Source organism: Pseudomonas sp. JS425 (assembly GCF_018223845.1).
GTDB lineage: Bacteria > Pseudomonadota > Gammaproteobacteria > Pseudomonadales > Pseudomonadaceae > Aquipseudomonas > Aquipseudomonas asiatica.
Window position 1 is genome coordinate 2,015,594 of record NZ_CP073661.1, and the last position, 113,119, is coordinate 2,128,712.

Here is a 113,119-nt window from a genome sequence, read left to right on the forward strand (position 1 = left end):
CTGCGGCGTGCCGTAGCGGTCGACCATCACCGAATGGTCGATCACCAGGTCCACGGGTGAAAGCGGGTTGATCCTCTGCGGGTCGCCGCCGGCCTTGGCCATGGCAGCGCGCATGGCGGCCAGGTCGACCACGGCCGGCACACCGGTAAAGTCCTGCATCAGCACCCGCGCCGGGCGGTACTGGATCTCGCGGTCGGAGCGTCGCTCGCCCAGCCATTGGGCGAGCGCGCGCAGGTCGTCGCCGGTGACAGTCTTGCCGTCCTCCCAGCGCAGCAGGTTTTCCAGCAGTACCTTCAGCGACATGGGCAGGCGCTGCAGGTCGCCCAGTTGGCGGGCGGCCTCGGTGAGGCTGAAGTAGTGGTAGGTCTGGTCGCCGACCTTGAGGGATTTGAGGGTATTCAGGCTATCGAGCGAGGGCATTGCCAACTCCTTCTGCGCCGGTGCCTGGCAAGATATGCCGGTGGCACCGCTGTGTATCGATCCGCACGGCACGGACCTGGCTGAAAGGTCAGGTTAGACCGCTTTGCGTCATCTGACCCTTTTCTGGACCGGCGGGGCGTGTCGCAGGTTCCGATCTTCCTTTATCATCGCCGCCCTGCCGGCGCCTGTGGCGCGCCAGCCGTAGTGGAGTGAGAAATGAATACCCTGTTCATGCATTGCCGGCCCGGTTTCGAGGGTGAGGTGTGCGCCGAAATCAGCGAACATGCCGCCCGCCTGGGCGTTGCCGGCTATGCCAAAGGCAAGCCGCAGAGTGCCAGTGCCGAGTTTGTCTGTAGCGAGGAGGGCGGTGCCGAGCGCTTGATGGGGGAACTGCGCTTCAACCAGCTGATTTTCCCGCGGCAGTGGGCTCGTGGCGGTTATGTCGAACTGCCGGAAAGCGACCGTATCAGTGTGCTGCTGGCGCATCTGGCCGGGTTCCCGGTGTTCGGCAGCCTGTGGCTGGAGGTGCTGGACAGTAACGAGGGCAAGGAACTGTCCACCTTCTGCCGCAAGTTCGAGGTGCCGCTGCGCAAGGCTTTGGAAAAGGCCGGCCGCCTGGTCGACGATGCCAGCCGCCCACGCCTGCTGCTCACCTTCATCAGCGGCCGCCGGGTATTTGCCGGTGTTGCCCCGGCCAACAACAGTGCACTGTGGCCCATGGGCATCCCGCGCCTGAAATTCCCCCGCGAGGCGCCCAGCCGCTCGACGCTCAAACTGGAAGAGGCCTGGCACCAGTTCATCCCGCGCGAGCAGTGGGAGCAGCGCCTGGGCGATGACATGACCGGTGTCGACCTAGGAGCCTCGCCGGGTGGCTGGACCTACCAGCTGGTGCGCCGGGGCATGCTGGTGACCGCCATCGACAACGGGCCGATGGCCGAGAGCCTGATGGACACCGGCTTGGTCCAGCACCTGATGGCCGATGGTTTCACCTGGCAACCGAAGCAGCCGGTGGACTGGATGGTGTGCGACATCGTCGAGAAACCGGCCCGTACCACCTCGCTGATCGAGACCTGGCTGGGCGAGGGGCTGTGCCGTGAAGCTGTGGTCAACCTGAAGCTGCCGATGAAGCAGCGCTATGCCGAGGTACGCCGGCTGCTCGACCGCATGGAGGCGACCTTCAAGGCGCGCAAGATCAAGGTGTCGATTGCTTGCAAGCAGCTGTATCACGACCGCGAGGAAGTGACCTGCCATCTGCGCCGGTTGGACTTGAAACCGCGCTAGCACAGCGAACCGCTTTGCTCTTGCTCTTGCTTCGGCTTTTGCTTCTAAGCGCGATAGTTCAGGCGCCGCCGATTGCGACTTCAGGAGGCCGAGCGAAGGGGCTGCGGAGGGAGGTGACGGGCATGGATGCCCGTCAAGCGCTGAGGCCCCATGGATGGGGCCTGCAGCGCGTACTCCCGGGAGCAGGCCCGTAGCGAGGGAACCCCGGAGCGCAGCGTAGGGGCCGGATGATAGGAGCCAGCGTTTTTTGGTTACTTTTTGTCGCGTTTGACAAAAAGTGACCCGCCGTAAGGGCGGAAAGGTGATTAAGCGCCACCTTCGAGAATGAATGTTGACCTTGTTGTTGATGCCCACGCTTGAAAGCGAAGAGCGAAGAGCGAAGAGCGAAGAGCGAAGAGCGAAAAGCGGAAAAGTACTGGTCTTGATCTCGCGCATAGTCCATTTACGATGGCGACGCTTACTCACCTTTTCGCCCTTACGGCGAGTCACTTTTTGTCAAACGCGACAAAAAGTAACCAAAAAACGCTGCGCTCCCATCATCCGGCCCCTCCGCTACGCTCCGGGGTTCCCTCGCGCCGGTCTTGCTCCCGGGAGGACGCGCTGCAGGCCCCATCCATGGGGCCTCAGCGCTTGACGGGCATCCATGCCCGTCACCTCCCTCCGCAAGACCTCTGCTCGGCCTCCTGAAGTCGCGAAGATCAAGATCAAGATCAAGATCAAGATCAAGATCAAGATCAAGATCAAGATCAAGATCAAGATCAAGATCAAGATCAAGATCAAGATCAAGATCAAGATCAAGATCAAGATCAAGAGCAAGAGCAAGAGCAAGAGCAAGAGCAAGAGCAAGAGCAAGAGCAAGAGCAAGAGCAAGAGCAAGAGCAAGAGCAAGAGCAAGAGCAGGGCGCGTCTTCACAGGCGGTGCTTGGACCACGTCGCGCGATGCGCGACAATAGCGATCATTTGCGGAGCCCCCCATGACCGATTTCACCCCCGACGCCATCCTCGACGCCACCGGCCTGAACTGCCCGGAACCGGTAATGATGCTGCACCAGCACGTGCGCAACCTGGCCGCTGGCGGCCTGCTCAAGGTCATCGCCACCGACCCCTCGACCCGCCGCGATATCCCCAAGTTCTGCAACTTCCTCGGCCACGAACTGCTGCAGCAGCAGGAAGACGCCGGTACCTTCCTGTACTGGATCCGCAAGAAAGCCGACTGAACCGCTCTGGAACACGCCCGGCGTTGCGCCTACACTGCGTTCCCCAGACAGGAGAGCGCCATGCTGATAGTTGCCGACGAGAACATCCCGCTGCTCGATGCCTTCTTCCAGGGTTTCGGCGAAATCCGCCGTTACCCCGGCCGAAGCCTCGATGCCGCCAGCGTAAGGGACGCCGACATTCTACTGGTGCGCTCGGTGACCAAGGTCGACCGCCAGTTGCTCGAAGGCAGCCGCGTGCGCTTCGTCGGCACCTGCACCATCGGCACCGACCACCTCGACCTGAACTACTTTGCCGAAGCCGGCATCCACTGGAGCAGCGCACCGGGCTGCAATGCCCGCGGCGTGGTCGATTACGTTCTGGGCAGCCTGCTGACCCTGGCCGAGCTGGATGGCGTGGCACTGCCCGAGCGCGTGTATGGCGTAGTGGGCGCGGGTGAGGTGGGTGGCCGCCTGGTGCGGGTGCTGCACGGCCTTGGCTGGAAGGTACTGGTATGCGACCCGCTGCGCCAGGCCGCCGAGGGCGGTGACTACGTCAGCCTCGAGACCATCCTGCAACAGTGCGATGTGATCAGCCTGCACACCCCCTTGCAGCGTGGCGGCGAGCACCCGACCTGGCACCTGCTGGGCCAGGCGCAGCTGGCGCAGTTGCGCCCCGGTGCCTGGCTGGTCAACGCCAGCCGTGGCCCGGTAGTGGACAACGCCGCCCTGCGCGAACTGCTGCTGGACCGCGAAGACCTGCATGCGGTGCTGGATGTGTGGGAGGGTGAGCCGCAGGTCGACCTGCAACTGGCCGACCTGTGCACATTGGCTTCGCCGCACATTGCCGGCTACAGCCTCGACGGTCGCCAGCGTGGTACGGCGCAGATCTACCAGGCGCTGTGCCGCTTCCTCGGTGTGGATAAACAGGTGCAACTGGCCGACCTGCTGCCCCGGCCACCGCTGGCGCAGATCGAACTGGATGCCAGCACCGACCCGGCCTGGGCCTTGGCCACCCTTTGCCGCGCAGTGTACGACCCACGCCGCGACGATGCCGATTTCCGCCGCAGCCTCAGCGACGACCCGCAGCAGCAGCGCGCAGCGTTCGACCAGTTGCGCAAGCAGTACCCGCCACGGCGCGAGATCGAGGGGCTGGCGGTGCGCGTGCGCGGGGAGTCGCCGCAGTTGGCGCAGCTGGTCAGTGCCTTGGGTGGGGTGTTGGTCTGACAGCCATTTGAAAGCTGTGCCGGCCTCTTCGCGGGTAAACCCGCTCCCACAGGTAGCCCGCTGACCTCAAGGCTTGTGTTGTCCCTGTGGGAGCGGGTTTACCCGCGAAAGGGCCGGTACAGGATTCAGGCAAATAAAAACCCGGCGCAAGCGCCGGGTTGCAAGGAATTCGCCGATCAACCTTTGCGTACGCGCTCGACCCGGCTTTCTTCCAGGGCCTTGCAGGCCTGCTGGATCATCTGCTCGGTGATCGGTACTTCGCGCCCCTTCGCATCGATGATCGAACCGCACACCTGCGGCGGTGGTGTGGTCCGGGGCTTCTGATTGTCGCTGCCATGCTGCAAGCTCATGTATTGTCTCCTCATCAGGTTCAAGCGCAGGTTAACCCTGTGCCGTGACTGGCCTGTGACAGTACCTGCAGGGTCACGGCAGGCACAGTCCAACAGAAACGGCAGTAAAGCTCCATAGCCTGGTTAGACCGATAGGCTATAGCAACCCTGCAAGGGTTCCACAGGCGTGGATGAGTGGTAGGCTGCGGTTTCCCACCATTGTGGTCAGCGCCATGCCCGAATCGGTTTCCCCACGTCAACGCCGCGCCTTGCGCCTGGGTTGGCAGTTTGTCCGTCCTTACCGTCGCCAGGTGATGCTTGCCTTGCTGGCCCTGGTAGTCACCGCCGCCATCACCCTGTCCATGGGCCAGGGCATCCGCCTGCTGGTGGACCAGGGCTTCATGACCCGCTCCGCGCATCAGCTCAACCAGACCATCGGCCTGTTCCTGCTGCTGGTGTTGGCCCTGGCGGTGGGTACCTTCAGCCGCTTCTACCTGGTGTCGTGGATCGGCGAGCGCTGCGTGGCCGATATCCGTCGAGCCGTGTTCGACCACCTGATCGGTTTGCATCCCGGGTTTTTCGAAGACAACCGCAGCTCCGAGATCCAGTCGCGCCTGACCGCCGACACCACCTTGCTGCAATCGGTAATCGGCTCTTCGCTGTCGATGTTCCTGCGCAACGCGCTGATGGTCACCGGTGGTGTGGTGTTGCTGTTTATCACCAATCCCAAGCTCACCAGCATCGTGGTGGTGGCCCTGCCGCTGGTGCTGGCGCCGATCCTGCTGTTCGGCCGCCGGGTACGCAGCCTGTCGCGGCAGAGTCAGGACCGGGTAGCCGATGTGGGCAGCTATGTGGCCGAGACACTCGGGCAGATCAAGACCGTGCAGGCCTACAACCACCAGGCGCATGACCGCGAGCTGTTCGCCGGTACGGTCGAAGCGGCTTTTGCCGTGGCCCGGCAGCGTATTGCCCAGCGTGCCTGGCTTATCACCCTGGTGATCGTGCTGGTACTGGGAGCGGTGGGGGTGATGTTGTGGGTTGGCGGCATGGATGTGATCGCCGGACGCATTTCCGCGGGCGAACTGGCCGCGTTCGTGTTCTACAGCCTGATCGTCGGCAGTGCCTTCGGCACCCTCAGCGAGGTAATCGGCGAGTTGCAAAGGGCGGCGGGCGCCGCCGAGCGCATTGCCGAACTGTTGGCGGCGCGCAGTGCAATCCTGCCGCCCGCCGTGGCGCAGGTGCTGCCGCAGCAGCGGGCCAGTGGGCGTATCGAGCTGCAGCAGTTGGTGTTCGCCTATCCGTCACGGCCCTCGGTGGCGGCTGTCGATGGCCTGAGCCTGACCATCGAGCCGGGGCAGACCGTGGCACTGGTGGGCCCGTCGGGGGCGGGCAAGTCGACCTTGTTCGATTTGTTGCTGCGCTTCTACGACCCCCAGCAGGGGTGCATCCTTCTCGATGGCAAGGCGATCACCGAACTTGACCCCAATCACCTGCGCCAGCAGTTCGCCCTGGTGGCACAGAACCCCTCGCTGTTTCGCGGCACGGTCGAGGCCAACATCCGCTATGGCCGGCCCGAGGCGACCCTGGCCGAGGTCGAGGCAGCCGCCCGGGGTGCCCATGCCGACGCATTCATCCGGCAATTGCCGCAGGGCTACCAGACACAGCTGGGCGAGGGCGGCATCGGCTTGTCCGGCGGGCAGCGGCAGCGCCTGGCCATTGCCCGTGCGTTGCTGGTCGATGCGCCGATCCTGTTGCTGGACGAAGCCACCAGCGCACTCGACGCACAAAGCGAACACCTTATCCAGCAGGCGCTGCCCAGCCTGATGGCCGGGCGCACCACACTGGTGATCGCCCATCGTCTGGCTACGGTCCAGCATGCCGACCGTATCGCGGTCATCGACAAGGGCAGGCTGGTGGCGGTGGGGACGCATCGCCAGTTGATCGAAGAGAGCCCGCTTTATGAGCGGCTTGCGGCCTTGCAGTTCACCACGGGGTAGCTTGTAGTGGCCTCGTAACATTTCTGTAGTACTTGCCTGAGAGTATCTAGCTCAACTGTTGCGTAAGTGCTCGACCTGGCTGCCATTGCTTGATGGCAGCCTTTTTTTGGCCTGCCCGTAACCGTGCTGCGTTGCGCCTTGTTGCCAGCTTGCGCGGCCCTCCGGTCTTCCTCCTGCTTTCCGAGATCCCAGATGTTGCGTAAATCCCTCAGAGTGCAAATTCTCTCCCTGCTCGGCGGCAGTCTGGTGGCGATGTTGCTGATCGCCCTGGTGTGCTTCCAGTTCCTTTCGTCCAGCGTGCGCGGCTACGCCGAGCTGGTCGACGGGCCGCTGCGGGCCTCGCAGTTGATCGACGAAGCCAACCTGCAGTTCAAGATCCAGGTGCAGGAGTGGAAGAACGTGTTGTTGCGCGGGCGCCAGCCGGCTGACATGGACAAGTACTGGCAGCAGTTCCAGGCTCGCGAGCAGCAGGTGCAGCAACTGCTCGGGCAATTGATCGACAGCAGCGACGCCAGGCTCAAGGCGCCGCTGCAGCAACTGCGTGACAGCCACCGGCAGCTGGGCCAGACCTATGCGCAGGGGCGCCAGGCATTCCAGGCGGCGGGCGGCGACCCGGTGGCCGGCGATCTGGCGGTCAAGGGCGTGGACCGCGCCGTCAGCGAGCAGATGAGCGAACTGGTCGAGCAACTGCGTGCCGATGCCCGTCAGCACGCCGCCAGCCTCAGTGCCGGTGCCGAGCGCACGGTATGGCTGGGCTTGCTGGTGATGCTGGCCTCGGCCGTGCTGGTGGGGCTGCTCAGCCTGTGGCTGGTCAACCGCAGCCTGATCGAGCCGATCCGCCAGTTGATCGAGTATGTCGCGCAGCTGAGCCAGGGCCGCTTTGCCGCCCGGGTAGACAGCCGCCGTGAGGACGAACTGGGCCGCCTGGCGCGGGCCGCCAACACCCTGCGCGATTTCCTCGCCGACACGGTCGGCCGGCTGCAGGACAACGCCCAGGAACTGGAAGGCGCCAGCGGCCAGCTGCGCAGCATCGCCGGCGACATGGCCCGTGGTACCCACGACCAGTTCCAGCGCACCGACCAGGTGGCCACGGCCATGCACGAGATGTCCGCCACTGCCCAGGAAGTCGCCCGCCACGCCGCGGAGGCCGCCCGCGCTGCGGACGACGCCGATCACAGTGCCCAGGCGGGCGAGCAGGTGATGCAGCAGACCATCGACATCATCGGCGTGGTCAACCGCGAAATCGCTGGCACGGCGGCGGTGATTCGCGACCTTGAGCATGACAGCGCGCGCATTGGCAAAGTCCTTGAAGTGATCCGCGGCATTGCCGAGCAGACCAACCTGCTGGCGCTCAACGCGGCCATCGAAGCGGCCCGTGCCGGCGAGGCCGGGCGAGGTTTTGCGGTCGTCGCCGATGAAGTGCGCAGCCTGGCCCAGCGCACGGCGGCGTCGATCGCCGAGATCCACCAGATCATCGAGGCGGTGCAGTCGGGGGCGGTGGAGGCGGTCAAGGCCATCGAAAGCGGCCAGCAGCGCAGCGAGGAGGGTGCCGAGCAGGTGCAGCAGGCCGGGCAGATGCTGCAGCGCATCACCCTGGCAGTGGAAGCGATCCGCGACATGAACCGGCAGATCGCCACGGCGGCCGAAGAGCAGACCAGCGTGGCCGAGGACATCTCCTGCAACCTGATCGAAATCACCCGCATCGCCACGGCCAACCAGCAGGCGGTGCAGCATACCGAACAGGCGGGGCAGCGCCTGCATGGGTTGTCGGGGCAGCTGGGTGAAGTCACCTCCCGCCTCACCGCCTGACGCGGCTCTTGTGGGAGCGGCCTTGTGTCGCGAAAGGGCCGCGCAGCGGCCCCAGGGTATCAGCATCCATGCAGAGATTGCCGGGGCCGCTTTGCGGCCCTTTTGCGACACAAGGCCGCTCCCACAACGGTACGGCGCCAGGTTGGCTACTGGGGAAACCCGCCACTTCCACTGCTTCATTCCATGCCCTCTGGCGGATTGCCGCCATCTATCCCGTCGCGCGCCCCCTGTATCCACTGCTCCAGACCCAGTTGGCACGTTCCCTGCTCAAGGCGGCGCGCGTGTACACAACAACTGGATAACATCAATGAAGAAATTCCTGCTGACGTTCCTCTGCCTGGGCGTCATCGGCTGCTCCAAACCCGCGGAACCGGAAAAGACCGTCGACGTGCTGCTGATCGGCGGTGGCATCATGAGTGCCAGCCTGGGTACCTACCTCACCGAGCTGGAGCCCTCCTGGAAGATCGACGTCTATGAGCGCCTGGACCAGGTGGCCGAAGAAAGCTCCAATGCCTGGAACAACGCCGGCACCGGTCACTCCGCGTTCTGCGAGTTGAACTACACCAGTGTGGGCAAGGACGGCAATATCGATATCAGCAAGGCCGTTGGGGTCAACGAGCAGTTCGAGGTGTCCAAGCAGTTCTGGGCCTACCAGGTCGAGCAGGGCGTGCTGAGCAACCCGAAGTCGTTCATCAACAACGTGCCGCACATGAGTTTTGTCTGGGGTGACGACAACGTCGCCTTCCTGCACAAGCGCGTCGACGCCCTGCAGCACAGCTCGCTGTTCCGCGGCATGGAAATCTCGGAAGACCACGAGCAGATCCGCAAGTGGGCGCCGCTGGTGATGGAGGGCCGTGACCCGGGGCAGAAGGTCGCCGCCACGCGCATGGCCATCGGTACCGACGTGAACTTTGGCGAAATCACCCGCCAGTTGTTCGCCGCGATGACCCGCAACCCCAATGTGTCGCTGAACCTGCGTCATGAGGTGCGTGACATCGTGCGCAACGACGACGGCACCTGGCATGTGCGGGTGCTCGATCTGGCCAACGGCGGCGAGGAAAAGGCCGTCAACGCCCGCTTCGTGTTCATCGGTGCCGGTGGTGGCGCGCTGAAGCTGCTGCAGAAGTCGGGCATTCCTGAAGCCGAAGGCTACGCCGGCTTCCCGGTCGGTGGTCAGTTCCTGATGACCGACAACCCCGACCTGGTCGCCCGCCACCAAGCCAAGCTGTACGGCAAGGCCTCGGTTGGCGCGCCGCCGATGTCGGTACCGCACCTGGACACGCGGATGATCGATGGCAAGCAGGTGCTGCTGTTCGGCCCGTTCGCCACCTTCTCCACCAAGTACCTCAAGCACGGCTCGCTGCTGGACATGTTCGCCTCGCTGAACAGCCACAACGTGCTGCCGATGGTCAATGCCGGTATCGATAACATCGACCTCAGCACCTACCTGATGGGGCAGCTGATGCTCAGTTTCGATGACCGCATGAACGCGCTGCGCGAGTACTTCCCCAACGCCAAGAACGAAGACTGGAAGTTGCTGCAGGCCGGCCAGCGGGTGCAGGTGATCAAGAAGGACCCGGTCCTGGGCGGTGTGCTGCAGTTCGGTACTGAAGTGGTGGCGGCGCAGGACGGCAGCATCGCTGCGTTGCTGGGAGCTTCGCCGGGTGCCTCGACAGCGGCGCCGATCATGCTGACCGTGCTGGAAAAGACCTTCAAGGACCGTATCCAGTCGCCAGCCTGGCAGGCCAGGCTCAAGGAAATCGTGCCGAGCTATGGGCAAAAGCTGAACAACAACCTGGCGCTGACCAACCAGACCCGGGCATGGAGCAGCGAGCGCCTGCAGTTGCTGTATGTGCCGGTGGAGGCCGAGGTGTCGCACTGACCTGCACAAGTTGTTGGGGGCTGCCTTGCAGCCCTTTCGCGACACAAGGCCGCTCCCACAAGGGGGGGGCGCTGGGGCCGGGCACTTTTCAACGCACAACAAAAAGCCCGCACAAGGCGGGCCTTTTGATGAGGATTTGGTCGGAGAGACAGGATTCGAACCTGCGGCCTTCTCGTCCCGAACGAGACGCGCTACCTGGCTGCGCTACACTCCGATGAAGGAAATCCTACTGCATACTTTTTTTGCACGCAAGCCCTTGTTGTTAAAAGGGCCTTTGCAAAAAACAGGCTGCGATCAGAGCTCTTTGACGGTGCGGATCTGGTCCTTGTTCAGGCGCGTGCGCTTGCCGTCCAACTGCTCGAATTCGTAGAAACCGGAGTCTTCATCATACTTCGGTGTGTCGGTGGCCTGGATTTCGCGACCGTCGTTCAGGGTAATGACGGTTGGCGATGCGCAGCCAGCGAGGGCGCCCAGGCCCAAGGCGAGCAGGAAGGCGGGTAGGGTCCGTTGAATCATCGTGTTTCTCCAGTGCGATGGTGCTAGATGACATTAAGACGCAGGGTGTCCACGCAAGTTCCGTCTACAGTGCAGCATAGCGGCAAACCTGTGGCATTGATCGAGGGCAAGGGCCACGGGCGTCAAGCTGTGATGGGCGCGTGCTGTGTTATAACTGCGGCCATCCCATCTTCTTGTGACGGACCCCCATGAAAGCCAAGGCAGATACCCCCTTCGTGCCGCTGAACATCGCCGTGCTCACAGTCAGCGACACCCGCACCTTCGACACCGATACCTCCGGCCAGATGTTCGTCGACCGCCTGAGCGCGGCTGGCCATCGCCTGGCCGAGCGCGTGCTGCTCAAAGACGACTTGTACAAGATTCGCGCCCAGGTCGCCACCTGGATTGCCGATGACAGCGTGCAGGTGGTGCTGATCACCGGCGGCACCGGCTTTACCGGCCGCGACAGCACGCCCGAGGCCGTGGCCTGCCTGCTGGACAAGCAGGTAGAAGGTTTTGGTGAGCTGTTCCGGCAGATTTCCGTGGCCGACATCGGCACCTCCACCGTGCAGTCCCGCGCCCTGGCCGGGCTGGCCAACGGCACCCTGGTGTGCTGCCTGCCGGGTTCGACCAACGCGGTGCGCACCGGTTGGGACGGTATCCTCGCCGAGCAGCTGGATGCCCGCCATCGCCCGTGCAACTTCGTGCCGCACCTGAAGCAGGCAGCGGCCTGCGACAGCCGTGGCTGAGGTTACCCAGGCCCGGCCGCTGATGCCGGTAGAGCAGGCCTTGGAGCAGCTGCTGGCATTGGCCGAAGCGGCACCTATCCGTGACACCGAGAACCTGCCACTGGCCGAGGCCGAAGGCCGTGTGCTGGCCACCCACCTGGTGGCTTCGCTCGACCTGCCGCCTTGGCCGAACAGCGCCATGGACGGTTACGCCCTGCGCCTGGCCGACTGGCAGGCCGAACCACTGCCGGTCAGCCAGCGGATTTTCGCCGGCCATGCGCCGCAGCCGCTGCAGCCGGGTACCTGCGCACGCATCTTCACCGGGGCACCGCTGCCCGAAGGTGCCGACTGCGTCGAAATGCAGGAAAACACCGAAGTGGCGGAGGATGGGCGGGTACGCTTTCTCGAAGCGCTGAAGACCGGGCAGAACATTCGTCCCCAGGGCCAGGAAACCCGCAAGGGCGAACAGGTGATGAGCGCCGGCACCCGGCTTGGGCCGATCGAGCTGGGCCTGGCCGCGACCTTGGGCCACGGCCGGCTGGATGTGGTGCGCAAGGTGCGGGTGGCGGTGTTGTCCACTGGTGACGAACTGGTCGAACCTGGCCTGCCGCTGGGGCCGGGGCAGATCTACAACAGTAACCGCCGACTGCTGGTCAGCTGGTTGCAGCGGCTGGGCTGCGAGGTGGTTGATGCGGGGATCCTGCCGGATGACCTGGCACGTACCCGCACCTGCCTGGCTGAACTGGGCGATGTCGACCTGATCCTGTCCACCGGCGGTGTCTCGGTGGGTGAGGCCGACTACCTCGGTGCCGCCCTGCGCGAAGCCGGCGAGCTGGCCTTGTGGAAGCTGGCGATCAAGCCGGGCAAGCCGCTGACCTTCGGCCACTTCCAGGGCGTGCCGGTAATCGGCCTGCCGGGTAACCCGGCCTCGACCCTGGTCACCTTCGGCCTGCTCACCCGGCCCTACTTGTTGCGGCGTCAGGGCGTGACCGATGTTACGCCGTTGCGCTTTGACATGCCGGCCGGCTTTGACTGGCCCAGGGCTGGCACGCGCCGCGAGTACCTGCGCGCCCGCATCGAGCAAGGCCAAGTGCGCATCTACAAGAACCAGAGTTCGGGCGTACTGCGCAGTGCGGCCTGGGCCGAGGGGCTTGTAGAAGTGCGTGAAGGCAGTACACCGAAGCAGGGTGACAGCGTGCCCTTCATTCCCTTCAGCGAACTACTTGGCTGAGCGGCCCAGCCAGGCACTGGCCAGCGGCGCGGCCTCGACCGGTGCCGCCAGGGCCAGGCGCATGTGCACGTTCTCCAGTTGCTGGGCGGCCACGCTCCAGTCGTGGCGCTGGCGGGCAAACTGGCGCCCGGCGTCGCTCAACTGGCTCATGCGCCAGGGCTGGTTGAGCAACTGGGTGATCAGCAGCGCCAACTGGTCGCCATCCTCACTGCCCAGGTAGTGCTCACCGTTGTTCGCGGCCAGGCCTGAAACGCCCTTGCCGGTGGTGATTACCGGCAAGCCGGCGGCCATCGCTTCGAGGATTTTTACCTTGGAGCCACCGGCATAGCGCAGTGGTGCGAAGAACAGTGCCGAGCGCCGCTGCAGTTCACGCAGGTCGGGGCGGTAGCCGAACCATTCGATGCGCGGGTCGTTCCAGTGCAGTTTCCAGCTGGCCGGCATGGCATGCCCGGCAATCGCCAGGCGCACCGCCGGGTTGCTCATCCAGACCTGCGGCATGATGTCTTCCAGCGCCCATTCGATGGCCTCCAGGTTGGCGCCATACTCGAAGTTGCCAACGAACAGCAGGCGCTGGCTGTGCAGCGCGGGTTGCACGTGCTGGTAGAAATCACAGTCCACGCCATTGACCACCACGTTCACCGGGCGCCCGCTGATCTGCGCGATCAATTCGGCATCGTGGGCGCTGACTGCCACCAGTTCGGTGGGTTGGCGCAATACCCGCTGTTCCCAGCGTCGATAGCGCCAGCGGTCGAAGGCGTTGAGCGGGCGCAGCCATAGCGGCAGGCGATCGTGGCTGGCGCCACCCATCACCGATTCCAGGGTGTGCTCGCTGAGCATGTACGGCAGTCCGCGTGCCTGCAGGGCCTTTTCGAAGGGCTGGAAACTGTAGCTGTGCTCGATCTGGATCACGTCCCAGGGCTCGTCCAGCAATTGCTCGAAGCGGTGCCGCAGGCAAGGGGCCAGACCATTGATAATTGCCCGCATGGGGTAAACGATAATCGGCGAGGCCAGCAGGTTGAGCGGGCTGTGCAGGGGCCGTCGGGGCAGCACGATCAGGCGCTCGAGCAGCGGCTCCAGGGCCTCGCGGGCGGCATCGTCGAGGGGGATCTTCGATTGCACCAGCAGGGTAATCCGGTGGCCCCGCTGTGCCAGTGCGCGTATCAGGTGGTATTGCCGGGTCTTGCTGCCGCTGGTGGTTGGCCAGGGCAGGTACGGCAGTGTCCAGAGAATGCGCATGACCCGGAATCCTCGCTAAAGGCTGCGGATAGCAAGACGCGCCCGTGGGCAGCAGTGGTAGAACCACTGCCGGGGGCGCGTCCGTGGCAATAAAGTGTATTTGCTGAGCATAGCCGTGCATTGCCAGGCGTGTGGGAAAAGACCGGCCTACGCAATTAAATACTGGGAGCGGCCTGCTATTTTTTCGGGCGCATGCAACGATCCGCGACTGCAAAGGGTCGAGATCTGGGTTGATCACTTCACGGAGGCGCGCACATGCAAGGGCGCAAGGCAATGCTGATCCTGCACGGCAAGCAGGCCATGAACGAAGACGTGCGCAGCGCCGTGCATGGCCTGCGCGACAGCGGCTGGGTGCTGGATGTGCGGGTCACCTGGGAGGCCGGTGACGCCCAGCGCCTGGTCACCGAGGCGCTGGCCGCCGGCTACGACCACATCGTCGCCGGAGGCGGGGATGGCACGCTGCGTGATGTCGCCGAGGCCATGGGGCTGGCAGGTACCCAGGCCAGCCTGGCGTTGTTGCCGCTGGGCACAGCCAACGATTTTGTCAAGGCCGCCGGCATACCCCTGGAGCCTGCCACGGCCCTGGCCTTGCTAAACATATCCGCACGGCCAATAGACCTGGGCCAGGCCGGCGACCAGTTGTTCCTCAACATGGCCACGGGCGGTTTTGGCAGCCAGGTCACGGCCAGTACCTCCGAAGACCTGAAGAAAGTACTGGGCGCGGCCGCCTACCTGTTCACCGGGTTGTCACGCTTCAGCGAACTGCAGGCCGCCTCGGTAGAGCTGCAAGGGCCAGGCTTCGACTGGCAGGGTGACCTGCTGGCGCTGGGGATCGGCAATGGCCGCCAGGCCGGGGGTGGGCAAGTGCTATGCCCCGAGGCCCTGGTGAACGACGGCTTGCTCGATATCGCCATCCTGCCGGCACCTCAGGAGATGGTCGGGACGTTGCGTGAGCTGTTGGCCGGTAACGGTCTGTTCGTCAGGGCCAGGTTGCCCTGGGTGGAGATCAAGTGCTCGCAGGGGCTGGACATCAACCTCGATGGCGAGCCAGTGCAGGCCGAAAAGTTACGCTTCCAGGCCAAGCCCGCTGCATTGCGGCTACACCTGCCAGAGGGGTCTCCGTTGCTCAGTCGTCCAGGCTGATGATTTTCTCGCGCACGGCGAACAGCACCAGGCCGGCCACGTCATGGATTTGCAGGCGTTTCATTACTTGCGAGCGGTGGGTTTCCACTGTCTTGATCGACAGGCCCAGGCCGGTGGCGATTTCCCGGGTGGACTTGCCACGCACGATCAGGCGCAGGATCTCCAGCTGTCGCGCCGTGAGATTATGCCGCTCGCCAGCTGGTTGCTTGCCCTGCCTGGTGTGCAGCAGCGCCTGGTTGATGACCGTATGAGCGACGGCTGGGCTGAGATAGCGCTCGCCGTTGCGCACCGCGGCCAGGGCCTGTTCCAGCTCGGTGGCGCTGGTGTCCTTGAGCAGGTAGCCGTGGGCGCCACTTTCCAGTGCCCGCATGATCAGGTCCGGGTCGGTGTGCATCGACAGGATCAACACTTTGCAGGTGCTGCCGCTGGCGCGTAGTTGGGTGAGGGCGTCCAGGCCGCTGGTCGAGCGCATGGAGATGTCCAGCAAGACTATGTCCGGCGCCAGCGTGCGCACCTGTTCGAGCAACTGGCTGCCGTCGTCGGCTTCACCGATCACGTCATAGCCGGGAATATCGCACACCAGTGCGCGCACACCGGCGCGAATCAGCGAGTGGTCGTCTACCAGCAGCAGTCTACAGGTCATGGGTTGCAGTGCTCCTGGCGCGTTGCTGAGTGCGCGGTGGCCATGGGAACATCGCCTCGATGTGCGTGCCCAGGCCGAGCTGGCTGGTGATGTCCAGGCTGCCCTGCAACGCGGTTACCCGCTCCTGCATACCGGCCAAGCCCCGCTGGCCTGCTTCGGCCGGTTGCCTGGCGGGCACGAAGCCGCGGCCATCGTCTTGGATTGACAGCGCCAACCCCTCGGGGGTGCGCTGCAGGCGGATGACCAGATTGCGTGCCTGGGCGTGGCGCAGCATGTTGGTCACGGCTTCCTGGGTAATGCGGAACACCGCCATGGCCACGGCCTCGTCGATGCCCCCCAGGCGCTGGTTGCATGCCAGGCTCCAGTGAACGCCGCTGTTGCCCAGGGTGCGCACCAGGTGTGCGCGCAGGCTGGCCTCCAGGCCCAGACTGGCCAACTGCCGCGGGTTGAGCAGGGCGGAGACATCGCGCACGTTGCCCAAGGTGTCATCCAGCGTGCTGCGCAGCGCGTCGCAGTGGCCTTGCAGCTCGTCGGGCATGCGCTTCTGCAGCCACTGCAGCTGCAGCTTGGCGGCGGTGAGCAACTGGCCGATGTCGTCGTGCAGTTCCCGGCTCAGGTGCTGGCGCTCGCCTTCCTGGACTTTGAGCATGCGCTCGGCCAGTTCCGCCGGGCGCAGGCTGATCGACCTGGCACCCAGGGCCAGGTGCACGGTAGCGCCCAGTGTGGCGACCAGTTGCAGCACCAGCAGGCTGGCCGGGATCACCTGATCGGCCAGGTACAGCAACAGGTTGGCGACCAGCGAGGCCATGCACAGCCCGACAGTTGCCCAGCGCAGCAGGGTAGTGCGGGAGCAGCACCGCGAAGAAGTGTTCAAGCGTGGAAACATAGGTAGGGAAGCCACTGAAGTATTGCTGATGGAGGCCTTGCACAATCCATGTCAGAGGCTTTGGAGCAGTACTTGCCTTTTTCTTTCAAACACATGATCTTGCGACCTTGCTGCTCGCAAGCGTTTTGGGGCTGCATATTACCACTTCGCAGTGCATTGGTCGCGATCGGGTAACGCCATGAAACGCCGGCGGGGCGGGCGCTGGAGGGTGGCAAAGTGCCGCTTTGCTTGATCGCGCAACAGGCACTTGCCATGGAACTTGTGTGCTGTTGATTCAACTTGGCCCCCCTCAACCTGAAAAGCCTCGAGAATTTTCCAGGTTCGGCCAGGGTGGGCCTGAATAAACGTGCCCGGCTGCATTTTGCGCCAGTTCAATAGGTGGCAGATGAGCGGCCGGAGTGCGTGCTGCCTGCCGTCTCGGAATGCGGGTGGATGCATACGCTGCCTTGCTCGTCGCAGGGTGTGCAAGGTTGTGCAAACGTTTGCTGCACGGCCTTGGCCAGTTCACCCAGCAGCACCAGCTGCTCGCCGATGTCCATGTTAAGCCGCCCGGTGCAAGGGTCGACCAGTTCCAGCTGCCAGGCTAGCAGGGTCAGGCAAGCCCCTACCGCGGGCAGGGCTTCGCGCTGCAGGCAACCGACCTGACAGGCCGGTGCCAGCAACTGCTGCAGGGCGGTGGTGTAATGGGCGATTTCGCGCAGGCCCAGATGTGCGGCCTGTCGAGCGAGGTTGTCGAGGGCATTTTCCAGGTAGTGGCAAGCATCCGGGTCGTTGTCGATCAGTTCCAGATGCTGCAGGCATTCCTGGGCCTGGGTCAGCAGTACCTGGGCATCCAGCAGGAAACCCTGCAGGGCGTTATCGAACGACAAGGCGCTGTCCATCATGATGCCCCCGCGCGTGGGGCTGGCACAGGGGACGGGCACGCCAAAACGATAGCTAGCAAAAGCCTGACTCCATTCATGCAATGAGAATGGCGTCACATTAGTGGCTAAAGGATATCGCGAACATCAGGTTTCACCCGATTGTGGCTAAGGGTTTCCCTGATAAGGGCCTCAGGTGGGGAACTTTTGCTGTCCCGCTGAATCACCCGCGCTTCCCGCAGTAAAGCATGATGGTAAAGTGATATCAATTGCCTTCACGGCATTTTCCCGCAAGGGTCAAGGTGTGCGTGAAGCCGCCGATACAGGGTGGCTGATTTCACATTTTCCGACTTAAGCCTGGGGGCTTTCCAATGGCTGGCATTCTCGACACGGTAGACCAACGCACGCAACTGGTGGGTGAGAACCGACTGGAAATCCTGATGTTTCGCCTGGCCGGCCGCCAGTTGTTCGCGATCAACGTGTTCAAAGTGCAGGAAGTGCTGCAGCTGCCCAAATTGACCCTGATGCCCCAGCGCCACGCTTTCGTCTGCGGCGTAGTCAACCTGCGCGGCCAGACCCTGCCGGTGATCGACCTGTCCCAGGCGATCGGCATGCGCCCGCTGCAGCCGGGGCCGGACAGCACCATCATCGTCACCGAATACAACCGCTCGGTGCAGGCTTTCCTGGTGGGCGGTGTCGACCGCATCGTCAACATGAACTGGGAGGCGATCATGCCGCCGCCGTCCAGCGCCGGACGCCAGCATTACCTGACGGCCATCACCAAGGTCGATGACAAGCTGGTGGAAGTGATCGACGTGGAGAAGGTGCTGGCCGAGATCGTGCCCTACAACGCCCGGGTTTCCGGCGACAAACTCGCCGATCCGGTGCTGGCCCGGGCCCGCGGCCGCGAAGTGCTGCTGGTGGACGATTCCAGCGTGGCCCTGGCGCAATTGCGCGACACCCTGTCCCAGCTGGGCGTGAAGCTGCACGTGGCCAGTGATGGCCTGAAGGCGCTGCGCATGCTCAAGGGCTGGGCCGACGCTGGAGAGGATGTGTGCGAGAAGCTGCTGATGGTGTTCACCGACGCCGAGATGCCGGAAATGGACGGCTACCGGTTGACCACCGAGATCCGTGGCGATGCCCGTTTGCGCCGGCTGTACGTGGTGTTGCACACCTCGCTGTCGGGCAGTTTCAACGAATCCATGGTGAAGAAGGTTGGCTGCGACAACTTCCTGTCCAAGTTCCAGCCCGATCGCCTGGTCGACGTGGTCAAGCAACGCCTGTTGCTGGATGCCGCTACTGCGTGATCCCGGCCCCTGCCGGGTATAAGCTTGGCGTTTTGGCATGACGCGAGGCGGCAGGGATGTTTCTCAGTGAGCTGTATCGGTACCCGGTGAAGTCCGGGCAGGCGCAACGCCTGCAGGCTTCACCGGTGGGGTTGCTGGGGTTGCAGGGCGACCGGCGCTGGATGGTGGTGGAGGAAGAAAACGGACGCTTCCTTACCCAGCGCGCCTGGCCTCATCTAGGCCAGATCAAGGCAAGTGATGATGACAGCGGCCAGTTGCTGCTGGAATCACCTGGGCAAATTCCCTTGCGGGTACCTGTGCCACCTACCGATGACGCCCTGCGCGGCGTGACCATCTGGCGCGATACCTTGCGTGTGCCGGATGCGGGCGATGCGGCGGCGGCCTGGCTCAGCCAGTTGCTGGGCAAGGCCGTGCGCCTGGTGTATTGCCCGGAGCAGCGCGCGCGTTATCTGCCCAATGGCTATGGCTTCAACAGTGACCGGGCGGCGTTCCCCGACGGTTTCCCGTTGTTGCTGATCAACCAGGGATCGCTGGAAGAACTCGACCGCCGTATCGGCCGGCCCATGGAGGTGCTTCGCTTTCGGCCCAACCTGGTGGTGCAGGGGGCCGAACCGTTTGCCGAAGATGGGTGGAAGCGGATCCGTATCGGCAGCCTGGAATTTCGCGTGCTCAAGCCCAGTGTGCGCTGCATCTTTACCACCATCGACCCGGCTACCGGCGAGCGTACCGAGGACCGCGAGCCGATGGCCACGCTCAGGACCTTCCGTGAGAAGGAGGGGGATGTGCTGTTCGGGCAGAACCTGGCAGTGGATGGCAGTGGGCGGTTGGAGGTAGGGATGAAGGTCGAAATCCTGGAGTAGCTGTGTTGCCTGTGCCGGCCTCTTCGCGGGTAAACCCGCTCCCACAGATACTGCACCGCATTCAGGACCGGTGAAATATCTGTGGGAGCGGGTTTACCCGCGAAGAGGCCGGCGCAGGCTCAGTAGCAATCACATGTCATCGAAATACCGCTCATGCCAATCCACCAGTGGCTGCGGCGAGTTCAGCTTCTGCCCATAGATCACCGAATACGACAGTACGTTCTGCACATACTGGCGCGTTTCGTCGAACGGGATCGACTCCACCCACACATCGAAGCTCAGGTGCTTGGCGCCTTTGAGCCACTGTCGCACGCGTCCCGGCCCGGCATTGTAGGCTGCCGAAGCGAGCACCCGGTTACCGTTGAACTGGCTGTGCACCTGGCTCAGGTAGGCCGCGCCCAGCTGGATGTTCTTGTCCGGGTTGAGCACCTGCGCCGGTGATGCCAGAGGGATACTGAACTTGCGCGCGGTTTCCTTGGCCGTGGCCGGCATCAACTGCATCAGGCCGCTGGCACCCACCGGGGAACGGGCATCCTCCATGAACGCACTTTCCTGGCGGGTAATGGCGAAGACCCAGCTCGAATGCAGGCCGCGGACCTTGGCCTCGCGCACCAGGGTGTCGCGGTGGGCCATCGGGAAGCGGATGTCCAGGTCGTCCCAGTACTGCGCCTGGCTGATGGTTCGAATGGCCGGGAAGTACCAGCGCAGGTCGTAGCCCAGGCGCGCCTGGGCGACCATTTCGTCGCGGGTGAAGTGTCGGCTGACGTGGTACCACTCGCGGCGGCCTTCGACGATCTGGCCACGGGCGTGGAACTCCAGGGCACGGCGGATGCCCGGGGTGTTGCGGACTTTGTTGACTAGCTGCGGGCTGAGCACCAGCGGCTTGTTGTTCAGCTGGTAAGGGGTTTGTGCCCGGTCGGCGGCGAGGAAACCGTAGAAGTCACGTTCACGCGCCACGGTCTTGTACAGCAGCGGGATCTGTGGGTTGTTCGGTTGCGCCAGCTCCAGGCTGCGCGCCTGCCAGTACTTCCAGCGGCTGCTGTTGGCCAGGTCCTGGGGCAGGCGGCGGGTCAGCTCGTAGGCGTCTTCCCAGCGGCCCAGGCGCAGCAGCAGGCGCAAGCGCCATTCGCTGACGGTGTTGTCACGCAGCTCGGGGTCGTAACGGGTCATCAGGTCGAGCGCGCGCGGGTCGTAGCGGCGCGCCAGGGTCAGGCCGATTTCGCGGGCGATGGCCACCTTCTCGTCGCGTGAAAAGTGCATGCGCTGGGCGTAGTCGTCGAGCAGCGCCATGGCCCGCTCCGGGTCCTGTCGGGCCAGGCGGCGCAGGCCGAGGCTGACTACGTCGGACATGGCTTCGTTGGCCGGGGTGAAGCGCGACGGCTGGTTGAGCAGCTCGGGTTTCTGCGCCACCTCTACTAGCAGGCGCCCCTGCGGCGCGAGGGTGGTCAGGGTCTTGACCAGGTTGTTGGCCAGGCCGTAGTTGCGCGCCTGGGCCGCCAGCTTGGTGCGTTGCCAGCGCTTGGCCTCGGTCAGTTGGCCCTCGGCCGCCCACATGCCGAACAGTGTGTCGCAGGTAGCCGGCTGCGACTTGCCGACGTTCCACAGTTTGTCGGCCGTGGCAAAACCCTCGGCGCGCAGGCCGTGGCTGAGCTGGTACTGGCCGTTGAGGCAGTCCAGTTCGGTGAAGTTGAGCTTGGGGTCGTAGTACTTGACGAAAGTGTTCCATTCGCCGCGTTCGGCCAGCCAGCGCAACCAGCGCAGTTTCATCCAGTTGGCCTGGGGCAGGTCGCCATGCTTGGCAAGGAAGCCTTCGATTTCCTGGTTGCTCGCGGTTTTCAGGCGGGCGGTGAGTTCGTCGTAGGCCAGGTAGGGCGTCAGCGGGTAGTCGCTGAGGGCCTGGGCATAGCGCAGGTATGGGCCTTTGTCGCCTTTGGCCAGCGCGCGCTTGGCCTCGTCATAGTACTGGCGTTGCAGGGTAAGATCGGCGGCCTGCGCCGCGCAGGTGGCGGCGGTGAGCAGCAGGCAGGATGCAATATGTAACAGGCGGCTGCGCATGATACGTCCGGGCAGTTGAACCATGGGGAAGTGACGGCGGAGCCAGCACTGTTGGAAGCTATTGCCTTAGCTTAGCTGTTTGCCGGCGGCGGGTGAAAGCACTGTGCTTGTATCGGGATATTAAGTTCGACCAGATGTCGCAAAGCCCTTGCCGGATGACCAGGCGGATGCCGTCGGGGGCCAAGTCAGGTAGAATGCGCGCCCGATTTATGGAGACCAACATGACCCTGCTCAAATTCAGCGATGTGTCCCTCGCATTCGGCGCCATGCCGCTGCTGGACAAAGTGTCCTGGCAGATCGCTCGTGGCGAGCGGGTGTGCATCATCGGCCGCAACGGCACCGGCAAGTCGAGCATGCTGCGCCTGGTCAAGGGCGAGCAGAAGGGCGACGACGGCGAAATCTGGCGTGCCCCGGGCCTGAAGATCGGCGAGCTGCCGCAGGAGCTGCCGGTGGCCGACGAGCGCACGGTGTTCGATGTGGTGGCCGCAGGCCTGGATGGTGTGGGCGATCTGCTGGCGCAGTTCCATCACCTGAGCCTGAACATCCAGGGTGATGAAGACCTGGAAAAACTCATGCACGTCCAGCACGAGCTGGAAGCCCGTGACGGCTGGCGCCTGCAGCAGGTGGTGGAAAGCACCCTCAGCCGCCTGCAGCTGCCGGCCGACAAGACCCTGGCCGAACTGTCCGGTGGCTGGCGCCGCCGCGTGCTGCTGGCCCAGGCGCTGGTGTCGGAGCCCGACCTGCTGCTGCTCGACGAGCCGACCAACCACCTGGACATCGGTGCCATCGCCTGGCTCGAAGAGGCCCTGCGCGGCTTCAATGGCGCGGTATTGTTCATCACCCACGACCGTTCGTTCCTGCAGAACCTGGCCACCCGCATCCTGGAACTGGACCGCGGCGGCCTGATCGACTGGAACGGCGACTATGCCAGCTTCCTGGTGCACAAGGAGGCCGCACTGGCCGCCGAGGAAACCGCCAACGCGTTGTTCGACAAGCGTCTGGCCCAGGAAGAGGTATGGATTCGCCAGGGCATCAAGGCCCGCCGTACCCGCAACGAAGGCCGCGTACGCGCACTGAAGGCCCTGCGCGTGGAGCGCAGCGAACGCCGCGAGCGCCAGGGCAAGGCCAACATCCAGATCGAGGCGGCGGAAAAGTCCGGCAAGCAGGTAATGGTGCTGGAGAACGTCAGCTTCCATCACCCGGAAGGGCCTGTGCTGGTCAAGGACTTCTCCATGGTCCTGCAGCGTGAGGACCGCATCGGCCTGCTGGGCGCGAATGGTACCGGCAAGACCACGTTGCTAAAGCTGATGCTCGGTGACCTGGAGCCGACCGCAGGCAAGGTCGAGCGCGGCACCAAGCTGGAAGTGGCCTATTTCGACCAGATGCGCCACCAACTCGACCTGGAAAAGACCGTTATCGACAACCTGGCCGAAGGCCGGGACTTCATCGAGATCGACGGCCAGAACCGCCATGTGCTGAGCTACCTGGGCGATTTCCTGTTCAGCCCTCAGCGTGCCCGTACGCCGGTAAAGGCGCTGTCGGGTGGCGAGCGTGCACGGCTGTTGCTGGCCAAGCTGTTCAGCAAGCCGGCCAACCTGCTGGTGCTTGACGAGCCGACCAACGACCTGGACGTGGAAACCCTCGAGCTGCTCGAGGAGGTGCTGTCCAACTACAAGGGCACCGTGCTGATGGTCAGCCACGACCGGGCCTTCCTCGACAACGTCGTCACCAGCACCCTGGTGTTCGAAGGCGAGGGCAAGGTGCGTGAATACGTCGGTGGTTACGAGGACTGGATTCGCCAAGGGGGCTCGCCGAAGCTGTTGGGCGTGACCGAGAGCAAGGGCGGCAAGTCCGAGCTCAACAGCGCGGTGGTGGAGAAGGTAGAGGCCAAGCCGGCGCCTGCGCAGGTTGCAGTGGTGGCTGATGGTTCGAAGAAGAAGCTCAGCTACAAGCTGCAACGTGAGCTGGAAATGCTGCCGGGGCAGATCGACGAGCTGGAGCAGCGCATGGCCGAGGCCCAGGAAGAAGTGAATGCGGCGGGCTTCTATCAGCGGCCGATTGCGGAAACCTCGGCAGTGCTGGCCAAGATCGAGAAGCTGCAGGGTGAGCTGGATGTGCTGGTGGAGCGCTGGGCCGAGCTGGAAGGCTGATCGGCGTTAGCCTGGCCCGGCCTGTTCGCGGGTGAACCCGCTCCCACAAGGACCGCACCGCTGTTGAACGCGGTGCAGTACCTGTGGGAGCGGGTTCACCCGCGAAAGGGCCGGCACCGGTTGAATCATTCCTTCTTCTGCAAGCGCACCGCCAGTACATCGCAGGGCGCCCCATGCAGCACGTCATTGGCCGTGGACCCCAGCAGCAACGCCAGGCCATGACGGCCATGGCTGCCGACCACGATCAGGTCGCACTTCTGGTCCTTGGCCAGTTGGTGAATCTCCTGGCGCGGCTGGCCATAGGTCAGGTGCGAGTCGCCGCGGTGGATGTCCGGGTATTTGTTGAACAGGCGGTCCATGCGCTCCTTGGCCTGGTCGAACTGCTGCTGTTGCAGCTGCGACAGGTCCATCGGCACGTCGCCGCCGAACGCCATGGCCATCGGCTCGACGATGTGTACCAGCGAAACCTTGGCATTCGACGGCGCGGCCAGCGCCATGGCGCGTTTGATCACCGGGTCGCATTCTTCGGTCAGGTCGACGGCGACCAGAAGATGTTCGTAGGACATGAGCGGAACTCCTGACAATCGCGATAGAAGAAGTATGGTCGCTTTCGGGCGGGTCTTCCGTGAAAAATGGCTAACCAGCTCATTTGCAACGTTTTATGGGAACTACTGATATGACGGTATTGCTGGTGGTGTCAATCCTCGCGCTGATTCTCAGCCCGCTTTCCTGGCTGCGCACCTCGCGCAAGCAGAGCGAGCAGATGAAGCTGCGCCTGGAGGCTCGGCGCATGGGTTTGGCCATGCAGCTGGCGCCGCAGCAGTGGCCGCACTGGCTGGAAAAGGAACCGCCAAGCCCGTGCCCGCAATACCACCGGGCCCGTCGCCGCGGGCATGAGGACAGCTTCAGCTTCTGGCAGATCACCCCGGGGGTGTGGTGGAACCAGTGGCGTGAGCCCTGCGAGGACCCACGCTTCATGGAGGCCTTGGCGCGCTTGCCGGCGAGTGTCTACAAGGTCGAGGCCGATGCCCGGATGATCGCGCTGTACTGGACCGAGCGGGGTGATACCGCTGTGTTGCAGGATATTGCCCACGTTCTCGAAACCCTGGCCTGAAATTTGCCTTTGCGCGGCCCCTGTGGGAGCGGGTTTACCCGCGAAAAAGGCGACTCGGTGGATGGCACCGGCTTTGCCGGTGTTCGCGGGTAAACCCGCTCCCACAGGGCCCCGCTAAGCCCTCCCATTGGTCTTCTCATCCGAAGGCAAGCACATAACGACAAAGCGGCGGCTTGGCCGACCCCTGAAGGGGTGGGGTGCCAAGTCGCCGCTTTGCGTTCTGCTGCGCAGAAAAGGCCAGGCAGGCCGGGTATGCATTCAAGCAAGTGCCAGTGTAGCCGTTCAAGGCCGCCGCGCAAGGTAAAAGCTGCACCATTCTTCTGCGGTTCATGGTCAATCGCCGACATGAATGGTCAGCAATCACTGTCATCATGTTTTGTACCGGGACGCTACAAAATGACCGGAAAGTCGTGTTTTCACCTTGCTCGCGAGCATTTGACAACGCCGATCTTTTCGGAGAATGTGTGCACACCCAAATCAAACGAGCGTATGAATTGAGCGTTTGTATGTCATGACGCCAAGCCATACTTCCGACTAGCGCGCTGACGGGTGTGCCTGGGGCAGGGCAGCTAGGCCTGCTTTTGCTGCAGCGATCGGCGTGTACAGTTCAGCTTCCATATCGTGGAGATCAGTTGATGATTTACGAAGGTAAAGCCATCACGGTTAAGGCTCTTGAAAGTGGCATCGTCGAGCTCAAGTTCGACCTCAAGGGTGAGTCCGTCAACAAGTTCAACCGCCTGACCCTGAACGAACTGCGCCAGGCCGTCGATGCCATCAAGGCCGACGCCTCGGTCAAGGGCGTGATCGTCAGCAGTGGCAAGGACGTGTTCATCGTCGGCGCCGACATCACCGAGTTCGTCGACAACTTCAAGCTGCCCGAGGCCGAACTGGTCGCCGGCAACCTGGAAGCCAATCGCATTTTCAACGCCTTCGAAGACCTCGAAGTGCCGACCGTCGCCGCCATCAACGGCATCGCCCTGGGCGGCGGCCTGGAAATGTGCCTGGCCGCCGACTACCGGGTCATGTCCACCAGCGCCAAGATTGGCCTGCCGGAAGTCAAACTGGGTATCTACCCGGGCTTCGGCGGTACCGTGCGCCTGCCGCGCCTGATCGGTTCGGACAACGCCATCGAATGGATCGCCGCCGGCAAGGAAAACCGTGCCGAGGACGCCCTGAAAGTGGGTGCCGTCGACGCCGTGGTCGCGCCTCAACTGCTGATGGCCGGTGCCCTTGACCTGGTCAAGCGCGCCATCAGTGGCGAGCTGGACTACAAGGCCAAGCGCCAGCCCAAGCTGGAAAAGCTCAAGCTCAATGCCATCGAGCAGATGATGGCCTTCGAGACTGCCAAGGGCTTCGTCGCCGGCCAGGCCGGCCCTAACTACCCAGCCCCGGTCGAAGCCATCAAGACCATCCAGAAGGCTGCCAACTTCGGTCGTGACAAGGCCCTGGAAGTGGAAGCCGCAGGCTTCGCCAAGCTGGCCAAGACCTCGGTTGCCGAAAGCCTGATCGGCCTGTTCCTCAACGACCAGGAACTCAAGCGCAAGGCCAAGGCGCATGACGAAATCGCCCACGACGTGAAGCAGGCCGCCGTGCTCGGCGCCGGCATCATGGGTGGCGGCATCGCCTACCAGTCGGCGGTCAAGGGCACCCCGATCCTGATGAAGGATATCCGCGAGGAAGCCATCCAGCTGGGCCTGAACGAGGCCTCCAAGCTGCTCGGCAATCGCGTCGAGAAGGGCCGCCTGACCCCGGCCAAGATGGCCGAGGCACTCAACGCCATTCGCCCGACCCTGTCCTATGGCGATTTCGCCAATGTCGACATCGTCGTCGAGGCCGTGGTCGAAAACCCGAAAGTCAAGCAGGCCGTGCTGGCTGAAGTGGAAGCCCAGGTGAAGGACGATGCGATCCTCGCTTCCAACACCTCGACCATTTCCATCAACCTGCTGGCCAAGGCGCTCAAGCGCCCGGAAAACTTCGTCGGCATGCACTTCTTCAACCCGGTGCACATGATGCCGCTGGTGGAAGTCATCCGTGGCGAGAAGTCCAGTGAAGTGGCGGTTGCCACCACCGTGGCCTACGCCAAGAAAATGGGCAAGAACCCGATCGTGGTCAACGACTGCCCGGGCTTCCTGGTCAACCGCGTGCTGTTCCCGTACTTCGGCGGCTTCGCCAAGCTGGTAAGCGCCGGTGTCGACTTCGTGCGTATCGACAAGGTCATGGAAAAGTTCGGCTGGCCGATGGGCCCGGCGTACCTGATGGACGTGGTCGGCATCGACACCGGCCACCACGGCCGCGACGTGATGGCCGAAGGCTTCCCGGACCGCATGAAGGACGAGCGCCGCTCGGCCGTTGACGCACTTTACGAGGCCAACCGCCTGGGCCAGAAGAACGGCAAGGGCTTCTACGCCTACGAAACCGACAAGCGCGGCAAGCCGAAGAAGGTCGCCGACGCCACCGTGCTCGACGTGCTCAAGCCGATCGTCTTCGAGCAGCGTGAAGTCACCGACGAAGACATCATCAACTGGATGATGATCCCGCTGTGCCTGGAGACCGTGCGCTGCCTGGAAGACGGCATCGTCGAAACCGCTGCCGAAGCCGACATGGGCCTGGTCTACGGCATTGGCTTCCCTCCCTTCCGCGGTGGTGCGCTGCGCTACATCGACTCGATCGGTGTGGCCGAATTCGTTGCCCTGGCCGATCAATACGCCGACCTGGGGCCGCTGTACCACCCGACCGCCAAGCTGCGTGAAATGGCCAAGAACGGCCAGCGCTTCTTCAACTGAGCGGTCAACGAGCTAGAGCGAGAGATTTGATATGAGCCTGAATCCAAGAGACGTGGTGATTGTCGACTTCGGTCGCACGCCGATGGGCCGCTCCAAGGGTGGCATGCACCGCAATACCCGCGCCGAAGACATGTCGGCGCACCTGATCAGCAAGCTGTTGGAACGCAACGACAAGGTCGACCCGAAAGAAGTCGAGGACGTGATCTGGGGCTGCGTCAACCAGACCCTCGAGCAGGGCTGGAACATCGCCCGCATGGCCTCGCTGATGACCCAGATCCCGCACACCTCCGCGGCGCAGACCGTCAGCCGCCTGTGCGGCTCGTCGATGAGCGCGCTGCACACCGCCGCCCAGGCGATCATGACCGGCAACGGTGATGTATTCGTGGTCGGTGGCGTGGAACACATGGGCCACGTCAGCATGATGCATGGCGTCGACCCCAACCCGCACCTGTCCTTGCATGCCGCCAAGGCTTCCGGGATGATGGGCCTGACCGCGGAAATGCTCGGCAAGATGCACGGCATCACCCGTGAGCAGCAGGACCTGTTCGGCCTGCGTTCGCACCAGCTGGCCCACAAGGCCACGGTAGAAGGCAAGTTCAAGGATGAAATCATCCCGATGCAGGGCTACGACGAGAACGGCTTCCTGAAGGTGTTCGATTTCGACGAAACCATTCGCCCGGAAACCACCCTCGAAGGCCTGGCGTCGCTGAAGCCGGCGTTCAACCCGAAAGGCGGTACCGTCACTGCCGGTACCTCGTCGCAGATCACCGACGGTGCATCGTGCATGATCGTCATGTCCGGCCAGCGCGCCATGGACCTGGGTATCCAGCCATTGGCGGTCATCCGTTCCATGGCGGTAGCTGGTGTCGATCCGGCAATCATGGGCTACGGCCCGGTGCCGTCGACCCAGAAAGCCCTCAAGCGTGCTGGCCTGACCATGGCCGACATCGACTTCATCGAGCTCAACGAAGCCTTCGCTGCACAGGCCCTGCCAGTGCTGAAAGACTTGAAAGTACTCGACAAGATGGATGAGAAGGTTAACCTGCACGGCGGCGCCATTGCCTTGGGCCACCCGTTCGGTTGCTCCGGGGCACGGATTTCCGGCACCCTGCTCAACGTCATGAAGCAGAATGGCGGTACCCTGGGGGTGGCGACCATGTGTGTCGGCCTCGGCCAAGGTATCACCACTGTCTTCGAACGCGTCTGATCGCGTAGCGGGACAGCGACCGGGGCCTTGTGCCCCGGTTTTGTTTTTTACAGGTTTTATTCAAGAGGGTGGGCAACATGCAGATACAACCAGGCGTATACCGGCATTACAAAGGGCCTGAGTACCGTGTCTTCAGTGTTGCGCGGCACTCCGAGAGCGAAGAGTGGATGGTGTTCTACCAATGCCTGTATGGTGATTACAGCTTCTGGGTACGGCCACTTTCGATGTTCCAGGAGTCCGTCGAGGTTGACGGCGAGCAGGTGCCACGCTTTGCTTTGGTCAAGGCCGAAGAGGGGCTGCCCGGGTTGCTGGGCAAGTCGCACGAGTGATAGTCCGAACTTGACCTCACACTTTTGCCACTATATATAGCGGTGCCGCGTCTGGCACCTGACGCGTTTTTCATCTTCAGATTCAGGAATACTCCGATCCATGGGCAAATCGCTGGTCATTGTGGAATCCCCGGCCAAGGCCAAGACCATCAACAAGTACCTGGGCAACCAGTACGTGGTGAAGTCGAGTATCGGCCATATCCGAGACCTCCCCACCAGCGGTTCGGCCAGCGCCAGCAAAGAGCCAGCCGCCAAGCGTGGCAAGGCCGCGGGTGAGGCTCCGGCCCTGTCGCCGAAGGAAAAGGCCCGCCGCCAGCTGGTGGCACGCATGGGCGTCGACCCCGACCACGGCTGGAAGGCCAAGTACGAGATCCTGCCTGGCAAGGAAAAGGTGATCGAAGAGCTGCGCCGCCTGGCGAAGGATGCCGACACCATCTATCTCGCAACCGACTTGGACCGCGAAGGGGAAGCCATTGCCTGGCACCTGCGCGAGGCCATCGGCGGCGACGACACCCGCTACAAGCGCGTGGTGTTCAACGAAATCACCAAGAAGGCCATCCAGGAAGCCTTCTCGCAGCCGGGCGAGCTGGATATCGACCGGGTCAACGCGCAGCAGGCGCGGCGTTTCCTCGACCGCGTGGTCGGCTACATGGTTTCGCCGCTGCTGTGGGCCAAGATCGCACGTGGCCTGTCCGCCGGCCGTGTACAGTCGGTGGCGGTGAAGCTGGTGGTGGAGCGCGAGCGTGAAATCCGCGCGTTCATCCCGGAAGAGTACTGGGAAATCCACGCCGACCTCGGCACCGCCAAGAACGCCAAGGTGCGTTTCGAAGTGGCCCGCGAGAAGGGTGAGGCCTTCAAGCCGCTGAACGAAGCCCAGGCCATGGCCGCGCTGGAGAAGCTCAAGGCTTCCAGCTACAGCGTGGTCAAGCGCGAAGACCGCCCGACCAGCAGCAAGCCTTCGGCACCGTTCATTACCTCCACCTTGCAGCAGGCCGCCAGCAACCGCCTGGGCTTCGGTGTGAAGAAAACCATGATGATGGCCCAGCGCTTGTACGAAGCCGGCTACATCACCTACATGCGTACCGACTCGACCAACCTGTCGGCCGACGCCCTGGATATGGCGCGCAGCTACATCGAGCGCGAGTTCGGCAAGCAGTACCTGCCCGAGGCACCGCTGGTGTACGGCAGCAAGGAAGGCGCCCAGGAGGCGCACGAAGCGATTCGTCCTTCCGACGTAAACACCCACCCGAGCAAGCTCAGTGGCATGGAGCGTGACGCCGAGCGCCTGTATGAGCTGATCTGGCGCCAGTTCCTGGCCTGCCAGATGCCGCCGGCGCAATACCTGTCCACCAGCGTCACCGTGGCTGCAGGCGACTTCGAGTTGCGTGCCAAGGGCCGTATCCTCAAGTTCGACGGTTACACCCGTGTGCTGCCGCAACAGAGCAAGCCTGGCGAAGACGACGTGTTGCCGGAAATGGTCCAGGGCGAAGCGCTGAAGCTGATCCAGATCGACCCGAGCCAGCACTTCACCAAGCCACCGGCGCGCTTCACCGAAGCCAGCCTGGTCAAGGAAATGGAAAAGCGTGGCATCGGTCGCCCGTCGACCTATGCGGCGATCATTTCGACCATTCAGGACCGTGGCTATGTGACTCTGCACAACCGCCGCTTCTATTCCGAGAAGATGGGCGACATCGTCACCGAGCGCCTGTCCGAAAGCTTCTCCAACCTGATGGACTACGGCTTTACCGCCGACATGGAAGAGAACCTCGACGACGTGGCCCAGGGCGAGCGTGACTGGAAGAACGTGCTCGACGAGTTCTACGGCGATTTCAGCAAGAAGCTGCAGACTGCCGAGTCCAACGAAGACGGCATGCGTGCCAACCAGCCGACCATGACCAACATTCCGTGCAAGGAATGTGGCCGGCCGATGATGATCCGCACCGCTTCCACCGGCGTGTTCCTCGGTTGCTCGGGCTACAGCCTGCCGCCGAAAGAGCGCTGCAAGGCCACCGTCAACCTGGTGCCGGGCGACGAGATTGCCGCCGACGACGAGGGCGAATCGGAATCCCGCGTGTTGCTGGGCAAGCACCGCTGCCCGATCTGCGCCACGGCGATGGATGCCTACCTGCTGGACGAGAAGCACAAGCTGCACATCTGCGGTAACAACCCGGATTGCGCTGGCTACGAGATCGAGGAAGGCAACTACCGCATCAAGGGTTACGAAGGGCCGAGCCTGGAGTGCGACAAGTGTGGCAGCGAGATGCAGTTGAAGACTGGCCGCTTCGGCAAGTTCTTCGGTTGCACCAACCCGGCGTGCAAGAACACTCGCAAACTGCTCAAGAGCGGCGAGGCGGCGCCACCGAAGATGGACAAGGTGGACATGCCAGAGCTCAAGTGCGAGAAGGTCGACGATACCTACGTGCTGCGTGATGGCGCTTCGGGGCTGTTCCTGGCAGCCAGCCAGTTCCCCAAGAATCGCGAAACCCGTGCACCGCTGGTGCTGGAAATCGTTCCACACAAACACGAGATTGATCCGAAGTACCACTTCCTGTGCGATGCGCCGCAGAAAGACCCGGAAGGCCGCCCTGCAGTGATCCGCTACAGCCGCAAGACCAAGGAGCAGTACGTGCAGTCCGAGGTTGATGGCAAGCCGACCGGCTGGAAGGCGTTCTACGACGGCAATGCGTGGAAGGTTGAAGACAAGCGCTGATCTGTCAGTGCTGTAATTGGGGCCGCTTTGCGCCCCTTCGCGGGCTTGCCCGCTCCTACAGGTACAGCGCAGGCCTTGGGCTTGATGCAATTCCTGTGGGGGCAGGCAAGCCTGCGAAGGGGCGCAAAGCGGCCCCAATCATTTATGATGCAGCTATCCGCCTTGCAGCCTTAGGGAGGTCACTGAAATGGCCCAGGAACTCTACACCCGCACCAATCAGAAACTGTTCTTTGCCGGCCTCGCCCTGGAGTCCATGGCCAAGGCCGAACAAAGCCAGGCCATGAATGCACAAGGCCTGGTCCAGGCCGAACGCGAGTCGGCGCTGTTCCATCTCTACGGCGCATTGCTGGGCCTGTGTCATGAAATTGGTGGCTTCTACCGCCTGCCAGTTGTTGCAACGGTCGAGCAGGCACTGGCCGACGATGCCCTGAATGGCATCGCCATCCCGGAAGTGGCCGAGCTGTTGGAGCTGGCCCGCCAGCGCGAAACCTGGCTGGCACAAATGCTTGGTGCTTATGCCGATTTGTTCCGACCACCGGTCGCGAAAAAAACGCCGAAAACCGACGTTACCCAGCCATTGATCCAGGCGGTCAATCTCGATGAGCCCGAGCATCCGGCGCTGTCGCGTGCCGAACTGGAAAGCTGGCGCAGCGACCTCAAAGGCCTGGTGAGACGTTTCCGTGACGCGTTGAGTGAGTGCTGATAGCTGCTACGGCTGGTACAATGCTGGCCTTTCGCGGAGAACTGCCATTTATGTCTACGTCGTTTCTGGAAATTGTCGAGTTGCCTGATGGCCGCATCGAACTGCGTCGCGCCGAGGATGAGGGCTCTCTGGTAACCCTGGATTTCTCGGAAGACGCCAAGGCGTTCCTGCAGGGTCAGCATGTGGAAGTGGCCAAGGCCATGCTCAGCGTGGGCGTACAGATGGCCGGTCGCCTGATGGATGGCGAGCTTGAGCGTGATGAAGGGCCGCGTGTGCTGCACTGAGGTGCAGCAGGGCATCAGGTTTCATGCAGTGACAGGCAAAGCCTGAACATCAGCCGAGGCGGATGTTCAGGCTTTGTGCGTTTCCGGCACTGGCAGCGCGCAGCAATTGCTGGCGCGCAGTGGCGTTGACATTGCCCAGCCAGCTGACGACGGTGTGGCTGCGGCCCAGACGCAAGGCTTCGCAGGCCAGTTGAAGCGGGCTTTGATTGCCACGAGGTTGCAGCAGCAGGATGCGTTCACGGTTGAGCCCGGCATCGCGCAGCCAGGCCTGGGTCAGGCTCGACGGCGGGGCGATCAGGGTCAGCCAGCGGGTCTCGTCCTCTTCGCTCAGTTCGCGCAGCACGGGTGCCAGCAGGCTTTGGCAATGCCCGGGGGCTCCGCGCAGCGACAGTTCGCTGAACAGCTCGGGCTGGCTGCTCTTGCGCGCCACTTCGCTGGCTTTCAGGCCAGGCAGTACGGGCTGGGCGAGGAATGCTTCGAACAATGGCAACTGAGCTTGCTCGGGTACGTGAATGAACTGCTGCATGACGCCTCCTGGATCAGCGGCGAATGACGCCGACGCTCAAGCCCTCGATCACCAGCTCCTGTTCTTTCAGGTCGACTTCGATGGGGGCGAATTCGGGGTTTTCGGCAAGCAGCCACACCTTGCTGCCTTCGCGCTTGAAGCGCTTGACGGTGACTTCGTCGCCGATGCGGGCCACGACGATCTGGCCATTGCGGGCTTCGCGGCAGGTGTGTACCGCCAGCAGGTCGCCATCGAAGATGCCGACGTCCTTCATGCTCATGCCGTGTACGCGCAGCAGATAGTCGGCCTGGGGGTGGAAGAAGTCGGGGTTGATGTTGCAGGATTGCTCGATGTGCTGTTCGGCAAGGATCGGCGCACCGGCGGCAACCCGGCCGATGATCGGCAGGCCGCTTTCTTCGGCCTTGGCTTCCAGGCCGGGGATGCGAATACCACGGGAGGCGCCCGGGGTCATCTCGATCGCGCCCTTGCGGGCGAGGGCCTTGAGGTGTTCCTCGGCGGCGTTGGGCGACTTGAAGCCCAGCTCCTGAGCAATCTCGGCGCGCGTCGGCGGGAAGCCGTTGTCTTCCAGGCAACGCTTGATGAACGCGAGAATTTCGGCTTGGCGTGGCGTCAGTTTCAACATGGTGAGCGCTCTGTCTTTTTGTACAGTGACTGGAATTATATACAGTACTGGATGCGCTGCAAGCCAAAACCTGCAATAAACAGCAGCAATGGCGCTTGCAGCCGCCCTCCTGGCGCTTTTAAATGGCGACCGGCCGGTCACCGAGCCTTGACAGAAGCAGGGCTGAAACGTATGTTTCAAACACCTGTTTGTCTGGCGGAGTAGTCGGAGTAGTCATGGCCCAATCGGAAACCGTTGAACGCATTCTCGATGCTGCCGAGCAGCTGTTCGCGGAAAGGGGGTTCGCAGAAACCTCGTTGCGGCTGATTACCAGCAAGGCCGGGGTCAACCTGGCGGCGGTCAACTATCACTTCGGCTCCAAGAAGGCCCTGATCCAGGCAGTGTTTTCGCGCTTCCTCGGGCCGTTCTGCGCCAGCCTCGAACGTGAGCTGGAGCGGCGCCAGGCCAAGCCTGAGCACAAGCCGAGCCTCGAGGAGCTGCTGGATATGCTGGTCGAGCAGGCTTTGGCCGTGCAGCCGCGCAGCAACAACGACCTGTCGATCTTCATGCGCCTGCTGGGCCTGGCCTTCAGCCAGAGCCAGGGCCACCTGCGGCGTTACCTGGAAGACATGTACGGCAAGGTGTTCCGCCGCTACATGCTACTGGTCAACGAGGCCGCGCCGCGCATTCCTCCGCTGGAGCTGTTCTGGCGCGTGCACTTCATGCTTGGTGCTGCCGCCTTCAGCATGTCTGGTATCAAGGCCCTGCGGGCGATTGCCGAAACCGATTTCGGCATCAATACCTCGATCGAGCAGGTAATGCGCCTGATGGTGCCGTTCCTGGCTGCGGGCATGCGTGCCGATAGCGGTATAACCGACGACGCCATGGCCGCCGCGCAGCTGCGCCCGCGCACCAAGACCAGCGCAGGCGCCACCACCGCCAAGGCCTGAAGGCTGGGCGGGGCAGGGCGCTTCGGCTAAGCTAGCGCCCATGCCTGACCTCGACTTCCTGCACATTTCCCTCGCCGATCAGCGCCTTTATGGTTTTGCCGATGGCCAGCTGCGCGTACGCCTGCCGGTTTCAACGGCGCGCAACGGCGCCGGCGAGCGCAACGGCTCGGGTTGCACGCCGTGTGGCTTGCACCAGGTGCGAGCGAAGATCGGCGCGGGCTTGCCGCTGAATGCGGTATTGGCCGGGCGGCGCTGGACCGGCGAGGTGTGGTCGCCGGCCTTGCATGCGCAATACCCCGGCCGGGACTGGATCCTCACCCGCATCCTCTGGCTTAGTGGCTGCGAGCCGGGTGTCAACCGCCTGGGTGCGGTCGACACCTTCCGCCGTTATATCTACCTGCACGGCACCCCGGATACGGAACCCTTGGGCGTAGCGCTGTCCCATGGATGCATACGCCTGCGCAACATCGATTTGCTAAGCCTGTTCGAGCAGGTGCCGGCCCATTGCCCGGTGCGCATCGAGCAGGCCGCCTGCCCCCAGTGGGCTTCTCTCAGTCTTCAATGAAGGATTACCCATGACTGTCAGCCTGCAAGGCTCCCTGATGGTGGATATCGCCGGTAAATGGCTGACCGCCGAAGACCGTCACCTGCTACGCCAACCTGAAGTGGCTGGCCTGATCATTTTTGCCCGCAACATCGACAGCCCGCGCCAGGTGCGTGAACTGTGCGCGTCGATCCGTGCCATCCGGCCCGACCTGATCCTGGCGGTGGACCAGGAGGGCGGCCGGGTGCAGCGCCTGCGCCAGGGCTTTGTGCGCCTGCCGGCCATGCGGGCGATAGCGGACAATGACAACGCCGAGTACCTGGCCGAGCAGTGCGGTTGGTTGATGGCGACCGAGGTGCTGGCGGTTGGCCTGGACCTCAGCTTTGCCCCGGTACTCGACCTGGACCACCAGCGCAGCGCCGTGGTGGGCAGCCGCGCCTTCGAGGGTGACCCGCTGCGTGCCACGCAACTGGCCGGGGCGTTCATCCGTGGCATGAATGCGGCGGGTATGGCGGCTTGTGGCAAGCACTTCCCGGGGCATGGCTGGGCCGAAGCGGACTCGCATGTGGCCATCCCGACCGATGAGCGCAGCCTCGAACAGCTGCGCCAGGCCGACCTGGTGCCGTTCACCCGCCTGAGCGGGCAATTGGCGGCAGTGATGCCGGCGCATGTCATCTACCCGCAGGTTGACAACCAGCCGGCTGGCTTCTCGCGGCGCTGGTTGCAGGACATCCTGCGTGGCGAGCTGGGTTTCGACGGGGTGATCTTCAGTGACGATTTGTCGATGGCCGGCGCACATGTTGTCGGGGATGCGGCGAGCCGCATCGAAGCAGCACTGAGCGCCGGTTGTGATATGGGGCTGGTTTGCAATGATCGGGCGGCTGCGGAGCTGGCACTGAGTGCGGCACAACGCATGAAGGTAAAACCTTCGCCACGCATCGCAGGCATGCGCGGGCAAGGGTTTGCGCGGACTGACTATCGTCAGCAGCCTCGTTGGCAGCAGGCATTGTCCGCGTTGAAGGACGCTCAACTGGTCGACTGACGAGGCTCCACCCTGCTCGGTCCGAGACAGGATCCTGCGTTTTCGATGTGCGTATTGCGTGAGTACACCGGGAAATGTGCCCCGGTGTACCAGGCAGCACGCATTCCAGAGACTCGGGCAAAGCGGAGATTTCTCCGCTTCGCCCGTAATGGGTTTCTGATATTCGATTAGAGGATTTTGTAATGACAGTTTGTATGCAGGGGGCCTTGATGGTCGATATCGAAGGCACGGGGCTGACACCTGAGGATCGTCGGTTATTGCTCCAGCCTGAAGTAGCTGGTTTGATCATCTTTGCTCGTAATATTGCCCACCCGCGTCAGGTGCGGGAGCTGTGCGCTTCCGTACGTGCTTTGCGCCCTGACCTGATCATTGCGGTCGATCAGGAAGGTGGGCGGGTGCAACGCTTGCGTGAAGGGTTCGTCAGGTTGCCATCCATGCGGCAGATCGCCCAGAGCGATGATGCCGAGCGTTTGGCCGGGCATTGTGGCTGGTTGATGGCAACCGAGGTGCTGGCGATCGGGCTGGATTTGAGTTTTGCTCCAGTGCTCGATCTGGATCATGGGCGCAGTGCGGTCATTGGTGCGCGTGCCTTCGATGGTGATCCTCAGCGTGTTACTCAGCTGGGTGGGGCGTTCATCCGTGGCATGACTGCAGCGGGCATGGCAGCATGCGGCAAGCATTTTCCTGGGCATGGCTGGGCTGAGGCCGATTCGCATGTGGCCATTCCCGTAGATGATCGCAGCCTGGATGAACTGCGCAAGACGGACCTGGTGCCATTTACCCGATTGGCACGCCAGCTGTCGGCAGTGATGCCTGCACATGTGATCTATCCCCAGGTCGATAGTAAGCCCGCCGGTTTTTCGAGGCGCTGGCTTCAGGACATTCTCAGGGGGGAGCTTGGCTTCGATGGCGTGATTTTCAGTGATGATCTGTCCATGGCCGGTGCCCATGTGGTCGGAGATGTTGCTGGTCGCGTCGAGGCTGCTTTCGGTGCGGGATGTGACGTGGGCCTGGTATGTAATGACCGGGCTTCGGCAGAGCTCGCTCTGCTGGCTGCGCAGCGCTTGAAAGTCAAGCCATCGCCGCGCCTTGCTCGGATGCGAGGCTTCAGTTTTGCGCGCACTGACTATCGCCAGCAGCCGCGGTGGCTGGAGGCGTTGGGGGCGTTGCGAGAGGCGCAGTTGGTCGATTGACCGCGCCGGCCCCTTCGCGGGCATGCCCGCTCCCACAGGTACGGCACCGCCCTTGAGGGCACTGATCTCCCTGTGGGAGCGGGTTTACCCGCGAAGGGGCCGGTACAGGCAGCGAAGGATTCTGGGCTACCGCCCGCGCTTCCCGGGCAGCGGCGCAAACAGCGCTTCGATCTCTTCATCCCCCAGCCGCCATTGCCCGGCCTGCCCGCCATCCAGCAGGCTCGCCGCCAGCGCCGCCTTCTCCTGCTGCAACAGCTGGATCTTTTCTTCCACCGTTCCCCGGGTGATCAGCTTGAACACGAATACCGGCTTGTCCTGGCCAATGCGGTAGGCGCGGTCGGTAGCCTGGTTTTCGCTGGCCGGGTTCCACCAGGGGTCGAAGTGGATCACCGTGTCCGCGGCTGTCAGGTTCAAGCCCACGCCACCCGCCTTGAGGCTGATCAGGAACACTTCGCTGTCACCCTGCTGGAACTGCTGCACCGGCGTGCGCCGGTCGCGGGTGTCGCCGGTCAGCAGGCTGTAGCGAATCTTGCGCTTCTCCAGTTCCTGCTCGATCAACGCCAGCATCGAGGTGAACTGCGAGAACAGCAGCACCCGGCGCCCTTCGCTCAGCAACTCTTCGAGCATTTCCAGCAGCGCGCCCAGTTTGCCCTTGTCGGCCTGGTTGCCTTTGCTTTCCACCCCTTTGACCAGGCGCAGGTCGCAGCATACCTGGCGCAGCTTGAGCAGGGCGTCGAGGATGACGATCTGACTGCGCGCGGCGCCATTGCGGGCGATTTCATCGCGGACTTTCTTGTCCATGGCCACCCGCACGGCCTCGTAGGTGTCACGCTGGGCATCGCTAAGCTCGACCCAGTGCACCATCTCGGTCTTGGCCGGCAGCTCGGTCGCCACCTGCTCCTTGGTGCGGCGCAGCAGGAACGGGCGGATGCGGCTGGCCAGGTGGGCCATGCGCTCGCTGTCGCCGTGGCGCTCGATCGGTGTGCGGTAGTCCTGGTTGAAGCGCTTCAGGTCACCCAGCCAGCCAGGCATGAGGAAGTGGAAAATCGACCACAGCTCGCCCAGGTTGTTTTCCATTGGCGTGCCGGTCAGGCAGACGCGCTGATTGGCCCGCAGCTCGCAAACTGCGAGGGCGGCCTTGCTAGTGCTGCTCTTGATATTCTGCGCCTCGTCCAGCACCAGCACATGCCAGGCATGGGCGCGCAGGTGCTCGAGGTCGCGCGGCACCAGGGCATAGGTGGTCAGGACCAGGTCGTATTCGTGCAATTTGGCGAAATGCTTGCTGCGCCCCGGGCCTTGCAGGGCCAGCACGCGCAGCCCGGGGGCGAAGCGTTGGGCTTCGTCCAGCCAGTTGGGCACCAGGCTGGTCGGCATCACCGCCAGGGCTGGAGCGCTCAGGCGCCCGGACTGTTTTTCCAGCAGCAGGTGTGCCAGGGCCTGCAGTGTCTTGCCCAGCCCCATGTCGTCGCCGAGGATGCCGCCGGTGCCCATCTCGCGCAGCGCCTGTAGCCAGTTCAGGCCCTGTTGCTGGTAAGGGCGCAGGCTTGCCTGCAACCCGGTCGGCGGTTCTACCTGCAAGTCACGGGCATCGCGCAGGCGTCGGCCCAGGTCGCGTACATGCTCGCCACCTTCCCAGTGCAAAGGAAGGCTGTCGATTTCATTCAGGCGTGCGGCATCGGCACGGTCCAGGCGCAGGGAGGGGCCAGCGGCGTCTTCGTGCAGGTACAGTTCGCCCAGGGTGCCCATCACTGCCTTGATGCGGCCATAGGGCAAGGCAACGCGCAGGGCCGGGGCATCGAGGCGACCACGGTTGAGGTCGATCAGCAGGTGCTCGTCGTCACTGCGCCGGGCCAGTTCGCTAGGGCGCAGCAGTTCCGGGTTGCTGCGCAGCAGCTGCAGCACGATCGGCAGCAGGCTGTGGCGCTGGCCATCGACCACAATGCCCAGCTCCAGGTCGAACCATTCATGGCCGGGCGCTTCGTCGATGGTGGCGTACCAGTCATCCACCTCCTGCAGGTTGAAAGCGAAGTCACGGTGGATGTCGATGTCCCAACCTGCTTCGCGCAGGCGCGGCAGGCCTTCTCGGGCAAAGCGCAGCCAGGCTTCGTCATCGGGCAACTGGAGCATCTCGCCGGCACTGTCTGGCAGGGCCTTGCTCTGCCGGGTGGCGGCCTTGAAACCGAGGTCGCGCAGCACCTTGCGAAGCGCCTGTTCGGCCTGGGGCTGGCGGCGGATGCGCTGGCAGGTATCGCCGACCAGGCGGGTCAGCGGCTTGTCGTCGCTGCCGCTGGTTCGCAGGCCGTCGTAGTCGAATGCCAGCGCGGCACGGTGTTGCATCTGCCGTTGCATGCGGCCGGTCTTGGGCATGTAGGCGCTGAATTCGAGGCTGCCCAGGGTCAGGTACGGCCTGGGTTGCAGGTCGTCAATGAGTTGTTCGTCCAGCGTGGTCGGCGTAGGGAGTTGGTGGTTCAAGGCGTTGAGCTTGTGGCTGAGGGGCACGACAAGGTGTTCCGGAACGTCAGGAGCGATGGTCAGTTGCAGGGCAATGTGCGGATCGAGGCTGTGCTCGAGCTTGCCCACCACGCTGCCGGTGAAATCGAAATAGTAAAGTGGCAGCAGCGCAATCACGCAGTTCAGCGGCGTTTCACCGTGGTACCAGATGCCCCGATAGTGACCATTGTCCAGCCGCACCCAGCGAAACTCGGCCGCAAGCGTAGGGCCCTCGCGCAGCAGGGGCTTGTTTTCGTCAAAGAGCATGCGGCCGGTATCCAGCGCGCGCTGGAACAGTTCGCCGCCTTCCCGGCCTTTGAGCTGGTAGCCGCGGTCCTGGCTGCCGGCCTGATTGAGCGCCGAAAGCAGGCGCAAGATGCGGATATCGTCTTCCTTGACGAAGCGCGGGGGTTCGTAAAGGAAATCGTAGAGTGACTGCACACGGCTATAGCGAACGCCCTGGTCTTCGCGAGTGCCTTTGCGTACCCGCAGCGCGCAGCCGGGCTCATCGGTCAGCCTGAGTTGGTAGCAAACCATGCGCCCACGTTTGTCTTGGGTTTCGGCAGGCTCCTGCGCAGGCTGTTCGAGACCTTTCAGCCAGCGCTGCAGATCGGCCGGTAATGCGTCACCATGACTTTTTATCGTTGCCTGTTGTTCGCTAAGGACGAACAGCGCGGCGGCGCAATGCTTGCAGTTATGCCCCACGGGGCAGCTGCACTGGCCGCGTACATGGCAGCGGCCAGCCAGGGCGGTGAGGGTTATCTTCTGCCGATAAGGGCTGCCCTCGCTGCCACGACAGCTGGCTTCGACGAGCGCGCCGATGCAGCTTTCGATCTCTACCCGGTCTTCCCGGGCGTAACGCTCGCCGCGTTGCAGGACCGGGCCGGTGAACGACTGGGTCCAGTTCGGGTACTCGCGCAGCAACTGGAGAGCGTCACGGCTCATTGCATCACTGCTCCATCATCTCCGGGTCCATTACCGGCATTTTAGGCGTACCTGGTGGTGTCACCTTCAGCAGCACCGCCAGGTGCCCGCCATCGAGGAAGGTCAGCTGGCCGCCCTTGACGTTGCTGTTGCTCTGCTTGAACTGCTCGCTTTGCAGCACGCTGCCGTTACCGTCCAGCTGGTTGACCCAGAAATTGGCCTCGACCGCGATGAAACGGCCCTCGGCGATGCTCAGGTTGCCTTCGATGGGGAAGTGCCCAAACTGCTCGACGCCTTCACCCAAGGCGATGCGGCTGGGCTCGCTGCCCACTTGCTGCTGCCAGGCCTTGTGCAGCAGCACGGTGTAGTCGGCGGTGGCTTCCAGGCGGGTGGCTTCGTCTTCCAGCGCCAGACGGCGCTCGGCGTCCTTTTCCAGGCGCGGAGCGCCGGCGCTCCAGTCTTCCGGGGCGAACGGGCTGGTAAAGGCGGGCACGCTGTTCTGCCGCACCAGGATCATTTCTACCTGATACAGGCCTTCGGCGAAGGCGGCCGGGGCGAACAGCGCCAGCAGCAGGGTCAGGCAACGGATGGCACGCATGGGTCTTCCTTAGGCAGGCTGTGGGGTCAGGCGCTCGAACAGCGCCTCCAGGGTATTGAAACGTTCGTCGGGGCGTTCCATGGGCACCAGGAAACGGAACTGGGTGGCGCCTTCGAACTTGTAGCGTTTGGGCTGGCCCTGAATCAGCTTGATCAGGGTCAGCGGGTCGACCGGGGTCTCGGCCTCGAACTCGATCTTGCCGCCGTTGGGGCCGGCGTCGACTTTCTTGATGCCGAGCTTTTCCGCGTGCAGCTTGAGCGAGGTCAGGCGCATCAGGTTCTTGGTCGGCTCGGGCAGCAGGCCGAAGCGGTCGATCATTTCCACCTGCAGGTCCTTGAGGCCTTCTTCATCGGCAGCCGAGGCAATGCGCTTGTACAGGATCAGCCGTGCATGCACGTCGGGCAGGTAGTCCTCGGGGATCAGTGCCGGCAGGCGCAGGTTGATTTCCGGTCCGCCGCCCAGCGGCTGCTCAAGGTTGGGCTGGGTGCCCTTGCGGATCGCCTTGACCGCGCGTTCGAGCATTTCCATGTACAAGGTAAAGCCCACCGCCTGGATCTGCCCGCTCTGGCCTTCGCCCAGCAACTCACCGGCGCCGCGAATCTCCAGGTCGTTGGTGGCCAGCACGAAGCCGGCACCGAGGTCCTGGGTGTTGGCGATCGCCTCCAGGCGTTTTTCGGCGTCGGCGCTGACCTTCTGCCGGGTTGGCGTCAGCAAGTAGGCGTAGGCCTGGTGGTGGCTTCGGCCAACACGGCCGCGCAACTGGTGCAGCTGGGCCAGGCCGAACTTGTCGGCACGCTCGATGACGATCGTGTTGGCGCTGGGCACGTCGATGCCGGTTTCGATGATGGTCGAGGCCACCAGCACGTTGAAGCGCTTGTGGTAGAAATCGCTCATCACCTGTTCCAGCTCGCGCTCGCGCATCTGCCCGTGGCCGATGCCGATGCGCGCCTCTGGCACCAGTTCGGCAAGGTCGGCGGCGCATTTCTCGATGGTTTTCACATCGTTGTGCAGGTAGTACACCTGGCCACCGCGCAGCAGCTCGCGCAGCAGCGCCTCCTTGACCGTGCTCTTGTTCTGCTCCATGACGAAGGTGCGTACCGACAGGCGGCGCGCCGGTGGCGTGGCGATGATCGACAGGTCGCGCATGCCCGCCACCGCCATGTTCAGGGTACGCGGGATCGGCGTGGCGGTGAGGGTGAGGATGTCCACTTCGCTGCGCAGGGCCTTGAGCTGTTCCTTCTGGCGCACGCCAAAGCGGTGCTCTTCGTCGATGATGGCCAGGCCAAGGTCCTTGAAGCGTACATCGTCCTGCAGCAGCTTGTGGGTGCCGATAAGGATGTCGATCTTGCCTTCGGCCAGCTCGGCGGCGGCGTTGGCCACTTCCTTGGCCGACTTGAAGCGGCTCATCACCTCCACGGTCACCGGCCAGTCGGCAAAGCGGTCGCGGAAGCTGTTGTAGTGCTGCTGGGCGAGCAGGGTGGTGGGTACCAGCACGGCCACCTGGCGGCCGCTGTGTACGGCGATGAACGCTGCGCGCATGGCGACTTCGGTCTTGCCGAAGCCGACGTCGCCGCACACCAGGCGGTCCATCGGCTTGGGCGCCAGCATGTCGGCACGCACGGCTTCGATGGCAGCCTGTTGATCCGGGGTTTCCTCGAACGGGAAGCCGGCGCTGAAGGTGGCGTAGTCGGCGGACGGGTCGGCAAATGCATAGCCTTTGCGCGCGGCGCGGCGGGCATAGATATCGAGCAGTTCGGCGGCGACGTCGCGCACTTGTTCGGCGGCCTTGCGCTTGGCCTTCTGCCAGGCCTCCGAGCCCAGCCGGTGCAGCGGTGCCAGGGCATCGTCGCTGCCAGTGTAGCGGGCGATCAGGTGCAGGTTGGCCACCGGCACGTACAGCTTGGCACCCTCGGCATACTCCAGGGTGAGGAATTCGGCGGCCTGGCCGTCGATTTCCAGGGTGGCCAGGCCCAGGTAACGGCCCACACCATGGTCGATGTGCACCACCGGCGCGCCTTCGCGCAGCTCGGTCAGGTTCTTGATCACCGCGTCGTTGGCGGTTTCGCCGCGCTTGTCGCGGCGCCGGCGCTGCATGACCCGCTGGCCGAACAGCGGGCTTTCGGCGATCAGGGCCAGGCCTGGGTCGTCCAGCAGCAGGCCTTCGTCCAGTGGGGCGATGGTGATTGCCAGGCGTTCGCTGCCGGTGATGAAGTCGGCCCAGCCGTCGACGGTATGCGGGCGCAGTTTCAGCCGCTCGAGCAGCTCCAGCAGCACTTCGCGGCGGCCCGTCGATTCGGCGGTGAACAACACCCGGCCGGGGAACTGGTCGAGGAAGTTGGCCAGTTCGGCCAGGGGCTGGTTGGCCTTGGCTTCGATTGCCAGGTTGGGCAGGGCGCGTGCCGGGAAGCGCTCGCGACCCACGCCCGGGTCGAGGTCTTCGGTGCTGACCACTACCCGTGGCCATTGCTTGAGCCGGGCAAAGCAGTCTTCCACCGGCAGGAACAGCTCGGCCGGCGGCAGCAGCGGCCGGCTCAGGTCGCCACGGCGGTCTTCATAACGCCCGCGCACGTCGTTCCAGAAGTGTTCGGCGGCCTGTTCCACGCCGGGCAGCGAGAACACCTGGGTGTCGGCCGGCAGGTAGTCGAACAGGGTCGAGGTTTCTTCGAAGAACAGCGGCAGGTAGTACTCGATGCCGGCGGGGATGATGCCGCTGGCCAGGTCCTGGAAGATCGCGCTGCGGCGGAAGTCGACATCGAAGCGCTCGCGGAAGCGCGCCTTGAAGCGGGTCACTTCCTCTTTCTGCATCGGGAACTCGCGCGCCGGCAGCAGGCGCACCGAATCCACCTTGTCGATCGAGCGCTGGGTCTCGGGGTCGAAGGTGCGCAGCGTCTCGATCTCGTCATCGAACAGGTCGATACGGTAGGGCAGCTTGCTGCCCATCGGGAACAGGTCGATCAACGCGCCGCGCACGGCGAACTCGCCATGCTCGTAGACGGTGTCGACGCAGCGATAGCCACTGGCCTCCAGGCGCAGGCGCATTTGCTCCACGTCGATGGTCTGGCCCACGTCCAGCACCAGGCTGCTGCCCAGCAGGAAGCGGGTCGGCGCCAGGCGGTGCAGGGCGGTGGTGACCGGCACCACGAGGATGCCGTGGCTCAGCTCGGGCAGGCGGTAGAGGCTGGCGATGCGCTGGGAAATGATGTCCTGGTGCGGCGAGAACAGGTCGTAGGGCAGGGTTTCCCAATCAGGGAACGGCAGCACCGGCAGGTCCGGGGCAAAGAAGCGAAGTTCCTGTTCCAGACGATCGGCAGCCTGGCTGTCGGCAGTCAGCAGCAAAGTGAAGCGGCCCGCGCTGCTGGCGGCCTCGGCGATGGCCAGGCTGAGGGCGGCACCGGGTAGATTGCCCCAGGTTTGTTTGCCGGCCGTGGCCGACATTTGCGGTAGGCGCAGAACTGACACGGGAGATTGCACTCCAAGCGTTGCGGCAAAGAGATCGATTGTACCGGTGACGGTGCCGGCTGTCAGGTTCGAAAGGGCATGAACGCTGGCTTGCGTGGCCGCGACAGGCACTCATTGCCCGCAACGCGTTGGGGCGTCATAATGTAGCCCCTTTTTTCTGTCCCTACATGTGGAAGGTTCCCGTGACTCAGAAGCCCGACCAGTGTCTTGGTGAGTGGATCGATCGTGAAGCCCTGGCTGAAGCGATGATCCCGCTTATCGGTCAGCTCTACCGCAACAACAACGTGGTGAGCTCGATTTATGGCCGTAGCCTGATCAACCGTTCGGTTATCTCGATCCTCAAGGCGCACCGCTTTGCGCGTCATCGTCAAGCCGACGAAACCGAACTGTCCGTCCACGAGACATTCCCCCTGCTCAAGGCCATGAGCGAGCTGAAACTGGGCGCCGCTTCGGTCGACCTGGGCAAGCTGGCCAACAAGTTCAAGCAGGAAGGCAATGGCCGCACTGCCGAGCAGTTCGTCCGTGAAGAACTGGCCGAGGTGGTTGGCCAGCAGAACGCTTCGGCGCGCAAAGGCACCGACGTTGTCCTGTACGGCTTCGGCCGCATCGGCCGCCTGCTGGCGCGCATCCTGATCGAGAAGACCGGTGGCGGCGACGGCCTGCGCCTGCGCGCCATCGTCGTGCGCAAGGGCGCCGAGAACGACCTGGTCAAGCGTGCCAGCCTGCTGCGCCGTGACTCGGTGCACGGCCCGTTCGATGGCACCATCACCATCGACGAAGCCAACAACACCATCACCGCCAACGGCAACCTGATCCAGGTTATCTACGCCAAGAGCCCGAGCGAAGTCGACTACACCCAGTACGGCATCGAAAACGCGCTGATCGTCGACAACACCGGCGTATGGCGTGATGCCGACGGCCTGGGCCAGCACCTGGCCTGCCCGGGCGCTGCCCGCGTGATCCTCACCGCACCTGGCAAGGGCGCGCTGAAGAACATCGTGCACGGCATCAACCACGGTGACATCGCTGCCGATGACAAGATCATCTCGGCCGCTTCCTGCACCACCAACGCCATCGTGCCGGTGCTCAAGGCCATCAACGACCAGTACGGCATCGTCAACGGCCACGTCGAAACCGTTCACTCGTTCACCAACGACCAGAACCTGATCGACAACTTCCACAAGGGCAGCCGCCGCGGCCGCGCCGCGCCGCTGAACATGGTCATCACCGAAACCGGCGCCGCCACTGCTGCCGCCAAGGCACTGCCAGTGCTGAAGGGCAAGTTGACCGGCAACGCCATTCGCGTACCGACGCCGAACGTTTCGATGGCCATCCTCAACCTGAACCTCGAGAAGGCCACCAGCCGCGACGAGATCAACGAGTACCTGCGCCAGACCGCCATGCACTCGGAACTGCACAAGCAGATCGATTACGTCAGCTCGCAGGAAGTGGTTTCGACCGACTTCGTCGGTTCGCGCCACGCCGGTGTGGTTGACGCCGAAGCGACCATCTGCAATGACAACCGCGTTGTTCTGTACGTCTGGTACGACAACGAATTCGGTTACAGCTGCCAGGTGGTTCGTGTGATGGAAGAGATGGCCGGTGTGAACCCGCCAGCGTTTCCGCACTGATACGCTTGTAAGGCAATGAAAAAACGGGAACCTTCGGGTTCCCTTTTTTTTATCCAGAATTTGTGTTGCCTGTGCCGGCTTCTTCGCGGGTAAACCCGCTCCCACAGGGCCGCGTCGTCCGTGAGGGCAGTGGTATACCTGTGGGAGCGGGTTTACCCGCGAAGAAGCCGGCACAGGCAACCGAGAGCCCGAACCTTGCGCACAGCCTTGCTGTTCATCCTCATGCTGCTCACCGCCTGCAACCAGGGCCCCACCCTGGAGCGCCTGGGCGGCCCGACCATGGGCAGCAGCTACAGCATCCAGTACGTGCGCGAACCCGGCGGCCCGGCGCCGGTCCAGGTGCAGGCAGCGGTCGAAACCATCCTGCACGACATCGACCAGCACTACTCGACCTACCGCGGCGACTCCACCATCAGCCGTTTCAACCAGTTGCCCGCCAACCAGTGCCTGGTGCTGCCGGCCGACATGCTCGAACTGGTCAGCCTTGGTCAGCACCTGGCCGAGCAGAGCGGCGGCGCCTTCGACCTTACCGTCGAACCCTTGCTCGACCTGTGGGGCTTCGGCCCCCAGGCCCGTCACGAACAGGTGCCCGACCCGTCGGCCCTGGCCCAGGTGCGCCAGCGTGTGGGCTACCGGCATCTGCATATCGACGGCCAGGCCCTGTGCAAGGACGCCCCGGTGCAGCTCGACTTCAACAGCATCGCCGCCGGCCATGCCGTCGACCTGATCGCCGCGCGCCTGCAGGCCATGGGCGTGGCCAACTTTGTCGCCGAAGCCACCGGCGAGCTCAAGGCCGCCGGCCGCAAACCGGATGGCAGCCCCTGGCGCATCGCCCTGGAGCTACCCCGCGAAGATCGCCAGATAGCCCGCCAGATCATCCCGGTCAATGGCCTTTCGGTATCGACCTCGGGTGACTATCGGCACTATTTCGAGGAGAATGGCCGGCGCTATTCGCACACCTTCGATGCCCGCCTCGGGCGCCCGGTGCAGCACGACCTGGCCGCAGTCACCGTGCTCGATGCCTCGGCGCTGCAGGCCGACGGCTATTCGACGCTGCTGTTGATCCTGGGCCCGGAACGTGGCTGGGATTTTGCCGTGGCGCATGGCCTTGCCGCGGTATTGGTGACTCGGGCCGAGGGTGGCTTCGTCTCCCGAGCTACGCCCGCATTCGAACGGGCAGTGAAAGGCGAGTGAAAGCACAAGCAGGGATGATCGCCGCCAGGGAATGGTTCACACATGTAGTGCGGGCGAAATTGGCCTACGACGCGACCAAGGGTTAATGTGCGCGGCGTTCACGCTTGATTAGACTGCACCCGAATTTTCTCATGGCGCCCCGGCGGCATGATCGCGCCCCGCGAGCGACCGTAGCTTGCGGGCCAGTTCTGAAGGAGTACGCATGGCTGTCTACAACTACGACGTAGTGGTGCTGGGTTCCGGCCCGGCCGGAGAAGGTGCGGCAATGAACGCCGCCAAAGCAGGGCGCAAGGTGGCGATGGTCGATAGCCGTCGCCAGGTCGGGGGCAACTGCACCCACCTGGGCACCATCCCGTCCAAGGCACTGCGTCACTCGGTGCGGCAGATCATGCAGTTCAACACCAACCCGATGTTCCGTGCCATCGGTGAGCCGCGCTGGTTCTCGTTCCCCGACGTGCTGAAAAGCGCCGAGAAGGTCATCGCCAAGCAGGTAGCGTCGCGCACCGGCTACTACGCACGTAACCGCGTGGATGTGTTCTTCGGCACCGGCAGCTTCGCCGACGAGCAGACCGTCGAAGTGGTCTGCCCGAACGGTGTGGTGGAAAAGCTCAACGCCAAGCACATCATCATCGCCACCGGCTCGCGCCCGTACCGCCCGGCCGATATCGACTTCCACCACCCGCGCGTCTACGACAGCGACACCATCCTCAGCCTCAGCCACACCCCACGCAAATTGATCGTGTACGGAGCCGGCGTGATCGGTTGCGAATACGCCTCGATCTTCAGCGGCCTTGGTGTATTGGTAGAGCTGGTAGACAACCGTGGCCAGTTGCTGAGCTTCCTCGACTCGGAAATTTCCCAGGCGCTGAGCTACCACTTCAGCAACAACAACATCACCGTGCGCCACAACGAAGAGTATGAGCGCGTCGAAGGCCTGGACAACGGGGTGATCCTGCACCTGAAGTCGGGCAAGAAGATCAAGGCCGACGCCTTGCTGTGGTGCAACGGCCGTACCGGCAACACTGACAAGCTGGGCCTGGAAAACATCGGCATCAAGGTCAACAGCCGCGGCCAGATCGAGGTCGACGAGGCCTACCGCACCAGCGTGCCGAACATCTACGGTGCCGGCGACGTGATCGGCTGGCCAAGCCTGGCCAGTGCTGCCCATGACCAGGGCCGTTCGGCAGCTGGCAGCATCGTGGACAATGGCAGCTGGCGCTTCGTCAATGATGTGCCGACCGGTATCTATACCATTCCGGAGATCAGCTCGATCGGCAAGAACGAGCAGGAACTGACCCAGGCCAAGGTGCCGTACGAAGTGGGCAAAGCCTTCTTCAAGAGCATGGCTCGTGCACAGATCGCCGGCGAGCCGCAAGGCATGCTGAAGATCCTGTTCCACCGCGAAACACTGGAGGTGCTGGGCGTACACTGCTTCGGCTACCAGGCTTCGGAAATCGTCCATATCGGCCAGGCCGTGATGAACCAGCCGGGCGAGCTGAACAACCTGAAGTATTTCGTCAACACCACGTTCAACTACCCGACCATGGCCGAAGCCTATCGGGTAGCTGCCTACGATGGCCTGAACCGGCTTTTTTGAGCGGCTCCGACCGGTGGCCTGAGCCGGTCGGAGAGACCGATTTCAACCCTGCCCGAGGGTGGTCCTGGCCAAACCGGGAAAGTCTGTAATCAGGCTGTCCACACCGAAGTCAGCGAGCCGGCGCATCAGTGCCGGTTCGTTGACCGTCCACACCGACACGTGCAAACCCTGGGCCTGGGCTTTCAGCAGGCGCTCGGGGGTGCACAGCGTCCAGTTCAATGCCAGCAGGTTGCAGCCGTAGTTCTGTGCCACCTTCAATGGGTCGAGCCAGGCGTATTCGGCTACCAGCCCGCGTTTGACGTCCGGCACCAGCTCCAGGGCGGCACCCAGCACTTCGCGTGAGCTGGAGGTAATGGTCACCTTGTCCAGCAGGCCGTACTGCTGGGCCAGTTCGCGGATCGCCAGCACGGTGGTCGCGGCGCGGGTACGCGAGGCGCTTTTCACTTCCAGCTGCCAATGCTCGAACGGGCACTTCTGGAACAGTTCTTCCAGCCTCGGAATCGGGCAGGGCTGAACATGGCCCGGGCCGCCTTTGCGGGCATCTATCTTGACCAGGTCTGCGGCCGGGTGCTCGACCACCTTGCCGCGTTTGCCGGTGGTGCGCTTGAGGGTCGGGTCGTGGATCACCATCAGCTCGTTGTCGGCCGACAGGTGCAAGTCCAGCTCGCAGCGGGTCACGCCATGGGCGAGGCATTGCTGGAAGCTCTTCAGGGTATTCTCGGGCGCTTCGCCCTTGGCGCCGCGGTGGCCGTAGATCAGGGTCACGTTCGTTCCTTCAAATCAGAGAAAAATGGGCTCAGGAGGCGGGGTCGTTCTGTTCCAGCTGCTGGCGCCGTTGCTGCTGCTGGCGTTGCAGGATGTAGCGGGCCAGCAATTGCCGTTGGGCGTCGGTCATGTCGGTGAATTCGGTGCCGACCTCGAAGCCGCCCTCCGGGCGCGGGTCGCAATGGGTGACCTTGCCGCGCAGCAGCAGGCCGTGGGCGCGCGGCATCAGCACCATCTTCACCTTCACCCGGGTGCCGGAGGCAACCGCTGTGGCTTGTGCGAACTCGATGCCGCCTTCGGAAATGACAACCGGCTGGGGCTGGCCAACTTCGCCGAGCAGGGTCTGGGCAACTACTGCGCTAAGCAGGTCGAGGCGTTTGTTCTGCGCGCGCAGGAAAGCGGCGAGGGTGCGGTCCTTCTCGCTCAGCTGGCGCAGCAGGTGCTGCGACTCGAAGTCGGACAGGTGCAGCTCGCTGAGCAGGTTGAACAAAGGCGAATCATCTTGCAACACTTCTGGGTCAAGGGCTTCGGCCGCGCTGAGGGGGCTGATTTGAAGTGCGATCCGATCTTCGATGCGGTAGTATTCGCGGCGATCTTCTTCGTCTAATGTCGTCATGGCGAACCCAAGGTAGCGGCGGTGGTCCGAGTGTAAAGCCGCCGTAGGCGCCTCGCCACAAGGACGTTCCCTTTCATCCGAACAAGCCCCGACATGTTCAGACCTCTTTTCGCATTCATCGGCACGCGTTATACCCGTGCCAAACGTCGCAATCACTTCGTCTCGTTCATTTCCCTGACCTCGATGATCGGCCTCGCCCTGGGCGTGGTGGTGATGATCGTGGTGCTCTCGGTCATGAACGGTTTCGACCACGAGATGCGTACCCGCGTGTTGGGCATGATCCCCCATGCCACGCTGGAGAGCGGCCAGCCCATTGCCGACTGGCCGGCCCTTGCCCAACAAGTAAAGCAGAATCCGCAGGTGGTGGCGGTTGCGCCCTTCACCCAGATGCAGGGCCTGCTGACCCACGAAGGCAAGGTGCAGAAGGTGCTGCTCAACGGCATCGACCCGGCCCGCGAGCGCGAAGTGTCGATCATCGACAAGTTCGTCCTGCAAGGCCGCCTGGACCAGCTGGCGCCGGGCGAGTGGGGCATCATGATCGGCGACAAGGCCGCGGCCAAGCTGGGCGTGGGCATCGGCGACAAGCTCACCTTCGTCGCCCCCGAGGTCAGCGTGACCCCGGCCGGCATGTTCCCGCGCATGAAGCGCTTCACCGTGGTCGGCACCTTCCACGTGGGCGCGGGCGAAATCGACGGCTACCTGGGCCTGACCAACATCAGCGACCTGTCCCGCCTGCACCGCTGGAAGCCTGACCAGGTCCAGGGCCTGCGCCTGAAGTTCGACGACCTGTTCCAGGCGCCGCGGGTGGCCTGGGACATCGCCCAGCGCCTGGGTGACCAGGAGTTCTACAGCCGTGACTGGACCCGTACCCACGGCAACCTGTACCAGGCAATCCGCATGGAAAAGGCCATGATCGGCCTGCTGTTGCTGCTGATCGTGGCGGTGGCGGCGTTCAACATCATTTCCACCCTGGTGATGGTGGTCAACGACAAGCGTGGCGACATCGCCATCCTGCGTACCCTGGGCGCCACGCCCGGGCAGATCATGCTCATCTTCATGGTCCAGGGCACGGTGATCGGGGTGATCGGTACCCTGATCGGCGCCGTGGTCGGGATCGTCGCCGCGCTGAACGTGAGCGCGGTGATCGCCGGCATCGAGAAACTGATCGGGCACAAGTTCCTCAACGCCGACGTGTATTTCATCGATTATCTGCCGTCGCAGATCCAGGCCCAGGACGTGTACATGGTCTGTGGCGCGGCACTGGTCCTGAGTTTCTTCGCCACCCTGTACCCGGCCTGGCGTGCGGCCCGCACCCAGCCTGCAGAGGCGCTACGTTATGAGTGAGTCGCGCATGAGTGATAAAGCCGTTCTGAGTTGCCGCAACCTGGGCAAGTCCTACGACGAGGGCCCGGAGTCGGTGCAGGTGCTGTCCGGGCTCAACCTCGAGCTGCACGCCGGTGAGCGGGTAGCCATCGTGGGTAGCTCCGGCTCGGGCAAGAGTACCTTGCTCAACCTGCTGGGCGGCCTCGACCGGCCGACCCAGGGCAGCGTCTGGCTGGCCGGCGAGGAGCTGTCGGCACTGGGCGAGCGTGCCCGTGGCCTGTTGCGCAACCGCGAGCTGGGCTTTGTCTACCAGTTCCACCACTTGCTGCCGGAATTCACTGCCATCGAAAACGTGTGCATGCCGTTGCTGATCGGCCGCACGCCGATCCCCGAGGCCCGTGAGCGTGCCGAGGCGCTGCTCAAGCGTGTTGGCCTGGCCCACCGCTTCAACCACAAGCCGGCCGAGTTGTCCGGTGGTGAGCGCCAGCGGGTGGCGATTGCCCGGGCACTGGTCAACCGCCCCGGCCTGGTAATGCTCGACGAGCCGACCGGCAACCTCGACCACCACACCGCCCAGGGCATCCAGGAGTTGATGCAGGAGCTGTCCAGTGCGTCGCGCACGGCGTTCCTGGTGGTCACCCACGACCTCAACCTGGCACGCCAGATGGATCGTGTATTGAAGCTCGACGACGGCCACCTGGTGGCGATCTGATCGACTGCACGGGGTGGCCGGTGCCGCCCCGTTTTCCTGTTTTCATTGGGTATTTTCGTACATGTTCAGACCCTTGCCCATCTTCATCGGCGCGCGCTACACCCGAGCCAAGCGCCGCAACCACTTCATCTCGTTCATCTCGATGACCTCGATGATCGGCCTGTCGCTGGGCGTGCTGGCGATGATCGTGGTGCTGTCGGTGATGAACGGTTTCCAGCGCGAAATGAGTTCGCGCATCCTCGGCCTGGTGCCGCATGCCGCCATCCTCGGCGTGCAGCCACTGGACGACTGGCACAAGGTGGCCGACGCGGCCATGCGCGACCCGGCGGTGATGGCGGCAGCGCCGATTACCGAAATGGAAGGCATGCTGTCGTACAAGGGCGCGATGCAGCCGATCCAGGTCGGCGGTATCGACCCGGCCGAAGAGGGCAAGGTCTCGATCGTCGGCCAGCATATCGTCCAGGGCCGGCTGCAGGACCTGCAGCCGGGTGAGTTCGGCGTGGTCATCGGTGAGCTGACTGCGCGGCGCTTCCGCTTGAATACCGGCGACAAACTGACCCTGATCGTGCCGGAAATCAGCAAGGAGCCGGGCGGCATCACCCCGCGCATGCAGCGCCTGACCGTGGTCGGTATCTTCAAGGTCGGCGCCGAGCTGGACGGCTCGCAGGCTTACATTCACGTCGCCGATGCCGGCGCCATGCAGCGCTGGGCGCCGGGCCAGGTGCAGGGCGTGCGCCTGAAGCTGCACGACCTGTATGCCGCACCGCAGGTGTCCAAGGCCATCGCTGCCGGGCTGGGTGATGCCTACCGTGCCGATGACTGGTCGCATACCCAGGGCAGCCTGTTCAGCGCCATGAAGATGGAAAAGACCATGATCGGCCTGCTGTTGCTGATGATCATTGCGGTGGCAGCGTTCAACATCATCGCCACCCTGGTGATGGTGGTGAACGACAAGGGGCCGGACATCGCCATCCTGCGCACCCTGGGCGCCACGCCGGCGCAGATCATGGGCACGTTCATGGTCCAGGGCAGCCTGATCGGTATTGTCGGGACGCTGATCGGTGGTGTGCTTGGGGTGGTTGCGGCGTTCAACGTCAGCCAGATCGTCGGTTGGCTGGAGCGGGTGAGCGGGCAGCACATCTTTACTTCGGATGTGTACTTCGTCAGCAGCTTGCCGTCGCAGTTGCAGTGGGGCGATGTGGCGATCATCTGCACTGCCGGGTTGGTGATGAGCTTCCTGGCGACCATTTACCCGGCTTATCGGGCATCGCAGGTGCAGCCGGCGATTGGCCTGGCGGTTTAATGTCTACCTCAGGTTATTGAGCGGCTCTGTGGGAGCGGGTTTACCCGCGAAGAATCCAGCACGTTGCATGGCACCGGCTTCGCCGGTGTTCGCGGGTAAACCCGCTCCCACAGGGTGGCGTGCCAGCCCCGATGTCACTGGTCTTCAGTGAAATCGATCACGAATCGCGTCCACCCGTCCGCACACTCCGCCCTGATGCGCCCACCATGGGCCTGCACGATCGACCGGGTAATCGCCAACCCCAACCCGGCATGCTCGCTACTGCCTTCCCGCCGCGCCGGGTCCACCCGGTAGAAGCGGTCGAAGAGCCGCGGTAGCGCCGCCGGCTCGATAGCCGCCCCGGTATTGGCCACGCCAATCCTCGGCCCTGGCCCCAATGTCACCTGTATCAGCCCTCCCGCCGGGGTAAAGCGCAAGGCATTGTCCAGCAAGTTGGACAGCGCCCGGCGCAGCATATGCCGGTCGCCCTGCAGCAGCGCCTCACCCTCGCGCAGCATCTGCACGCCGCTGTCCTCTGCCAGCGGCGCGTAGTACTCCAGCAGCGCATCCACCTCCTCATGCAGCACCAGCGGTGCTTGCCCGGGCACTAGCAGGCCATGGTCGGCCTTGGCCAGGAACAGCATGTCGTTGATCATCTGCGCCATCCATTGCAGCTCTTCGAGGTTGCCGTGCAGAGCTTCGCGGTACTCTTCGAGGCTGCGCGGGCGGGTGAGGGTGACCTGGGTGTGGGTCAGCAGGTTGGACAGCGGCGTGCGCAGTTCGTGGGCGATGTCGGCAGAGAATGCCGACAGGCGCTGGAAGGCATCGTCCAGGCGCTGCAGCATGGCGTTCATGGCCGTCGCCAGTTCGGCCAGCTCTTCGGGCATCTGTGCCACCGGCAGGCGGGTGGTGAGCGAGCGCGCCGACACGCTGGCAGCCACCTGGCCCATCTGCCGCAACGGGCGTAACCCGCGGCGTGCAGCCCAGGCACCGAGCAGCGCAGTGGCCAGCGCCGAAAGGCCCACCGTCAGCCAGATCAGCCGCTGCATGCCCTGCAGGAAGTGCTGGTGATGGGTGATGTCGAGATACACGGTCAGTTGTGGCGACTGCGGGGCGCCTTGCGCCAGGTGCACGGCCAGGCTGCGGTAGTCGGTGCCTTGCGCATGCAGGGTTGCCAGCCCGTCGGGCAGCGGTGTCCGGGGCAGGCCTGTGCGGCTTTCGAACCAGGTGGCGCCGTCGCTGCCGTTGATGCGCAGGGCCAGGTCGGCCTGGTGGCCCAGTTCATCGCGCAGGGCAGGCAGGCGCGCCTGCAGCTCGGCCGGGGTGGAGATGCCGGCCAGCTGGGTGCGGAACAGCGACAGGCGCGAGTCCAGCAGCTGCCGGTCCAGTTCGACGAAGTGCTGCTCGCTGGCCCGGCTGAATATCAGGCCGGCACCGAGCGAGACAGCGGCGGTGCAGGCGGCGAACAGCAGGGCCAGGCGGCTGCCGAGGGAGACCCGAGGCATCACTCCGCGCGCTCTTCGAGTACATAGCCCATGCCGCGTACGGTATGGATCAGTTTGTTGGGGTGCGGGTCGTCGATCTTCAGGCGCAGGCGGCGGATCGCTACTTCGATCACATTGGTGTCGCTGTCGAAATTCATATCCCACACCTGCGAGGCGATCAGCGATTTGGGCAGCACCTCGCCCTGGCGGCGCAGCAGCAGTTCAAGCAGGGCGAACTCCTTGGCGGTCAGGTCGATGCGCTGGCCGGCGCGCTCGGCGCGGCGGCGGATCAGGTCCAGGCGCAGGTCGGCCAGGCCCAGGGTGGTGTCCTGGCTGGGGCTGGTGCCCCGGCGCAGCAGGCTGCGCACCCGCGCCAGCAGTTCGGAGAAGGCGAACGGCTTGACCAGGTAATCATCGGCGCCCAGCTCCAGGCCGTGTACCCGGTCCTCCACGGCATCGCGGGCGGTGAGAAACAGCACCGGGGTGTCCAGGCCGGCCTGGCGCACGGCCTGGAGGATCTGCCAGCCGTCACGGCCGGGCAGCATCACGTCGAGAATCAGCAGGTCGTGGTCGCCGGTCAGGGCGAGGAACTGGCCGGTCTCGCCGTCGGTGGCCAGTTCGGTGGCGAAGCCGGCCTCGTTCAGACCCTGGCTCAGGTACTGGCCGGTACGGGCCTGGTCTTCGACGATCAGCAGTTTCATTGGGTGAATTGACTCCAGCAAACGGCACAAAACCCTGTGGGAGCGGGTTTACCCGCGAACACCGGGATTGGGTGATGCTGAGATGATACGTGACGATGCACCGGCTTGCCCCAAACTGACGAAGATGTAATCCCGCTGACTTGCGCTCCAAGGCGGGGTGCAAAACCGGTAGACTAGGGGCAATTTCGAACCTTCAGGTCAGTTTCCATGCATCCCGCTGCCGAACATTCCCCGCTGGGCAAGTCCAGCGAATACATTGCCACCTATTCCCCGGAGCTGCTGTTCCCGATCCCGCGTACCGCCAAGTGGGCCGAGCTGGGCGTTACCGCCCAGACCTTGCCGTGGCAGGGTGTGGATTACTGGAACTGCTTCGAGCTGAGCTGGCTGCTGCCGTCGGGCAAGCCGGTGGTGGCGATCGGCGAGTTCGCCATCCCCGCCGACTCGCCGAACATCATCGAGTCCAAGTCGTTCAAGCTGTATCTGAACTCGTTGAACCAGACGGTGTTCGCCTCGCTTGGCGAGCTGCAGGCGTGCCTGGAGAAAGACCTGTCCGCCGCCGCCGGCAAGCCGGTGGGCGTGAAAGTGCGCACCCTGGCCGAGGTCGAGGCCCAAGGCGTGGTGGCCTTGCCGGGGCAGTGCATCGATGAGCTGGACGTTGCCATCAGCAACTACGAACAGCCGCAGCCAGAGCTGCTGCGCTGCAACCCGGAGCAACAGGTGGAAGAAACCCTGCACAGCCACCTGCTGAAGTCCAACTGCCCGGTCACCGGTCAGCCGGACTGGGGCAGCGTGGTGGTCGAATACAAGGGCAGGGCGCTGGACCATGCCAGCCTGCTGACCTACCTGATCAGCTTCCGCCAGCATGCCGACTTCCACGAGCAGTGTGTGGAGCGGATCTACCTGGACTTGAAGAACCTGCTGCAGCCGGAGCATTTGACGGTGTATGCGCGCTATGTGCGCCGGGGTGGGCTGGATATCAACCCTTACCGCAGCACGGGGGCGATCAGCCCGGACAACATGCGCCTGGTTCGGCAGTAAGGTTCGCAAGTACGCCGGGGGGCGCTTCGCGCCCCTATCGCGACACAAGGCCGCTCCTACAGGTACAGCGCAAGATTTGGGGCTTGCGCTGTACCTGTAGGAGCGGCCTTGTGTCGCGATAGGGCCGCAAAGCGGCCCCAGTATTTCTAGATCCCCATGCTGTGCAGCGAGTTGGCAATGCTGCGCAGCGTGGCGGTGAGGTCGGGGTGGTCGGCCTCGAAGCGTTCGATCGCCAGGTTCACGCCGTCCACCAGGTTGTTGTCTGGCGTGGCTTCCTCAAGCTTCAGTTGCGCCTCGATCTGGCGCGCTTCTTCGTGCAGCGCGGCCAGCTCCTCGTCCGAAAGCGGCACGTTGCGATCCAGTTGCTCGCGCAAGCTGTTCAGGCGCTCTTGCAATTCGCGGGCAGGCATTGGCAGTTCTCCATCAATGGCTTGGCAAGCCATGGACCTCAGCGAAGCGGCAAAGGTTCTGGCCTGTCTTCAGCGTAATCCACCTGCCGATGCTTTGCATGATCCGCGTCAACGGTGCTGTATCAGGGTTTTTCGCCCTTGCGCCGGCGTTGGGCGATGTCCTGCAGGCAGGTGTCCAGCGCTTCCAGGTGGTCGATGACCGAGTGCACGCCCAGGCTGAACAGTTCCAGCGTCGCCTTGCCACGGGCCAGGTCCTGCTCCTGCGGGGTCAAGGCTTGCCATTGCCGCGAGCTGCGGTCGCAGAACGGGCTGCAGGCAGCCAGCCCCACCGTCCACAGCCCCGCGTTCAGGCCAGATTGCAGCAGGCGTGGGTCGCCGCTGACCAGCACGCAGCCGTCCAGGCGTTCGCTGTCCAGCGTCATCAGGGCCTGCCAGCAGGCGTTCGGCGCCGGCCAGCGCACGCCGGTCACCGAATGCCCCGGTAGCCAGGCGGGCAGTACGTGCGCCAGGCGCTTGCTTTGGGGGGCGTCGAGGTCGTCCAGCCAGATGCACGGCACCCGGCGCTGGCGCAGGCTGGCGAGGGTGGCCAGCGCGCCGGGGGCGGGCGAGGGGGTACCGTTGGCGGCTTGCACCAGGCAGCCGCGCAAGCCGAACAGCACAGCGGTGAAGGCGGGTGCATTGTCCATGGCAACTTCCCTCAAATAGTCCGCAGGCTATTCGGCGATTGTTACCGCCCTGTGACAACCGGCACCGCGCAACAGTTGTTCACAAAATATTGAGCAGCGATGTGTAAAGCTGTTTATCAGCCCGCAAGCCTCTATACTGCCGCCGTACAGCAGCGCACCCGTTTGCGCTTGCGGCCGAGAAATTCGATGGAGAACACCTATGCGTAGGATCGGTGCCAGTGTGATCGAACGAGTCACCCAGGCCTGTGTCTGCGCCAGCATGCTGCTGGCGCCCGTGGCAGCCACCCAGGCAGCCACCGAGGAAGATCCCTGGGAAGCGGTCAACCGCCCGATCTTCCGTTTCAACGATACCCTCGACACCTATGCCCTCAAGCCATTGGCCAAGGGCTACCAGGCGGTCACCCCGCAGTTCCTCGAAGATGGCATCCACAACATCTTCCGCAACCTGGGCGACGTGACCAACCTGGCCAACGACCTGCTGCAGTTCAAGCCCCATGCGGCGGGCGTGGACACTGCGCGGCTGATCGTCAACACCACCTTCGGCCTGGGCGGCTTCTTCGACGTGGGTACCAAGATGGGCCTGCAGCGCAACGACGAGGATTTTGGCCAGACCCTCGGCTACTGGGGCGTGCCGAGCGGCCCGTACGTGGTCATCCCGCTGCTGGGCCCGAGCACCGTGCGTGACGGCGTGGCCAAGTACCCGGATACCTACACCAAACCCTACCGCTACATCGACCATGTGCCGACGCGCAATTCGATCTTTGCCCTGGATATCATCGACACCCGCGCCGACCTGCTGTCGGCAGAGAAGCTGATCCAGGGTGACAAGTACATCTTCATTCGCAACGCCTACCTGCAGAACCGCGAGTTCAAAGTCAAGGATGGCGAGGTCGAAGACGACTTCTGATCCTGCGCGGGTTCTTTGTGGGAGCGGCCTTGCGTCGCGAAAGGGCTGCGTAGCAGCCCCAGATCTCAGCATCCACGCGTGTATTGCCGGGGCCGCTTCACGGCCCTTTCGCGACACAAGGCCGCTCCCACGGGGCCCATCAATGCATCGCCACAATCCGCAACCCGAACTTCTGCTGCCCGCCCGGCTGGTCGGCAATCCACACCACTTCCGTGCTGGCGTGCAGCCCTTTCAGCGCCGGATGCTCGGACTCGATCCGTACCTCGATATGGTCCCCCACCTGGAAGCGCTGCGGTGCCTGCACCTGCATGCCGCCGCTGGACAGGTCAAGGCACACTGCCGCGATCACCTGGCCTTCGTGCAGAAGGCTGACCTCGGTGTCGATGCGCATGCGGATGAAATCGCGTTTCTCGCCGTGGCTGGAGGGCGTGTGGGGCATGCTGCATCCTTCCCGTCGGGTTGCGCTGGTCGACTTTCTTATAACTCTCGGTGATTTGCCCTGTAAAGTGCGCCGGGGTCGACCCTTGCATGCTTGAAACGCCTGCCGGATGGGAGTACCGTCTGCGCCTTACAAGGTAGCTCTCGCAGTTGCCAGACAGTTGCCGGGCAGGTGTTCTTGTCCTACAACTCAAGTAGAGTGTGACCATAAAGAATTCCCGTAGCTGGCCGTCTGCCTTGCCGACACCGCTGCACCAACCTAAATCGGCGCCGTTCGCCCACATGCAGAAAACCAGTGCAACGCTGCTGATCATCGATGACGACGACGTGGTACGTGCAAGCCTCGCCGCCTATCTTGAAGACAGTGGCTTCAGCGTCCTCCAGGCCGGCAATGGCCAGCAGGGGCTTCAGGTCTTCGAAGAACACCAGCCCGACCTCGTGATCTGCGATCTGCGCATGCCGCAGATGGGCGGCCTCGAACTGATCCGCCAGGTCAGCGAGCGCGCCCCGCAGTTGCCGGTGATCGTGGTGTCCGGTGCCGGCGTCATGAGTGATGCGGTGGAAGCGTTGCGCCTGGGCGCTGCCGACTACCTGATCAAGCCGCTGGAAGACCTGGCCGTGCTCGAGCATTCGGTGCGCCGCGCCCTCGACCGCTCGCGTCTGGTGCTGGAAAACCAGCGCTACCGCGACAAGCTCGAAGCCGCCAATCGCGAACTGGAAGCCAGCCTGCATCTGCTGCAGGAGGACCAGACCGCCGGTCGCCAGGTGCAGATGAACATGCTGCCGGAAAGCCCTTGGGTGGCCGGCGAGTTCGCCTTCGAGCACCAAATCATCCCGTCGCTGTACCTGTCGGGTGATTTTGCCGATTACTTCCGGGTGGACGAACGGCGCATCGCTTTCTATCTCGCCGACGTCTCCGGGCATGGCGCGTCCTCAGCGTTCGTCACCGTGCTGCTGAAGTTCATGACCACACGGCTGTTGTTCGAATTCAAGCGCGGCAGCAAAATGCGCGAGTTCAAACCTTCGCAGGTGCTCAGCCACATCAACCGCGGGCTGATCAACTGCAAGCTGGGCAAGCACGTGACCATGGTTGGCGGGGTAATCGATGAAGACACCGGCCTGCTGACCTACGCCGTTGGCGGCCATCTGCCGCTGCCGGTGCTGCACACCCCCGAGCACACCCGCTACCTGGAAGGCCGCGGCCTGCCGGTGGGGCTGTTCGACGAGGCTACTTACCAGGACCTGGTAGTGGAGCTGCCGCCGCAGTTCAGCCTCAGCCTGATGTCCGATGGCATTCTGGACCTTTTGCCGGGTGATACGCTCAAAGATAAAGAAACCGCCCTGCCGGAAATCGTCAGGGCAGCAGGTGGCAGCCTGGATGGGCTGCGTCAACGATTCGGATTGGCTACGCTTGGGGAGATGCCGGATGATATCGCCCTATTGGTGTTGAGCAGGAACCTTCAATGAGTACCGGTAGAATCCAGTTCGCCGAGCAGAGCGGCACCTTCGTCCTGAAATTCGTCGGTGAAGTGCGCCTGACCCTGTGTTCGGCGCTGGATGCGACGATCGAGAAGATTTTCACCGCATTGAACTTCTCGGCGATTGTCATTGACCTGACCGAAACCGAGAGCATCGACAGTACCACCCTGGGCCTGCTGGCCAAGTTGTCGATCCTGTCGCGCCAGAAGGTGGGCCTGTTGCCGACCGTGGTCACCACCAACCCGGACATTTCCCGGTTGTTGCAGTCGATGGGCTTCGATCAGGTGTTCAACATCGTCGATCGGCCGATCCCGTGTCCGGAATGCCTGACCGACCTGCCATCCCAGGACCAGAACGAAGACGTGGTGCGCTCCAAGGTGCTGGAGGCGCACAAGATCCTCATGGGCCTGAACGACTCCAACCGCGAAGCCTTCCATGACCTGGTCAATGCGCTGGAGCGGACCTGATCTTCAGCCTGTACCGGCCTCTTCGCGGGTAAACCCGCTCCCACAGGTTATGCACCAGTCTTGAGTCATGCACTCTACCTGTAGGAGCGGGTTTACCCGCGAAGAGGCCGGCAAGGCCAACACAAGCATTACCTGCCTGATCACCCTCGCCGCGCAAACTCGGTAGCCTCACCCCCACCCGCATCCAGCTGATACACCCGCGCCGGCCGCCCCTGTTCATCGAAGAACACCTGCCCCAACCCCGCACCGTTCCACAACCGCTCGCCAGCCTTGCTATGGCTGGGCGTACGCGGCACCACCTCCATTTCCCGCCGCTTGGTAAACCAGTTGAGCGGCGAGCGCGGCGCATACAGCCAGCGGTTGAGCCGGTCGAGCACATCCAGCAGGCGCCGCGGGAATTCGTTCTTGATCCCGCTGCTGGTCACCTGCCACAAGTGCGGGCTGCGCTGGCGGTGGCGGATCAGCACTTCATAGACGAACGAGTAATGCACATCGCCGGACAGCACCACGTAGTGCCCCGGCGTGCGCGAGTGGCGGAAGATGTTGAGGATGACCTGCGCTGCGCCGCGGTGGGCCATCCAGTTCTCGGCATCCACCAGCAGCGGGTAGCCCAGCCAGCTGAACAGCTTCTGCACCGTCTCGATCAGCTTCACGCCAAAAATCGGTGCAGGCGACACGATGATCGCCGAGGGGTGGTCCAGCAGTGCTTGCTGCAACTCGCTCAGCGCCTCCCAGTCGAGCAGCCCGGACGGCTTGGCCAGGCTGCTTTCGCTACGCCAGCGGCGGGTGCGGGTGTCCAGCACCAGCAAGGGTGGGTTGGTGGGCAGGCTGAACTGCCAGCCCTGGAAGCGCAGCAGTGCGCCGATCAGCTCATCCTGGGTCTGGCTGTTCAACGCCTGGCATTGCCCGACCAGTGGCTTGCAACCCTGCGGGTCGTTACCCCAAGCCTGGCACAGCAGGTAGCCGAGCAGGGCATTGCCGATGATCCGCCGCGAGAAGGGGTGGCCGTAGGTGGTTTCTTCCCATAGCGCCGATAGGTTCCAGTCGTCGGTGATGTCGTGGTCGTCGAAGATCATCAGGCACGGCAGGTGGGCCATCACCCGCGCTACCTGGCCGAGGTTGTCGGCAAACGCCTGGATCAGCGGCAGCTCCTGCCGGTAACGTGCCTGGCGCGGTGCGGTGAGCCCGTCGGGCATGTCCAGGTTCACCAGCTGCCAGGGCACCGGTGACCACACCAGCAGGTACATGGCCATGACCTCGGCGAAGGTCACCAGGTGGTTGTCGGCGTTGCTGGACGAGAAGATCGGCTTGCGCTTGCCGCCGAAAAAGCGCTCGCGCAGGGTTTCGTTGCGTTCCTGCGCCGGCAGCAGGTCGGCGCGGTGGTAATAGCAGGCCGGGTGCTGGTACAGCGCCTGGCTGTCGGGCACCACCGCGCCCTCCAGTTGCTCGTCGAACAGGCCCAGCCGCGCAATCAGGCTGTGGATGGCGCGCAGCATCGGGCCGGCGACGTCGTCGGCATAGACCTGGTCGCCGGTCATCAGCAGCACGGCGGGGCGGTCCGCGGGTTTTTCGCAGGCCTGCAGCAGGCGGTCGGCGCATAGCAGGCCATCGGCGGCCGGAAAATGCGGCTTGCGGCAGGAACCGTGCAGCAGGTGGTCGAGCCGATCGCGCAGTACCAGGCTTGGGCGCCGGGCGCCGGGGTAGAGCAGGTGCGGCGCCCAGCCTGCGATGCCCTGGCCGTTGATCAGCAGGTCATAGTCGAGCAGCTGGTTGCAGGGCAGCGGCTGGGCGAAGTGGATGTCCAGCAGGTGGATGAAGGCGTGCTGGCCCACCGCCACCACCTGGCAATCGACCTGGGCCTCGCCTGCCGGGAAGATGAATTCGGCTTGCAGCGGTTGCGTGGCGACCAGCCAGATGGCCAGGCGCTGGGGTTCCAGGCGGCGCAGTACCGGGCCGGCGAGTACGAGGGGCAATTGGGTAGAGGAGGTCATCGACAGCTCAGGTGGCTTCTCGGGCCTCTTCGCGGGTAAACCCGCTCCCACAGGTACAGCGCCAACTTCTGGCCTGTGGGAATCCTTGTGGGAGCGGGTTTACCCGCGAAGAGGCCCTGGAATTCAATACAAATCTAAGGCCAGGTAAAACAAAAACGGGCGGAAAATGCTGAACACTTCCCGCCCGTCAGGCAATCCCGAAATGTATCAGGCCTTTTCAGCCATCAACTTCTCCAGCTTCTCCTGGTCCCGCGCGAACTGGCGAATGCCCTCGGCCAGTTTCTCGGTACCCATGGCATCTTCGTTCATGGCCCAGCGGAACTGGCTTTCGTTCAGCTGTTGCTTGGCCTCGCCGGCATTGCCTGGCTTCAGCACCTGCGGCAGGTTGCCCTGGTCATCGCTGAGCTGCTGCAGCAGTTCCGGGCTGATGGTCAGGCGGTCGCAGCCGGCCAGCTGTTCGATCTGGCCGATATTGCGGAAGCTGGCGCCCATGACCACAGTCTTGTAGCCGTTGGCCTTGTAGTAGTTGTAGATGCGAGTGACCGACTGCACGCCCGGGTCTTCGGCGCCCACGTATTCCTTGCCGGTGCTCTTCTTGTACCAGTCGTAGATACGGCCCACGAACGGCGAAATCAGGAACACCCCGGCATCGGCGCAAGCCTGGGCCTGGGCAAAGGAGAACAGCAGGGTGAGGTTGGTCTGGATGCCTTCCTTCTCCAGCTTCTCGGCGGCGCGGATGCCTTCCCAGGTGGAGGCCAGCTTGATCAGCACGCGTTCGCGGCCAACACCGGCGGCTTCGTACAGCTCGATCAGCTTGCGCGCCTTGGCCAGCAGCGCGGGTTCATCGAACGACAGGCGGGCATCGACCTCGGTGGAGATACGCCCCGGGATGACCTTGAGGATGCCCGAGCCCACGGCCACCGCGAACTTGTCGCAGGCCAGGTCGACATTACCCTTGGCATCGGCCTTTACCTGCTTGAGCAGATCGGCGTAACCCGGGATGGCCGCAGCCTTGAGCAGCAGCGACGGGTTGGTGGTGGCATCGACCGGTTTCAGGCGGGTGATGGCGTCCAGGTCCCCGGTGTCGGCGACCACGGTGGTGAACTGCTTGAGTTGTTCCAGCTTGGAGGTCATGGGCGTGCTCTGTCCTGTGCAATGACTCGACATTACCCGAGCCCCGACGGCCACTCAAGGGCTCGCGAAGCGCGGTGCGAAAGGTGAGGATTCGAGTCGCAAGCGGCCCCTAGGTTCCGCATCTGCTTGCAAGGGCCGCTGGAGATACAACTGGCTTACACAAAATGTGGTGGTTTGCGCCATCCCTGTGGGAGCGGGTTTACCCGCGAACACCGGCGAAGCCGGTGCCATGTACCGAGTTGTTTTCTTCGCGGGTAAACCCGCTCCCACAGCATCTGCATATATCTGAACCCCTGCGGCATCCTGGAGGGGATGGTTTGCTGGCGATCAGGCTCACCTGCTGAATTACCGCCCCTGCAACAGCTCCACCGCCTGGTCGAACACCGCCAACGGCTCCGCCACCTTGTGGATATCCGCCGACAGCAACTGGCGGAAGCGCCGCGCCCCCTTGAACCCTTGGGCCAGCCCCAGGATATGCCGGGTAACGTGGTGCATCGCGCCACCACTTTCCATGTGCGCGACGATATAAGGCCGCAACTGCGCCAGCGCCTCGCTGCGGCTGACCACCGCCGCCTCGCTGCCGAACAGCTGCTGGTCCACCTCGGCCAGCAGGTAAGGGTTGTGGTACGCCTCACGCCCCAGCATCACCCCATCGAAGGTTTCAAGGTGTGCCTGGCACTCGGCCAGGGTCTTTATCCCGCCGTTGAGCACGATCTCCAGGTCCGGGAAGTCCGCCTTCAACTGCGCCGCCACGTCATAGCGCAGCGGCGGAATCTCACGGTTCTCCTTCGGCGACAGCCCTTCCAGGATCGCGATGCGCGCATGCACGGTAAAGCTCCCGCAACCTGCCTCGCGCACCTGGCCGACGAAGTCGCACAGCTCGGCGTAGCTGTCGCGGCCATTGATACCGATGCGGTGCTTGACCGTCACCGGGGTCGACACTGCATCGCGCATGGCTTTCACGCAATCGGCCACCAGCGCCGGGTGGGCCATGAGGCAGGCGCCGATCATGTTGTTCTGCACCCGGTCACTCGGGCAGCCGACGTTGAGGTTGACCTCATCGTAGCCAGCCTCCTCGGCCAGGCGGGCACAGGCGGCCAGGTCGGCCGGCACGCTGCCGCCCAGTTGCAGGGCCAGCGGGTGCTCGGAGACGTCGTGGCGCAGGAAACGCTGGGCGTCGTTGTGCAGCAGGGCACCGGTGGTGACCATTTCGGTGTACAGCAGGGTGTTTTTGGAAAGCAGGCGCAGGAAGAACCGGCAATGGCGGTCTGTCCAGTCCATCATGGGTGCAACGCTGAAGCGACGGGAAGGCTCAGGGCGCGTGGTTGCTGGGTTAGAGCCTGGGTTTGTGGTCATATCGTTCAACGTGTCTTGTACCAAATTCAGCAGTTTCGAAGGTGTTTTTAGCAATCCGGTTGCGCGCCCTGGCAAAAGTCGACGGCAAGTGCTCGGTGATAGCCAGGGCAGGCAGCTAGTTTACCAAGAGAGCCGGGCATCCGTCTGGACTCGATCTATGCGCGGCCCTGCAGCCTTCTCCCCAGATTAGCCACCAGCCAACTTACTTGAGCGGCACGTAGATATCCGTTTGCCATTGCTCCAGCGGCGTTTCCGGATACACGCTCAAGTAGTGAAAGAACAACGGATGATCCCGCAGTTCCTCGTCGCTCGAAGGTAGCCAGTCCCGATAAAGCGGATAGATGGTTTCGCCAATGTAGTCAGGCGAGCCGGTATGCCGGATAACGGCGCAGCGGCCCGCCGGGATGATGCGTTCGTGCACGCCAAAATCGTTGGGCTGCACGGCTTCGCATATCTCGCCACACACGGCGAAGCGAAAGGCGTGCGCCGGGGTGGTGTCGGGGTTGTCGTAGGGGATGCCGAAGGTTCGGCAGCTGGCCACCGGTGACTGGCCGCTTTGAATGCGCCATTGGCGAAAACGCGCGACGCTTTCACTGACCAGGCCGGGCGCCCCTTGGTGTTCGAGCGCGGCCACATGGGTTTCGGCGAAATCCACGATGCGGATCTGCATGGTGATACTCCTTGAAAGATGAGGAACAACGAAAACCGCACTCCAGGCCTGCCAGTTCGGGGCCTTGGCGAATACGCTCGGCGCCATGCCAAACGCACGCTTGAAAGCCCTGGAAAAGGCTTCGGGGCTTTCGAAGCCGGCGCCGAAAGCTGCCTCCAGCACGGAGATGGCAGGCGAGGCGACCAGTTGGTGCGCCGCGCGTCGAAGCCTCATCAGTTGCACATACCGTGAAACCGGAATGCCCATGTATGCCGTGAACTGCCGATGGAAATGAAATGCCGAGAAGTGCGCGACGCGGCTCAGGGCATTTACCGACAGGTCACCTTCGAGGTGGCTGTCGATGTAGGCAAGCACGGCTTCGAACCGTTTCGCGTAGGTCGCTTTGTGCTGTGAGTCAGTCAACGAACGGAATCTCCGGGAGGTGCGGTGAGCGCTAGCATCCGTTGTTCAGCCATGCAGGCGCCTAGCCGGGATTGCTGTATCGGGGATTGTCTTGACCGTGCCGTGGATGGCACCGGTGCTTCGGTGTTCGCAGGGGAGGGCAGTAGGGTGAATGCAATCGCTGGCGCTTCCGTGCGAGAGGAAGCACCAGCGTAACCGGCCCGGCATGATCGGTCGACTGGGCGAAGCGGGTCGTTCACGCTGATCAATGAACTCCGAGCCTCGCCAGCGCACTCCGCCGCCCAGTTTCAACTGCGGCAGTGCCTGCAGGCGGGAGCTGGTGAGGCAGCACCAGGCCTGCATAAAACCACTGGAGTAAATCAATCTGATTTACAATTGCGTCCCTTTTGCCGAGGCTGACGTTTCGTGGATGCCCTGTCGCTTGTCTTTGAGCACCTGACCGAGTGGGTAATTACGCCCGTTACCGACCAGTTTCTCGGCATTTTCAATATGAACGGCCGTTTCGGGGCCTTGTTCCTTTGCATCTCCTATGGCGCAGCCTATGGCCTGTTCCGCTTCAGGAAGCAGCGCGGCCTGAGCGACGCCCAGTCGTTCTGGCAGTTCATCGGCGGCGCCCTGGTACATCTGCATCCCTCGGCGCTGCTGGACTACCGCTACTACTTCGTGCGGGCCATCCTCAAGGTTGCACTGGTGCTGCCCGTCGTCCAACTGGTCGACCCCTACATCCTGCGCTCCGGCGATTACCTGGCCTTTTTCAGCAACCTCTGGGGCGCGCGACCGCGCCTGGGCGAGAACCTTGCACTGTCCCTGCTCTACGGGTTGGGGGTGTTCCTGCTCAAGGACTTCATCCATTACTGGGCGCACCGGGCCTTTCACTCCCGCTGGCTCTGGGCCTTTCACAAAGTCCATCATTCGGCGCCCGTGCTGGTGCCGGCGACAGCGAGCCGGGTGCATTTCGTGGAAAAGATCGTCGAGAAACTGAGCACAGGCATTGGCATCGGCTTCTACGCCGGATGCTTCTGGTACCTCTGCGGCGGTGAAGTCAGCCGCTACACCCTGTTCGGCGTGACCTACCTGGTGTTCATCTTCAACAGCCTGGCGGCCAATCTGCGGCATAGCCATGTCTGGCTGTCGTTCGGCCCGCAGCTGGAACATGTGTTGAACAGCCCGGCCCAGCACCAGATCCATCACAGTGACGCCCCGCGCCATTTCAACCGGAACTTCGGCACCAACCTGTCCCTCTGGGACTGGATGTTCGGCACGCTCTATGTCACTACATCAACGCCCGAAAGCATCCGCTTCGGCACCGGTGAGCAGGACCACCAGCGTTACCTGACGGTCTATAGCCTGATCGTCACGCCCTTTGTCGAAACCGGCCGTAAGGTCCTGATGAAATGCCAGCGCAAGGCTGTGCTCGGCGCGTCCGGCAGGGCAGGCCGTTAGCTGATCCCGTGTTTGTTGCGAACGACTGACCGCTCAGGCGGGGAACTGGGCTATCCAGTGCCTGGCAATCTCTTCGCGCCGGCAGACCCACACCCCGTCGTGGTCCTGCACGTAATCGAGAAAGCGCGCCAGCGCCATCGCCCGACCAGGATGGCCGCTGATCCGTCCATGCAGGCCAACGCTCATCATCTTCGGGTGGTGCGCGCCCTCCTGCCACAACAGGTCGAAAGCATCCTTCAGCAGCCGGAAGAAGTCTTCACCGCAGGCGAAGCCATTGGGCAGCAGATAGCGGGCGTCGTTGTTGACCAGTGTGTACGGAATCACCAGGTGGGCGGGCGAGCCTGGGAGCCAATAGGGCAGATCATCATTGTAGGCATCCGAGCTATAGAGAAACCCGCCTTCCTCACGCAACAGGCGGCGGGTGTTCTGGCTGACCCTTCCTGTATACCAACCTACGGGGCGTTTACCGCAGATCTGCTCGATCACGTCGATGGTGAGGCGGATATGGCGCCGCTCCTGGTCTTCAGGCATGTCGCGATAGTCCAGCCAACGGTAGCCATGCCCGGCAATCTCATGTCCGGCAGCGCAAAGCGCATGGCCAACCGCCGGGGTCAGTTCCAGTGCTCGGCCAACGGCAAAGGCGGTCAGCGGCAGCCCCCTGGCGCCGAACAGCTCCAGAATGCGCCACACACCTGCGCGCGATCCGTATTCGTACATGCCCTCGACGCTCAGGTCCGGTTCCCCCACACGCGGCGGGCGGCCCGGTAGCTCATGAAGCCAGGCCTCCGACTGTGCGTCGCCATTGAGCATGCATGACTCCGCACCCTCTTCGATGTTGAGTACGAACTGGACCGCGACGCGCGCCCCACCGGGCCATCGCGGGTGGGGTGGGTTGCCGCCATAACCGATCAGGTTGCGAGCGGACATCAGCCCAGCTCGAAGGTCGTTACGGCGAACACACGTTCGTGTGCGATCGCCGGAGGAGGGCCGAGGTACATGCGTGCGCAGCCGAAAACCTCGATCATGCCCTGTTGGCGCACAAGCGCCATCGCGGCGGGGTTATTCTCGGGGGCATCCAGAAACAGCGGGCAACCTCGCGCAAATTCTGCCAGGCGCGCGTAGAGGGCATTGGCTGCCAGCGCGTCATCGGCGAACAAGGGGCCGATCTTGTAGCCTTCCCGGCAGCGCCTTGCCACGCCATAGCCGCTAAGCCTGCCCTCGCGGCGGCAACCCACGGCGAGTGCATCGGCCTGGGCTATCCACCCGCTCAGGAAGGCTGCGCGCGCGGCAGGGAAGCAGGTGCGGTCGTAATCGACCACCTCATCGAACGGGAAGGTGGCCAACGGGACGATGTCCTGGTTGTCTACCTGCGAAGGCGCCGGGCGTTCGGTGGCCTTGGCACGAAAACGCATGTTGCGATGGGAGAAGACGAACCCACCCTTGGCGTAGTAGTCCTGCATTGCGAAGACGCCATCCATGCCAATGCTCGCGCCTGGGCGCAGGCGGGCGAGGAGTCGCTCGCGGCGTGCGTGCCAGAGGGTATCGCCCAGGCCTTGACCGCGATACTCGGGCCGGACGATGAAAAAGCCCATGAAACCGAATTCGCCGTTGTAGGAAGTGATGGCACCGCCACCGATCAATTCGCCGCCCCAGGACGCTGCAATGAAGGCGGCAGGGTCCGTGGCCCAGAACAGCTCGGCATCGTGAACGCCGGGATTCCAACCCTCACGGGCAGCCCAATCGACGAGCTCGTCCAGTTCGGGACGGGTCATGTTGCGTATGACCAGCTGATTCGACACCGCTAAGTTCCCCCAGTTGCTAACAGGGCGGATGGTTCATCGTCACTCGGAACCCTTTGGGTATAGCTTTAACGCGAGTATTGATCCAGGCCGTTACGACGCCTGCAGGGCATGTTCATCGTGATAGATCTGAGTAGTTTCGTCATTCGGCCGATGCGGGCGACGTTTCGGTTTGGCAGGTGATCAGAAGTCGTAGAGCTGGGCGGGGTTGTCGCGCAAGATCAGGGTCTGGGTTTGCTCCTTTGGAGCCCAGCTCATCAGCAGGTCAAGGATCAGCGCATCGTCGGGTTTCTGCTCGGCGGCAAGCGTCGGGTGCGGCCAGTCGCTACCCCATAGCATGCGATCAGGGCGATGGTTGATCAGTGCACTGGCGACTCGGCCGACGTCCTCGAACAGCGGTGCTCCGATTTTCGAGCGAAGATAAGGTGCCGACAGCTTGATCCATGCCCGGTCGGTGTCCAGCAACCGCACCAGTGCGGCGAAAGCCGGCGACTTCAGCGCGTCTGGCTGTGGCACATGGCCCATGTGGTCGATAACGATCTTGCCTGGCAAGGCCAGCAAGCGCGGGGCAACCTCGGGCAGCAGCGGCCCGGGAGCGACCTGTACGTTCCAGCCCAGTTCGCCGACCCGCGCGGCCAGGCTTTCTAGCCCATCGAGCACCTGGCTGCCAACGCTCAGGTTGAAGCGGATACCACGCACTCCTGCCTGGTGCAGTTCGGCAAGCTCTGCGTCGGTAATCGCATTGGACACAACCGCCACACCCCGGGCATCGCCGCGGCTGCGCAACAAGCCATCGAGCATCACCCGGTTATCGGTGCCGTAGGTCGATGGCGTGACGATGACCATGCGGCGGATGCCCAGGCGCTGCTGCAGTTTGCGGTAATCCTCCAGCGAGGCATCCGCCGGCAGCAGGGTAGCTCCGGGTGCGGCCGGGATACGGCTGTCGTAGAGGTGCATGTGGCAGTCGATGCTGCCTGCGGGCGGCGTCAGGCGCGGGTGCGCATCGCCCTTGCTGAAGGGCACGTCGGCTATGGCGCCCATGGAGGCGACAGCACCCAGTGCACCGGTGGCCTGCAAGAATTGACGACGAGACAACGTCATGGATATTCCTCGTTTATTGTTGTTGTGAAATGACGATGCCCACGTTCCTGAGGCAGGAAAGCGGGCATCGAAGTACGGCTTGCGCGGCTTATTTCGCGCTGAGGGCGCTGGCTGCCTCAGCTTGCTCGCGCTGGCGCTTGCGGCCAATCACCAGTACCGCGAGCCCGGCCACGGTGCACAGCGCGGCCAACGGCATCAGCGCCAAGGAGTAGCTGCCGGTGGCATCGTGAATGGCGCCATAGGCATTGACCATGATGCCTCCGCCAATCAGGTTGGCCATGGCGCCCACGGCTGCCAGCCCCGCAGCAGCAGTCGAGGAGGACAGCCAACCCGACACCAGCGCCCAGAACGGCCCTTTCATCGAGTAGGCGCCCACCAGGACCATGGTCAGCATCACTACCGTTGCCGGCAGGGACGAGGTGAACAAGGTCATCAGCAGGCCTGCTGCAATCAGCAGCATGGTCATTGCGGTGTGCCAGCGACGCTCGCCGGTACGGTCGGAACTGCGGCCCCAGATGATCATCAGCACCGAGGCGATGCCGTAAGGGATGGCGTTCACCAGGCCGATTTCCATGGCGCTGAGGCCAAAGGTTTTCAGCAACTGCGGGGCCCACACGCTCATGGTGCTGCCAGCGGCAGAAGCGCCCGAGTAGATCAGTGCCAGCACCCAGATGTCTTTGTGGCGCAGCAGCTTCCACAGCGAAATATGGCCGATGGCGGTCTTTTTCGAGGCTTCATCAGCCAGGCGCTTGGTGAGCCAGCCGCGTTGCTCGTCACTCAGCCACTTGGCCTGCTCGGGGCGGTCGGTAAGCACGAACAGGCAGGCGATGCCCAGCAGTACGGCTGGAATGCCTTCGAGAATGAACAGCCAATGCCAGCCACGCATGCCCATCCAGCCATCCAGGTTCAGCAGCAGGCCCGACAGTGGCGAACCAATGAAGTTGGCGGCAGGGATCGCCACCATGAACAGCGCCACCATGCGCGCGCGGTAGGCAGACGGCAGCCAGTAGGTGAGGTACAGCAGCACGCCCGGGAAGAAACCGGCCTCGGCAGCACCCAGCAGAAAGCGCATCACGTACAGTGAATTGGCACCCTGAACAAACGCCGTGCCTGCCGAGATCAGGCCCCAGGTGATCATGATGCGGGCTATCCAGATGCGTGCCCCGTAGCGTTGCATGGCCAGGTTGCTGGGCACTTCGACCAGGAAGTAGGCAAAGAAGAACAGGCTGCTGGCGAAGCCGAACACCTTGGCCGTGAGCTGCAGGTCCTCGTTCATCTGCAGGGAAGCCATGCCGATATTGCCGCGATCGATGATCGCGATCAGGTAGCAGACGATCAGAAAGGGCAGCAGTCGCCAGGCGATACGGCGCATGGTGCTGCGTTCGAGTTCATCCGGCAGCGATGTTGCTGAAGTCATGGTGCTCTCCAATTGTTTTTTTTCTGGAGTGACGCGTGTGAACGTGCCCCGCTCACGAGAGGCACGCGAGGGGTGCGATCAGCTGGCGAAGAGGTGGCGGTTGACCACGCAACGCGGGTCCAGAGCATTGCCCGCCCACACATCGAGAACCTGCTTCAGCGCTACCAGGCCTACCCGTTCGCGGGCCTCGGTGGTGTTGGCGCCGACATGCGGCGTGGCGACCAGTGTCGGCAGGCCCCACAGCGGGCTGTCTGCAGGCGGCGGCTCGGGGCTGAAGGTATCCAGGCCGGCGCCGGCGATGCGGCGTTCGCTGAGCGCTTTTACCAGGGCGTTGGTGTCGATCAGCTCACCACGGGCAGTGTTGATCAGGATGGCGCCTGGGCGCATGCGCTCGAGCTGGGCAGCGCCAATCAGGTTGTGGTTGGTCTCGGTCAGCGGGCAGTGCAGGCTGATGATATCGCTTTCAGCCAGCAGGCGATCGAAATCCTCTTCGCGCTCGACGTGCGGGCGCTCCGGCAGTTGCTTGAGGTAGGGGTCGAACACCTTGACCTTCATGCGCAGTGGCGCCACCAGGTCCATGAGGATGCTGCCGATCGAGCCCAGACCGATAAGCCCCAGGGTTTTGCCCGACAGCTCCATGCCGTTGGCCGAGGATTTGTCCCAATGCCCGTCACGCATGCGCGCATCCAGCAGTGCGGTTTGACGTGCCACGCTGAACATCAGGGCGAAGGCCAGCTCGGCCACCGACTGGGCATTGGCGCCCAGGGCGATCGATACCGGGATGCTGCGGTCGGCGGCGGCCTGGAGATCGATGGTGTTGTAGCCCACGCCGTGCTTGGCGATCACTTTCAGGTTGGCTGAAGCGTCGATCATGGCGCGGGTCAGTTTGCCCTGGCGGACCACGATGGCATCGGGCTGTTCAGCGCGAATGATCGCTTCCAGTTCTTCGGCGGGCAGGTAAGGCGTAGTGGGGACGACTCTGACGCCCTGTTCGGCGGCAAGGTTCATGGCCTCGGCAGCAAGCTCAGGGCCGGTCAGCAGAATGGTACGGGACATCGTGGATACCTTGTTCTTGTCTGGGAGCGGTTCGGGCGCAGTCTGCCGCTCATCTGCGGCAATGGGATAAACCCTATCATAATGAAACGCTGTTGCAAGAAAATTAAGATGCTCGTCGATAGCAAGCAAAAATAGCCGACAAAAATCAATTGCCACGACTTTAATGAAATGACATTCTAAAAACAGATTCGGCAGCGGCCGATGACATCGAATAACACCAAGAGAGGTATGTCACATGAGCATTGGCTTCCAAGTGCTTGAGCGCGCACGTAAAGTCGGTGATGAGTGGGTTGCACGTTATCGTGAGGTTCCGGTTGCCAACGTCAGCGATTCGATGAACCGGATGACTGCAGGTGGTGCCCGCCTGCGCCCCATGCATCGCGAAGGTGTGCTGTGTGGCCCGGCCTTGACAGTCAAGGCGCGCCCAGGTGACAACCTCATGCTGCATTACGCGATCGATATCGCTCAGCCTGGCGATGTGATCGTGGTCGATGCCGGTGGCGATCTGACCAACGCCCTGATCGGTGAAATGATGGTGGCCTACGCGGTCAAGCGTGGCTTGGCCGGTATCGTCATCAACGGCGCCATTCGCGATGCAGCCAACATCGGTGCGGGTGACTTCCCGTTGTTCGCTGCTGGCGTTTCGCACCGTGGCCCATACAAGGACGGCCCGGGCGAGATCAACGTGCCGATTGCCATTGATGGTATGGTGATCGAGCCAGGCGACCTGGTGATCGGTGATGACGATGGCCTGCTGTGCGTGCCTTACGACCACGTCGCCGAGGTCTATGCTCGCGCCACCGCCAAGCACACTGCCGAAACCGCACAGATGGAACACATTGCCCAAGGCACCAACGACCGTTCCTGGGTCCTGGAGTCCTTGAAGAAGAAAGGCTGCCTGCTGCCAGGCTGATCCAGCATGCGCTGCGCACCTTGCGATGGGGTGTGCAGCGGCTGTTGGGTCGGTGTCGGTCGCGGGTTCTATTGAGGATTCGCAGACTTGTCCGATTCATCGTCACCGCATCGCAAGCGTTGGCCCGCCGCCGTGCGGGCGCTCGCTCATCGCAACTTTCAGATCTATTTCGCAGGCCAGGGTGTTTCCACTCTGGGCAAGTGGGTTCAGCAGGTTGCATTGGCCTGGCTGGCCTATCATCTGACCGGTTCTGCCGTACTGCTGGGGCTGATCACCTTCCTTTCGCTCGCGCCGCAATTGCTCATCGGCCCGTTGGCAGGAGCGTGGATCGATCGGCATGACAAGCGCCGGTTGCTGATCATCGTGCAGCTTATCCTGATCGCGCAGTCGCTCGTGCTGGCGCTTGCAACCTGGCGCAACTGGATCGATGGTCCGTTCATTGCTGCCATGGCATTGCTGCTTGGCTTGCTCAATGCCTTGGAAACCCCTCTGCGCCAAGCGCTGATCGGCAGTTTTGTCGACGACCCGGCCGACCTGCCGAACGCGTTGGTGCTCAATGCCATGTTGATCAATGCCGCACGGTTCGTCGGCCCGCCATTGGCCGGTGGGCTCATTGCCCTGGCCGGCGAGGCGGCCTGCTTCGCCCTTACTGCCGTGGCTTTCATGGCCTTGCTGGGTGGCTTGCTGAAAGTGCGCGGTACTGCTGGCCCAAAGGCCAGTGGCTCAACCGCGCAAGTGTTTCGCGAAGGGTTGTTGTATCTGTGGCAAACGCGCAACGTTCGCCAGTTGCTGGTCAACGTGATCATGGTCAACTTGTTGGCATCCTGCTACGCGGCACTGCTGCCGATCCTGGCCAGGGCCGTGTTCGCTGGCGATGCGCGAGTGCTTGGATGGTTGTGGGGGGCGGCAGGCGCGGGCGCGTTCGTGGCCACGCTGGTGCTGGCGGTTGGCGGTGCATTGCCTCGCCTGCGGCAGTTCACCGATGCTGGAGCACTGCTATGCGCGGTTGCGCTGATCGGTTTGTGGATGGCGGGTGCGCTGCCACTGGCGTTGCTGGCGCTGGGCGTTCTGGGTTTCGGCATCACCCTGAGCAATGTCAGTACCAACATGCAGCTGCAAAGTGGTGCACCCAGCCATTTGCGTGGCCGGGTGATCGCTTTCTATATTGCCATGCGCTTCGGCTTCGAAGCTTTGGGCGGCATGGCGGCGGGGCTGATCGCGGCCCGCTGGGGAGCGCCGGCGACCTTGGGGGTCGCCGGAGGGTTCCTGATGATCGGGCTGTTGGGTCAATACGGCATGCGTCGTCGCAGCTGAGCGGTCAGATTGTCTGGCCTTGGCCGTGAGGCGTCTGCTGCTTGGCGGGGTCGCCCAGCCAAAGCATCAGGCAGGTGCCGACTAGCAGGATCGATGCAACGGCAAAGAACGGCATGCTGAAGCTATGAGTGGCGTCCTTGATCAGGCCGATCAGGAACGGGCCTGTGAAGCCGCCCAGGTTGCCGATCGAGACGATCATCGCCAGGCCGCCAGCGGCGGCGCGACCGGTCAGGAAGGTCGAAGGTATCGCCCAGAACGTGGCCTGGAATGACAGGATGCTCGCCACCGCCACGCACAGGCTGGCGATCTTCAACACCGGCTGGTCAAGCAGGGCGGCGGCCACCAGGGCCACGGCGGCCAAGGCCAATGCACTGACCACATAGGGCAGGCGGTGACGGCTACGGTTGGCCAGCCGTGCCCACATCGTCATCGCCAGTGCCCCGAGCAGGTAGGGCAGGGCGACCACCAGGCCCACCACGCCGCTATCGATGCCCAGGCCTTTGATGATCTGTGGCAGCCACATGCCTATGCCAATCGAGCCGACGATGCAGCAAAAGTTGATGGCCGCCAGGGTGAACACCTTGGGGTTGGTCAAAGCTGCGCGCAGCGTATTGCCATGAGATGCACCGATGGCCTGTTGTTCTTGGGATAGGCGCTGGTCAAGCCAGGCTTTCTCTCGCGGGTTGAGCCATTTTGCCTTGGCCGGGGTATCGACCAGCACGAAGAGGCAAGCGATGCCAAGCAGCACGGCCGGCATCGACTCGGTGACCAGCAGCAGTTGCCAGTTCTTCAGGCCCAAGACGCCGTGCTGTTCCATCAGCCAGCCGGACAGGGGCGAGCCGACGATGTTGGCCGCAGGAATGCCCAGCAGGAAGGCGGCAGTGGCTTTCGCCCGCCATTTGCCGGGGAACCAGTAGGTGAAGTACAGGTATACGCCGGGCGTGAAGCCCGCTTCGGCAAGCCCAAGCAAAAAGCGCGCAATGCTGAAACTGATTGGCCCGGTGGCGAACGCGGTGGCCATGGAGATCAGCCCCCAGGTGATCATGATTCGCGCAATCCACACCCGTGCGCCGAAGCGCTGCATTAGCAGGTTGCTGGGGATCTCGAACATGAAGTAGCCGAAGAAGAACAGGCCGGCCGCCCAGCCGAACATCGTCGCGGTAAGGCCCAGGTCCTGGTTCATGCTGATGGCGGCGAAGCCGACATTGGTGCGGTCGAGGTAGCTGATCACGTAGCAGATGAAGATGAACGGCACCAGGCGCCACAGCACGCGGCGCATCAGGCGTTCGCCCTCGGCGTCGCTGAGCGGCGCCTGGGCAGCGGGGGTTTCGTGGGTCATGTCGTCACTCTTTTGTAATTGTTGTGTGCCCTGACAGGGGGCTGGTTCAGCTGTGGGAATACATTGGCAGCCCAGGCGCAGTGGTGCGCACCTGCAGAATGCTGCCGGTTTCGGATTCGGTGATGTACAGGGTTTGCCCGTCATTGCCGCCGAAGGCCAGGTTGGTGTTGCTGATGCCTGCGCAGGAGACGATGCGCTGCAATGGCTCAGCGACTTTCGACAGCTTCCATACCGAGCCGAAACCGGTATGGGCGATGTACAGGTTGCTCTGCGCATCGAGGGCCAGGCCGTCGGGCCCGCCCAGGCCGCCATGCAACTGGGCGAAAACGCCCACCTTGCCGATGATCGAGCCGTTGCCCAGCGGGATGCGCCAGATCTGTTGCGCGCGTGTCACGGCTACCAGCAGATGATTGAGGTGCGGGTCGTAGACGATGCCGTTGGGGCTGGGGATGGTGCCAAGCAGGCAAGTCAGGTTGCCGCTGGCGTCGAGCTTGTACACGCGACCGCTGGCATCCTGCAGCCCGGTCTGGCCTTGGTCTGTGAAATACAGGTCACCGTTGGGTGCAAACACCAGGTCGTTGACGCCTTTGAAGCCTTCCGAACCAGCTGAGTCCAGCAGTGCTTCGATAGCACCGGTATCTGGGTCGAGCAGCATGATCCCGCGCTTGTAGTCGGTAATGAAGATGCGTCCGTCCTGGTGAATCTTCAGGCCGTTCGGCCAGCCATCGTACTGACACACCAGTTCCCATTCGCCCTGCGGCGAGATGCGGAAAATTCGCCCGTTGGGAATGTCGGTCACGTAAAGCCGGCCTTGACGATCGAATGATGGGCCTTCGAGGAACGAGTCGATGGCACGGCCCTGGCGGTTGGCATTGGCCCAGGCAGTCGGGCGCGGGTCGCGGAAGCGGTCGGGCAGGCGGGTGAATACCGTGGTTTCCACGGTCGGCGGGGCAGCAAAGAAGCTCATGGGCGCTCCTGTAGGGCCGGGGGACGCCTGGGCGTCCGATTGTTGTTTTGACGTATTTAATGCAATGGCGTTGCAAAATAAAACAAAAGCGGACGAAGGGTGAAGCTGTTTTTGCGGCGATTCCTGATTTTTTGGTTGTTCGTCGCGGCCTATTGACGAGATTGCGATAATCTGCCTCCATATAAAGAAATGCCGTTTCAAAATAATAACAACGATCCTTTGGAGTCTCTTGCTTGAAATCCCTACCTTCCATCTGCCGCATTGCCTTGGCAGCAGGCGGCAGCGTCATAGGCTTGTCTGCCCAGGCCGACCTGATCGGTGACAGCCACGCGAACTTGTCGATGCGCAATTTCTACTTCAACAGCGATAACCGCGACGGCACGGCGCAGCCCTCCAGAACCGAGGAGTGGGCGCAAGGCTTTCTGCTCGACCTGCGCTCCGGTTATACCGACGGTGTGGTTGGTTTCGGCGTGGACGCCACGGCCATGCTGGGCCTTACGCTGGACAGCGGCAGAGGGCGGCATCAGGGCGGTAGCATGATTCCTTCCGATGGCGATGGCGCAGCTGACCGCTGGAGCAGCGCCGGTGCCACCGCCAAGATGAAGATGAGCCAGACCGAGCTGCGCGTGGGGCAGCTGATGCCCAGGTTGCCGATACTGGTGGCCTCTGATGGCCGGTTGCTGCCGCAAACCTTCCAGGGCGTGCAATTGCAGTCCAGTGACATCGATAACCTCACGCTCATCGGCGGGGCGCTGAACCGCGCCAGGGGCCGGGCTTCGACCGACCTTACCGGCATGGCCGTAAACGGCGGCACTCAGGAGAGTGACCGTTTCAACTTTGTCGGTGCCGACTACCGCGCCACCAAAACGCTGCTGCTGCAGTATTACGCCGGGCAACTCGAAGACTACTATCTGCAGCAGTTCACCGGCCTCAATCACACCCTGGCGTTGACCGATGACAGCTCGTTGACCACTGACCTGCGCTATTTCCGCACCCGTGCGGACGGTGCCAACGGCAGTAGCTCAGGGCGTAGCCAGGGCTATACCGTTGGTGGATACACCAAAGGTAGCGACGGGGAAATCGACAACGACCTGTGGAGTGCGGCGTTCACCTATCGTTTGCGGGGCCACTCGCTGACCCTGGGTTATCAGCGTGTTTCCGACGATAGCAACTTCGTGCAGATCAACCAGGGATCGATCGACAAGGGGGCTGGTGGCAGCAGCCTGTATCTGTGGACGGACAAGATGCTGCTCAGCTTCACGCGCGCTGGTGAGCGTACCGGGTTTGCCCAGTACGGCTATGACTTTGCTGCCAACGGCATACCTGGGCTGAAGGCTTCGGTGATCTATCTGAAAGGCGACCACATCCAGGCAGCCGCAGGCGCCGAACAGTCGGAGTGGGAGCGAGACTTCTCGCTGGACTACGTGATCCAGGGCGGCACGTTCAAAGGGCTTGGCGTGGCCTGGCGCAACGGCAAATCGCACAGCGAGGCAGCACGTAATGGTGACCAGAACCGCCTGATCATCAACTACACCCTGCCGCTGTTCTGAGCATCGGCCAGCGCAGCGAACAGGGCCGCATCGGCTGTAAGGTTCGCTGATTGCCAGGTCTGCGAATATTTGCCCCATACGATAGCGATCAACCTCTAGCCAGCAGGCGCAGATATATTGCCCTGCTGGCTTTTTTTACCTTGCACACACAGCGCATGCTACGTTGGCGATGGCCGACCGTTGTCGGATAATGAGGTTTTTCCGCCCTTGCGTACAATCGAGGGCTTCGATCCTGTGAGGTTTTGCAAATGGTGAAAGCGCGGCCGCGTCCAGCGGTAAATGGTGTGGCATCGGCAGACCGTGTTTTGACCGTGCTGACCGCGTTTCAGATAGGCGACTCTGCGCTGAGCCTGGTTCAGCTGGTTGAACGTACCGGCCTCATCAAAAGCACGATCATGCGCTTGATGGTGTCCCTGGAAAACCATGGCTTCATCACGCGCATGGCTGACGGGCGTTATCAGCTAGCCAGTGAAGTCATGCGCTTGAACACGGTCTATCAAGAGGCATTGGACCTCGAAAGGCATGTTATGCCACGTTTGCACGATTTGGCTGAAAAGTCGGGTGAGACCGCCTCCTTCTATGTGCGCCACGGTGCATATCGGATGTGCCAGTACCGTGTTAACTCTTCCCATCGACTTCGCCTCAATCTTCAACCCGGCGACATGCGGCCGATGGATGAAGCGGCGGGGGCTCAGGCGTTGCGCGCGCCGTATCACATCGGTATTGCATTGCAAAAACCCTACTACTCGAAGGGAGCCACCGACCCGCATGCCGCTTCAATGGCGCTGCCCATCTACGGAGCGCAGCAGGAACTGATGGGAGCTCTTGTCATTTCAGGACCAGCAAGCCGTTTGACGGAGGAATATGCCGAAAGCCTCAAGGTCATGTTCTTCGAGGCGGCACGTGATCTGATGCGAAGCCTGGGCTTCAAGCCTGCGTCATTGGAGGCCGAGGCGGTCCAGTAAGCGCGCCTCATGGGCCCGGCTTGCGGTGTCTTTGTCGAGCAGCCTGGCTGATTGAGGCGGCCAGGCACTGATTGACAAAGCCGTGCAGCTTTGAAGCCGCGCGCAGTCATTTGTAGGAGCAGCCTTGTGCTGCGAAGAGGCCGGTACTGGCAATCCATATCTGTTGCCCGTATCGGCCTCTTCGCAGCACAAGGCTGCTCCTACAAACGATGCGCCAGGCGAGCGATCGTTGTTCTCTGCGCGGCAGCGCAGCCCAAAGGGGTGGGCCGTCTCCTGCAAGAGCAGCCAGCATAAGCATGGAAAACAAACCGCGTCGGTTTCAGGATGCGCCTGGTCGTTCGCACGCAACCCCCGGGCGCCACAAGTGCCATGCTTGCAGGATGCCTCGGACCAGTGCGCGCAGACGTACGGCCGCAGGCAAGGAGGCCGCTGGCTCCACGCAACCGTGACGTGGCCGGCGCGCCGCAGCAGAACACGCCGGATACCTGCCCTCACAACAATTCAGGCAGGGTCCGTGATGCCGAGGTCCGCTGTATGCCTGATGAATTGCTCCACCTGCCTGTGATCCAACGCATTCTGGCCCGTGACAAGGATACCCCCGGCGCGCTGTTGCCGATCCTGCATGCCATCCAGCACGACATCGGCTACATCCCCGATGCCGCTGTCGCCGAAATTGCCCATGCCCTGAACCTCAGCCTGGCCGAGGTGCGTGGGGTTATCAGCTTCTACCACGATTTCCGCACCACGCCACCGGCGCGCCACACCCTGCGCCTGTGCCGCGCCGAGTCGTGCCAGAGCCGGGGCGCCGAGGCGCTGGCCGCGCAACTGCGCGAACAGCTGGCGCTGGACGACCACGGCACCAGCGCCGACGGCGCCATCAGCCTGCGCCCGGTGTACTGCCTGGGCGCCTGTGCCTGCTCGCCAGCGCTGGAGCTGGACGGCCAGGTGCATGCGCGCCTTACCCCGGAGCGCCTGCGCGCGCTGGTCAACGCTTGCCGGGAGGACGCAGCATGCTGAAGCTGTATATCCCCTGCGATTCGGTAGCCCGTGCCGTGGGCGCCGACCAGGTTGCCGATGCATTGCAGCGTGAGGCCGAGCGCCGCCAGCTGCCGCTGGATATCCAGCGCACCAGCTCCCGCGGGCTGTATTGGCTGGAGCCGCTGCTGGAGTGCGACAGCGCGCAAGGGCGCCTGGGTTTCGGCCCGGTCACCCCGGAAGACGTGCCGTCCTTACTCGACGCCTTGACCGGTGAGCCCGGTGAGCCCGGTGAACCTGGTGGCCACTCGCTGGCCCTGGGGCCGGTCGAGGACATCCCTTACCTCAAGACCCAGCAGCGCCTGCTGTTCGCCCGCGCCGGCATCACCCGCCCATTGTCGCTGGACGACTACCGTGCCCATGGCGGTTTTGCCGGCCTTGAAGCGGCCGTGGCCCTGGATGGTGCCGAGGTGGTCGCCGCCGTGCTCGATTCCGGCCTGCGCGGCCGCGGCGGTGCTGCGTTCCCGGCCGGCATCAAGTGGCGCACCGTGCGTGACGCCGGGGCCGGGCAGAAGTACGTGGTGTGCAACGCCGACGAGGGTGACTCCGGTACCTTCGCCGACCGCATGCTGATGGAAGGCGACCCGTTCCTGCTGATCGAGGGCATGATCATTGCCGGCCTCGCCGTGGGTGCCGACAAGGGCTACATCTATGTGCGCTCGGAATACCCCGACGCCATCCGCGTGCTTGACCAGGCCTTCGCCATCGCCCGTGACGCCGGCTATCTCGGCAGCGACGTGGCCGGCAGCGGCCAGGCCTTCGACCTGGAAGTGCGGGTCGGCGCCGGCGCCTATATCTGCGGCGAAGAAACCGCGCTGCTCGAATCCATCGAAGGCAAGCGCGGCATCGTTCGCGCCAAGCCTCCGCTACCCGCGCTGCAGGGCCTGTTCGGCCTGCCGACGCTGGTGCACAACGTACTCACCCTGGCCTCGGTACCCGTCATCTTGGCCAAGGGCGCGGCGTTCTATCGCGACTTCGGCATGGGCCGCTCACTGGGCACCATGCCGTTCCAGCTGGCCGGCAACATCCGCCAGGGCGGCCTGGTGGAACGCGCCTTTGGTCTGACCTTGCGCGAGCTGGTGGAAGGCTATGGCGGCGGCACGGCCAGCGGCCGGCCATTGAAGGCCGCGCAGGTGGGTGGCCCGCTCGGTGCCTGGGTGCCGCCCAGCCACTTCGATACGCCGCTGGACTACGAAGCCTTTGCCGCCATGGGCGCGATGCTCGGCCACGGTGGTGTGGTAGTGGCCGACGACACCCTGAACATGGCCAGCATGGCGCGCTTCGCCTTGCAGTTCTGTGCCGAGGAATCCTGTGGCAAGTGCACCCCGTGCCGCATCGGCTCGACCCGCGGCATGGAAGTGGTCGACCGGCTGATCGCCACCAGCGACATGACCGAGCGGCATGACCAGGCCCTGTTGCTGCGCGACCTGTGCGACACCATGCAATACGGCTCGCTGTGCGCCATGGGCGGCATGACCGCTTATCCGGTGGCCAGCGCGCTGAAGTACTTCCCCGCCGATTTCGGGCTGACCCACACGGAGGCCGCGCAGTGATCAATTTCTTCGACCCCGCTTCTGATAAAAGCAGCGACCTCGGCACCCCGGCCCGTGACAGCGAGGTACAGGTCAGCCTGAGCATCGATGGCCGTGCCATCACTGTGCCCGCCGGTACGTCGGTGATGCGTGCCGCGGCCATGCTCGGCACCAGCATCCCCAAACTGTGCGCCACCGACAGCCTCGAAGCCTTCGGCTCGTGCCGCATGTGCATGGTGGAAATCGAAGGCATGCGCGGCTACCCGGCGTCCTGCACCACCCCGGTCAGCGAAGGCATGGTAGTGCACACCGAAACCCCGCGCCTGGCCGGCCTGCGCCGCAACGTGATGGAGCTGTACATCTCCGACCACCCGCTGGACTGCCTGACCTGTTCGGCCAACGGTAACTGCGAGCTGCAGACCGTGGCCGGCCAGGTGGGCCTGCGCGAGGTGCGCTACGGCTATGACGGCGCCAACCACCTTGCCGAAAAAAAGGACGTATCCAACCCGTACTTCGACTACGAGCCTAGCAAGTGCATCGTCTGCAGCCGCTGTGTGCGTGCCTGCGAGGACATCCAGGGCACCTTCGCCCTGACCATCACCGGGCGCGGCTTCGAATCGCGAGTGGCGGCGGCGGGTGGTGAGAACTTCCTCGCCTCCGAGTGCGTGTCTTGCGGCGCCTGCGTGCAGGCCTGCCCGACCGCGACCCTGACCGAAAAGAGCCTGGTACAGCTGGGCCAGCCCGAGCGTGCGGTCATCACCACCTGCGCCTATTGCGGCGTCGGCTGCTCGTTCCGCGCCGAAATGAAGGGCGACCAGCTGGTGCGCATGGTCCCGGACAAGAACGGCGGCGCCAACCACGGCCACGCCTGCGTCAAGGGCCGCTTCGCCTGGGGTTACGCCACCCACCCGGACCGCATCACCAAGCCAATGATCCGCAAGCGCCTGGAAGACCCATGGCAGGAAGTCAGCTGGGACGAGGCGGTGACCTACGCCGCCAGCGAGTTCCGCCGTATCCAGCTGAAGTACGGTCGCGATTCCATCGGCGGCATCACCTCCAGCCGCTGCACCAACGAAGAAGCCTACCTGGTGCAGAAACTGGTGCGCACGGCGTTCGGCAACAACAACGTCGACACCTGCGCGCGGGTATGCCATTCGCCCACCGGCTATGGCCTGAAGCAGACCCTGGGTGAGTCGGCCGGTACACAAAGCTTCGACTCGGTGATGCAGGCCGACGTGGTGCTGGTGATCGGCGCCAACCCCACCGACGCCCACCCGGTATTCGGCTCGCAGCTCAAGCGCCGCCTGCGCCAGGGCGCGCGGCTGATCGTGATCGACCCTCGGCGCATCGACCTGGTCGACTCGCCGCACGCCCGCGCCGAGCTGCACCTGCAACTGCGCCCCGGTACCAACGTGGCCATGCTCAACGCCCTGGCCCACGTGATCGTCACCGAAGGCCTGCTGGCCCAGCGCTTCATCGATGCCCGCTGTGAAACCGAGGATTTTGCCCGCTGGCGCGACTTCGTCAGCCTGGCGGAAAACGCCCCCGAAGTGCTTGGCCCGGTCTGCGGCGTGCCTGCCGAGCAGATCCGCGCCGCCGCCCGGCTGTACGCCACCGGCGGCAACGCGGCGATCTACTACGGCCTGGGCGTGACCGAGCACAGCCAGGGCAGCACCGCGGTGATGGGCATCGCCAACCTGGCCATGGCCACCGGCAACATCGGCCGTGAAGGGGTAGGGGTGAACCCGCTGCGCGGGCAGAACAACGTGCAAGGCTCGTGCGACATGGGCTCGTTCCCCCACGAACTGCCCGGCTACAGGCACATTTCCAACGAAGTTGTGCGCGCCGAGTTCGAGCAGGCCTGGGGCGTGACGCTGCAGCCTGACCCGGGCCTGCGCATCCCCAACATGTTCGAGGCTGCGCTGGACGGCAGTTTCAAGGCCCTTTACTGCCAGGGCGAGGACATTGCCCAGAGCGACCCCAACACCCAGCACGTCACCGCGGCCCTGCTGGCCATGGAGTGCGTGGTGGTGCAGGACATCTTCCTCAACGAAACAGCCAAGTTCGCCCATGTGTTCCTGCCGGGCAGCTCGTTCCTGGAGAAGGACGGTACCTTCACCAATGCCGAGCGGCGTATTTCGCGGGTGCGCAAGGTCATGGAGCCGTTGGCCGGGAAGGCCGACTGGGAGGCGACCATAGCCCTGGCCAATGCCTTGGGCTACCCGATGAGCTACCGTCACCCGTCCGAGATCATGGACGAGATCGCCCGCCTTACGCCTACCTTCCGCCGCGTCAGCTACGCCGAGATCGACCGCCACGGCAGCCTGCAGTGGCCGTGCAACGACGCAGCGCCGGATGGCACGCCGACCATGCACATCGACCAGTTCGTACGTGGCAAGGGGCGCTTCATGCTCACCGGCTACGTGCCCACCGAGGAGAAGGTCAACAACCGCTACCCGCTGCTGCTGACCACCGGGCGCATTCTCAGCCAGTACAACGTCGGCGCCCAGACCCGGCGTACCGGTAACGTTGCCTGGCATGACGCCGACCGCCTGGAAATCCACCCGACCGACGCCGAAAGCCGTGGCATCCAGGATGGCGACTGGGTCGGCATCGGCAGCCGCGCCGGGCAGACGGTGCTGCGCGCCAAGGTCAGCACGCGGGTGGCGCCGGGTGTGGTGTACACCACCTTCCACTTCCCAGAGTCGGGGGCCAACGTGATTACCACCGACAATTCCGACTGGGCCACCAACTGCCCTGAGTACAAGGTGACGGCGGTGGAGGTGGTGAAAGTGTTCCAGCCGTCGCAGTGGCAGAAACGCTACCAGGACTTCAGTGACGAGCAGCGGCGGTTGTTGAAGGAGCGTCGTATTGCCGAGAAAACCGAGGTACGCCGATGAGCAGTGAGAATCTGGTCAAGATGGCCAACCAGATTGCCCATTACTTCGACAGCGAGCCAGACCGGGCGCTGGCGGTGCAAGGGATACGGCAGCATCTGCAGAGCTTCTGGACGCCTGCGATGCGCCGGCAACTGGCGGAATGGGCCGAGGCCAATGCAGGGGAGGGGCTGGACCCGAAGGTGCAGGAAGCGTTGGCCTAGATACTTCTTGTAAGAAATCCCTGTGGGAGCGGGTTTACCCGCGAATGCGTCGTTGGACTCACCGCCGCTTTCGCGGGTAAACCCGCTCCCACAGGGGCCCTGCAATTTCAAGGAATCATGTGTCCTCCTGAGGAAGGCAAACTCAGCCGCGGGCGAGTTCTGCCAGGTGGGCAGTTACTTCCTCGGTCTTGAGCACCAGCACATCCCCCTCCAGCGAATCCAGCACCACCTCCGCGGTATTACCAATCAATGCCCCGGAAATCCCCGTGCGGCACACCGTGCCGATCACCGTTACCACGGCATCAAGCTTCTTCTCGGTATGCGGAATCAGCACATCCGCCGGCCCTTCGGCCACATGCAGGCACTCGTCGCTGATGCCGTACTCGGCCTGGAACGCCTTGCAAGCCTCGCGGTAGCGCTTCTCGATGGTCTCGCTCAGTTGGTACGCCGGGTCCGATGCCGACAGCATCGGCGACGGATGAGCGCTGATGACATGAAGCTCGCCCTTGGCCAGCCCGGCAATGGCATAACCATGGTCGATGATGCTGGCATGCAGGCGGCGGTGGTCCTCGTCCTGGTTGCCCACGTCCACCGCGGCCAGAATCTTGCCGCCGGTCCACGGCCGCTCGCTCTTGACCATGAGCACGGCACACGGGCATTGGCGCAGCAGCTTCCAGTCGCTGGGGGTGAGCAGGGCCTTTTTCAGCGGGTTGTCCGGGCGGTGTTCCTTGATCACCAGCTCGCAGCCCTCGGCCTGCTGCACGTAGATGATGGTGTCGTGCAGGTTGTCGCGCCAGGCCTCCTCATGGGTGACGCTGTCGTACCCGTCATCATGCAGCTGGCTGCTCAGCAGGCTTAGCAGCGCGCTGTGGTCATGCCTTTTGTCGCACATCAGCAGGTGCAGGCGGGCGCCGGTGACGCCGGCGATCAGCTTGGCCCGGGTCAGTGCCCGGCTGTGGGCGTGCTCGGGGTCGAGGACGACGAGGATGCTGCGGACGGCTTGCATGGGCGTTAACTCCCTTCAAAGGTGGCGACCAATGCCTGACTATAGTCGGCGCTTCCCCCGCTGGCGCTTGATGTACATCAAGCATAGTCACTGGCGCCGCCCGCCGCCGCCGGTATAATCGCCGGCCCTGCCTGTTCTTTGTGGTCGCACGCTCATGTCCCTGATCCCCGAAATCGACGCCTTTCTTGGTTGCCCGACACCAGACGCCTGGATCGAAGCGGCGCTCGCCGACCAGGAAACCCTGCTGATCGACCACAAGAACTGCGAGTTCAAGGCTGCCAGCACCGCCCTGAGCCTGATCGCCAAGTACAACACCCACCTCGACCTGATCAACATGATGTCGCGCCTGGCCCGCGAGGAGCTGGTGCACCACGAGCAGGTGCTGCGCCTGATGAAGCGTCGTGGCGTGCCGCTGCGCCCGGTGTCGGCGGGGCGATATGCGTCGGGGCTGCGGCGGCTGGTGCGCGCCCACGAGCCGGTCAAGCTGGTGGATACGCTGGTGGTGGGGGCGTTCATCGAGGCGCGCAGCTGCGAGCGCTTTGCCGCGTTGGTACCGCATCTGGACGAGGAACTGGGCCGCTTCTACCACGGCCTGCTGAAGAGCGAAGCGCGCCATTACCAGGGTTATCTGAAACTGGCGCACAACTATGGCGAAGAGGCAGACATTGCCCGCCGGGTGGACCTGGTGCGTGCAGCGGAGGTGGAGCTGATCCAGTCACCGGACCAGGAGCTGCGCTTCCACAGCGGTATCCCGATGGCGCAGGCCGCCTGATTCGCACCAGGCGGCCCAGGCGTCAGTGACGGCGGCCCAGCAGCAGGCCGACCACCAGCCCGAGGCCAGCGGAAATGGCCACGGTCTGCCACGGGTGGCCACCGATATAGTCCTGGGTAGCGTCCATCACCGGTTGCGCCTTGCTGCGTACCTTGTCGGCGGCATTGCGCGCCTGGCGTAGCTTGAGGCTTACCTGCGTGCGCAGGGTTTCCGCCTCGTCACCCACCAGGGCGGCGCTGTCGTTCAGCAGTTTTTCCGACTCTTCGATCAGCGCCTGCAGTTCGCTGAATACCTGGTCCTTGATCTGATCGCTGTCGGTCAGCGGGGCGTTTTTCCGGGCCATGAACTCGTCCTCGTCGATGGTGTGGCTTGAACAATGGATGCCGGCGCGTCGGGAAAGTTGCGGCGGCTTTGGGCTGTTGCAGTACCTGGGTGTAAGATAGCGGCCATTTTCAAACCTGCAGGTACCTTCATGAGTTTCAATCTGGCCAACATGAGCTTCGAGGAACGGGCGCAGATCGAGGCAGAGAAGGCCCGGCTGTTCGAGCTGTGGCAGAACAACCTGGGCAAGGCCAAGGGCGAAGCGGCACGGTTGATCGCCGAGAAACCACGGCGCAAAGGCAAATGGGCCGAGTGGGTGCGCGCCGAGCTGGATGGCATGTCGCCGCCCGAATACGCCAACATGGTGCGCAGCGAAGTCAACAAGCTGATGGCCGCAGCCAGCGCCAGCCGCTGATCACACCCCGCCAGGCGCCTACCAGTAGGCGCCCTTGGGCAGGTCCAGCTTGCCCTCGTCGGTAAAGCGCACGGTCCCCAGCAGCCCGCCGGCCAGCTTGCCGCGCAGCACATAGGGCAGGCCTTGCAGCGAGTCCACCTGGCCCAGCCCATAGGCCTGGCGCAGGAAGGAAAACGCCGTGATGCTCACCGGCACCACGATCACCGCTTCGCCATAACGGCCGATGTGCCCCTGCTGGTCGCTCACCCCGGCAGCCAGCGGCTGGCCGTTCACCTCCAGGTTCAGGGCGATGCCGTTGTAGTCGATCGGCGCCTCGTTGGGGTTTTGTACCCGCATCTTCACCGCCATGCGCAGTTCCAGCTCCTGCCCGGGCAGCGGCTCGATACCGATCACGCTGATATTGACCGGGTCGCGTGCCTGGAACAGCGCACAGGCCCCCAGGCCGCAGGCCAGCAGCAGGACCAGGAACAGGCGGGCGTAGCGGTGCAGACGGGCAGCCATGGAGTGCGACCTTGCCAGAGTGGGCGAATGGGCAGTGTGGCAAATACGCGTCGACGTTGAAAGTCACCGCCCAGATGAAAGATACTGTTTCTCATTAACGCCCGATAACTTCTCCTACTGGCCGTTCCCGAACCCATGCTGACTTCTCCCGCGCCGGGCCTGCTGGCAAGCTTCCAGGAGCACTACGACGACCTGCTTCAGTTCCTGACCCGGCGCATGAGCGACCGTCAGCGCGCTGCCGATGTCGCGCAGGAAACCTACCTGAAGCTGGTGAACATCGACCAGCAGGCGGTGCCGGTGCTGCACGCGCGCAGTTTCATCTTCCGCGTGGCCGGCAACCTGGCGATCGATGCCTTGCGCCGCGAGCAGCGCATTGCCGCCAGCCACGACGACAGCGAGCGGGCAGGTGAGGTCGCCTGCCCGGCGCCGGCCCCGGAAGCGGCCTTGCTGGCCCGGGAGCGCTTGCAGATCCTCGACCAGGCGCTGCTGCAGCTATCCGACAATGCCCGCCAGGCGCTGTTGCTCAACCGCGTCGACGGCCTGACCCAGGCGCAGATCGCGCAGCGCCTGGGGGTTTCCGAAAGCATGGTGGCGAAATACATCGGCCAAGCCCTGCGCCATTGCCGCAACTGGCTCAAACAGGCGGGGGTGGCTGCTGCACTGGTGTTGGCCGTTGGTGTGGCGGGTTGGCAGAAGGCGCCAATGCTGCTGGCGGATTACCACACCGGGGTAGGTGAGCGACAGGTGATTACGTTGGCAGATGGCACGCGGGTGACGCTGAACAGTGCCACAGCCCTGAGCGTGGTGTTCAGCGACCGTGAGCGGCGGGTGGTGCTGGAATCTGGTGAGGCCTTGTTCGAGACCGCCGATGATTCACGGCCCTTTGTGGTCGACACGGCCGGTGAGCGGGTGCAGGGGAGTGCGGCCACCTTCAGCGTGCGTCGCGATGGCCGCGTGGTATTGGCCCATGGCGAAGCCAAGGTTGGCGAACATGAACTGGCAGTAGCGGCCGATGCCGGCACGCAGATGGCCTGGCAGCGCGGCAAGCTGATCTTCAACGGCAAGCCGCTGGGGCAGGTGCTGGCGGAGCTCGAGCGTTATCGGCATGGGCGGATCGTGTTGTCCGATAGCAAGCTGGCGGCGATGCAGGTCAGCGGGGTGTTCGACCTCGATGAGCCGGAGGCCCTGTTGCGGACCCTTGAGCAGCGTTATGGGCTGAAGGTGACCTACCTGCCGTGGTTGGCCGTGGTTCATTGATTCGCCTGTGCCGGCCTCTTCGCGGCTGAAGCCGCTCCCACAGGTACTGCACAGGTCTGGAAGGCTGTGGAGATCCCTGTAGGAGCGGCTTTAGCCGCGAAGAGGCCGGCACAGGAAAAATTTTTTATCTTGCACTGCAAGTTCCTGCAAGCCAGATCGTCGTAGTGGGACTGATCAGCAACCAATTCTCATTTACGACTTGTCAGGAAGCTCATTCGTGCCTCTGATGCTCAAGCCCTTGCACCGCCGCCGCGGTCCGCTTCACCATGCCCTGATGTCCTGCAGTGCCCTGGCCATGCTGGTCGGCCCGCTGCAGGTGTTTGCCTCGACCGCCACCGAACAGGCCCAGACTCAGGCCCGCCAGGTCCAGCTCGACCTGCCGGCCCAGCCGCTGGACCACGCCCTGACCACGTTCGCCGACCAGGCCGGCCTGCACCTGCTGTACACCACCGGCGACGTCGCCGGCCAATCCAGCCCGGCCTTGCAGGGCAGCTACAGCATCGAGCAGGCCCTGCAGCAGTTGCTGGCCGGCAGCGGCATGAGCTGGCACTTCAGCGATGCCCGCACGGTGACCCTGCGCAAGGCCGACGCTGCGCCGCAGGCGGTCAATCTCAAGCCGATCGAGGTCAGCGTGGCCTCGCGCACCAGCACCGCGATCAGTGAAATCCCCGGCACCGTGTGGGTGGTCGACCAGCAGCAGTTGCGCGAGCAGATCGACAGCGGCGTCAGCCTGAAGGAAGCCATCGGCAAGCTGGTGCCAGGCCTCGACCTGGCGCCGGAAGGCCGTACCAACTACGGCCAGAACATGCGCGGGCGCAATGTGCTGGTGATGATCGACGGGGTCAGCCAGAACAGCTCGCGCGGCCTGTCACGCCAGTTCGACAGCATTTCGCCGTTCAACGTCGAGCGCGTCGAAGTGCTGTCTGGCGCCAGTGCCATCTACGGTGGTGGCGCCACCGGCGGCATCATCAACATCGTGACCAAGAAGGGCGAACCCGGCCCGGCGCGTTTCGAGACCCAGCTCGGTGCCAGCAGCGGCTTCAACAACAGCGACGACCTGGCCACCCGCTTCGCCCAGTCGATCAGTGGCGGCAACGAACGGTTCAACGCCCGCCTGGGGGTTTCCGGCGAGCAGAACGAAGCCTTCTACGACGGCGCCGGCGACCAGATCTTCATCGACAACACCCAGACCGACCTGCAATACAACCGCACCATCGACGTGCTCGGCACCTTGGGGATGCAACTGAACGACCAGCAGAGCCTCGACCTGCTGGCCCAGTACTATGACTCGGGCAACCATGGCAGTACCGGTATCTACTTCCCCAACCTGAATTACAACGCCCCGTCCGACCTGGAAGACGCCGAACTGCGTAGCGGCTACTCGTCGGACCTGGAGCCGCGCACCCGGCGCCTGCTGCTGAACGCCAACTACCACCACACCGACGTGCTGGGGCAGGACTTCTACCTGCAGGCCTCTTACCGCAAGGAAGACGACAACTTCTACCCGTTCCCGTACTACAACCGCGCCACGCCCACCGGCTCGCGCGGGGTGTACTTCGCCGCCTCGCAGCAAAACTTCGAAGTCACCAGCCTCAAGGGCCTGTTCGCCAAGCAGTGGGACGCGCTGAAGCTGACCTACGGCGTCGACCTGGACCGCGAGCGCTTCAATGCCGAGCAGACCACCTTCAACGCCCAGACGTCGTCCGAGTCGGGTGGCCTGGAGCTGGAAAAGGAAAGCAAGGCCGCGCGCTACCCCAGCTACCGGGTCGATGGCGTGTCGGTGTACGCGCAGCTGGACTGGCATGCCACCGATAACCTGACCCTGTCCGGCGGCGCCCGGCGCCAGCAGATGGATGTGGACGTCAGCGACTTCAAGGGTGTGCCGGGTGGCAGCAACGATTACCAGGTCAACCTGTTCAACGTCGGTGCCATCTACGACTTCAAGAATGGCCACCAGGTATGGACCAACTACGGCGAAGGCTTCGACCTGCCCGACCCGGCCAAGTACTACGGCAAGCCCGGGTTGAGCGTGGCCGACAACCCGCTGGCCGGCATCAAGAGCCGCCAGGTGGAACTGGGCTGGCGCTATGCCGACCTGGACTGGGATGCCCAGGCGGCGCTGTACTACATCTGGTCGGACAAGATCATCAACGTCGACTCGCAGACGCTGACCATCAATGTGGAAGACCAGAAAAGCCGCGACTTCGGTTTTGAGGGCGCGCTGACCCGGCACTTCCAGACCGGCTGGGAAACCGGTGGTACCCTGCACCTGACCCGCTCCGAGGAGGAGGATGTCGATGGCGGCTGGATCAAGCGCGATGCCCGCTATGCCTCGTTGTCCAAGGCTACCGCGTTCGTCGGCTGGAAGGGCGATGGCCGCAGTGCGCGGCTACAGGCCAACCATGCCTTCAGCCTGAAGGACGATGCCGACCACGAGATCGACGGCTACTCCACCTTCGACCTGCTGGGCAGCCAGGATACCGGCTTCGGCACCTTCAGCGCCGGCATCCAGAACCTGCTGGACAAGCAATACAGCACGGTCTGGGGGCAGCGTGCGACGCTGTTCTACTCGCCGACCTACGGGCCGGCGTACCTGTATGACTACCAGGGGCGCGGGCGTACCTACACGCTGACCTGGAGCATGGCTTACTGATGGGTGTTGTCTGTCCCGGCCTCTTCGCGGGTAAACCCGCTCCCACAGGCACGGCGCAGCCCTCAGGCTGTGTGAGAACCCTGTAGGAGCGGGTTTACCCGCGAAGAGGCCGGTTCAGGCAAACGACGCCAGCAAATCCTGCGCAAACGCCTGCTGTGCCTCGCCAACCGCTTGCGCCCGGTGCCTGGCCAGGGTAAACGGCACCACAAAGTCCAACCCCGGGTCCAGCGCCCATAACAGCCCCTCAGCCTCCCAAGCTTGCGCACAATGGCATGGCAGATAGCCAATATGCCGCCCCGACAGAATGAACGTCAGCACGCTCTCGATCTGCTCCGCCACCGCCATGCTGCGCTGGCTCTGGAACGGCTCACCGCCCTTGAGAAACCGGTACGGATGGCGCACCTGGTCCATCGCCAGCAACCGCTCCCGGCCAACGCCAGCCTCACCGAACAGCACATGGCCCTTGCCGCAATACAGCCGTTGCCGCTCCTGGAACAGCGGCTGGTAGTCGAAGGCTGCCTGGTTGCCGGAAAAGTAGCTGATGGCGTAATCCAGCCGCTGCTCCAGCAACAAGCGCTCCAGCTCTGCCGGTGGCGCACTGATCAGTTCCAGCTGCACCGCTTCCTCGCGCCTGCGAAACGCCGCAATGGCCGCCGCCAGCTTCAGGCTCACCGCCTTGTCCTGGCTCTCCGCCATGCCTATGCGCACGGTCCCCAGCAGCCGCCCGGCAACGCCATTGGCCTGCTGGCGAAACTGTTCGATGTTCAGCAATAGCCCACGGGCGGCGTCCAGCAACAACGCGCCCTTTTCCGTCAGGTGAAAGCCACCTTTGCCGCGGCTGCACAAGCGGTAGCCCAGCCGCGCTTCCAGCTGCGCCATGCGCTGGCTGATGGTGGGCTGGCTCAAGCCCAGCACGCCTTGCGCGGCGCTGAAACCACCGGCCTCGACTACAGTGACGAACAGCCGCAGCAGGTGCAGGTCGGGGTCGTGCACTTGTCCGAGCATTACATTGCTCCTGATGAATGTCAGCTTTGTAAACTTGCCATTCCTGCAATGTAACCCGGTTGGCATGCTCGCGGCATCCACCCATTTGCCGAGGTGTTCGCCATGCGTCGATCGTTGTGCCTGCTGTCCCTGGTCCTGGCCTTGCCGCTGCAGGCCGAAGAAAAGGTCGTCAACCTCTACAGCTGGGCCGACTATGTCGCCCCGCAAACCCTCCAGCGCTTCGAGCGGGAAACCGGCTACAAGGTGCGCTATGACACCTTCGACACCACCGAAGTGCTGGAAACCAAGCTGCTGACCGGTGGTAGCGGCTATGACGTGGTGGTGCCGTCGTCAACCGTACTGGCCCGGGCGCTCAAGGCAAATGCCCTGCAGCCGTTCGATCCCCAGGCCATGCCCGGCTATGCCAACCTCGACAAGGACCTGCTGGCCAAGCTCGCCGATGCCGACCCCGGCAACCGCCATGCCGTGCCCTACACCTGGGGCACCCTGGGCCTGGGGGTGAATGTGGAAGCGGTGCGCCAGCGCCTGGGGGATGTACCGCTGGACAGCCTCGACCTGCTGTTCAAGCCCGAGTACGCCAGCCGGCTGAAGGACTGCGGCATTGCCATGCCCGACTCGCCCCAGGAGGTGATCGGCGTGGCCCTGAACTACCTGGGCAAGGACCCTTACAGCCAGGACAAGGACGACCTGGCCGCCGCGCAGAACCTGCTGAGCCAGCTGCAGCCGTCGATCAGCTACGTCGCCAATGGCCGGCAGATCAGCGACCTGGCCAACGGCAGCGTGTGCCTGGCGCTGACCTACAACGGCGATGCGGCGATGGCCGCCGACCAGGCGCGTCGCGCTGGCAAACCGTTCGAGCTGATCTACCGCATCCCCCGCGAAGGCACGCTGGTGTGGCAGGACAACCTGGTCATTCCCAAGGACGCCCCGCACCCCGAGGCCGCGCGGGCGTTCATCGCCTTCATGCTCAAGCCCGAGTCGGTCGCCGCACTGACCAACACGCTGTTCTTCGCCAACGCCAACCAGGCGGCCACGCCGCTGGTGGACGAAGCAGTGCGCAATGACCCGGACATCTACCCGTCGGCCGCGGTGCGCCAGCGCCTGTATGCCGACCGCAGCATGGCCTTGGCCGACCTGCGCCAGCGCAACCGCCTGTGGACCGCGTTCCGCAGCCGCCAGTAACCGATAACGACAAAGGAACCCGACCGTGGAGCAAGCCGCAAACAACGACCAGGCCATGACCCGCGACAGCCTGTATGGCACCGCTGCGGAAAGTACCTACGCCGGCATTACCAGTTTCTCTCGCCGCCGCTACAGCCGCGACCTGCGTGGTGTCGATGTGGTGGTCAGTGGTGTGCCGTTCGATACTGCCACCAGCAACCGCCCCGGTGCGCGCTTCGGCCCGCGGGCGATCCGCGCCGCCTCGGTGCAGCAGGCCTGGGCCCGGCACTGGCCGTGGGCGTTCGACCCGTTCGACCACCTGGCGGTGATCGACTATGGCGATTGCGCCTTCGACAGCGGCACCCCGCAGTCGGTACCGGACAGCATCGAGGCCCATGCCACGCATATTCTGGAAGCAGGCTGCGCCATGCTCACCCTGGGTGGCGACCACTTCATCAGCTACCCGCTGCTCAAGGCCCATGCCCGCCGCCATGGCCCGCTGGCGCTGATCCACTTCGATGCGCACAGCGACACCTGGCCGGACGAGGAAGGCAAGCGCATCGACCACGGCACCATGTTCTGGCATGCCGCCCGCGAAGGCCTGGTGGACCCGGCCAGCTCGGTGCAGATCGGCCTGCGCACCACCAATGACGACAGCCAGGGCTTTGCCATCCTCGACGCCCGCCAGGTGCACCGGCAGGGCACCGAGGCGGTGATTGCGGCGATTCGCCAGCGGGTGGGCGAGCGGCCGGTTTACCTGACCTTCGATATCGACTGCCTCGACCCGGCGTATGCGCCCGGCACCGGCACGCCGGTATGCGGCGGGCTGAGCACGGTGCAGGCGCTGGAGATCCTTGGCGGGCTGCGCGGCATCAACCTGGTGGGCATGGACCTGGTGGAGGTGGCGCCAGCCTATGACCATGCTGACATCACCGCGCTGGCCGGGGCGACCCTGGCGATGGAAATGCTGTGCCTGTATGCGGCGCGGCACAAGGTGGACAAGGGCCAGTAATTCGGCGTCCGTAGGGGTTTGTGGGAGCGGCCTTGTGTCGCGAAAGGGCTGCGTAGCAGCCCCCAAGGCCCATACTGAAACATCAGGAATCATCTCCACCCGCATTCACACTTTTTGCCGCGAACCCTTCGCGCCTTAGGCTATCAAACCCACCAGGCGCGGCATTTTCGTACAGGAGGTGAAGCATGACCCCGACCTTGCCCATCCTGGCCCTCGGCCTGGTGCTGTGCCTGCCCGCGCAAGCGGCCCCCGAGCCGCCCTTGCAACTCGCCGCCGGCAACAATAACCCCTACAACAGCCCGATCCAGCGCGCCAACCCCAACAGCCGCCAGGGCAGCATGCCGGCCACGCCTCCCGTGCGCGGCCCGTCCACCGACCCGTACCAGCGCACGCCCACCCTGGACAACCGCGGCATCGGCAATGGCGACAACCTGCGCCGCCAGCAGCAAACCCCGAACCTGGAGCCCAGCCGACCACCGCGCGGCAACCCGCGCGCGCCATGAGCGCCCTACGAAAGGAATCCTGCATGCTTCGAGCACCCTGGTTTGTAACCCTGACCGCCGCCGCACTCCTGCCCCTGCTGGCGCAGGCGGCGGCCGAACAGCAGTTTCGCAGTGAAGAAGGCACCTTGACCGTCAGCACCCTGGCCGATGGCCTGCGCAACCCTTGGGCCCTGGCGTTCCTGCCGGGCGGCAAGGACATGCTGGTCACCGAGCGTGCCGGCAACTTGCGGGTGGTCAATGCCGAAGGCAAGGTCGGCCCGCCGATCAGCGGTGTACCCAAGGTCTGGGCCGAGGGCCAGGGCGGCTTGCTGGATGTGGTGCTGTCGCCGGAGTTCGCCAAGGACCGCACCGTCTACCTGTCCTACGCCGAAGAGGGCAGTGACGGCAAGGCCGGTACGGCGGTCGGCCGTGGCCAGTTGTCCCAGGACCGCGCCCGGCTGGAAAACTTCAACGTCATCTTCCGCCAGCAGCCCAAACTGTCGGAGGGCAACCACTTTGGCTCGCGCCTGGTGTTCGACCGCGACGGCTACCTGTTCATCGCCCTCGGTGAAAACAACCAGCGCCCGACTGCCCAGGACCTGGACAAGCTGCAAGGCAAGATCGTGCGTATCTTGCCGGACGGCGAAGTGCCCAGGGACAACCCCTTCGTCGGCGAGGACAATGTGCGGCCGGAGATCTGGTCGTTCGGCCACCGCAACCAGCAAGGCGCCGCACTCAACCCATGGACCGGCAAGCTGTGGACCCACGAGCATGGCCCGCGCGGCGGCGACGAGATCAACATTCCCGAACCCGGCAAGAACTATGGCTGGCCGATTGCGACCCACGGCATCAACTACTCGCTGCTGCCGATCCCCGAGGCCAAGGGCGAGCATGTGCAGGGCATGGTCGACCCGCACCATGTATGGGAGAAGTCGCCGGGGATCAGCGGCATGGCGTTCTACGACAGCCCTAGGTTCAAGGCCTGGGACCACAACCTGTTCATTGGCGCGCTGGCTACCCAGGAGCTGATCCGCCTGCAACTGGATGGCGACAAGGTGGTGCATGAAGAGCGTTTGCTGGGTGAGCTGAAGGCGCGTATCCGCGATGTACGGGTGGGGCCGGATGGCTACCTGTATGTGCTGACCGATGACAAGGACGGCGCGCTGCTCAAGGTAGGCCTGGGCGACGCCTGATCACCACTGTTGTACGCGGCCCCTGTGGGAGCGGGCGTGTCGAGGCGTCGAACCGCCGCGAAGCAGGCGCCGCGGTGGATGGCACGGGCTTCGCCCGTGTTCGCGGGCACGCCCGCTCCCACAGGGATCGCGGCAGCCTTTTGAATTTGGGCAAGACCGTTGTTCCTACAAGGTCCGCGGTGTGTCAGCCGTGTAGAATGCCGCATGGCTATCGATCCCCATTCCCTCTACCAGCAGGCCCTGACCACTCAGGGCTATGTCGCCGACCCCGCCCAGGCCCGCGCCGTCGAGGCGTTGCAGGCTTGTTTCCAGGCCGTCGAACAGGGCCGCCCCACCCAGGGTATCTACCTCTGGGGCCCGGTCGGCCGGGGCAAGACCTGGCTGATGGACCAGTTCCACCGCTGCCTGCGGGTGCCCAGCCGGCGCCAGCACTTCCATCACTTCATGGCCTGGGTCCACCAGCGCCTGTTCCAGCTCAACGGCACCGCCGACCCGCTGCTGGCGCTGGCCGGGGAACTGGCCGGGCAGATTCGCGTGCTGTGCTTCGACGAGCTGTTCGTCAACGACATCGGTGACGCGATCATCCTCGGCCGCCTGTTCCAGGTACTGTTCGACCAAGGCGTGGTGATTGTCGCCACCTCCAACCAGCCACCCGAGCAGCTGTACCGCGACGGTTTCAACCGCGAGCGGTTCCTGCCGGCCATCGCCGCCATCCAGCGGCACATGCAGGTGCTGCCGGTAGCCGGCGAGCAGGACCACCGCCTGCACCCCGGCGCTGAGCGCCAGCGTTACTGGGTGGCGCAAGCGGGGCAGGCCAGCCAGCTGGGCGAGGTGTTCCGCCAGCTCAGCCCCGGCGACGACGGCCACGATCAGCCTTTGGCGATCGGCTCCCGGCAGGTGCAGGTGGTGCGGCGCAGCGCGCAGGCCATCTGGTGCCGTTTCACCGACCTGTGCGAACAGCCGCTGGCGGCCATGGAGTTCATGGCTCTGTGCGACCGGTTCCCGGCCATCCTGGTGTCGGGCATTCCGGCGCTGGGGGGTGAACAGCGGGCCGGGCGCATTGCCCGGGGTACCGAGGATGCTGCGGCGCGGGTGGCAGCGGGCGACCGCGAGCTGCCGGCGCTGTCGCCCAAGGACGACGCGGTGCGCCGCTTCATAGCCTTGGTCGACGAATGCTACGACCGCCGGGTGGCGTTGTACCTGGAGGCACAGGTGCCGCTGGATGCCCTCTACACTCAAGGGTATCTGGCGTTCCCGTACCAACGGACCCTGAGCCGGCTACGGGAGATGCAACTGCAACGCTTCGCCTGAAAAGGAGCCGAACCATGGAGCCGCTGTCGCATCATCTGCTGACCCAGGCCTACAACAATGGCTGGGCCAACCACCGTCTGTACAAGGCCTGCCTGCAACTGACCCAGGACGAATTCGTCGCCCCGCGCTGCAGCTTCTTCCCGTCGATCAAGGCCACCCTCAACCACCTGCTGACGGTGGACTGGTTCTACCTGCACATGCTCGAGTGCGAGCAGCGTGGCGAGCAGCCCGACGCCGACGGCGAGCGCTTCTTCGACCCCGAACAGCCGTTTGCCACCTGCACCGACCTGCATGCCGAACAGGCCCAGGCCGATCACCGGCTGATCGCCTATTGCCGGGGCCTGCGCGATGGTGAGCTGGGGCGCTATGTGAGCATCGTGCGCCCTGAGCGGGTGCAGCGCGAGCAACGGCTGCGGCTGCTGGCGCACCTGTTCGAGCACCAGGTGCATCACCGCGGGCAGGTGCATGCGATGCTCAGTGACACGGCAGTGAGGCCGCCGCAGCTGGATGAGTTTTTCTGCGAGGAAGAGGCGGGGTTGCGGGCGGCGGACTTTGCCGAGCTGGGCTGGACCGAGGAGCAGGTCTGGAAAGTGTAGGGGGCTGCTTTGCAGCCCTTCGCGGGCTTGCCCGCTCCCACGGGTAGTGCACAGCTTCCCAAACCTGTGCAGTACCTGTGGGAGCGGGCGAGCCCGCGAAGGGCCGCAAAGCGGCCCCTCGACTATTGGCTCACTTGCCCAGCCACTCCACCAGCGTACGGTTGAACCGCACCGGCTCCTCGATCTGCGGCGCATGCCCCATGCCTTCAAAGGTAATCAGCTCACCCTTGGGAATCAGCTTGGCCACCTGCGGCCCCAGCACTGCATACTTGCCCAGCTTCGCTTTCACCTCCGGCGGCGCGATATCACTGCCGATGGCTGTGGTGTCCTGGTCACCGATCAGCAGCAGGGTGGGCATCTGCAGGTCCTTGAACTCGTGGTACACCGGCTGGGTGAAGATCATGTCGTAGATCAGCGCCGAGTTCCACGCCACCGCTTCATGCCCCGGCCCCTTGTTCAGGCCCACCAGCATCTGCACCCAGCGCTCGTACTCCGGCTTCCAGCGCCCGGCGTAGTAGGTCTTGCGCTCATACTCGCGCACGCCTTCGGCATCCAGCTTGAGCTCGCGCGCATACCACTGGTCCACCGTGCGGTAGGGCACGCCCAGGGCTTTCCAGTCTTCCAGGCCGATGGGGTTGACCATCGCCAGGCGCTCCACCTGCTGTGGGTACATCAACGCATAGCGGGTGGCAAGCATGCCGCCGGTGGAGTGGCCGAGCACGATGCTTTGCTTCACCCCCAGCTGTTCGAGCAGGGCATGGGTGTTGCTCGCCAGCTGCTGGAAGCTGTACTGGTAATGTGCCGGCTTGCTGGAGCTGCAGAAGCCGACCTGGTCGGGGGCGATGACCCGGTAGCCAGCCTTGCTCAGGGCATCGATGGTGGTTTCCCAGGTGGCGGCGCAGAAGTTCTTGCCATGCATCAGCACCACGCTGTGGCCGTTGGCCTGGCCCTGGGCGGGCACGTCCATGTAGCCCATCTGCAGGGCCTGGCCCTGGGACTTGAAGTCGAAATGCTTGAGCGGATGCGGGTAGCTAAAGCCCTCCAGCTGGGGGCCATAGGTGGGCGATTCGGCGGCGATGGCCGAACTGCCGGCGAGGCAGGCTAGGGCCAGGGCGGTTGCGCGCAGCATGGGGGCACTCCGTGTAGGGCCATGTAGGAAGGGGCGACTGTAGCAGCCAGTGGACCACGCGGAACGTGAAAGGTGTTACCAGGCGTGAAACCAGCCCAGGGTAATCATCGCCAGCACCCCATAGCGGCCGGCCTTGGCCAGGGTCACCAGCAGCAGGAAGCGCCAGAACGGCTCACGCATGATGCCCGCGATCAGCGTCAGCGGGTCGCCGATCACCGGCATCCAGCTGAGCAGCAGCGACCATTGCCCCCAGCGCTGGTAGCGCTGTTGCGCGCGTTCCAGCTGGGCAGGGCTGAACGGGAACCAGCGCTTGTCACGCAGGTGCTCGATGGCCCGGCCCAGCACCCAGTTGACCACCGAGCCCAGCACATTGCCCAGGGTCGCCACCAGCAGCAGGGTGGCCCAGGCCTCGGGCTGGCGCAGCAAAAGGCCGACCAGCACGGCCTCCGATTGCAGCGGTAGCAGGGTAGCGGCGCCGAAGGCGCTGAGGAACAGCGCCCACAGGCTGAGCATCAGTAGTTGGCGACCACGGTGTCCTTGCCGTCCTGGGTCACGCCGATGACCTGGTAGGCATCCTTGTGGTCACCCATTTCCATGCCGGGCGAGCCCATAGGCATGCCCGGCACGGCCAGGCCCTTGAGGTCGTTGCGCTTGGCCAGCAGGCGCACCTGCTCGGCCGGCACGTGGCCTTCGACGAACTTGCCGTCGATCACCCCGGTATGGCACGACGCCAGGCGTGGCGCCACGCCCAGGCGTTGCTTCACCTCGCTCATGTTCGGCTCGACATGGTCGTTGACGGTGAAGCCGTTGTCGCGCAGGTGGCTGATCCAGGCCTTGCAACAGCCACAGTTGGGGTCGCGGTAGACGTCGATGGTCTCGGCAGCCTGGGCCAGGCCGGTGATGGCCAGCAGGCCCAGGGGCAGCAGGTGTTTACGCAGCATCATGAAGCACTCCTTCAAAAACGTGGGCGGATACCGGCGACCAGGCCTGTGCCTTGCACGCGCCCGGTGTCGTTGCGGCCCCAGGGGCGGTCCGGTATCCAGCGGTTGGCCAGCAGCATAGCGTAAGCGGCCTTCAGGCGCAGCGCGGCCTGTTGCCGTTCGCCAGCGTTGTCAGGCAGCCAGTCTACCTGCCAGGTAGTGGTTCCGGATGCCGGCCTGTCATCACGCTGGCTAACGTGCGGCACACCTATCTGAGAGCCTGCTGGATCATGACCCTACCACTGGACTGCCTGTTGTACTCCAAGACCAATCTGATCGGCATCGGACCAAACCTGTCCGACGAGGAACGCCAGGACGTGCAAACGTTGCTGGACCATGCCGATGAGTTCGCAAGCCGCTTCCTCGACCGGGACGAGCTATGGAAAAGCTGGTTCGACCGCTTCCGCAATCGCCTGGAGAAACATGGCTGCGTAAGGATGGCCGCCCTGGAGTTGCCGCCGCAGGTCATCAGGGACCATGACGATTTCGATACCGGGCTCGAGCCCATTGGCACAGGCAGCACACCAACGCTGTTGGCCCAACTGGCGCGCGCATCCATGCAGGAACTGCGCATCAGTGCTCACGCCAGCAAGTTCCTGCAGTCGGGTTGGCAGAACGACGTCGCCTCATCGTTTCTGATAACACCCTGCCAGAAGGACGAGGAGGGCCAGATCCATCTGGCGGTCTACTCGTTTCGCTTCAATGCCACGGTGGAAATGCGCGACTTCGGATTCTGGAGCGAGGCCCAGCGTGACATCGTCGTGTGGAACACCGGCACTGTTTACCGTTTTGACCTGGAACGTTTCGCCGCTTTTCGCCAGCAGATTCGTAAGGAATTGGGCGACCGGCGGCTTGGCGCCATTACCAGGATCGAACTTTAGCCACCTCGCTCAAGCTGGCAGGTCACGCATCAGCAGGCCGTATGCCAATGGCACCTGCTCGGGAACAGGAAGGTAGATGGTGTGGCCATCGCCCGGGGCGACCTGCAGCGGTTGCTGCTGGCCATTGCTCATGTGCTCGAGATCGAAGTGGTAGTTGCCGCGTGGGGTCATCAGTTCCAGATGGTCGCCCACGGCGAAGCGGTTCTTCACCTTGACCTCGGCCAGGCCGTCGACGCGCACCCCGGTCAGTTCGCCAACGAACTGCTGGCGCTCGGACACCGAGTTGCCGCGCTGGTAGTTCTGGTACTCGTCGTGCACGTGGCGGCGCAGGAAGCCTTCGGTGTAACCGCGCTGGGCCAGGGACTCGAGGTTGTCCATCAGGGAGCGGTCGAATGGCCGCCCGGCCACCGCGTCGTCGATCGCCTGGCGGTACGACTGCACGGCGCGGGCGCAGTAGAAGTGCGACTTGGTGCGGCCTTCGATCTTCAGCGAGTGCACGCCCATGGCGGCCAGGCGCCCGACATGCTGGATGGCGCGCAGGTCCTTGGCATTCATGATGTAGGTGCCGTGCTCGTCTTCGAACGCCGGCATTTCGGTGCCGGGGCGGTTGCTTTCCTGCAGCAGGAATACCTGCTCGGTCGGTGCACCCAGGCCCAGCGTCGGCTGCACTTCGCGCACGATGTCGCCGGTGGCGTTTTCGGTGGCCGGGGTGGCGTCGTACTTCCAGCGGCAAGCGTTGGTGCAGCTGCCCTGGTTGGCATCGCGCTTGTTGAGATAGCCCGACAGCAGGCAACGGCCGGAGTAGGCCATGCACAGGGCACCGTGGACGAACACCTCCAGCTCCATTTCCGGCACCTGCTGGCGGATCTCTTCGATCTCTTCGAGCGACAGCTCGCGCGACAGGATCACCCGGCTCAGGCCCAGTTGCTGCCAGAACTGCACGCTGGCCCAGTTGACCGTGTTGGCCTGCACCGACAGGTGCACCGGCATCTGCGGGAAGTGCTGGCGTACCAGCATGATCAGGCCTGGGTCGGACATGATCAGCGCGTCCGGTGCCATCTCGACCACCGGCGCCAGGTCCTTGAGGAAGGTCTTGAGCTTGGCATTGTGCGGGGCAATGTTGACCACCACGTAAAAACGCTTGCCCAAGGCATGTGCCTCCTGGATGCCCAGGGCCAGGTTGGCATGGTCGAACTCGTTGTTGCGCACCCGCAAGCTGTAGCGTGGCTGGCCGGCGTAGACCGCGTCGGCGCCATAGGCGAAGGCGTAGCGCATGGTCTTGAGGGTGCCGGCGGGGGCCAGCAGTTCGGGCTTGGCGATAGGGGTCATGTGCGCACCGGAGCAAAAGGCGCGGATGCTAGGGCTGGCAGATACGGCCCGTATTGATTTGCATCAAGGGAATGGCGGCACTTTTGCCAAGGTGCGGCGCACTAATAACGCATAAACCATGCGAGGACCCGCGATGAACCAGACCGCCCTGCAGAACAAAGCCCTGGCAGTACTGCTGGCGCTGGTGACCATTGCCTTCATCTGGATCCTGCTGCCGTACTACGGTGCGATCTTCTGGGCGGTGATACTCGGCATCCTGTTCGCCCCGCTGCAGCGCCACCTGCTGCTGCGTTTCGGCCGAAGGCGCAATCTGGCTGCGGCGGCCACCTTGCTGGTGTGCCTGCTGGTGGCGATCCTGCCGGTGATCATCACCAGCGCGCTGCTGGTACAGGAGGGAGCCGCCCTGTACCAGCGCATCGAGCACGGGGAGCTGGATATTGCCGGTTATGTCGAGCGCGGCAAGGACATGCTTCCGGCGTTTGCCCAGCAGGGCCTGGACAGCATGGGCATGGGCAACCTCGACGGGCTACGCGACAAGATCAGCAAGTGGGCCACCCAGGGCAGCCAGGTGCTGGCCAGCCAGGCGTTCAACTTTGGGCAGGGCACGTTCGAGTTCGTGATCAGCTTCGGCATCATGATGTACCTGTTGTTCTTCTTCCTGCGCGAAGGCGCGGAAGTCGCCCGCCAAGTGCGTCTGGCAGTGCCGCTGCCCGAACACCAGAAGCGCCGTTTGCAGCTGAAGTTCAACCGTGTGGTGCGGGCTACTGTAAAAGGCAACGTGCTGGTGGCCATTACCCAGGGGGCGCTGGGCGGTTTCATCTTCTGGGTGCTGGATATCCCGAGTGCGCTGGTGTGGGCGGTACTGATGGCGTTTCTGTCGCTGTTGCCGGCGGTGGGGGCGGGGATCGTGTGGGCGCCGGTGGCGGCGTACTTCCTGCTGACCGGTGCGATTTTGTCGGGGGTGATCCTGACCGCGTTCGGCGTGCTGGTGATCGGCCTGGTGGACAACTTGTTGCGGCCGATCCTGGTGGGCAAGGACACGCGCATGCCGGACTACCTGATTCTGGTGTCGACGCTGGGCGGGCTGGCGGTGTTCGGGCTCAACGGCTTCGTGATCGGGCCATTGATCGCGGCGCTGTTCGTGTCGAGCTGGGCGATCTTCGCGGCAACCAAACCCCGGGTGCAGTTGCCGGAGTAAGGTTTTGACAGGGCTGCTTTGCAGCCCATCGCCGGCAAGCCAGCTTGTATGGTTAGACTTGAAGGGAGGAGGAGGGACAAAGCCAGCTTCTGACTGTTAGCGCAGTACAGACCGTGGGAGATCTCGCCCCTCCTCCCTTTTCACCCAAGCGCCGATAAAGAATGCTTCCGGGCTCAGACCGACGAAAGACACAAGCCAGCGCCTCTGGGTGACCCTTCAAGTGCTTCAACACTATCGAGGAGAGTTGCTCATGGCAATGGTGGTTGCTGATTCAAAGCGGCTGATTGGCGTGGATGTGGCCAAAGCGGAACTGGTCATCTGGGACGATGAATCAGCAGAGCTCATAGCAATCCCCAATACCAAAGCAGCTATTAAGAAATGGCTCAAAGGCCTCTCGGGTGCGATGTCCGTGGCCATCGAGGCGACCAACATTTATCACGTTCTGTTTACGGATCTGGCCTTTGAGTTTGGGCATACGATCTACGTGGTAGATGGTTACGCCCTGAGCCATTACCGCAAAGGCGTCAACGTACGCGCTAAGACAGATGCAATTGATGCCCAGCTGTTGGCCCGCTATCTGAAGAACGAAGGACAGGACCTTACGCCTTGGGCGCCGCCACCGGCTATCTATCGACAACTTCTGAGCCTGTTTCGGCGACGTGCGGGACTGGTCCAGGCACGAACCAGCCTGTCTCAGGGATGGGCTAATGAACCGCTACTTAGAGCCGCCTTCAAGACACATCTGCGTGCGATGCAGCGGCTTGAGCTGCTGGTGGAGAAGATGATCAAGGGTCTGCTGGAAAAGGCCGGACTGATGCCTCAGGTAAAGCGCTGCATGAAGGTCGAGGGGATTGGTTTTCTAACGGCTGCACGCCTGACTGCGACGTTTCAGCGTGGCAACTTCAGCGGGGGTGATGCGTTTATCGCCTTTTTGGGTATGGATCTGAGGATTGCGCAGTCGGGGCAGAAAAAAGGGCAATCCAAGCTCACGAAGCGAGGAGACCCCGAAGCTCGACGCCTCCTTCACAACGCAGCCATGTCGGCATGCCGCACGGCAGTATGGAAATCGTACTACGAAGAGCGCCTGGCACGTGGTTTTAGCACGACAGCATCGCTTGTCATGCTCGCACGCAAATTGGCGCGAGTAGTATTTGCCCTACTGAAAAGCGGAGATGAGTATCGGTCAAAAGCCGCTTAAAAAACTTCCCTAAAACCATAGAATCTCCCACAGGTACAGCGTTGCTCTCAAGATTGTCGCTGGACCTGTGGGAGCAACTGTCTTTAGAAATTTATTTTCAAGCGTGCCATTCGGGCAGGGCTTCGCTCGATACCGCGTAGCGGTGTCGCTGGCGAAGCCCGCATTTGTAGAAAATCGATCCTCGTTCGTGATCAGGGTGCGGGTACCTGAGGCTTGAGCTCTTTCCACTCCGTTCCGTCACGCAGCATTGCGTTCAGGCGCACCAGCAACACGCGCATGCACGCCACTGCGGCAACTTTTGCGCGCTTGCCTCGGGCTATCAGGGCTTCATAGCGGGTTCTAACTTCTGGGACATGCTGGATCATTGACCAGATCGACATGTAGGCCGCCTTGCGGACTCTGTAACGCCCGCCTTCGATCTTCCTCGGGCCACTCTTCTTGCCGCTGTCTTTGTTGTACGGCGCTAACCCAGCCAAGGCTGCAATTTCGCGCCCCGTCACGCTTCCCAGCTCAGGTAGGTAGGCCATGAAGGTGCCACAACTGATGACGCCAATCCCTTTCACAGACCTTAGCCGCATGGCTGTCGTGCGATCCAGCACGTTCGAGGCACGCTCAATCGCCTTGTCCAAGGCCTTAATCTGATCATTCAGGTAAGCGACATGCTCGGTATAAACGGTAATGGCCGTAGCTGAAGTGGTTTGTTTCATCCGACGCTTGTCATCATCCCGATGCTGGACAAGATTGCCACGGAGTTTGATGAGCTCTCCCAGTTCATCCCGATCTTGATTAGGCTCTATCTGCGGCAAGTCCTCGAAGTCCCTGGCAAACCGCGCCAGCATCTGGGCGTCGATCTTGTCAGTCTTGGCAATTTTGCCCATGGCACTCGCATAGTCCCGACAGCGCCTGGGGTTGACCCTGACGACGTTCAAACCCTCCAGTCGCAAGGCTTTGAATACGGCCCGTTCATAGCCACCGGTGGCTTCCAGCAAGACCCGTTCGACCTCAAGCTCGTTCAGGCATGCGATCAGTTGCGCAAAGCCCTCAGAGTCATTCCTGACCTGGAACTGGGGAATACTTTCAGGAAGAAAGCCCACATCCAGAGTCGCTTTCGAAACGTCGAGACCAACGAAGTAGGAAATCATCGCCAAGCCCTCTTACACTCAAGAAGTGAGAGCACTCTGACTTAGCCCTAGCTTGTGACTGCGAGTTCGCCACTCATTCAACTGTTCGGGCTTAGGTCAGAGTGGGAGGTGGATGGCGACTAGGCTCCCACTCGTGCTTTAGAGCACACCTGGCTTTCAGTCTGCCATCCACTGCTCTCACCCTTTCGAGTTTAAGAGACCTTGAAGACACAAGCTGGCTTGCCGGCGATGGGCCGCAACGCGGCCCCCATGACCGGGTCAGGATGTTTGCGGCATCTCACCCTTGGCCAGGCGCCGGTTGATGTCGGCGATCACTTCGGGCAGTTCGTTGATGGTGTCGATCAGGTAGTGCGGGCGGGAGCCGGCGAACAGGGCGTGGATGCGCTGGCGCTCGCTTTCCAGCTTCTCGGCGCTCAGCGCGCGGTAGCCTTCCCAGGTCAGCCCCAGGGCATTGCCCGAGCACACCAGGGCCACGGTCCACATGCCAGCACGGCGGCCCTCGAGAATGCCCGGCACGGTATCGTCGACCTTCACGCACGCCGCTACATCGTCGATACCCAGCGCGATCACGTTGGCCAGGGCCTGGGCCGGCCATGGGCGGCCGTTCGGGGTTTCGTCGGTAGCCACCACATGGTCGGCCACGTAGCCGTTCTGCGCGGCCAGCTCCACCACCTTGTCCATCACCACCTTCGGGTAGCCCGAGCAAGAGCCGATCTTCAGACCGTCTCGGCGCAGCCCGGTGAGAGTGTCCAGGGCGCCGGGGATCAGCGCCGAGTGCACGGCGATCTTCTCGATCTGCAGTGGCATGAAGCGGTTGTAGATGGCGGTGACATCATCGTCGGTCGGGGTACGGCCGAACACCTTGCGGTAGCGCTCGGCAATTTCCGGCACATCGCACAGGGTGCGGATGTGGTCCCACTTGCCCATACCCATCGGGCCGCGGGCTTCTTCGATGGACACCTGCACATCGAATTCGGCAAAGGCTTCGACAAAGATCTGGGTCGGGGCGAAGGAACCGAAGTCGACCACGGTGCCGGCCCAGTCAAGGATGGCGGCTTGCAGCTGGGTAGGGTTGCTGTAGTTCATGTGCGCTTGTTCCTGAAATTGGGTGGGCAAAGGGTCAGATGTCCAGCACTTCCATTTCCCGCAGCACCTCGGCCACGGCATTCACGGCGGCCTGCATGCCATCCGCTCCGACCACGCCGATGCAGCCGACACGGAAGGTTTCCACCTGGGTCAGCTTGCCCGGGTAGAGGATGAAGCCCTTGGCCTTGACCCGCTCGTAGAAGTCCTTGAACTGGTAGCGGGGATCGTTCGGTGCGTGGAAGGTGACGATGATCGGCGCCTGGATCTCGGCAGGCAGGAAGCTGCGCAGGCCGATGGCGGCCATGCCGTCGAGCAAGGTCTTGCAGTTGTCGGCGTAGCGCTGGTGGCGCGCTGGCAGGCCACCTTCCTCGTTGTATTGCTGCAGCGCTTCGTGCAGGGCAGCGACCACGTGGGTCGGCGGGGTGAAGCGCCACTGGCCGGTCTTGGCCATGTAGGTGTGCTGGTCGTGCAGGTCCATGGCCAGCGAGTGGGCGTTGCCTTCGGCAGCGGCCAGGGCGGTTTTCTCGGCGAACACGAAGCCCATGCCAGGTACCCCTTCCAGGCATTTGCCGGAGGCGGCGATCAGCGCCTCGAAGGGGATGGCGCGGGCATCGATCGGCAGTGCGCCGAACGAGCTCATGGCGTCGATGATCAGGCGCTTGCCGTGGCCTTTGATCACCTGGGCGATCTCGGGCAGCGGGTTGAGGATGCCGGTGCTGGTTTCGCAGTGGATCAGCGCGACGTGGGTGATGGCCGGATCGGCGGCCAGCAGGCGGTCGACGTCGGCGGCGGTGGTCGGCTGGTCTTCGGCGGTTTCGAAGGTGCTGTAGGCACGGCCCAGCACTTTGCAGATCTTCGCCAGGCGCTGGCCATAGGCGCCATTGATCAGCACCAGGACCTTGCCGTCACGCGGCACCAGGGTGCCGATGGCCGCTTCCACGGCGAAGGTGCCGCTGCCTTGCAGGGGTACGCAGTGGTGGCTGGCGCTGCCGTCGATGATGGCCAGCAGTTGCTCGCAGACACTGGCCGTCAGTTGGTTGAAGTCGCGGTCCCAGGAGCCCCAGTCCACCAGCATGGCTTGGCGGGTGCGGATTGATGTGGTCAGGGGACCGGGGGTCAGCAGAATCGGGGCGTTGCTCATTCCGTTATTCCTCACAAGCGGTGGGCTGAAACTACGGGGCCTAGGTTGCAATTGGCGCTGTCATCAATCAAATTGTTTGTTGTTATCCGAGCTATAATTCAGGCCGATAAATATGAACCTGTTCCAGTTGCGTGCCTTCGATGCCGTGGCCCGTGAGGGCAGCTTTACCCGTGCCGCCGCACGCCTGTTCATCAGCCAGCCGGCGGTGACCGGGCACGTGAAGGCGCTGGAGGAGCACTACCAGATCACCTTGCTGCGGCGTACCGCGCGGCGGGTGGAGTTGACCGAAGAGGGCACCCGCCTGGCGGCCATCACCCGCGCCATGTTCGGCCTGGCCGAAGAGGCGCAGGCCATGCTCGAGGCCAATCGGCAACTGCTGACCGGGCGCCTGGAGGTGGCGGCCGATGGCCCGCACCGGGTCATGCCGATGCTGGCGCTGCTGCGCGAGCGCTACCCGGGCATTACCGTCAACCTGCGCCTGGGCAATGCCCAGGAAACCTTGGCGGCATTGCTCAGCGAACATGCCGACGTGGCCGTGCTGACCGAGATCGAACCGCGCAAAGGCCTGCATTTGCAAAACCTGTGCGAGTCGCGGTTGTGCGCCTTGCTGCCGGCGGGGCATGCCTGGGCCAGCGGCGAGGGTGATTTGCCGCTGGCTGAGCTGCACCAGCAGATCATGGTGTTGCGCGAACCCAGCTCCACCACCCGGCGCACCTTCGACAAGGCCTGCAACAAGGCTGCTGTGCAACCTCGGGTGCTGCTGGAGCTGGACAGCCGCGAGGCGGTGACCGAAGCGGTGGCCTCGGAGCTGGGCATTGGCGTGGTGTCGTCCACCGAAGTCGCCAATGACCCGCGGGTAGTGGCACGCCCGCTGGCCGGTGACGGCCTGGTCAACCAGCACCTGATCGGCTGCCTGGAGCGCCGCCGTGAGCTGCGCCTGATCCAGGCGTTCCTAGGCCTGGCGGCGGGGCTGTGATGGCTGTTTTCAACGGGGCGGCCTAAGATGGCCGGCATTGAGCCGACAGGACCGTCGATGAGCGAGAAAGACACCATTTCCATGCAGCTGGTGCGCGAAGCGCTGTTGCAGACTTGCCCCGCCGGCGAGCCCGATACCGGCTTGCTGGCCCGGGCGGGTATCGCCGTCGAACAACTGCACCTGCCAGCGGCACGGGTCAGTGCCGAGTCCTATGCCCGGCTCTGGCGTCTGCTGGCGCGGCGCTGCAACGATGAGTTCTTCGCCATGGACCCGCGCGGCCTGCGCAGCGGCAGCCTGGCGTTCATGTGCCGTGCCAGCATGGGCCAGCCAACCCTGGGCGCCGGCCTGGAAACCGCGCTGGCGTTCCTGTCACTGATGCTTGAAGACCTGCAGCCAAGCCTGGTGCGCCAGCAAGGCCTGGCCGAAATCGTCATCAACGAACCGCGTGACACACCGCGCCGCGCTTTCACCTATTTCACCTTCTGGATGATCGTGCACGGTGTGACCTGCTGGTTGGCCGGGCGGCGTATCCCGATCCTGGCCATCGATCTGCGCTGTGCCGAGCCGCCGTTCTGCGATGACTACCGGGTGATGTTTTCGGAAAACCTGCAGTTCGAGCGCCCGCGCACGCGCATGATCATCGCTGCCGAATGCCTCGAGCTGCCGCTGCGGCGCAGCGAAGAAGAACTGCAGCGCTTTCTGGCCGAGGCGCCGGGCAACATCCTGGTCAAGTACCGTGACCCGGCCAGCCTCGGGCGGCGCATTCGCACCGACCTGCTGCGCCTGGACCCGGGGCAGTGGCCCGATGGCGACAGCCTGGCGCGCCAGTTGTGCCTGTCGCCTTCTACCCTGCGCCGGCGGTTGGCCGAAGAGGGGCAGAACTACCAAGGGTTGAAGGACAGCGTGCGTCGTGAGCTTGCAATTGCCTGGCTGAGCCAGGAAGACGCGGCCATGGGCGAAATCGCCGAGCGCCTGGGCTTTGCCGACAGCAGTTCGTTCTACAAGGCATTTCGCAAGTGGTTCGGCTGCAACCCTGGGCATTACCGTGCGCTGATCCTCAAGCGCGGCAGTGGCGGCTAGGGAACCACGCCTTCCCGCTGCCGGCTGGCGCCGCTGACAAGCATCGTGACAAGTCGATCACTGACCAGGAAATCGACGATGTCTCAACCTGCCTTGCACCCCAAGTTGCTTCACCCCGCCGAAGATTTCATCGCGCAAAGCTTGCCGGCCTGGCTGAAGGCGGCCAAGCCCAAGCAGCTTGCCAGGCTGCAATTGCGTTTCAACGCCTATCTGGCGAGCCAGCGGCAGATGGCAGGGTTCGCCGACCGCCTGCAGCCTCTGGACCGTTTTGCCAAGCAACTGTTCGAGCCT

The 113,119-nt window shown here is 63.6% G+C and carries 102 protein-coding genes, 1 tRNA gene and 1 pseudogene (2 of these 104 cut by a window edge); 58 read left to right on the top strand and 46 right to left on the bottom strand.

What is annotated here, in order from left to right; genetic code table 11:
• Positions 1-420, bottom strand: the beginning of a protein-coding gene (acnA, locus tag KDB76_RS09285) for an aconitate hydratase AcnA (protein ID WP_038409173.1). The gene continues 2,322 nt to the left of window position 1, outside the view; the window shows 420 of its 2,742 coding nt (coding positions 1-420); its start codon is at positions 418-420; the stop codon falls past the left edge of the window.
• A gap of 216 nt (positions 421-636) precedes the next feature.
• Here acnA and rlmM point away from each other — a divergent pair, with 216 nt between their 5' ends.
• Positions 637-1,701 carry a 23S rRNA (cytidine(2498)-2'-O)-methyltransferase RlmM gene (rlmM, locus tag KDB76_RS09290; protein ID WP_013971691.1) on the top strand — a complete coding sequence of 355 codons (1,065 nt, stop codon included), beginning with the start codon at positions 637-639 and terminating at the stop codon, positions 1,699-1,701.
• Positions 1,702-2,176: 475 nt separating this feature from the next.
• On the opposite strand, the gene KDB76_RS09295 is transcribed toward rlmM, so the two are convergent.
• Positions 2,177-2,614: a hypothetical protein gene (locus KDB76_RS09295; protein WP_212632264.1), complete on the bottom strand. Its 438-nt coding sequence runs from the start codon at positions 2,612-2,614 to the stop codon at positions 2,177-2,179.
• A 61-nt stretch (positions 2,615-2,675) separates the two neighbouring features.
• Here KDB76_RS09295 and tusA point away from each other — a divergent pair, with 61 nt between their 5' ends.
• Both tusA and pdxB read left to right on the top strand, forming a co-directional pair.
• Complete coding sequence (gene tusA, locus KDB76_RS09300) at positions 2,676-2,918, top strand: sulfurtransferase TusA (RefSeq protein WP_003248727.1); 243 nt, start codon at positions 2,676-2,678, stop codon at positions 2,916-2,918.
• A 60-nt stretch (positions 2,919-2,978) separates the two neighbouring features.
• A complete protein-coding gene (gene pdxB, locus KDB76_RS09305) occupies positions 2,979-4,121 on the top strand; it encodes a 4-phosphoerythronate dehydrogenase PdxB (RefSeq protein WP_024086575.1) in 1,143 nt (380 codons plus the stop codon).
• 176 nt (positions 4,122-4,297) lie between these two features.
• Here the strand turns inward: pdxB and KDB76_RS09310 are convergent, their stop codons facing one another.
• Positions 4,298-4,471, bottom strand: a complete 174-nt coding sequence (locus tag KDB76_RS09310; protein WP_013971693.1) for a PA1571 family protein — start codon at positions 4,469-4,471, stop codon at positions 4,298-4,300.
• Positions 4,472-4,683: 212 nt separating this feature from the next.
• On the opposite strand from KDB76_RS09310, the gene KDB76_RS09315 reads away from it, so the two are divergent.
• The 3 genes from KDB76_RS09315 (at position 4,684) to mqo (ending at position 10,138) form a co-directional block, all read left to right on the top strand.
• Positions 4,684-6,447 (top strand): ABC transporter transmembrane domain-containing protein, encoded by a 1,764-nt coding sequence (locus tag KDB76_RS09315; protein ID WP_038410381.1) that lies wholly within the window; start codon positions 4,684-4,686, stop codon positions 6,445-6,447.
• Positions 6,448-6,639: 192 nt separating this feature from the next.
• Positions 6,640-8,256 carry a methyl-accepting chemotaxis protein gene (locus KDB76_RS09320; protein WP_013971695.1) on the top strand — a complete coding sequence of 539 codons (1,617 nt, stop codon included), beginning with the start codon at positions 6,640-6,642 and terminating at the stop codon, positions 8,254-8,256.
• A 307-nt stretch (positions 8,257-8,563) separates the two neighbouring features.
• Positions 8,564-10,138 carry a malate dehydrogenase (quinone) gene (gene mqo / locus KDB76_RS09325; RefSeq protein ID WP_013971696.1) on the top strand — a complete coding sequence of 525 codons (1,575 nt, stop codon included), beginning with the start codon at positions 8,564-8,566 and terminating at the stop codon, positions 10,136-10,138.
• Between the two features lie 137 nt (positions 10,139-10,275).
• Here the strand turns inward: mqo and KDB76_RS09330 are convergent.
• Positions 10,276-10,352, bottom strand: a tRNA-Pro gene (locus KDB76_RS09330).
• 80 nt (positions 10,353-10,432) lie between these two features.
• Complete coding sequence (locus KDB76_RS09335) at positions 10,433-10,654, bottom strand: YgdI/YgdR family lipoprotein (protein WP_013971697.1); 222 nt, start codon at positions 10,652-10,654, stop codon at positions 10,433-10,435.
• 188 nt (positions 10,655-10,842) lie between these two features.
• On the opposite strand from KDB76_RS09335, the gene moaB reads away from it, so the two are divergent.
• Together moaB and glp are read left to right on the top strand one after the other, a co-directional pair.
• Positions 10,843-11,382, top strand: a complete 540-nt coding sequence (moaB, locus tag KDB76_RS09340) for a molybdenum cofactor biosynthesis protein B (RefSeq protein WP_013971698.1) — start codon at positions 10,843-10,845, stop codon at positions 11,380-11,382.
• A gap of 22 nt (positions 11,383-11,404) precedes the next feature.
• Complete coding sequence (glp, locus tag KDB76_RS09345) at positions 11,405-12,592, top strand: gephyrin-like molybdotransferase Glp (RefSeq protein WP_044039961.1); 1,188 nt, start codon at positions 11,405-11,407, stop codon at positions 12,590-12,592.
• On the opposite strand, the gene KDB76_RS09350 is transcribed toward glp, so the two are convergent.
• Entirely contained in the window at positions 12,581-13,828 is a 1,248-nt protein-coding gene (locus tag KDB76_RS09350) for a glycosyltransferase family 4 protein (RefSeq protein WP_013971700.1), read from the bottom strand. The two genes, glp and KDB76_RS09350, sit on opposite strands and share 12 nt — an antisense overlap.
• A 255-nt stretch (positions 13,829-14,083) precedes the next feature.
• Here KDB76_RS09350 and yegS point away from each other — a divergent pair, with 255 nt between their 5' ends.
• Positions 14,084-14,971 (top strand): lipid kinase YegS, encoded by an 888-nt coding sequence (yegS, locus tag KDB76_RS09355; protein WP_038409175.1) that lies wholly within the window; start codon positions 14,084-14,086, stop codon positions 14,969-14,971.
• Here the strand turns inward: yegS and KDB76_RS09360 are convergent.
• The 3 genes from KDB76_RS09360 to KDB76_RS09370 form a co-directional block, all read right to left on the bottom strand.
• Positions 14,955-15,614: a response regulator transcription factor gene (locus tag KDB76_RS09360; protein ID WP_013971702.1), complete on the bottom strand. Its 660-nt coding sequence runs from the start codon at positions 15,612-15,614 to the stop codon at positions 14,955-14,957. The two genes, yegS and KDB76_RS09360, sit on opposite strands and share 17 nt — an antisense overlap.
• Positions 15,604-16,500: a sensor histidine kinase gene (locus tag KDB76_RS09365; protein ID WP_013971703.1), complete on the bottom strand. Its 897-nt coding sequence runs from the start codon at positions 16,498-16,500 to the stop codon at positions 15,604-15,606. Before KDB76_RS09365 ends, KDB76_RS09360 begins: the two co-directional genes overlap by 11 nt.
• Positions 16,501-16,871: 371 nt before the next feature.
• The gene (locus tag KDB76_RS09370) at positions 16,872-17,381 is read right to left on the bottom strand and encodes a histidine kinase (RefSeq protein WP_031324484.1); all 510 of its coding nucleotides are present in this window, start codon (positions 17,379-17,381) and stop codon (positions 16,872-16,874) included.
• A gap of 350 nt (positions 17,382-17,731) precedes the next feature.
• On the opposite strand from KDB76_RS09370, the gene KDB76_RS09375 reads away from it, so the two are divergent.
• Positions 17,732-18,667 (top strand): chemotaxis protein CheV, encoded by a 936-nt coding sequence (locus tag KDB76_RS09375; RefSeq protein ID WP_013971705.1) that lies wholly within the window; start codon positions 17,732-17,734, stop codon positions 18,665-18,667.
• Between the two features lie 56 nt (positions 18,668-18,723).
• Positions 18,724-19,527, top strand: coding sequence for an MOSC domain-containing protein (locus KDB76_RS09380; RefSeq protein WP_013971706.1), 804 nt, complete (start codon positions 18,724-18,726; stop codon positions 19,525-19,527).
• A 129-nt stretch (positions 19,528-19,656) separates the two neighbouring features.
• Here the strand turns inward: KDB76_RS09380 and KDB76_RS09385 are convergent, their stop codons facing one another.
• Positions 19,657-21,582 carry a transglycosylase SLT domain-containing protein gene (locus KDB76_RS09385; protein ID WP_013971707.1) on the bottom strand — a complete coding sequence of 642 codons (1,926 nt, stop codon included), beginning with the start codon at positions 21,580-21,582 and terminating at the stop codon, positions 19,657-19,659.
• A gap of 221 nt (positions 21,583-21,803) precedes the next feature.
• Here KDB76_RS09385 and KDB76_RS09390 point away from each other — a divergent pair, with 221 nt between their 5' ends.
• The gene (locus tag KDB76_RS09390) at positions 21,804-23,732 is read left to right on the top strand and encodes an ATP-binding cassette domain-containing protein (RefSeq protein WP_024086579.1); all 1,929 of its coding nucleotides are present in this window, start codon (positions 21,804-21,806) and stop codon (positions 23,730-23,732) included.
• Between the two features lie 125 nt (positions 23,733-23,857).
• Here the strand turns inward: KDB76_RS09390 and KDB76_RS09395 are convergent, their stop codons facing one another.
• Positions 23,858-24,298: a universal stress protein gene (locus KDB76_RS09395; RefSeq protein WP_013971709.1), complete on the bottom strand. Its 441-nt coding sequence runs from the start codon at positions 24,296-24,298 to the stop codon at positions 23,858-23,860.
• 110 nt (positions 24,299-24,408) lie between these two features.
• Between KDB76_RS09395 and KDB76_RS09400 the strand changes: the two genes are divergently transcribed.
• From KDB76_RS09400 to KDB76_RS09430, 7 genes are all read left to right on the top strand, one after another.
• Positions 24,409-24,846: a hypothetical protein gene (locus KDB76_RS09400; protein ID WP_013971710.1), complete on the top strand. Its 438-nt coding sequence runs from the start codon at positions 24,409-24,411 to the stop codon at positions 24,844-24,846.
• Positions 24,847-25,481: 635 nt separating this feature from the next.
• Positions 25,482-27,629, top strand: a complete 2,148-nt coding sequence (gene fadB, locus KDB76_RS09405) for a fatty acid oxidation complex subunit alpha FadB (RefSeq protein ID WP_013971711.1) — start codon at positions 25,482-25,484, stop codon at positions 27,627-27,629.
• A 31-nt stretch (positions 27,630-27,660) separates the two neighbouring features.
• Positions 27,661-28,836: an acetyl-CoA C-acyltransferase FadA gene (gene fadA, locus KDB76_RS09410; RefSeq protein ID WP_013971712.1), complete on the top strand. Its 1,176-nt coding sequence runs from the start codon at positions 27,661-27,663 to the stop codon at positions 28,834-28,836.
• Between the two features lie 77 nt (positions 28,837-28,913).
• The gene (locus KDB76_RS09415) at positions 28,914-29,165 is read left to right on the top strand and encodes a DUF1653 domain-containing protein (protein ID WP_023661154.1); all 252 of its coding nucleotides are present in this window, start codon (positions 28,914-28,916) and stop codon (positions 29,163-29,165) included.
• 100 nt (positions 29,166-29,265) lie between these two features.
• Positions 29,266-31,875, top strand: coding sequence for a type I DNA topoisomerase (gene topA / locus KDB76_RS09420; protein WP_013971714.1), 2,610 nt, complete (start codon positions 29,266-29,268; stop codon positions 31,873-31,875).
• A 187-nt stretch (positions 31,876-32,062) separates the two neighbouring features.
• A complete protein-coding gene (locus KDB76_RS09425) occupies positions 32,063-32,578 on the top strand; it encodes a DUF6586 family protein (protein WP_013971715.1) in 516 nt (171 codons plus the stop codon).
• A 50-nt stretch (positions 32,579-32,628) separates the two neighbouring features.
• Positions 32,629-32,862, top strand: a complete 234-nt coding sequence (locus tag KDB76_RS09430; protein WP_004376430.1) for a hypothetical protein — start codon at positions 32,629-32,631, stop codon at positions 32,860-32,862.
• Positions 32,863-32,911: 49 nt separating this feature from the next.
• Here KDB76_RS09430 and sulA read toward each other — a convergent pair whose 3' ends face one another.
• Together sulA and lexA are read right to left on the bottom strand one after the other, a co-directional pair.
• Complete coding sequence (gene sulA / locus KDB76_RS09435) at positions 32,912-33,388, bottom strand: SOS-induced cell division inhibitor SulA (protein WP_013971717.1); 477 nt, start codon at positions 33,386-33,388, stop codon at positions 32,912-32,914.
• A gap of 13 nt (positions 33,389-33,401) precedes the next feature.
• Positions 33,402-34,010 (bottom strand): transcriptional repressor LexA, encoded by a 609-nt coding sequence (gene lexA / locus KDB76_RS09440; protein WP_004376420.1) that lies wholly within the window; start codon positions 34,008-34,010, stop codon positions 33,402-33,404.
• Positions 34,011-34,225: 215 nt separating this feature from the next.
• On the opposite strand from lexA, the gene KDB76_RS09445 reads away from it, so the two are divergent.
• The 4 genes from KDB76_RS09445 to nagZ (KDB76_RS09460) all read left to right on the top strand — a co-directional run bounded on the left by KDB76_RS09445 (position 34,226) and on the right by nagZ (KDB76_RS09460) (position 37,718).
• The gene (locus KDB76_RS09445) at positions 34,226-34,939 is read left to right on the top strand and encodes a TetR/AcrR family transcriptional regulator (protein WP_038409178.1); all 714 of its coding nucleotides are present in this window, start codon (positions 34,226-34,228) and stop codon (positions 34,937-34,939) included.
• Between the two features lie 40 nt (positions 34,940-34,979).
• Entirely contained in the window at positions 34,980-35,504 is a 525-nt protein-coding gene (locus KDB76_RS09450; protein ID WP_013971719.1) for a L,D-transpeptidase, read from the top strand.
• 22 nt (positions 35,505-35,526) lie between these two features.
• Positions 35,527-36,525, top strand: coding sequence for a beta-N-acetylhexosaminidase (gene nagZ / locus KDB76_RS09455; protein ID WP_169774649.1), 999 nt, complete (start codon positions 35,527-35,529; stop codon positions 36,523-36,525).
• A gap of 194 nt (positions 36,526-36,719) precedes the next feature.
• On the top strand, positions 36,720-37,718 hold the full coding sequence (gene nagZ, locus KDB76_RS09460) for a beta-N-acetylhexosaminidase (RefSeq protein WP_013971721.1): 999 nt from the start codon (positions 36,720-36,722) through the stop codon (positions 37,716-37,718).
• Between the two features lie 126 nt (positions 37,719-37,844).
• Here the strand turns inward: nagZ (KDB76_RS09460) and KDB76_RS09465 are convergent, their stop codons facing one another.
• From KDB76_RS09465 to mfd, 3 genes are read right to left on the bottom strand one after another with little or no spacing between them, the layout of a single operon-like run.
• Positions 37,845-41,153, bottom strand: coding sequence for a DEAD/DEAH box helicase (locus tag KDB76_RS09465; RefSeq protein WP_013971722.1), 3,309 nt, complete (start codon positions 41,151-41,153; stop codon positions 37,845-37,847).
• Between the two features lie 4 nt (positions 41,154-41,157).
• A complete protein-coding gene (locus tag KDB76_RS09470) occupies positions 41,158-41,730 on the bottom strand; it encodes a CsiV family protein (RefSeq protein WP_013971723.1) in 573 nt (190 codons plus the stop codon).
• 9 nt (positions 41,731-41,739) lie between these two features.
• Positions 41,740-45,189, bottom strand: coding sequence for a transcription-repair coupling factor (gene mfd / locus KDB76_RS09475; RefSeq protein ID WP_038409180.1), 3,450 nt, complete (start codon positions 45,187-45,189; stop codon positions 41,740-41,742).
• A 167-nt stretch (positions 45,190-45,356) separates the two neighbouring features.
• On the opposite strand from mfd, the gene KDB76_RS09480 reads away from it, so the two are divergent.
• The 3 genes from KDB76_RS09480 to sthA all read left to right on the top strand — a co-directional run bounded on the left by KDB76_RS09480 (position 45,357) and on the right by sthA (position 49,611).
• Positions 45,357-46,820 (top strand): glyceraldehyde-3-phosphate dehydrogenase, encoded by a 1,464-nt coding sequence (locus KDB76_RS09480; RefSeq protein WP_031324543.1) that lies wholly within the window; start codon positions 45,357-45,359, stop codon positions 46,818-46,820.
• A 195-nt stretch (positions 46,821-47,015) separates the two neighbouring features.
• A complete protein-coding gene (locus KDB76_RS09485; protein ID WP_024086582.1) occupies positions 47,016-48,014 on the top strand; it encodes an FAD:protein FMN transferase in 999 nt (332 codons plus the stop codon).
• Between the two features lie 202 nt (positions 48,015-48,216).
• The gene (gene sthA, locus KDB76_RS09490) at positions 48,217-49,611 is read left to right on the top strand and encodes a Si-specific NAD(P)(+) transhydrogenase (RefSeq protein ID WP_013971726.1); all 1,395 of its coding nucleotides are present in this window, start codon (positions 48,217-48,219) and stop codon (positions 49,609-49,611) included.
• Between the two features lie 42 nt (positions 49,612-49,653).
• Here sthA and KDB76_RS09495 read toward each other — a convergent pair whose 3' ends face one another.
• Positions 49,654-50,376 (bottom strand): glycerophosphodiester phosphodiesterase, encoded by a 723-nt coding sequence (locus tag KDB76_RS09495; protein WP_013971727.1) that lies wholly within the window; start codon positions 50,374-50,376, stop codon positions 49,654-49,656.
• Positions 50,377-50,407: 31 nt separating this feature from the next.
• Positions 50,408-50,992, bottom strand: coding sequence for a PilZ domain-containing protein (locus KDB76_RS09500; protein WP_212632265.1), 585 nt, complete (start codon positions 50,990-50,992; stop codon positions 50,408-50,410).
• 93 nt (positions 50,993-51,085) lie between these two features.
• Between KDB76_RS09500 and KDB76_RS09505 the strand changes: the two genes are divergently transcribed.
• The 3 genes from KDB76_RS09505 to KDB76_RS09515 all read left to right on the top strand — a co-directional run bounded on the left by KDB76_RS09505 (position 51,086) and on the right by KDB76_RS09515 (position 54,330).
• Positions 51,086-52,336: a lipoprotein-releasing ABC transporter permease subunit gene (locus KDB76_RS09505; RefSeq protein ID WP_015269543.1), complete on the top strand. Its 1,251-nt coding sequence runs from the start codon at positions 51,086-51,088 to the stop codon at positions 52,334-52,336.
• A gap of 7 nt (positions 52,337-52,343) precedes the next feature.
• On the top strand, positions 52,344-53,027 hold the full coding sequence (lolD, locus tag KDB76_RS09510; RefSeq protein WP_169774647.1) for a lipoprotein-releasing ABC transporter ATP-binding protein LolD: 684 nt from the start codon (positions 52,344-52,346) through the stop codon (positions 53,025-53,027).
• Between the two features lie 61 nt (positions 53,028-53,088).
• On the top strand, positions 53,089-54,330 hold the full coding sequence (locus tag KDB76_RS09515) for a lipoprotein-releasing ABC transporter permease subunit (RefSeq protein ID WP_013971731.1): 1,242 nt from the start codon (positions 53,089-53,091) through the stop codon (positions 54,328-54,330).
• A gap of 134 nt (positions 54,331-54,464) precedes the next feature.
• Here KDB76_RS09515 and KDB76_RS09520 read toward each other — a convergent pair whose 3' ends face one another.
• Together KDB76_RS09520 and cinR are read right to left on the bottom strand one after the other, a co-directional pair.
• Positions 54,465-55,817: a heavy metal sensor histidine kinase gene (locus KDB76_RS09520; protein WP_038409182.1), complete on the bottom strand. Its 1,353-nt coding sequence runs from the start codon at positions 55,815-55,817 to the stop codon at positions 54,465-54,467.
• A complete protein-coding gene (cinR, locus tag KDB76_RS09525) occupies positions 55,814-56,494 on the bottom strand; it encodes a two-component system response regulator CinR (RefSeq protein WP_015269546.1) in 681 nt (226 codons plus the stop codon). Before cinR ends, KDB76_RS09520 begins: the two co-directional genes overlap by 4 nt.
• A gap of 207 nt (positions 56,495-56,701) precedes the next feature.
• Here cinR and queF point away from each other — a divergent pair, with 207 nt between their 5' ends.
• Positions 56,702-57,532, top strand: coding sequence for an NADPH-dependent 7-cyano-7-deazaguanine reductase QueF (gene queF / locus KDB76_RS09530; protein WP_023662003.1), 831 nt, complete (start codon positions 56,702-56,704; stop codon positions 57,530-57,532).
• Positions 57,533-57,678: 146 nt separating this feature from the next.
• On the opposite strand, the gene KDB76_RS09535 is transcribed toward queF, so the two are convergent.
• Together KDB76_RS09535 and KDB76_RS09540 are read right to left on the bottom strand one after the other, a co-directional pair.
• Positions 57,679-57,942 (bottom strand): DUF4404 family protein, encoded by a 264-nt coding sequence (locus tag KDB76_RS09535; RefSeq protein WP_004376395.1) that lies wholly within the window; start codon positions 57,940-57,942, stop codon positions 57,679-57,681.
• Positions 57,943-58,064: 122 nt separating this feature from the next.
• A complete protein-coding gene (locus KDB76_RS09540; protein WP_024086585.1) occupies positions 58,065-58,628 on the bottom strand; it encodes a hypothetical protein in 564 nt (187 codons plus the stop codon).
• Between the two features lie 199 nt (positions 58,629-58,827).
• Between KDB76_RS09540 and KDB76_RS09545 the strand changes: the two genes are divergently transcribed.
• Positions 58,828-59,535 (top strand): VacJ family lipoprotein, encoded by a 708-nt coding sequence (locus tag KDB76_RS09545; RefSeq protein ID WP_015269550.1) that lies wholly within the window; start codon positions 58,828-58,830, stop codon positions 59,533-59,535.
• Positions 59,536-59,674: 139 nt separating this feature from the next.
• Here the strand turns inward: KDB76_RS09545 and KDB76_RS09550 are convergent, their stop codons facing one another.
• Complete coding sequence (locus KDB76_RS09550) at positions 59,675-59,974, bottom strand: PilZ domain-containing protein (RefSeq protein WP_013971739.1); 300 nt, start codon at positions 59,972-59,974, stop codon at positions 59,675-59,677.
• Positions 59,975-60,255: 281 nt separating this feature from the next.
• Here KDB76_RS09550 and rssB point away from each other — a divergent pair, with 281 nt between their 5' ends.
• On the top strand, positions 60,256-61,440 hold the full coding sequence (gene rssB, locus KDB76_RS09555) for a two-component system response regulator RssB (RefSeq protein WP_015269551.1): 1,185 nt from the start codon (positions 60,256-60,258) through the stop codon (positions 61,438-61,440).
• The gene (gene rssC, locus KDB76_RS09560) at positions 61,437-61,919 is read left to right on the top strand and encodes an anti-sigma factor antagonist RssC (protein WP_013971741.1); all 483 of its coding nucleotides are present in this window, start codon (positions 61,437-61,439) and stop codon (positions 61,917-61,919) included. The genes rssB and rssC overlap by 4 nt, the downstream gene beginning before the upstream one ends.
• A gap of 140 nt (positions 61,920-62,059) precedes the next feature.
• Here rssC and KDB76_RS09565 read toward each other — a convergent pair whose 3' ends face one another.
• From KDB76_RS09565 to KDB76_RS09580, 4 genes are all read right to left on the bottom strand, one after another.
• Positions 62,060-63,910, bottom strand: coding sequence for an alkaline phosphatase D family protein (locus KDB76_RS09565; RefSeq protein WP_038409184.1), 1,851 nt, complete (start codon positions 63,908-63,910; stop codon positions 62,060-62,062).
• Positions 63,911-64,117: 207 nt separating this feature from the next.
• Positions 64,118-65,044, bottom strand: coding sequence for a transaldolase (gene tal, locus KDB76_RS09570; RefSeq protein ID WP_024086587.1), 927 nt, complete (start codon positions 65,042-65,044; stop codon positions 64,118-64,120).
• A gap of 345 nt (positions 65,045-65,389) precedes the next feature.
• The gene (gene dusA / locus KDB76_RS09575; RefSeq protein ID WP_023660669.1) at positions 65,390-66,400 is read right to left on the bottom strand and encodes a tRNA dihydrouridine(20/20a) synthase DusA; all 1,011 of its coding nucleotides are present in this window, start codon (positions 66,398-66,400) and stop codon (positions 65,390-65,392) included.
• Between the two features lie 202 nt (positions 66,401-66,602).
• A complete protein-coding gene (locus tag KDB76_RS09580) occupies positions 66,603-67,472 on the bottom strand; it encodes an AraC family transcriptional regulator (RefSeq protein WP_024086588.1) in 870 nt (289 codons plus the stop codon).
• 405 nt (positions 67,473-67,877) lie between these two features.
• Between KDB76_RS09580 and KDB76_RS09585 the strand changes: the two genes are divergently transcribed.
• Positions 67,878-68,915, top strand: a complete 1,038-nt coding sequence (locus KDB76_RS09585; RefSeq protein WP_038409187.1) for a sterol desaturase family protein — start codon at positions 67,878-67,880, stop codon at positions 68,913-68,915.
• Between the two features lie 33 nt (positions 68,916-68,948).
• Here KDB76_RS09585 and puuE read toward each other — a convergent pair whose 3' ends face one another.
• From puuE to KDB76_RS09610, 5 genes are all read right to left on the bottom strand, one after another.
• Positions 68,949-69,842, bottom strand: a complete 894-nt coding sequence (puuE, locus tag KDB76_RS09590) for an allantoinase PuuE (protein WP_024086590.1) — start codon at positions 69,840-69,842, stop codon at positions 68,949-68,951.
• Positions 69,842-70,714, bottom strand: coding sequence for a GNAT family N-acetyltransferase (locus KDB76_RS09595; protein WP_024086591.1), 873 nt, complete (start codon positions 70,712-70,714; stop codon positions 69,842-69,844). The genes puuE and KDB76_RS09595 overlap by 1 nt, the downstream gene beginning before the upstream one ends.
• Positions 70,715-70,897: 183 nt before the next feature.
• Positions 70,898-71,815 (bottom strand): amidohydrolase family protein, encoded by a 918-nt coding sequence (locus tag KDB76_RS09600; protein WP_024086592.1) that lies wholly within the window; start codon positions 71,813-71,815, stop codon positions 70,898-70,900.
• An 88-nt stretch (positions 71,816-71,903) separates the two neighbouring features.
• On the bottom strand, positions 71,904-73,232 hold the full coding sequence (locus KDB76_RS09605) for an MFS transporter (protein ID WP_013971792.1): 1,329 nt from the start codon (positions 73,230-73,232) through the stop codon (positions 71,904-71,906).
• 78 nt (positions 73,233-73,310) lie between these two features.
• Positions 73,311-74,288, bottom strand: a complete 978-nt coding sequence (locus KDB76_RS09610) for a hydroxyacid dehydrogenase (RefSeq protein ID WP_024086593.1) — start codon at positions 74,286-74,288, stop codon at positions 73,311-73,313.
• A gap of 235 nt (positions 74,289-74,523) precedes the next feature.
• Here KDB76_RS09610 and KDB76_RS09615 point away from each other — a divergent pair, with 235 nt between their 5' ends.
• Both KDB76_RS09615 and KDB76_RS09620 read left to right on the top strand, forming a co-directional pair.
• On the top strand, positions 74,524-75,201 hold the full coding sequence (locus KDB76_RS09615) for an RraA family protein (protein ID WP_013971794.1): 678 nt from the start codon (positions 74,524-74,526) through the stop codon (positions 75,199-75,201).
• Between the two features lie 132 nt (positions 75,202-75,333).
• A complete protein-coding gene (locus tag KDB76_RS09620) occupies positions 75,334-76,515 on the top strand; it encodes an MFS transporter (RefSeq protein WP_013971795.1) in 1,182 nt (393 codons plus the stop codon).
• Between the two features lie 4 nt (positions 76,516-76,519).
• Here the strand turns inward: KDB76_RS09620 and KDB76_RS09625 are convergent, their stop codons facing one another.
• Both KDB76_RS09625 and KDB76_RS09630 read right to left on the bottom strand, forming a co-directional pair.
• Positions 76,520-77,854, bottom strand: coding sequence for an MFS transporter (locus KDB76_RS09625; protein WP_013971796.1), 1,335 nt, complete (start codon positions 77,852-77,854; stop codon positions 76,520-76,522).
• Positions 77,855-77,900: 46 nt separating this feature from the next.
• A complete protein-coding gene (locus tag KDB76_RS09630; RefSeq protein WP_013971797.1) occupies positions 77,901-78,821 on the bottom strand; it encodes an SMP-30/gluconolactonase/LRE family protein in 921 nt (306 codons plus the stop codon).
• 233 nt (positions 78,822-79,054) lie between these two features.
• Here KDB76_RS09630 and KDB76_RS09635 point away from each other — a divergent pair, with 233 nt between their 5' ends.
• From KDB76_RS09635 to KDB76_RS09660, 6 genes are all read left to right on the top strand, one after another.
• On the top strand, positions 79,055-80,371 hold the full coding sequence (locus tag KDB76_RS09635; protein ID WP_024086594.1) for an OprD family porin: 1,317 nt from the start codon (positions 79,055-79,057) through the stop codon (positions 80,369-80,371).
• Between the two features lie 248 nt (positions 80,372-80,619).
• The gene (locus KDB76_RS09640) at positions 80,620-81,336 is read left to right on the top strand and encodes a helix-turn-helix domain-containing protein (RefSeq protein ID WP_024086595.1); all 717 of its coding nucleotides are present in this window, start codon (positions 80,620-80,622) and stop codon (positions 81,334-81,336) included.
• A gap of 534 nt (positions 81,337-81,870) precedes the next feature.
• On the top strand, positions 81,871-82,353 hold the full coding sequence (locus KDB76_RS09645; RefSeq protein WP_013971800.1) for a formate dehydrogenase subunit gamma: 483 nt from the start codon (positions 81,871-81,873) through the stop codon (positions 82,351-82,353).
• Positions 82,347-83,924, top strand: a complete 1,578-nt coding sequence (locus tag KDB76_RS09650; protein WP_013971801.1) for a formate dehydrogenase beta subunit — start codon at positions 82,347-82,349, stop codon at positions 83,922-83,924. Before KDB76_RS09645 ends, KDB76_RS09650 begins: the two co-directional genes overlap by 7 nt.
• Positions 83,921-86,803 carry a formate dehydrogenase subunit alpha gene (gene fdhF, locus KDB76_RS09655; RefSeq protein ID WP_013971802.1) on the top strand — a complete coding sequence of 961 codons (2,883 nt, stop codon included), beginning with the start codon at positions 83,921-83,923 and terminating at the stop codon, positions 86,801-86,803. The genes KDB76_RS09650 and fdhF overlap by 4 nt, the downstream gene beginning before the upstream one ends.
• Positions 86,800-87,003, top strand: a complete 204-nt coding sequence (locus tag KDB76_RS09660) for a formate dehydrogenase subunit delta (RefSeq protein WP_013971803.1) — start codon at positions 86,800-86,802, stop codon at positions 87,001-87,003. Before fdhF ends, KDB76_RS09660 begins: the two co-directional genes overlap by 4 nt.
• 142 nt (positions 87,004-87,145) lie before the next feature.
• Here KDB76_RS09660 and KDB76_RS09665 read toward each other — a convergent pair whose 3' ends face one another.
• On the bottom strand, positions 87,146-88,009 hold the full coding sequence (locus KDB76_RS09665) for a universal stress protein (protein WP_013971804.1): 864 nt from the start codon (positions 88,007-88,009) through the stop codon (positions 87,146-87,148).
• A gap of 154 nt (positions 88,010-88,163) precedes the next feature.
• Here KDB76_RS09665 and miaE point away from each other — a divergent pair, with 154 nt between their 5' ends.
• Entirely contained in the window at positions 88,164-88,781 is a 618-nt protein-coding gene (gene miaE / locus KDB76_RS09670) for a tRNA isopentenyl-2-thiomethyl-A-37 hydroxylase MiaE (protein ID WP_013971805.1), read from the top strand.
• Positions 88,782-88,803: 22 nt separating this feature from the next.
• On the opposite strand, the gene KDB76_RS09675 is transcribed toward miaE, so the two are convergent.
• The gene (locus tag KDB76_RS09675; protein WP_013971806.1) at positions 88,804-89,124 is read right to left on the bottom strand and encodes a DUF883 family protein; all 321 of its coding nucleotides are present in this window, start codon (positions 89,122-89,124) and stop codon (positions 88,804-88,806) included.
• A 129-nt stretch (positions 89,125-89,253) separates the two neighbouring features.
• Between KDB76_RS09675 and KDB76_RS09680 the strand changes: the two genes are divergently transcribed.
• On the top strand, positions 89,254-89,517 hold the full coding sequence (locus KDB76_RS09680; protein ID WP_003256287.1) for a hypothetical protein: 264 nt from the start codon (positions 89,254-89,256) through the stop codon (positions 89,515-89,517).
• An 18-nt stretch (positions 89,518-89,535) separates the two neighbouring features.
• Here KDB76_RS09680 and KDB76_RS09685 read toward each other — a convergent pair whose 3' ends face one another.
• Positions 89,536-90,018, bottom strand: coding sequence for an LEA type 2 family protein (locus tag KDB76_RS09685; protein ID WP_013971807.1), 483 nt, complete (start codon positions 90,016-90,018; stop codon positions 89,536-89,538).
• Between the two features lie 135 nt (positions 90,019-90,153).
• On the opposite strand from KDB76_RS09685, the gene KDB76_RS09690 reads away from it, so the two are divergent.
• The gene (locus KDB76_RS09690; RefSeq protein WP_013971808.1) at positions 90,154-91,275 is read left to right on the top strand and encodes a sigma-70 family RNA polymerase sigma factor; all 1,122 of its coding nucleotides are present in this window, start codon (positions 90,154-90,156) and stop codon (positions 91,273-91,275) included.
• Between the two features lie 226 nt (positions 91,276-91,501).
• The gene (locus tag KDB76_RS09695) at positions 91,502-93,928 is read left to right on the top strand and encodes a TonB-dependent receptor (protein ID WP_024086598.1); all 2,427 of its coding nucleotides are present in this window, start codon (positions 91,502-91,504) and stop codon (positions 93,926-93,928) included.
• Between the two features lie 114 nt (positions 93,929-94,042).
• Here KDB76_RS09695 and KDB76_RS09700 read toward each other — a convergent pair whose 3' ends face one another.
• Entirely contained in the window at positions 94,043-94,933 is an 891-nt protein-coding gene (locus tag KDB76_RS09700; protein WP_023661939.1) for a LysR family transcriptional regulator, read from the bottom strand.
• A gap of 102 nt (positions 94,934-95,035) precedes the next feature.
• Here KDB76_RS09700 and KDB76_RS09705 point away from each other — a divergent pair, with 102 nt between their 5' ends.
• From KDB76_RS09705 to KDB76_RS09730, 6 genes are all read left to right on the top strand, one after another.
• Positions 95,036-96,115, top strand: a complete 1,080-nt coding sequence (locus KDB76_RS09705; RefSeq protein ID WP_024086599.1) for an extracellular solute-binding protein — start codon at positions 95,036-95,038, stop codon at positions 96,113-96,115.
• Between the two features lie 25 nt (positions 96,116-96,140).
• Positions 96,141-97,106, top strand: a complete 966-nt coding sequence (gene speB / locus KDB76_RS09710; RefSeq protein ID WP_013971812.1) for an agmatinase — start codon at positions 96,141-96,143, stop codon at positions 97,104-97,106.
• A 185-nt stretch (positions 97,107-97,291) separates the two neighbouring features.
• Positions 97,292-97,609, top strand: coding sequence for a hypothetical protein (locus tag KDB76_RS09715; RefSeq protein ID WP_013971813.1), 318 nt, complete (start codon positions 97,292-97,294; stop codon positions 97,607-97,609).
• A 23-nt stretch (positions 97,610-97,632) separates the two neighbouring features.
• Complete coding sequence (locus KDB76_RS09720; protein WP_013971814.1) at positions 97,633-98,781, top strand: PQQ-dependent sugar dehydrogenase; 1,149 nt, start codon at positions 97,633-97,635, stop codon at positions 98,779-98,781.
• A 204-nt stretch (positions 98,782-98,985) separates the two neighbouring features.
• Positions 98,986-100,092 carry a cell division protein ZapE gene (gene zapE, locus KDB76_RS09725; RefSeq protein WP_013971815.1) on the top strand — a complete coding sequence of 369 codons (1,107 nt, stop codon included), beginning with the start codon at positions 98,986-98,988 and terminating at the stop codon, positions 100,090-100,092.
• 14 nt (positions 100,093-100,106) lie between these two features.
• Positions 100,107-100,688 (top strand): DinB family protein, encoded by a 582-nt coding sequence (locus KDB76_RS09730; RefSeq protein WP_013971816.1) that lies wholly within the window; start codon positions 100,107-100,109, stop codon positions 100,686-100,688.
• A gap of 130 nt (positions 100,689-100,818) precedes the next feature.
• Here the strand turns inward: KDB76_RS09730 and KDB76_RS09735 are convergent, their stop codons facing one another.
• From KDB76_RS09735 to KDB76_RS09750, 4 genes and pseudogenes are all read right to left on the bottom strand, one after another.
• Entirely contained in the window at positions 100,819-101,817 is a 999-nt protein-coding gene (locus KDB76_RS09735; protein ID WP_013971817.1) for an alpha/beta hydrolase, read from the bottom strand.
• 75 nt (positions 101,818-101,892) lie between these two features.
• The gene (locus tag KDB76_RS09740; RefSeq protein ID WP_013971818.1) at positions 101,893-102,330 is read right to left on the bottom strand and encodes a YqaA family protein; all 438 of its coding nucleotides are present in this window, start codon (positions 102,328-102,330) and stop codon (positions 101,893-101,895) included.
• A complete protein-coding gene (locus tag KDB76_RS09745; protein ID WP_015269641.1) occupies positions 102,330-102,758 on the bottom strand; it encodes a DUF411 domain-containing protein in 429 nt (142 codons plus the stop codon). The genes KDB76_RS09740 and KDB76_RS09745 overlap by 1 nt, the downstream gene beginning before the upstream one ends.
• A gap of 41 nt (positions 102,759-102,799) precedes the next feature.
• Positions 102,800-102,925, bottom strand: a pseudogene (locus tag KDB76_RS09750) (copper resistance protein CopB); the annotation flags it as partial.
• A gap of 102 nt (positions 102,926-103,027) precedes the next feature.
• On the opposite strand from KDB76_RS09750, the gene KDB76_RS09755 reads away from it, so the two are divergent.
• Entirely contained in the window at positions 103,028-103,678 is a 651-nt protein-coding gene (locus tag KDB76_RS09755) for a hypothetical protein (RefSeq protein WP_013971821.1), read from the top strand.
• A 9-nt stretch (positions 103,679-103,687) separates the two neighbouring features.
• Here the strand turns inward: KDB76_RS09755 and yegQ are convergent, their stop codons facing one another.
• Positions 103,688-105,007, bottom strand: coding sequence for a tRNA 5-hydroxyuridine modification protein YegQ (yegQ, locus tag KDB76_RS09760; protein ID WP_013971822.1), 1,320 nt, complete (start codon positions 105,005-105,007; stop codon positions 103,688-103,690).
• 133 nt (positions 105,008-105,140) lie between these two features.
• Between yegQ and KDB76_RS09765 the strand changes: the two genes are divergently transcribed.
• Positions 105,141-106,205, top strand: a complete 1,065-nt coding sequence (locus KDB76_RS09765) for an AI-2E family transporter (RefSeq protein WP_013971823.1) — start codon at positions 105,141-105,143, stop codon at positions 106,203-106,205.
• Positions 106,206-106,455: 250 nt separating this feature from the next.
• Positions 106,456-107,403, top strand: coding sequence for an IS110 family transposase (locus tag KDB76_RS09770; RefSeq protein WP_038408539.1), 948 nt, complete (start codon positions 106,456-106,458; stop codon positions 107,401-107,403).
• Positions 107,404-107,594: 191 nt separating this feature from the next.
• Here KDB76_RS09770 and KDB76_RS09775 read toward each other — a convergent pair whose 3' ends face one another.
• The 3 genes from KDB76_RS09775 to KDB76_RS09785 form a co-directional block, all read right to left on the bottom strand.
• Positions 107,595-108,545 (bottom strand): IS110 family transposase, encoded by a 951-nt coding sequence (locus KDB76_RS09775; RefSeq protein WP_013970357.1) that lies wholly within the window; start codon positions 108,543-108,545, stop codon positions 107,595-107,597.
• A gap of 258 nt (positions 108,546-108,803) precedes the next feature.
• Positions 108,804-109,631, bottom strand: a complete 828-nt coding sequence (gene phnX / locus KDB76_RS09780; protein ID WP_013971824.1) for a phosphonoacetaldehyde hydrolase — start codon at positions 109,629-109,631, stop codon at positions 108,804-108,806.
• Positions 109,632-109,665: 34 nt separating this feature from the next.
• The gene (locus KDB76_RS09785) at positions 109,666-110,772 is read right to left on the bottom strand and encodes a 2-aminoethylphosphonate--pyruvate transaminase (protein WP_013971825.1); all 1,107 of its coding nucleotides are present in this window, start codon (positions 110,770-110,772) and stop codon (positions 109,666-109,668) included.
• A gap of 112 nt (positions 110,773-110,884) precedes the next feature.
• On the opposite strand from KDB76_RS09785, the gene KDB76_RS09790 reads away from it, so the two are divergent.
• From KDB76_RS09790 to KDB76_RS09800, 3 genes are all read left to right on the top strand, one after another.
• The gene (locus KDB76_RS09790; RefSeq protein WP_013971826.1) at positions 110,885-111,748 is read left to right on the top strand and encodes a LysR substrate-binding domain-containing protein; all 864 of its coding nucleotides are present in this window, start codon (positions 110,885-110,887) and stop codon (positions 111,746-111,748) included.
• 57 nt (positions 111,749-111,805) lie between these two features.
• Complete coding sequence (locus KDB76_RS09795) at positions 111,806-112,828, top strand: AraC family transcriptional regulator (protein WP_024086600.1); 1,023 nt, start codon at positions 111,806-111,808, stop codon at positions 112,826-112,828.
• A gap of 78 nt (positions 112,829-112,906) precedes the next feature.
• A protein-coding gene (locus KDB76_RS09800; protein WP_023662612.1) for an NEL-type E3 ubiquitin ligase domain-containing protein crosses the window boundary here: on the top strand, positions 112,907-113,119 show its 5' end (the start). The gene runs 4,296 nt beyond the window's last position; only the first 213 of its 4,509 coding nucleotides appear in the window; it begins with the start codon at positions 112,907-112,909; the stop codon falls past the right edge of the window.

What these genes read in the sequence shown, in the direction of transcription:
- rlmM (WP_013971691.1), top strand. Translation starts at nt 637, where the DNA reads ATGAATACCCTGTTCATGCATTGCCGGCCCGGTTTCGAGGGTGAGGTG.
- tusA (WP_003248727.1), top strand. Translation starts at nt 2,676, where the DNA reads ATGACCGATTTCACCCCCGACGCCATCCTCGACGCCACCGGCCTGAAC.
- pdxB (WP_024086575.1), top strand. Translation starts at nt 2,979, where the DNA reads ATGCTGATAGTTGCCGACGAGAACATCCCGCTGCTCGATGCCTTCTTC.
- KDB76_RS09310 (WP_013971693.1), bottom strand. Translation starts at nt 4,471, where the DNA reads ATGAGCTTGCAGCATGGCAGCGACAATCAGAAGCCCCGGACCACACCA.
- KDB76_RS09315 (WP_038410381.1), top strand. Translation starts at nt 4,684, where the DNA reads ATGCCCGAATCGGTTTCCCCACGTCAACGCCGCGCCTTGCGCCTGGGT.
- KDB76_RS09320 (WP_013971695.1), top strand. Translation starts at nt 6,640, where the DNA reads ATGTTGCGTAAATCCCTCAGAGTGCAAATTCTCTCCCTGCTCGGCGGC.
- mqo (WP_013971696.1), top strand. Translation starts at nt 8,564, where the DNA reads ATGAAGAAATTCCTGCTGACGTTCCTCTGCCTGGGCGTCATCGGCTGC.
- KDB76_RS09335 (WP_013971697.1), bottom strand. Translation starts at nt 10,654, where the DNA reads ATGATTCAACGGACCCTACCCGCCTTCCTGCTCGCCTTGGGCCTGGGC.
- moaB (WP_013971698.1), top strand. Translation starts at nt 10,843, where the DNA reads ATGAAAGCCAAGGCAGATACCCCCTTCGTGCCGCTGAACATCGCCGTG.
- glp (WP_044039961.1), top strand. Translation starts at nt 11,405, where the DNA reads ATGCCGGTAGAGCAGGCCTTGGAGCAGCTGCTGGCATTGGCCGAAGCG.
- KDB76_RS09350 (WP_013971700.1), bottom strand. Translation starts at nt 13,828, where the DNA reads ATGCGCATTCTCTGGACACTGCCGTACCTGCCCTGGCCAACCACCAGC.
- yegS (WP_038409175.1), top strand. Translation starts at nt 14,084, where the DNA reads ATGCAAGGGCGCAAGGCAATGCTGATCCTGCACGGCAAGCAGGCCATG.
- KDB76_RS09360 (WP_013971702.1), bottom strand. Translation starts at nt 15,614, where the DNA reads ATGACCTGTAGACTGCTGCTGGTAGACGACCACTCGCTGATTCGCGCC.
- KDB76_RS09365 (WP_013971703.1), bottom strand. Translation starts at nt 16,500, where the DNA reads ATGTTTCCACGCTTGAACACTTCTTCGCGGTGCTGCTCCCGCACTACC.
- KDB76_RS09370 (WP_031324484.1), bottom strand. Translation starts at nt 17,381, where the DNA reads ATGGACAGCGCCTTGTCGTTCGATAACGCCCTGCAGGGTTTCCTGCTG.
- KDB76_RS09375 (WP_013971705.1), top strand. Translation starts at nt 17,732, where the DNA reads ATGGCTGGCATTCTCGACACGGTAGACCAACGCACGCAACTGGTGGGT.
- KDB76_RS09380 (WP_013971706.1), top strand. Translation starts at nt 18,724, where the DNA reads ATGTTTCTCAGTGAGCTGTATCGGTACCCGGTGAAGTCCGGGCAGGCG.
- KDB76_RS09385 (WP_013971707.1), bottom strand. Translation starts at nt 21,582, where the DNA reads ATGCGCAGCCGCCTGTTACATATTGCATCCTGCCTGCTGCTCACCGCC.
- KDB76_RS09390 (WP_024086579.1), top strand. Translation starts at nt 21,804, where the DNA reads ATGACCCTGCTCAAATTCAGCGATGTGTCCCTCGCATTCGGCGCCATG.
- KDB76_RS09395 (WP_013971709.1), bottom strand. Translation starts at nt 24,298, where the DNA reads ATGTCCTACGAACATCTTCTGGTCGCCGTCGACCTGACCGAAGAATGC.
- KDB76_RS09400 (WP_013971710.1), top strand. Translation starts at nt 24,409, where the DNA reads ATGACGGTATTGCTGGTGGTGTCAATCCTCGCGCTGATTCTCAGCCCG.
- fadB (WP_013971711.1), top strand. Translation starts at nt 25,482, where the DNA reads ATGATTTACGAAGGTAAAGCCATCACGGTTAAGGCTCTTGAAAGTGGC.
- fadA (WP_013971712.1), top strand. Translation starts at nt 27,661, where the DNA reads ATGAGCCTGAATCCAAGAGACGTGGTGATTGTCGACTTCGGTCGCACG.
- KDB76_RS09415 (WP_023661154.1), top strand. Translation starts at nt 28,914, where the DNA reads ATGCAGATACAACCAGGCGTATACCGGCATTACAAAGGGCCTGAGTAC.
- topA (WP_013971714.1), top strand. Translation starts at nt 29,266, where the DNA reads ATGGGCAAATCGCTGGTCATTGTGGAATCCCCGGCCAAGGCCAAGACC.
- KDB76_RS09425 (WP_013971715.1), top strand. Translation starts at nt 32,063, where the DNA reads ATGGCCCAGGAACTCTACACCCGCACCAATCAGAAACTGTTCTTTGCC.
- KDB76_RS09430 (WP_004376430.1), top strand. Translation starts at nt 32,629, where the DNA reads ATGTCTACGTCGTTTCTGGAAATTGTCGAGTTGCCTGATGGCCGCATC.
- sulA (WP_013971717.1), bottom strand. Translation starts at nt 33,388, where the DNA reads ATGCAGCAGTTCATTCACGTACCCGAGCAAGCTCAGTTGCCATTGTTC.
- lexA (WP_004376420.1), bottom strand. Translation starts at nt 34,010, where the DNA reads ATGTTGAAACTGACGCCACGCCAAGCCGAAATTCTCGCGTTCATCAAG.
- KDB76_RS09445 (WP_038409178.1), top strand. Translation starts at nt 34,226, where the DNA reads ATGGCCCAATCGGAAACCGTTGAACGCATTCTCGATGCTGCCGAGCAG.
- KDB76_RS09450 (WP_013971719.1), top strand. Translation starts at nt 34,980, where the DNA reads ATGCCTGACCTCGACTTCCTGCACATTTCCCTCGCCGATCAGCGCCTT.
- nagZ (WP_013971721.1), top strand. Translation starts at nt 36,720, where the DNA reads ATGCAGGGGGCCTTGATGGTCGATATCGAAGGCACGGGGCTGACACCT.
- KDB76_RS09465 (WP_013971722.1), bottom strand. Translation starts at nt 41,153, where the DNA reads ATGAGCCGTGACGCTCTCCAGTTGCTGCGCGAGTACCCGAACTGGACC.
- KDB76_RS09470 (WP_013971723.1), bottom strand. Translation starts at nt 41,730, where the DNA reads ATGCGTGCCATCCGTTGCCTGACCCTGCTGCTGGCGCTGTTCGCCCCG.
- KDB76_RS09480 (WP_031324543.1), top strand. Translation starts at nt 45,357, where the DNA reads ATGTGGAAGGTTCCCGTGACTCAGAAGCCCGACCAGTGTCTTGGTGAG.
- sthA (WP_013971726.1), top strand. Translation starts at nt 48,217, where the DNA reads ATGGCTGTCTACAACTACGACGTAGTGGTGCTGGGTTCCGGCCCGGCC.
- KDB76_RS09500 (WP_212632265.1), bottom strand. Translation starts at nt 50,992, where the DNA reads ATGACGACATTAGACGAAGAAGATCGCCGCGAATACTACCGCATCGAA.
- KDB76_RS09505 (WP_015269543.1), top strand. Translation starts at nt 51,086, where the DNA reads ATGTTCAGACCTCTTTTCGCATTCATCGGCACGCGTTATACCCGTGCC.
- lolD (WP_169774647.1), top strand. Translation starts at nt 52,344, where the DNA reads ATGAGTGATAAAGCCGTTCTGAGTTGCCGCAACCTGGGCAAGTCCTAC.
- KDB76_RS09515 (WP_013971731.1), top strand. Translation starts at nt 53,089, where the DNA reads ATGTTCAGACCCTTGCCCATCTTCATCGGCGCGCGCTACACCCGAGCC.
- cinR (WP_015269546.1), bottom strand. Translation starts at nt 56,494, where the DNA reads ATGAAACTGCTGATCGTCGAAGACCAGGCCCGTACCGGCCAGTACCTG.
- queF (WP_023662003.1), top strand. Translation starts at nt 56,702, where the DNA reads ATGCATCCCGCTGCCGAACATTCCCCGCTGGGCAAGTCCAGCGAATAC.
- KDB76_RS09535 (WP_004376395.1), bottom strand. Translation starts at nt 57,942, where the DNA reads ATGCCTGCCCGCGAATTGCAAGAGCGCCTGAACAGCTTGCGCGAGCAA.
- KDB76_RS09540 (WP_024086585.1), bottom strand. Translation starts at nt 58,628, where the DNA reads ATGGACAATGCACCCGCCTTCACCGCTGTGCTGTTCGGCTTGCGCGGC.
- KDB76_RS09545 (WP_015269550.1), top strand. Translation starts at nt 58,828, where the DNA reads ATGCGTAGGATCGGTGCCAGTGTGATCGAACGAGTCACCCAGGCCTGT.
- KDB76_RS09550 (WP_013971739.1), bottom strand. Translation starts at nt 59,974, where the DNA reads ATGCCCCACACGCCCTCCAGCCACGGCGAGAAACGCGATTTCATCCGC.
- rssB (WP_015269551.1), top strand. Translation starts at nt 60,256, where the DNA reads ATGCAGAAAACCAGTGCAACGCTGCTGATCATCGATGACGACGACGTG.
- rssC (WP_013971741.1), top strand. Translation starts at nt 61,437, where the DNA reads ATGAGTACCGGTAGAATCCAGTTCGCCGAGCAGAGCGGCACCTTCGTC.
- KDB76_RS09565 (WP_038409184.1), bottom strand. Translation starts at nt 63,910, where the DNA reads ATGACCTCCTCTACCCAATTGCCCCTCGTACTCGCCGGCCCGGTACTG.
- tal (WP_024086587.1), bottom strand. Translation starts at nt 65,044, where the DNA reads ATGACCTCCAAGCTGGAACAACTCAAGCAGTTCACCACCGTGGTCGCC.
- dusA (WP_023660669.1), bottom strand. Translation starts at nt 66,400, where the DNA reads ATGACCACAAACCCAGGCTCTAACCCAGCAACCACGCGCCCTGAGCCT.
- puuE (WP_024086590.1), bottom strand. Translation starts at nt 69,842, where the DNA reads ATGTCCGCTCGCAACCTGATCGGTTATGGCGGCAACCCACCCCACCCG.
- KDB76_RS09600 (WP_024086592.1), bottom strand. Translation starts at nt 71,815, where the DNA reads ATGACGTTGTCTCGTCGTCAATTCTTGCAGGCCACCGGTGCACTGGGT.
- KDB76_RS09605 (WP_013971792.1), bottom strand. Translation starts at nt 73,232, where the DNA reads ATGACTTCAGCAACATCGCTGCCGGATGAACTCGAACGCAGCACCATG.
- KDB76_RS09610 (WP_024086593.1), bottom strand. Translation starts at nt 74,288, where the DNA reads ATGTCCCGTACCATTCTGCTGACCGGCCCTGAGCTTGCTGCCGAGGCC.
- KDB76_RS09615 (WP_013971794.1), top strand. Translation starts at nt 74,524, where the DNA reads ATGAGCATTGGCTTCCAAGTGCTTGAGCGCGCACGTAAAGTCGGTGAT.
- KDB76_RS09625 (WP_013971796.1), bottom strand. Translation starts at nt 77,854, where the DNA reads ATGACCCACGAAACCCCCGCTGCCCAGGCGCCGCTCAGCGACGCCGAG.
- KDB76_RS09630 (WP_013971797.1), bottom strand. Translation starts at nt 78,821, where the DNA reads ATGAGCTTCTTTGCTGCCCCGCCGACCGTGGAAACCACGGTATTCACC.
- KDB76_RS09640 (WP_024086595.1), top strand. Translation starts at nt 80,620, where the DNA reads ATGGTGAAAGCGCGGCCGCGTCCAGCGGTAAATGGTGTGGCATCGGCA.
- KDB76_RS09645 (WP_013971800.1), top strand. Translation starts at nt 81,871, where the DNA reads ATGCCTGATGAATTGCTCCACCTGCCTGTGATCCAACGCATTCTGGCC.
- KDB76_RS09650 (WP_013971801.1), top strand. Translation starts at nt 82,347, where the DNA reads ATGCTGAAGCTGTATATCCCCTGCGATTCGGTAGCCCGTGCCGTGGGC.
- KDB76_RS09660 (WP_013971803.1), top strand. Translation starts at nt 86,800, where the DNA reads ATGAGCAGTGAGAATCTGGTCAAGATGGCCAACCAGATTGCCCATTAC.
- KDB76_RS09665 (WP_013971804.1), bottom strand. Translation starts at nt 88,009, where the DNA reads ATGCAAGCCGTCCGCAGCATCCTCGTCGTCCTCGACCCCGAGCACGCC.
- miaE (WP_013971805.1), top strand. Translation starts at nt 88,164, where the DNA reads ATGTCCCTGATCCCCGAAATCGACGCCTTTCTTGGTTGCCCGACACCA.
- KDB76_RS09675 (WP_013971806.1), bottom strand. Translation starts at nt 89,124, where the DNA reads ATGGCCCGGAAAAACGCCCCGCTGACCGACAGCGATCAGATCAAGGAC.
- KDB76_RS09680 (WP_003256287.1), top strand. Translation starts at nt 89,254, where the DNA reads ATGAGTTTCAATCTGGCCAACATGAGCTTCGAGGAACGGGCGCAGATC.
- KDB76_RS09685 (WP_013971807.1), bottom strand. Translation starts at nt 90,018, where the DNA reads ATGGCTGCCCGTCTGCACCGCTACGCCCGCCTGTTCCTGGTCCTGCTG.
- KDB76_RS09690 (WP_013971808.1), top strand. Translation starts at nt 90,154, where the DNA reads ATGCTGACTTCTCCCGCGCCGGGCCTGCTGGCAAGCTTCCAGGAGCAC.
- KDB76_RS09695 (WP_024086598.1), top strand. Translation starts at nt 91,502, where the DNA reads ATGCTCAAGCCCTTGCACCGCCGCCGCGGTCCGCTTCACCATGCCCTG.
- KDB76_RS09700 (WP_023661939.1), bottom strand. Translation starts at nt 94,933, where the DNA reads ATGCTCGGACAAGTGCACGACCCCGACCTGCACCTGCTGCGGCTGTTC.
- KDB76_RS09705 (WP_024086599.1), top strand. Translation starts at nt 95,036, where the DNA reads ATGCGTCGATCGTTGTGCCTGCTGTCCCTGGTCCTGGCCTTGCCGCTG.
- KDB76_RS09715 (WP_013971813.1), top strand. Translation starts at nt 97,292, where the DNA reads ATGACCCCGACCTTGCCCATCCTGGCCCTCGGCCTGGTGCTGTGCCTG.
- KDB76_RS09720 (WP_013971814.1), top strand. Translation starts at nt 97,633, where the DNA reads ATGCTTCGAGCACCCTGGTTTGTAACCCTGACCGCCGCCGCACTCCTG.
- zapE (WP_013971815.1), top strand. Translation starts at nt 98,986, where the DNA reads ATGGCTATCGATCCCCATTCCCTCTACCAGCAGGCCCTGACCACTCAG.
- KDB76_RS09730 (WP_013971816.1), top strand. Translation starts at nt 100,107, where the DNA reads ATGGAGCCGCTGTCGCATCATCTGCTGACCCAGGCCTACAACAATGGC.
- KDB76_RS09735 (WP_013971817.1), bottom strand. Translation starts at nt 101,817, where the DNA reads ATGCTGCGCGCAACCGCCCTGGCCCTAGCCTGCCTCGCCGGCAGTTCG.
- KDB76_RS09740 (WP_013971818.1), bottom strand. Translation starts at nt 102,330, where the DNA reads ATGCTCAGCCTGTGGGCGCTGTTCCTCAGCGCCTTCGGCGCCGCTACC.
- KDB76_RS09745 (WP_015269641.1), bottom strand. Translation starts at nt 102,758, where the DNA reads ATGCTGCGTAAACACCTGCTGCCCCTGGGCCTGCTGGCCATCACCGGC.
- KDB76_RS09755 (WP_013971821.1), top strand. Translation starts at nt 103,028, where the DNA reads ATGACCCTACCACTGGACTGCCTGTTGTACTCCAAGACCAATCTGATC.
- yegQ (WP_013971822.1), bottom strand. Translation starts at nt 105,007, where the DNA reads ATGACCCCTATCGCCAAGCCCGAACTGCTGGCCCCCGCCGGCACCCTC.
- KDB76_RS09765 (WP_013971823.1), top strand. Translation starts at nt 105,141, where the DNA reads ATGAACCAGACCGCCCTGCAGAACAAAGCCCTGGCAGTACTGCTGGCG.
- KDB76_RS09770 (WP_038408539.1), top strand. Translation starts at nt 106,456, where the DNA reads ATGGCAATGGTGGTTGCTGATTCAAAGCGGCTGATTGGCGTGGATGTG.
- KDB76_RS09775 (WP_013970357.1), bottom strand. Translation starts at nt 108,545, where the DNA reads ATGATTTCCTACTTCGTTGGTCTCGACGTTTCGAAAGCGACTCTGGAT.
- phnX (WP_013971824.1), bottom strand. Translation starts at nt 109,631, where the DNA reads ATGAACTACAGCAACCCTACCCAGCTGCAAGCCGCCATCCTTGACTGG.
- KDB76_RS09785 (WP_013971825.1), bottom strand. Translation starts at nt 110,772, where the DNA reads ATGAGCAACGCCCCGATTCTGCTGACCCCCGGTCCCCTGACCACATCA.
- KDB76_RS09790 (WP_013971826.1), top strand. Translation starts at nt 110,885, where the DNA reads ATGAACCTGTTCCAGTTGCGTGCCTTCGATGCCGTGGCCCGTGAGGGC.
- KDB76_RS09795 (WP_024086600.1), top strand. Translation starts at nt 111,806, where the DNA reads ATGAGCGAGAAAGACACCATTTCCATGCAGCTGGTGCGCGAAGCGCTG.